General features: G+C 59.5%; 87 protein-coding genes, 2 tRNA genes, 4 rRNA genes and 1 pseudogene (2 of these 94 cut by a window edge). 39 read left to right on the forward strand and 55 right to left on the reverse strand.

Annotated elements, in window-relative coordinates:
• The 7 genes from AC3Y64_RS00270 to AC3Y64_RS00300 form a co-directional block, all read right to left on the reverse strand.
• Positions 1-802, reverse strand: partial view of an EAL domain-containing protein gene (locus AC3Y64_RS00270; RefSeq protein ID WP_489988040.1) — the 5' portion only. The gene continues 812 nt to the left of window position 1, outside the view; 802 of the gene's 1,614 nt are visible here — the first part of the coding sequence; it begins with the start codon at positions 800-802; its stop codon lies off the left edge, out of view.
• Positions 803-878: 76 nt separating this feature from the next.
• Positions 879-1,661 carry an N-acetylmuramoyl-L-alanine amidase gene (locus AC3Y64_RS00275; RefSeq protein ID WP_489986027.1) on the reverse strand — a complete coding sequence of 261 codons (783 nt, stop codon included), beginning with the start codon at positions 1,659-1,661 and terminating at the stop codon, positions 879-881.
• Between the two features lie 101 nt (positions 1,662-1,762).
• Positions 1,763-3,835, reverse strand: coding sequence for a GGDEF domain-containing protein (locus tag AC3Y64_RS00280; RefSeq protein ID WP_489986028.1), 2,073 nt, complete (start codon positions 3,833-3,835; stop codon positions 1,763-1,765).
• A complete protein-coding gene (locus AC3Y64_RS00285; RefSeq protein WP_489986029.1) occupies positions 3,832-4,710 on the reverse strand; it encodes an endonuclease/exonuclease/phosphatase family protein in 879 nt (292 codons plus the stop codon). Before AC3Y64_RS00285 ends, AC3Y64_RS00280 begins: the two co-directional genes overlap by 4 nt.
• Before the next feature lie 14 nt (positions 4,711-4,724).
• Complete coding sequence (locus AC3Y64_RS00290) at positions 4,725-5,366, reverse strand: thiol:disulfide interchange protein DsbA/DsbL (RefSeq protein ID WP_034152237.1); 642 nt, start codon at positions 5,364-5,366, stop codon at positions 4,725-4,727.
• Positions 5,367-5,566: 200 nt separating this feature from the next.
• A complete protein-coding gene (locus tag AC3Y64_RS00295; protein WP_158959400.1) occupies positions 5,567-6,184 on the reverse strand; it encodes a c-type cytochrome in 618 nt (205 codons plus the stop codon).
• Positions 6,185-6,227: 43 nt separating this feature from the next.
• Positions 6,228-6,518 (reverse strand): c-type cytochrome, encoded by a 291-nt coding sequence (locus AC3Y64_RS00300; RefSeq protein ID WP_489986030.1) that lies wholly within the window; start codon positions 6,516-6,518, stop codon positions 6,228-6,230.
• A 191-nt stretch (positions 6,519-6,709) separates the two neighbouring features.
• On the opposite strand from AC3Y64_RS00300, the gene yihA reads away from it, so the two are divergent.
• Positions 6,710-7,354 carry a ribosome biogenesis GTP-binding protein YihA/YsxC gene (gene yihA, locus AC3Y64_RS00305; RefSeq protein WP_489986031.1) on the forward strand — a complete coding sequence of 215 codons (645 nt, stop codon included), beginning with the start codon at positions 6,710-6,712 and terminating at the stop codon, positions 7,352-7,354.
• A gap of 280 nt (positions 7,355-7,634) precedes the next feature.
• Here the strand turns inward: yihA and polA are convergent, their stop codons facing one another.
• Positions 7,635-10,439 carry a DNA polymerase I gene (gene polA / locus AC3Y64_RS00310; protein WP_489986032.1) on the reverse strand — a complete coding sequence of 935 codons (2,805 nt, stop codon included), beginning with the start codon at positions 10,437-10,439 and terminating at the stop codon, positions 7,635-7,637.
• A gap of 74 nt (positions 10,440-10,513) precedes the next feature.
• Between polA and AC3Y64_RS00315 the strand changes: the two genes are divergently transcribed.
• Both AC3Y64_RS00315 and AC3Y64_RS00320 read left to right on the forward strand, forming a co-directional pair.
• Positions 10,514-10,810 (forward strand): DUF2782 domain-containing protein, encoded by a 297-nt coding sequence (locus AC3Y64_RS00315; RefSeq protein WP_008081231.1) that lies wholly within the window; start codon positions 10,514-10,516, stop codon positions 10,808-10,810.
• Positions 10,811-10,871: 61 nt separating this feature from the next.
• Positions 10,872-11,825 carry a homoserine kinase gene (locus tag AC3Y64_RS00320; protein ID WP_489986033.1) on the forward strand — a complete coding sequence of 318 codons (954 nt, stop codon included), beginning with the start codon at positions 10,872-10,874 and terminating at the stop codon, positions 11,823-11,825.
• Positions 11,826-11,881: 56 nt separating this feature from the next.
• Here AC3Y64_RS00320 and AC3Y64_RS00325 read toward each other — a convergent pair whose 3' ends face one another.
• Positions 11,882-12,802, reverse strand: a complete 921-nt coding sequence (locus tag AC3Y64_RS00325) for a zinc ABC transporter substrate-binding protein (RefSeq protein ID WP_489986034.1) — start codon at positions 12,800-12,802, stop codon at positions 11,882-11,884.
• A gap of 66 nt (positions 12,803-12,868) precedes the next feature.
• Between AC3Y64_RS00325 and AC3Y64_RS00330 the strand changes: the two genes are divergently transcribed.
• Genes AC3Y64_RS00330 through AC3Y64_RS00345 form a run of 4 tightly spaced genes read left to right on the forward strand, consistent with a single transcriptional unit; the run spans position 12,869 to position 15,668 of the window.
• Positions 12,869-13,351 carry a Fur family transcriptional regulator gene (locus tag AC3Y64_RS00330; RefSeq protein WP_007911760.1) on the forward strand — a complete coding sequence of 161 codons (483 nt, stop codon included), beginning with the start codon at positions 12,869-12,871 and terminating at the stop codon, positions 13,349-13,351.
• A complete protein-coding gene (gene znuC, locus AC3Y64_RS00335) occupies positions 13,351-14,136 on the forward strand; it encodes a zinc ABC transporter ATP-binding protein ZnuC (RefSeq protein WP_489986035.1) in 786 nt (261 codons plus the stop codon). Before AC3Y64_RS00330 ends, znuC begins: the two co-directional genes overlap by 1 nt.
• Positions 14,129-14,917 (forward strand): zinc ABC transporter permease subunit ZnuB, encoded by a 789-nt coding sequence (znuB, locus tag AC3Y64_RS00340; protein WP_150595857.1) that lies wholly within the window; start codon positions 14,129-14,131, stop codon positions 14,915-14,917. Before znuC ends, znuB begins: the two co-directional genes overlap by 8 nt.
• Before the next feature lie 37 nt (positions 14,918-14,954).
• Positions 14,955-15,668: a PA5502 family lipoprotein gene (locus AC3Y64_RS00345; protein WP_489986036.1), complete on the forward strand. Its 714-nt coding sequence runs from the start codon at positions 14,955-14,957 to the stop codon at positions 15,666-15,668.
• A 75-nt stretch (positions 15,669-15,743) separates the two neighbouring features.
• Here AC3Y64_RS00345 and katE read toward each other — a convergent pair whose 3' ends face one another.
• Entirely contained in the window at positions 15,744-17,885 is a 2,142-nt protein-coding gene (katE, locus tag AC3Y64_RS00350; RefSeq protein ID WP_489988041.1) for a catalase HPII, read from the reverse strand.
• A gap of 260 nt (positions 17,886-18,145) precedes the next feature.
• Here katE and AC3Y64_RS00355 point away from each other — a divergent pair, with 260 nt between their 5' ends.
• The 3 genes from AC3Y64_RS00355 to AC3Y64_RS00365 all read left to right on the forward strand — a co-directional run bounded on the left by AC3Y64_RS00355 (position 18,146) and on the right by AC3Y64_RS00365 (position 20,674).
• Positions 18,146-19,153 carry a methionine ABC transporter ATP-binding protein gene (locus AC3Y64_RS00355; protein WP_158959393.1) on the forward strand — a complete coding sequence of 336 codons (1,008 nt, stop codon included), beginning with the start codon at positions 18,146-18,148 and terminating at the stop codon, positions 19,151-19,153.
• Positions 19,153-19,827, forward strand: coding sequence for a methionine ABC transporter permease (locus AC3Y64_RS00360; protein WP_016986455.1), 675 nt, complete (start codon positions 19,153-19,155; stop codon positions 19,825-19,827). Before AC3Y64_RS00355 ends, AC3Y64_RS00360 begins: the two co-directional genes overlap by 1 nt.
• A 76-nt stretch (positions 19,828-19,903) precedes the next feature.
• On the forward strand, positions 19,904-20,674 hold the full coding sequence (locus tag AC3Y64_RS00365) for a MetQ/NlpA family ABC transporter substrate-binding protein (protein WP_489986037.1): 771 nt from the start codon (positions 19,904-19,906) through the stop codon (positions 20,672-20,674).
• A 277-nt stretch (positions 20,675-20,951) separates the two neighbouring features.
• Here AC3Y64_RS00365 and AC3Y64_RS00370 read toward each other — a convergent pair whose 3' ends face one another.
• Genes AC3Y64_RS00370 through AC3Y64_RS00390 form a run of 5 tightly spaced genes read right to left on the reverse strand, consistent with a single transcriptional unit; the run spans position 20,952 to position 24,860 of the window.
• Positions 20,952-21,587, reverse strand: a complete 636-nt coding sequence (locus tag AC3Y64_RS00370; protein WP_463554444.1) for an SCO family protein — start codon at positions 21,585-21,587, stop codon at positions 20,952-20,954.
• The gene (cyoE, locus tag AC3Y64_RS00375) at positions 21,584-22,483 is read right to left on the reverse strand and encodes a heme o synthase (RefSeq protein WP_489986038.1); all 900 of its coding nucleotides are present in this window, start codon (positions 22,481-22,483) and stop codon (positions 21,584-21,586) included. Before cyoE ends, AC3Y64_RS00370 begins: the two co-directional genes overlap by 4 nt.
• Entirely contained in the window at positions 22,471-23,550 is a 1,080-nt protein-coding gene (locus AC3Y64_RS00380; RefSeq protein ID WP_095113101.1) for a COX15/CtaA family protein, read from the reverse strand. Before AC3Y64_RS00380 ends, cyoE begins: the two co-directional genes overlap by 13 nt.
• A 10-nt stretch (positions 23,551-23,560) precedes the next feature.
• Entirely contained in the window at positions 23,561-24,154 is a 594-nt protein-coding gene (locus AC3Y64_RS00385) for a hypothetical protein (RefSeq protein ID WP_489986039.1), read from the reverse strand.
• Positions 24,120-24,860 (reverse strand): SURF1 family protein, encoded by a 741-nt coding sequence (locus tag AC3Y64_RS00390; protein ID WP_489986040.1) that lies wholly within the window; start codon positions 24,858-24,860, stop codon positions 24,120-24,122. The genes AC3Y64_RS00385 and AC3Y64_RS00390 overlap by 35 nt, the downstream gene beginning before the upstream one ends.
• A 71-nt stretch (positions 24,861-24,931) precedes the next feature.
• Between AC3Y64_RS00390 and AC3Y64_RS00395 the strand changes: the two genes are divergently transcribed.
• Positions 24,932-25,135 carry a twin transmembrane helix small protein gene (locus AC3Y64_RS00395; protein WP_102902573.1) on the forward strand — a complete coding sequence of 68 codons (204 nt, stop codon included), beginning with the start codon at positions 24,932-24,934 and terminating at the stop codon, positions 25,133-25,135.
• A 53-nt stretch (positions 25,136-25,188) separates the two neighbouring features.
• Here the strand turns inward: AC3Y64_RS00395 and AC3Y64_RS00400 are convergent, their stop codons facing one another.
• The 4 genes from AC3Y64_RS00400 to coxB form a co-directional block, all read right to left on the reverse strand.
• The gene (locus AC3Y64_RS00400; protein ID WP_122593163.1) at positions 25,189-26,076 is read right to left on the reverse strand and encodes a cytochrome c oxidase subunit 3; all 888 of its coding nucleotides are present in this window, start codon (positions 26,074-26,076) and stop codon (positions 25,189-25,191) included.
• A 25-nt stretch (positions 26,077-26,101) separates the two neighbouring features.
• Positions 26,102-26,653, reverse strand: a complete 552-nt coding sequence (locus AC3Y64_RS00405; RefSeq protein ID WP_489986041.1) for a cytochrome c oxidase assembly protein — start codon at positions 26,651-26,653, stop codon at positions 26,102-26,104.
• Positions 26,654-26,782: 129 nt separating this feature from the next.
• Positions 26,783-28,369 carry a cytochrome c oxidase subunit I gene (ctaD, locus tag AC3Y64_RS00410; RefSeq protein ID WP_007911725.1) on the reverse strand — a complete coding sequence of 529 codons (1,587 nt, stop codon included), beginning with the start codon at positions 28,367-28,369 and terminating at the stop codon, positions 26,783-26,785.
• Positions 28,370-28,451: 82 nt separating this feature from the next.
• The gene (coxB, locus tag AC3Y64_RS00415) at positions 28,452-29,579 is read right to left on the reverse strand and encodes a cytochrome c oxidase subunit II (protein WP_158959386.1); all 1,128 of its coding nucleotides are present in this window, start codon (positions 29,577-29,579) and stop codon (positions 28,452-28,454) included.
• 369 nt (positions 29,580-29,948) lie between these two features.
• Here coxB and AC3Y64_RS00420 point away from each other — a divergent pair, with 369 nt between their 5' ends.
• Positions 29,949-30,599: a hypothetical protein gene (locus AC3Y64_RS00420; protein ID WP_158959385.1), complete on the forward strand. Its 651-nt coding sequence runs from the start codon at positions 29,949-29,951 to the stop codon at positions 30,597-30,599.
• Positions 30,600-30,735: 136 nt separating this feature from the next.
• Here the strand turns inward: AC3Y64_RS00420 and AC3Y64_RS00425 are convergent, their stop codons facing one another.
• The 3 genes from AC3Y64_RS00425 to AC3Y64_RS00435 all read right to left on the reverse strand — a co-directional run bounded on the left by AC3Y64_RS00425 (position 30,736) and on the right by AC3Y64_RS00435 (position 34,378).
• Complete coding sequence (locus tag AC3Y64_RS00425) at positions 30,736-32,262, reverse strand: SulP family inorganic anion transporter (protein ID WP_489986042.1); 1,527 nt, start codon at positions 32,260-32,262, stop codon at positions 30,736-30,738.
• Positions 32,263-32,352: 90 nt separating this feature from the next.
• Entirely contained in the window at positions 32,353-33,081 is a 729-nt protein-coding gene (locus AC3Y64_RS00430) for a carbonic anhydrase (protein ID WP_064116616.1), read from the reverse strand.
• A gap of 238 nt (positions 33,082-33,319) precedes the next feature.
• Positions 33,320-34,378, reverse strand: coding sequence for a PA0069 family radical SAM protein (locus tag AC3Y64_RS00435; RefSeq protein WP_489986043.1), 1,059 nt, complete (start codon positions 34,376-34,378; stop codon positions 33,320-33,322).
• 188 nt (positions 34,379-34,566) lie between these two features.
• Here AC3Y64_RS00435 and AC3Y64_RS00440 point away from each other — a divergent pair, with 188 nt between their 5' ends.
• The gene (locus AC3Y64_RS00440) at positions 34,567-34,878 is read left to right on the forward strand and encodes a hypothetical protein (RefSeq protein ID WP_489986044.1); all 312 of its coding nucleotides are present in this window, start codon (positions 34,567-34,569) and stop codon (positions 34,876-34,878) included.
• A gap of 74 nt (positions 34,879-34,952) precedes the next feature.
• Here the strand turns inward: AC3Y64_RS00440 and AC3Y64_RS00445 are convergent, their stop codons facing one another.
• From AC3Y64_RS00445 to AC3Y64_RS00455, 3 genes are read right to left on the reverse strand one after another with little or no spacing between them, the layout of a single operon-like run.
• Positions 34,953-36,206, reverse strand: coding sequence for a c-type cytochrome (locus AC3Y64_RS00445; RefSeq protein ID WP_489986045.1), 1,254 nt, complete (start codon positions 36,204-36,206; stop codon positions 34,953-34,955).
• Positions 36,207-36,218: 12 nt separating this feature from the next.
• Positions 36,219-38,003, reverse strand: a complete 1,785-nt coding sequence (locus tag AC3Y64_RS00450) for a GMC family oxidoreductase (RefSeq protein ID WP_489986046.1) — start codon at positions 38,001-38,003, stop codon at positions 36,219-36,221.
• Positions 38,004-38,005: 2 nt separating this feature from the next.
• Positions 38,006-38,743, reverse strand: a complete 738-nt coding sequence (locus AC3Y64_RS00455) for a gluconate 2-dehydrogenase subunit 3 family protein (RefSeq protein ID WP_489986047.1) — start codon at positions 38,741-38,743, stop codon at positions 38,006-38,008.
• Positions 38,744-39,049: 306 nt separating this feature from the next.
• Here AC3Y64_RS00455 and AC3Y64_RS00460 point away from each other — a divergent pair, with 306 nt between their 5' ends.
• A complete protein-coding gene (locus tag AC3Y64_RS00460; protein ID WP_489986048.1) occupies positions 39,050-39,694 on the forward strand; it encodes a dual specificity protein phosphatase family protein in 645 nt (214 codons plus the stop codon).
• Here the strand turns inward: AC3Y64_RS00460 and AC3Y64_RS00465 are convergent, their stop codons facing one another.
• The 3 genes from AC3Y64_RS00465 to prlC form a co-directional block, all read right to left on the reverse strand.
• A complete protein-coding gene (locus AC3Y64_RS00465; RefSeq protein WP_489986049.1) occupies positions 39,695-41,731 on the reverse strand; it encodes a M3 family metallopeptidase in 2,037 nt (678 codons plus the stop codon).
• A 112-nt stretch (positions 41,732-41,843) separates the two neighbouring features.
• Positions 41,844-42,137: a YheV family putative zinc ribbon protein gene (locus AC3Y64_RS00470; RefSeq protein ID WP_489986050.1), complete on the reverse strand. Its 294-nt coding sequence runs from the start codon at positions 42,135-42,137 to the stop codon at positions 41,844-41,846.
• Positions 42,134-44,185 (reverse strand): oligopeptidase A, encoded by a 2,052-nt coding sequence (gene prlC / locus AC3Y64_RS00475; RefSeq protein ID WP_489986051.1) that lies wholly within the window; start codon positions 44,183-44,185, stop codon positions 42,134-42,136. Before prlC ends, AC3Y64_RS00470 begins: the two co-directional genes overlap by 4 nt.
• Before the next feature lie 88 nt (positions 44,186-44,273).
• On the opposite strand from prlC, the gene AC3Y64_RS00480 reads away from it, so the two are divergent.
• Entirely contained in the window at positions 44,274-44,819 is a 546-nt protein-coding gene (locus AC3Y64_RS00480) for a gamma carbonic anhydrase family protein (RefSeq protein WP_489986052.1), read from the forward strand.
• Positions 44,820-44,848: 29 nt separating this feature from the next.
• Positions 44,849-45,499 carry an HAD family hydrolase gene (locus tag AC3Y64_RS00485; protein WP_489986053.1) on the forward strand — a complete coding sequence of 217 codons (651 nt, stop codon included), beginning with the start codon at positions 44,849-44,851 and terminating at the stop codon, positions 45,497-45,499.
• A gap of 96 nt (positions 45,500-45,595) precedes the next feature.
• Here the strand turns inward: AC3Y64_RS00485 and AC3Y64_RS00490 are convergent, their stop codons facing one another.
• Positions 45,596-46,687: an aminopeptidase gene (locus AC3Y64_RS00490; protein WP_489986054.1), complete on the reverse strand. Its 1,092-nt coding sequence runs from the start codon at positions 46,685-46,687 to the stop codon at positions 45,596-45,598.
• Positions 46,688-46,746: 59 nt separating this feature from the next.
• On the opposite strand from AC3Y64_RS00490, the gene AC3Y64_RS00495 reads away from it, so the two are divergent.
• Together AC3Y64_RS00495 and AC3Y64_RS00500 are read left to right on the forward strand one after the other, a co-directional pair.
• Positions 46,747-47,169 carry a PA0061/PA0062 family lipoprotein gene (locus AC3Y64_RS00495; RefSeq protein WP_489986055.1) on the forward strand — a complete coding sequence of 141 codons (423 nt, stop codon included), beginning with the start codon at positions 46,747-46,749 and terminating at the stop codon, positions 47,167-47,169.
• A 40-nt stretch (positions 47,170-47,209) separates the two neighbouring features.
• Positions 47,210-47,629 carry a PA0061/PA0062 family lipoprotein gene (locus tag AC3Y64_RS00500; protein ID WP_489986056.1) on the forward strand — a complete coding sequence of 140 codons (420 nt, stop codon included), beginning with the start codon at positions 47,210-47,212 and terminating at the stop codon, positions 47,627-47,629.
• Between the two features lie 6 nt (positions 47,630-47,635).
• Here AC3Y64_RS00500 and AC3Y64_RS00505 read toward each other — a convergent pair whose 3' ends face one another.
• Both AC3Y64_RS00505 and AC3Y64_RS00510 read right to left on the reverse strand, forming a co-directional pair.
• Positions 47,636-47,875 carry a DUF1161 domain-containing protein gene (locus tag AC3Y64_RS00505; RefSeq protein ID WP_064389762.1) on the reverse strand — a complete coding sequence of 80 codons (240 nt, stop codon included), beginning with the start codon at positions 47,873-47,875 and terminating at the stop codon, positions 47,636-47,638.
• Positions 47,876-48,142: 267 nt separating this feature from the next.
• Positions 48,143-48,574 carry an OsmC family protein gene (locus AC3Y64_RS00510; RefSeq protein WP_489986057.1) on the reverse strand — a complete coding sequence of 144 codons (432 nt, stop codon included), beginning with the start codon at positions 48,572-48,574 and terminating at the stop codon, positions 48,143-48,145.
• A gap of 243 nt (positions 48,575-48,817) precedes the next feature.
• Between AC3Y64_RS00510 and AC3Y64_RS00515 the strand changes: the two genes are divergently transcribed.
• The gene (locus AC3Y64_RS00515; RefSeq protein WP_489986058.1) at positions 48,818-49,819 is read left to right on the forward strand and encodes an LLM class flavin-dependent oxidoreductase; all 1,002 of its coding nucleotides are present in this window, start codon (positions 48,818-48,820) and stop codon (positions 49,817-49,819) included.
• Positions 49,820-49,968: 149 nt separating this feature from the next.
• Here the strand turns inward: AC3Y64_RS00515 and AC3Y64_RS00520 are convergent, their stop codons facing one another.
• Together AC3Y64_RS00520 and AC3Y64_RS00525 are read right to left on the reverse strand one after the other, a co-directional pair.
• Complete coding sequence (locus AC3Y64_RS00520) at positions 49,969-50,193, reverse strand: DUF1161 domain-containing protein (protein ID WP_008081153.1); 225 nt, start codon at positions 50,191-50,193, stop codon at positions 49,969-49,971.
• A 128-nt stretch (positions 50,194-50,321) separates the two neighbouring features.
• Complete coding sequence (locus AC3Y64_RS00525) at positions 50,322-50,537, reverse strand: dodecin (protein WP_122593208.1); 216 nt, start codon at positions 50,535-50,537, stop codon at positions 50,322-50,324.
• A gap of 157 nt (positions 50,538-50,694) precedes the next feature.
• Here AC3Y64_RS00525 and AC3Y64_RS00530 point away from each other — a divergent pair, with 157 nt between their 5' ends.
• The gene (locus tag AC3Y64_RS00530; protein ID WP_007911686.1) at positions 50,695-51,021 is read left to right on the forward strand and encodes an ElaB/YgaM/YqjD family protein; all 327 of its coding nucleotides are present in this window, start codon (positions 50,695-50,697) and stop codon (positions 51,019-51,021) included.
• Here AC3Y64_RS00530 and AC3Y64_RS00535 read toward each other — a convergent pair.
• Positions 50,994-51,911, reverse strand: coding sequence for a LysR family transcriptional regulator (locus AC3Y64_RS00535; RefSeq protein WP_489986059.1), 918 nt, complete (start codon positions 51,909-51,911; stop codon positions 50,994-50,996). The genes AC3Y64_RS00530 and AC3Y64_RS00535 overlap by 28 nt on opposite strands.
• Before the next feature lie 114 nt (positions 51,912-52,025).
• On the opposite strand from AC3Y64_RS00535, the gene trpB reads away from it, so the two are divergent.
• The 3 genes from trpB (at position 52,026) to AC3Y64_RS00550 (ending at position 54,663) form a co-directional block, all read left to right on the forward strand.
• Positions 52,026-53,273 carry a tryptophan synthase subunit beta gene (gene trpB / locus AC3Y64_RS00540; protein WP_489986060.1) on the forward strand — a complete coding sequence of 416 codons (1,248 nt, stop codon included), beginning with the start codon at positions 52,026-52,028 and terminating at the stop codon, positions 53,271-53,273.
• On the forward strand, positions 53,273-54,085 hold the full coding sequence (gene trpA, locus AC3Y64_RS00545; protein WP_489986061.1) for a tryptophan synthase subunit alpha: 813 nt from the start codon (positions 53,273-53,275) through the stop codon (positions 54,083-54,085). Before trpB ends, trpA begins: the two co-directional genes overlap by 1 nt.
• Before the next feature lie 122 nt (positions 54,086-54,207).
• Positions 54,208-54,663 carry an anti-virulence regulator CigR family protein gene (locus AC3Y64_RS00550; RefSeq protein WP_122593216.1) on the forward strand — a complete coding sequence of 152 codons (456 nt, stop codon included), beginning with the start codon at positions 54,208-54,210 and terminating at the stop codon, positions 54,661-54,663.
• A 94-nt stretch (positions 54,664-54,757) separates the two neighbouring features.
• Here AC3Y64_RS00550 and AC3Y64_RS00555 read toward each other — a convergent pair whose 3' ends face one another.
• From AC3Y64_RS00555 to AC3Y64_RS00600, 10 genes are all read right to left on the reverse strand, one after another.
• Complete coding sequence (locus AC3Y64_RS00555; protein WP_489986062.1) at positions 54,758-56,719, reverse strand: DUF7844 domain-containing protein; 1,962 nt, start codon at positions 56,717-56,719, stop codon at positions 54,758-54,760.
• The gene (locus AC3Y64_RS00560) at positions 56,716-57,036 is read right to left on the reverse strand and encodes a DUF2388 domain-containing protein (RefSeq protein ID WP_007911662.1); all 321 of its coding nucleotides are present in this window, start codon (positions 57,034-57,036) and stop codon (positions 56,716-56,718) included. Before AC3Y64_RS00560 ends, AC3Y64_RS00555 begins: the two co-directional genes overlap by 4 nt.
• Before the next feature lie 27 nt (positions 57,037-57,063).
• Complete coding sequence (locus tag AC3Y64_RS00565; RefSeq protein WP_489986063.1) at positions 57,064-57,381, reverse strand: DUF2388 domain-containing protein; 318 nt, start codon at positions 57,379-57,381, stop codon at positions 57,064-57,066.
• A 108-nt stretch (positions 57,382-57,489) separates the two neighbouring features.
• On the reverse strand, positions 57,490-57,807 hold the full coding sequence (locus AC3Y64_RS00570; RefSeq protein WP_064389772.1) for a DUF2388 domain-containing protein: 318 nt from the start codon (positions 57,805-57,807) through the stop codon (positions 57,490-57,492).
• Positions 57,808-58,183: 376 nt separating this feature from the next.
• A complete protein-coding gene (locus AC3Y64_RS00575) occupies positions 58,184-58,399 on the reverse strand; it encodes a DUF1127 domain-containing protein (protein WP_007911656.1) in 216 nt (71 codons plus the stop codon).
• 321 nt (positions 58,400-58,720) lie between these two features.
• Entirely contained in the window at positions 58,721-60,214 is a 1,494-nt protein-coding gene (gene scpC, locus AC3Y64_RS00580; protein ID WP_489986064.1) for a succinyl-CoA:acetate CoA-transferase ScpC, read from the reverse strand.
• A gap of 214 nt (positions 60,215-60,428) precedes the next feature.
• Entirely contained in the window at positions 60,429-61,862 is a 1,434-nt protein-coding gene (locus AC3Y64_RS00585) for an NAD(P)(+) transhydrogenase (Re/Si-specific) subunit beta (RefSeq protein WP_489986065.1), read from the reverse strand.
• Positions 61,862-62,182 (reverse strand): NAD(P) transhydrogenase subunit alpha part 2, encoded by a 321-nt coding sequence (locus tag AC3Y64_RS00590; protein ID WP_003187417.1) that lies wholly within the window; start codon positions 62,180-62,182, stop codon positions 61,862-61,864. Before AC3Y64_RS00590 ends, AC3Y64_RS00585 begins: the two co-directional genes overlap by 1 nt.
• 15 nt (positions 62,183-62,197) lie before the next feature.
• Positions 62,198-63,319 carry a Re/Si-specific NAD(P)(+) transhydrogenase subunit alpha gene (locus tag AC3Y64_RS00595; protein ID WP_095119609.1) on the reverse strand — a complete coding sequence of 374 codons (1,122 nt, stop codon included), beginning with the start codon at positions 63,317-63,319 and terminating at the stop codon, positions 62,198-62,200.
• A gap of 434 nt (positions 63,320-63,753) precedes the next feature.
• Complete coding sequence (locus AC3Y64_RS00600; protein ID WP_489986066.1) at positions 63,754-64,653, reverse strand: LysR family transcriptional regulator; 900 nt, start codon at positions 64,651-64,653, stop codon at positions 63,754-63,756.
• Between the two features lie 158 nt (positions 64,654-64,811).
• Between AC3Y64_RS00600 and AC3Y64_RS00605 the strand changes: the two genes are divergently transcribed.
• The 8 genes from AC3Y64_RS00605 (at position 64,812) to rrf (AC3Y64_RS00640) (ending at position 73,245) form a co-directional block, all read left to right on the forward strand.
• Entirely contained in the window at positions 64,812-65,993 is a 1,182-nt protein-coding gene (locus AC3Y64_RS00605) for an acyl-CoA dehydrogenase (RefSeq protein WP_489986067.1), read from the forward strand.
• 13 nt (positions 65,994-66,006) lie between these two features.
• A complete protein-coding gene (locus AC3Y64_RS00610) occupies positions 66,007-67,227 on the forward strand; it encodes a CaiB/BaiF CoA transferase family protein (protein ID WP_489986068.1) in 1,221 nt (406 codons plus the stop codon).
• Between the two features lie 587 nt (positions 67,228-67,814).
• Positions 67,815-69,351: ribosomal RNA gene (locus tag AC3Y64_RS00615) — 16S ribosomal RNA — on the forward strand.
• Between the two features lie 81 nt (positions 69,352-69,432).
• A tRNA-Ile gene (locus AC3Y64_RS00620) sits at positions 69,433-69,509 on the forward strand.
• A 31-nt stretch (positions 69,510-69,540) separates the two neighbouring features.
• Positions 69,541-69,616, forward strand: a tRNA-Ala gene (locus AC3Y64_RS00625).
• Between the two features lie 247 nt (positions 69,617-69,863).
• A 23S ribosomal RNA gene (locus AC3Y64_RS00630) occupies positions 69,864-72,757 on the forward strand.
• A 151-nt stretch (positions 72,758-72,908) separates the two neighbouring features.
• Positions 72,909-73,024: ribosomal RNA gene (gene rrf / locus AC3Y64_RS00635) — 5S ribosomal RNA — on the forward strand.
• Positions 73,025-73,129: 105 nt separating this feature from the next.
• Positions 73,130-73,245 (forward strand): 5S ribosomal RNA (rrf, locus tag AC3Y64_RS00640).
• The 16S, 23S and 5S rRNA genes sit together here with 2 tRNA genes alongside, the layout of an rRNA operon.
• A gap of 71 nt (positions 73,246-73,316) precedes the next feature.
• On the opposite strand, the gene AC3Y64_RS00645 is transcribed toward rrf (AC3Y64_RS00640), so the two are convergent.
• The 4 genes from AC3Y64_RS00645 to AC3Y64_RS00660 all read right to left on the reverse strand — a co-directional run bounded on the left by AC3Y64_RS00645 (position 73,317) and on the right by AC3Y64_RS00660 (position 78,668).
• Entirely contained in the window at positions 73,317-74,495 is a 1,179-nt protein-coding gene (locus AC3Y64_RS00645) for a PepSY-associated TM helix domain-containing protein (protein WP_489986069.1), read from the reverse strand.
• Positions 74,496-74,573: 78 nt separating this feature from the next.
• Positions 74,574-77,078: a TonB-dependent siderophore receptor gene (locus AC3Y64_RS00650; protein WP_489986070.1), complete on the reverse strand. Its 2,505-nt coding sequence runs from the start codon at positions 77,076-77,078 to the stop codon at positions 74,574-74,576.
• An 88-nt stretch (positions 77,079-77,166) separates the two neighbouring features.
• The gene (locus AC3Y64_RS00655; RefSeq protein ID WP_489986071.1) at positions 77,167-78,168 is read right to left on the reverse strand and encodes a FecR domain-containing protein; all 1,002 of its coding nucleotides are present in this window, start codon (positions 78,166-78,168) and stop codon (positions 77,167-77,169) included.
• The gene (locus AC3Y64_RS00660) at positions 78,168-78,668 is read right to left on the reverse strand and encodes a sigma-70 family RNA polymerase sigma factor (RefSeq protein ID WP_158959136.1); all 501 of its coding nucleotides are present in this window, start codon (positions 78,666-78,668) and stop codon (positions 78,168-78,170) included. Before AC3Y64_RS00660 ends, AC3Y64_RS00655 begins: the two co-directional genes overlap by 1 nt.
• Before the next feature lie 304 nt (positions 78,669-78,972).
• Between AC3Y64_RS00660 and AC3Y64_RS00665 the strand changes: the two are divergent.
• A pseudogene (locus AC3Y64_RS00665) lies at positions 78,973-79,998 on the forward strand (HAMP domain-containing protein); the annotation flags it as partial.
• A 69-nt stretch (positions 79,999-80,067) separates the two neighbouring features.
• Positions 80,068-80,853, forward strand: coding sequence for a methyl-accepting chemotaxis protein (locus tag AC3Y64_RS00670; RefSeq protein WP_371925705.1), 786 nt, complete (start codon positions 80,068-80,070; stop codon positions 80,851-80,853).
• Between the two features lie 136 nt (positions 80,854-80,989).
• Here the strand turns inward: AC3Y64_RS00670 and AC3Y64_RS00675 are convergent, their stop codons facing one another.
• The 5 genes from AC3Y64_RS00675 to AC3Y64_RS00695 all read right to left on the reverse strand — a co-directional run bounded on the left by AC3Y64_RS00675 (position 80,990) and on the right by AC3Y64_RS00695 (position 88,062).
• Positions 80,990-81,457 carry an SRPBCC family protein gene (locus tag AC3Y64_RS00675; protein WP_489986072.1) on the reverse strand — a complete coding sequence of 156 codons (468 nt, stop codon included), beginning with the start codon at positions 81,455-81,457 and terminating at the stop codon, positions 80,990-80,992.
• Positions 81,458-81,479: 22 nt separating this feature from the next.
• Positions 81,480-84,872, reverse strand: coding sequence for a non-ribosomal peptide synthetase (locus tag AC3Y64_RS00680; RefSeq protein ID WP_489986073.1), 3,393 nt, complete (start codon positions 84,870-84,872; stop codon positions 81,480-81,482).
• Between the two features lie 10 nt (positions 84,873-84,882).
• The gene (locus tag AC3Y64_RS00685) at positions 84,883-85,812 is read right to left on the reverse strand and encodes a diiron oxygenase (RefSeq protein WP_489986074.1); all 930 of its coding nucleotides are present in this window, start codon (positions 85,810-85,812) and stop codon (positions 84,883-84,885) included.
• Positions 85,809-86,582: a DUF3050 domain-containing protein gene (locus AC3Y64_RS00690; RefSeq protein WP_489986075.1), complete on the reverse strand. Its 774-nt coding sequence runs from the start codon at positions 86,580-86,582 to the stop codon at positions 85,809-85,811. Before AC3Y64_RS00690 ends, AC3Y64_RS00685 begins: the two co-directional genes overlap by 4 nt.
• A 769-nt stretch (positions 86,583-87,351) precedes the next feature.
• The gene (locus AC3Y64_RS00695) at positions 87,352-88,062 is read right to left on the reverse strand and encodes a GntR family transcriptional regulator (protein WP_489986076.1); all 711 of its coding nucleotides are present in this window, start codon (positions 88,060-88,062) and stop codon (positions 87,352-87,354) included.
• 197 nt (positions 88,063-88,259) lie between these two features.
• Between AC3Y64_RS00695 and lapG the strand changes: the two genes are divergently transcribed.
• Together lapG and lapD are read left to right on the forward strand one after the other, a co-directional pair.
• Positions 88,260-88,952 carry a cysteine protease LapG gene (gene lapG, locus AC3Y64_RS00700; protein ID WP_489986077.1) on the forward strand — a complete coding sequence of 231 codons (693 nt, stop codon included), beginning with the start codon at positions 88,260-88,262 and terminating at the stop codon, positions 88,950-88,952.
• A 14-nt stretch (positions 88,953-88,966) separates the two neighbouring features.
• On the forward strand, positions 88,967-90,913 hold the full coding sequence (lapD, locus tag AC3Y64_RS00705; RefSeq protein WP_489986078.1) for a cyclic di-GMP receptor LapD: 1,947 nt from the start codon (positions 88,967-88,969) through the stop codon (positions 90,911-90,913).
• Between the two features lie 97 nt (positions 90,914-91,010).
• Here the strand turns inward: lapD and AC3Y64_RS00710 are convergent, their stop codons facing one another.
• Both AC3Y64_RS00710 and AC3Y64_RS00715 read right to left on the reverse strand, forming a co-directional pair.
• Positions 91,011-91,349 (reverse strand): tryptophan synthase subunit beta, encoded by a 339-nt coding sequence (locus tag AC3Y64_RS00710; protein WP_129387275.1) that lies wholly within the window; start codon positions 91,347-91,349, stop codon positions 91,011-91,013.
• 148 nt (positions 91,350-91,497) lie between these two features.
• Entirely contained in the window at positions 91,498-109,533 is an 18,036-nt protein-coding gene (locus AC3Y64_RS00715) for a LapA family giant adhesin (protein WP_489986079.1), read from the reverse strand.
• A 359-nt stretch (positions 109,534-109,892) separates the two neighbouring features.
• Here AC3Y64_RS00715 and AC3Y64_RS00720 point away from each other — a divergent pair, with 359 nt between their 5' ends.
• The 4 genes from AC3Y64_RS00720 to AC3Y64_RS00735 form a co-directional block, all read left to right on the forward strand.
• The gene (locus AC3Y64_RS00720) at positions 109,893-111,245 is read left to right on the forward strand and encodes a TolC family outer membrane protein (RefSeq protein WP_489986080.1); all 1,353 of its coding nucleotides are present in this window, start codon (positions 109,893-109,895) and stop codon (positions 111,243-111,245) included.
• A gap of 34 nt (positions 111,246-111,279) precedes the next feature.
• A complete protein-coding gene (locus AC3Y64_RS00725; RefSeq protein WP_158955271.1) occupies positions 111,280-113,436 on the forward strand; it encodes a type I secretion system permease/ATPase in 2,157 nt (718 codons plus the stop codon).
• Positions 113,426-114,793 (forward strand): HlyD family type I secretion periplasmic adaptor subunit, encoded by a 1,368-nt coding sequence (locus AC3Y64_RS00730; protein WP_489986081.1) that lies wholly within the window; start codon positions 113,426-113,428, stop codon positions 114,791-114,793. The genes AC3Y64_RS00725 and AC3Y64_RS00730 overlap by 11 nt, the downstream gene beginning before the upstream one ends.
• A 369-nt stretch (positions 114,794-115,162) precedes the next feature.
• On the forward strand, positions 115,163-115,343 hold the start of the coding sequence (locus AC3Y64_RS00735) for a TauD/TfdA dioxygenase family protein (RefSeq protein ID WP_489986082.1). It continues 716 nt past the right edge of the window; only the first 181 of its 897 coding nucleotides appear in the window; its start codon is at positions 115,163-115,165; its stop codon lies off the right edge, out of view.

The raw sequence follows: 115,343 nt of genomic DNA on the forward strand, positions 1-115,343 counted from the left end.
ACACCAGAAAACCGACAATGGCACCGGCCACCAGACAGACCGGAATCATCCACCACCAGACAGCGGGGATGTGCATGCCGGTACGCGGTGTGATCAGCACCAGTTGATATTCGGGGTTGTCGGTGGGCATGCGATAGATCAGCCGGGTTTGTGTGACCTGCAAGGCATCGCGGCTTTTCGGCGGCCAGTGCTCTGTGGGTGGCCAGATCTGTCCTGTACCCAGCACTGGAATGGCTCGAGTGCCATGGTCCAGCACCACCAACAGACTGCTGCCGGGTGACAGATCGACCATATCGGTCAGATGCCCGCGGGAGGTAGCGACGCGAAAGTTGCCGCGCCCCAGCATCAACGCCGCGCGGTTTTCATCGGGTTCGGTGGTGGTGTTCAGCCAATAGCTGTAGGTCGGGCCTTTGATGTCCGGCGCGCGAACAACGGACAGACCTTCCTGGCGCGGACGGTTGGAGCAGATCCGCGAAGCGTCCATGTAAGCGGCTTCATAGACGAAGCGATAGTTGAAGGTAACTTGCTGCAGGGTGGCGATCATTTCGTCGTCACAACTGCGCAGCGGTTGGGCTTCGAGGTCGTCGAGACTTTCGCGCAGTTGACCGAACAATTGTTCGAGGCGGGCCAGGAAACGTTCGCCCTGAGCGTTCATTTCCTGGCTTTCACGTTGCTCGACCTGACGCATCGCCACGAACATACCGCCGGCGATCAACAGACTGGCACTGAGGACAGCCGCGATCATCGCCAAAAACCAAGGGCGATAGAACCAGCTACGCAGAGTCTCTCGGGTAGCAACCATCATGGAATATCCGAAGAATTACCAATGAGTTATAGCTGCTGATGGCAATTTCGCCCTGACCGTCGGGCGGGCGTCATTATTTTGTCTGATTGAGTACCAGCAGCAGTGCTGCGGTTTGCGCGTCCGGCGTGCCGTCGAAACGCGAAGGGCGGAAATGCATCTGGAACGCGGCGAGGACGTGGCGTGTGGCTACGTCGAGTTCGCCGGTCTGCGGCGTGTCGTAGCCCAGATGCGCCAATTGCGCCTGGAACCAGCTGATGCTCGGCAGTTCACCGCTGTTGAACAGCATTTGCTGGCGCGCGACCGCCGCTTCGTTGGGCCACACGCCCAGGCCTTCAGCGGCGAGGCGCTTCCATGGGAACAATGGGCCCGGATCGAGTTTGCGCAACGGGGCGATGTCGCTGTGGCCGATGATGTGGCGCGGGCTGATGCCGTTGCGCTTGCTGATGTCCTTGAGCAGGACGATCAGCGATTGAATTTGCGCTTCGCTGTACGGATACCACAGGCGCCCGGTTGGCGTGTCCTTGAAGCCCGGGTTGACGATTTCGATACCGATCGAGCTGGAGTTGAGCCAGGTACGGCCCTGCCATTGGCTTTCGCCGGCATGCCAGGCGCGCTGATTTTCGTCCATCAGCTTGTAGATGGTGCCGCCCTTGTCGTCGCCGATCAGGTAGTGGCTGCTGACTTCGCCGTGGGTCAGCAGTTGCAGCGAGCGCTCCAGCGAGGTCGACGTGTAGTGGACGATCACGAACTGAATGCGACTGTCGTAGTTGGCCGAAGGATGGCTGGTGTCGTAGCGCGGACCGCTGGCGCAACCGGCCAGAACGAGCAGCGAAGCGAGAAGGGCAAAGAATTTCATGGCAGAAGGCAATACACGCAAGACAATAATGCAACAGTGTAACGTACTGCCTTGCGCCTCGACGGTCAGCGGGCGGAATTAAACAAAATGGAACAATTTGCTCAGCCCAGCTCGACGCGATTGCGTCCCGCGTTTTTTGCCCTATATAGCGCCTGATCGGCTCTTTTCAGCACCAGATCACTGTGTTCTCCGGCACGGAACGAGGCCAGTCCCATGGAAATGGTGATGGTCACGCGCTCGCCCTTGAAGTGGAAGGGGCAGGCTTCGATGGCCGCGCGCAACGTTTCCAACAGTTTTGCGCCGACTGCTGGCGGCGTGGCCGGCAACAACAACACGAATTCTTCGCCGCCAAAACGGGCAATGAAATCGGAACCGCGCAGGCGTTTGCGCAGCACGGTGGCGATGATCTTCAGCACTTTGTCGCCGGCCAGATGGCCATAGTTATCGTTGATCCGTTTGAAGTGATCGAGGTCGAGCATGGCTAGGCTGAGGGTGTTGCCGTGTTGTTGCCACTGCTGGATTTCTTGTTCGAGGCGTTCGCTCCACGCGGCGCGGTTGGGCAGGCCGGTGAGCGGGTCGATCATGGCTTTCTGGCGCTGGACTTCCAGGTGTTCACGAAAACCCTGGGCTTCCTGTTCCATATGCGCCACGCGCTCGGACAGGCTTTTGAGCCGTGTCGCCACTTCCTGCTCGCGAGCGTCGCGCTGCTTTTGATGCTGATCCATGGTGCCGAGCAGGCCCTCGAGATGGTTCTCAAGCACTTGCTTGAGGTCATCCAGATCCGCCGCTTCCTGGACGCTGGTCTGCAAACCGTCGACCTGCTCACGGATCTGCGTGTCCATTGCCCGCGCTGCCGAGCTGTTGTCGGCGTGACCTTCACTGGCGGCTTGCAGATTGCTCTGGAACGCTTCGAGGCGTTCGTTGAGCTGTTGCAGATAGGCTTCAAATTCATGCTGACCGCTGTCGGTGATCGCCAGCATCAACGTTGCGAGATCGTCGAGGATCGGGATCAGTTCGTACCAGTTCAAACCGTGTTTGAGGCGCTCGCGCATCGCTTCGGCTTGCGGACGGTGGCGCTCGGGCAGGGTCAGATCGTCGAGCAGACCGATCAGGGTGTCTTCGATGTGTTTGGCCACGGAGCTGTAGGACGGCTCCGGGGAATCCGGCAGGGCGAAGAGGATGTCGTGCTCGGATTGTTCCGGGTCGATGGCTGCCAAGGCCTGTGCCATCGGTTCGGGCAGGGGCAGGCTGTCGAGAATCAGCGGCGTCGGGTCGCCGGGGTGGATCAATTCGTCGGGGTTGAAGCTGGTGGCCATTGTCGGCGTCGGGGCGGTAGTTGGCGCAGTGACGGCTGCGGTCTCTGCCTCGTCGGTCGCTGCTTCAACCGCAATATCTGCTTCACGGGCGCTGGCGGGTGGTTCAAACGCAGCCACGTCAGGTTCCGCCTCGGGCTCTGAGAGCGGCGAGGGCGCCTCAGTTTCGGGCTCGGGCTGTTTGATAACGGCAGCGGCGATGACCGGCTCTGCAACAGCGGCAGTCTGCGCGGGCGCTGGTTCTGGCTCGGCTTCTGACGCGGCTGGCGTTTGCACCTCACGCGTTACCGGCGCCAGCACGGGCGCTTCTGCGTTCGGAGCTGGCGCTTCTTCGTTGTCACGAGTCCCAAACAAACGCTGCAGCAAGCCCGGGCGTCCCGGTTCGGCGGGCGTTTCCAGCTGACTCAACGCCTTGCCTTGCAAGCCGCTGAGCTCACTCAGCAGCAATGGCATTTCCCGCGCCGAACCGACGCGGCTATCCAGTTGCTTGGCGAATTTTTTCAGCGGCTGGGCGACTTCACGCGGCAGCGGCAACGCCTGCAACTGGCTGACCAGCGAGGTCAGTGCGGTGCTGACTTGATCGATGCGGGTTTCGCGGCGCTGCTCGGAATCGAGCACGGCTTTTTCCAGGCGCGGCAGCAGTGCGGCGAGGCCGGCGTCCATGTCGTCGGTACGCACTACATCGCGCATCTCTTTCATGCACTGATCCACGACCTTGTCGGTGCCCTCGGCAGCCAGCGTGCTGCGCACCAGGCCGCGTCGAAGCAAGTCGAGCCTGGCGGCCCAACGGCGTTCGAGTTTGTCCTGCTGTTCGATGCTTTTGAGGTATTTCTCTTTCCAGCGCTGGGCTTCGTCGCTCATTCAGGGGTTCCGCGAGGGGCAGGACTCATCGCGGGCAATGCATCGGCCGTGAGCGAACCCGGCAGACGAATCTCTACCGCGACCGGCAGGTGATCGGAAATCGGTTGGGCCAGCACTTCGACCTTTTCCAGGGTCAGGGTCGGGCTGAGCAAAATATGATCAAGGCAACGCTGAGGGCGCCAGCTGGGGAATGTCGCTTCCACCTGCGGGGCCAGCAAACCGAGATCGCGTAACGGTGACTGTTGTAGCAGATCGCTGGCGTGGGTGTTCATGTCACCCATCAATATCTGATGTTTATAGCCGCCGATCAACTCTCGAATGTAGCCCAGTTGCAGGCTGCGTGTACGCGCGCCGAGGGCTAGGTGCATCATCACCACCACTAGCGCTTCCGGGCCTTCGCCGAAGCGCAGCAGGATCGCGCCGCGACCTTTCGGGCCGGGCAGCGGATGATCTTCGATCGCCCACGGTTTCAGGCGACTGAGCACGCCATTGCTGTGCTGGGCCAGTCGACCGAGGTTGCGATTGAGTTGTTGATACCAGTAAGGGAAGGCGCCGAGGTGGGCCAGATGTTCGACCTGATTGACGTAGCCTGAACGCAGGCTGCCGCCATCGGCTTCCTGCAGGGCGACCAGATCGAAGTCGCCAAGCAGGTCGCCGATCTTTTGCAGATTGCCTGAGCGCCCGGTGTGCGGCAGCAGATGCTGCCAGCTGCGGGTCAGGTAATGCCGATAGCGCTCGGTGCTGATGCCGACCTGGATGTTGAAGCTGAGCAAGCGCAGACGATGGTCTGCTGGCAGGCCCGTTGACGCCAGGTGATGCTCGTTGACCTGCGGATCATGCAGGCCAACGAGGCGTTCAGACTTCCAGCGGCGCATGGCGGTTGCCGCGCTTAGTTGGCGGCTGCCTTGGTGGCCGCTCGCTCTTTGGCGACCAGTTGGTCAGCCAGTTGCAGCGCTTGCTCGGCACCACCGGCAGAGCCGATGTCGAAGCGGTATTTGCCGTTGACGATCATGGTTGGAACGCCAGTGATTTCATACTTCTTGGCCAATTCGCGAGCCTTGACGATCTGACCTTTGATTGCGAACGAGTCGAAGGTGGCAAGGAACTTGTCCTTGTCCACGCCTTGAGTGGCGAGGAAGTCAGCCATGTCGTTCTTGTCGGTCAGCTTCTTGTGTTCTTTCTGGATCGCATTGAATACGGCGGCGTGAACCTTGTGCTCGACACCCATGGCTTCGAGGGTCAGGAACATTTGACCGTGAGCATCCCACGGGCCGCCGAACATGGCTGGGATACGCACGAAGTTGACGTCGGATGGCAGCTTCTCAACCCACGGATTGATCACTGGTTCAAAGGCGTAGCAGTGCGGGCAGCCGTACCAGAACAGCTCGACCACTTCGATCTTGCCAGGCTCTGCAACCGGTACCGGGTTGGCCAGCTCGACGTAAGGGGCGGCTGGTGCTTCGGCGGCTTGAGCGGTCACGCCGAACAGGCTGGCAGCGACGAGGGCGGCGCTGATGATCAGATTACGCATGCTTTACTCCTGGACAATTTGGGTCGCCTCGCGCGACCTGTTTTCAGACAGATCCTGGCGGGCATGAGTTCTGTAGTGTAACGGCAGCGGCCACAAAAAAGGGCGGCCAAAGCCACCCTTTTTATACTTGCTGCGACGGATTAATCGAGCGTTAACATTGCAGGAGATGTCCATCCCCTGCAGGCCTCGATCCGCGGGCCTTAGTGCAGGCCCTGAATGTAGCTGGCAACGGCGGCGATGTCTTCGTCGCTCAGTTTGCGGGCGATGGTGCGCATGGTCATCGCGTCGCCGTCGTTGCTGCGCCCGGCCGCCGGATCTTCCTTGCGGAAGTCGGTCAGTTGCTTGGCGATGTATTGAGCGTGTTGGCCACCGAGGTGCGGGAAGCCAGCGGCGGCGTTGCCGGCGCCATTCGGCGAGTGGCAACCGGTGCAGGCTGGCAGGCCTTTTTCCAGGTTACCGCCACGGAACAGGGCTTCACCGCGAGCGACAATCTTCGGATCGGCGGCGCCGACACTGCCTTGCTGGCTGGCGAAATAGGCAGCGATGTCGGCCAGGTCCTGATCGCTCAGGTTGGTCAGCAGGCCTGTCATTTCCAGTACGGTGCGCTTGCCCGACTTGATGTCGTGCAATTGCTTGGTCAGGTAGCGTTCACCTTGACCGGCCAGTTTCGGAAAGTTTGGCGCCATGCTGTTCCCGTCCGGGCCATGGCAGGCTCCGCAAACGGCGGCTTTCGCCTGGCCCGCTGCGGCATCACCGGCAGCATGGGCGAAGCCCGAGATTCCCACGGTCAACAGCAGACTCACGATCAGTTTGTTCATCAGCTAATCCAACTACGGCTAAGGGTTAAGTTATGGACCGGGTTTACTCGCTCATCCAAAGGATGATGGCTTGGTAATCCTCGGCACTGCAGTCCATGCACAAACCACGCGGCGGCATCGCCTTGAAACCCTGGGTCACGTGTCGCACCAGCGTCCCCATACCTTTCGCCAACCTCGGCGTCCAAGCTGCCTGATCGCCTCTTTTGGGCGCCATGGGTAGTTGGCCGGAATGACAGGCACCACAAACACGGTTGTACACAGCTTCCGGATCCTGTGTAGCCTGTGCGCTGTAAAGCGGCATCAAGACTCCGGCAGCCAGCAGCCATTTCGTCATAAAACGACCTTTTCAGGGTTGAGAGCGTTCTGCGTTCTAATGCGCAATCAAAGTCTGTCGCTCTCGTGAACTTAATCCTACGCTGGGACAAAGCACACACAAAATCTGCGGCATTATATACTGGCGTCACTGAAACGGAAGCGACACCGCGTTCCGCGCCCAATCCCGGCGCCGCCCACATCGGAAATCCCATGCAACTCAAGAATCCCATCCTCGGCCTGTGCCAACAGTCCACGTTCATGCTCAGTGCCGCCAAAGTCGATCAATGCCCTGACGACGAAGGCTTCGAAGTGGCGTTTGCCGGTCGTTCCAACGCCGGCAAATCCAGCGCACTGAACACCCTGACTCACGCCAGCCTGGCGCGTACCTCGAAAACTCCGGGTCGCACACAGCTGTTGAACTTCTTCAAGCTAGACGAAGATCGCCGTCTGGTCGACCTGCCCGGCTACGGTTACGCAAAAGTACCGATCCCGCTGAAGATGCACTGGCAGCGTCACCTTGAGGCTTACCTCGGTGGCCGCGAGAGTTTGAAGGGTTTGATCCTGATGATGGACATCCGTCATTCAATGACCGACTTCGACCTGCTGATGCTCGACTGGGCCGTTGCGGCCGGCATGCCAATGCACATCCTGCTGACCAAGGCCGACAAGCTGACCTACGGCGCAGCCAAGAACACCCTGCTCAAAGTGCAGTCGGAAATTCGCAAGGGCTGGGGCGATCAAGTCACCATTCAGCTGTTCTCGGCGCCAAAACGCATGGGCCTGGAAGAGGCCTACACTGTATTGGCAGGCTGGATGGAACTGGCGGATAAAGGTGCTGAATTGCCTGCTGAGTAAATCGCAGGCAAAAAAAGCCCCGGATTTCATTGGGGAGGGAGAAATTCCGGGGTTTAAGTTCCGAACCGCTAGGGCGGGGTTCAGATATCTGCCAACACTTAACACAACATAGGAGCATCGAAGGGCTTCACCAGCCATTCAGTATCTCTGAGTGGTGTCCTTCCAGATTAGTTCAGATTTTTTTCAAAAAGCTTTGGAATAAACCCAAGCGCTTTTCGTAATAAGCAGGTTTTACCGGCGTTGCCGCGACAACGGGTCGCGGCAGACCGAGATCAATGGCTCAGTGAGCCTCATCCCAATTGTTGCCCACACCGACTTCGACCAGCAGCGGCACATCCAGTTTCGCCGCTTCGCTCATGTGTACGCGAATCTCGGCGCTGACCTGTTCGACCAGATCCTCACGAACCTCCAGCACCAATTCATCGTGCACCTGCAGAATGACTCTGGCGTCCAGCCCGGAGGTCGCCAGCCAGTTATCCACCGCGACCATGGCTTTCTTGATGATGTCGGCAGCCGTGCCCTGCATCGGCGCGTTGATCGCTGTGCGTTCGGCGGCAGCGCGTTCCTGCGGCTTGTTCGAGTTGATCTCCGGCAGGTACAGACGACGACCGAAGAACGTCTCGACATAACCCTGATCCGCCGCCTGCGCGCGGGTGCGATCCATGTACTCGCGAACGCCTGGATAGCGGGCGAAGTAGGTGTCGATGTAAGCCTTGGCGGTCTTGGTGTCGACGCCGATGTCCTTGCCGAGCTTCTGCGCGCCCATGCCATAGATCAGGCCGAAGTTGATCGCCTTGGCGCCACGGCGCTGGTCCGAGCTCACTTCGTTGAGCTCGACCTTGAACACTTCGGCAGCGGTGGCGGTGTGCACGTCGAGGTTGTTGCGGAAGGCGTTCATCAGGCCTTCGTCTTTGGACAGGTGCGCCATGATCCGCAGTTCGATCTGCGAATAGTCCGCCGCCAGCAGTTTGTAGCCTTTCGGCGCGACGAACGCCTGACGGATGCGTCGGCCTTCAGGGGTACGCACCGGAATGTTCTGCAGGTTCGGGTCGCTGGAGGACAAGCGACCAGTCGATGCCACGGCCTGGTGATACGAAGTGTGGATACGCCCGGTGCGCGGGTTGATCTGCTCCGGCAGGCGATCGGTGTAGGTGCTTTTCAGCTTGCTCATCGAACGGTGCTCCATCAGCACCTTCGGCAAGCGGTGATCGTCTTCGGCGAGTTTCGCCAGCACTTCTTCGGCGGTGGACGGCTGACCTTTGGCGGTCTTTTTCAGCACCGGCAGGCCGAGTTTCTCGTAGAGAATCACGCCCAACTGCTTCGGCGAGCCGAGGTTGAATTCTTCCCCGGCGATCTCGAACGCTTCGCGCTCCAGCGCGACCATTTTGTCGCCCAACTCGATGCTCTGCACGCCCAGCAGTGCCGCATCAACGTACGCGCCTTGGCGCTCGATGCGCGCCAGCACCGGCACCAGCGGGATTTCGATGTCGGTCAGCACGCTGGCCAGGCTCGGGATGGCGCTGAGTTTTTCGAACAGGGTCTGATGCAGACGCAACGTGATGTCAGCGTCTTCAGCGGCGTACGGGCCTGCCTGTTCCAGGGCGATCTGGTCGAAGGTCAGCTGCTTGGCGCCTTTGCCGGCGATGTCCTGGAAGCTCACGGTGGTGTGATCCAGGTACTTCTGCGCGAGGCTGTCCATGTCGTGGCGGGTGGCGGTGGAGTTGAGCACGTAGGACTCAAGCATCGTGTCGAAGGCGATACCGCGCACGGTAATGCCTTGGCTCTGATCGCCGCCGATGGCGCAGTTGGCCAGGATATTCATGTCGAACTTGGCGTGCTGGCCGACCTTGAGCTTGCTCGGGTCTTCCAGAATCGGCTTCAGCGCGCGCAGCACGGTGTCGCGATCCAACTGCTCCGGCACGCCGATGTAGGAGTGGGTCAGCGGAATGTACGCGGCTTCGTTGGCCTGCACGGCGAACGACAGACCGACCAGTTGCGCCTGCTGCGCGTCGATGCCGGTGGTTTCGGTGTCGAAAGCGAACAGCTTGGCGTTGTTCAACTTTTCCAGCCAGACGTCGAACCGTGCCTGATCGAGGATGGTTTCGTAAGCGGCTTCAGCAGGAGTGGCGGGCGCTTCGTCCGCTGGCGCGCTGAACAGATCGCCGGCCGGCGCAGGCTCGGCGGCTGCGCTCAATTCCAGACGTTTGGCGTCGCGATCCAGATCATTGATCCAGCTTTTGAATTCCAGCAGCGAGTACAGCTCGTACAGCTTGGCCGGGTCTTCTGCGCCCATTTGCAAGTCATCGAGTTCGATGTCCAGCGGCACGTCGATCTTGATGGTCGCCAGTTGATAGGAGAGGAAAGCCATCTCCTTGTGCTCTTCGAGCTTGGCCGGCAGGGTTTTCGCGCCGCGTATCGGCAGGGTCGGGACGATGTCGAGGTTGGCGTACAGCTCGGTGAGGCCGCCGTTGACCCCGACCAACAGGCCGGACGCGGTTTTCGGGCCGATGCCCGGAACGCCCGGAATGTTGTCGGACGAATCGCCCATCAGTGCCAGATAATCGATGATCTGCTCCGGAGCGACGCCAAATTTCTCCTTCACGCCTTCCACGTCCATCGAACTACCGGACATGGTGTTGACCAAGGTAATGTGGCCATCGACCAGTTGCGCCATGTCCTTGTCGCCAGTGGAGATGATCACCGGGCGATCCGCCGCCGCGCTGCTGCGCGCCAGGGTGCCGATGACGTCGTCGGCCTCGACGCCTTCCACGCACAACAGCGGGAAACCGAGGGCAATCACGCTCTGGTGCAGCGGCTCGATCTGCACGCGCATGTCGTCAGGCATGCTTGGGCGGTTGGCTTTGTATTCGGCGTACATCTCATCGCGAAATGTCCCGCCCTTGGCGTCGAACACCACGGCGAACGGGCTGTCCGGGTACTGCTTGCGCAGACTCTTGAGCATGTTCAGCACGCCTTTGACCGCACCGGTCGGCAGGCCTTTGGAGGTGGTCAGTGGTGGCAGCGCGTGAAAGGCGCGGTACAGGTAAGACGAACCGTCCACCAGGACGAGGGGGGCTTGGCTCATGAGCAGGATCAACCTTTTCGGCGGGTCCGGCGCTAGAATAGCGGGACCGTTGACGACAAAGGGACAAGGTTATCATGCGTACGTTAAATCGCTTGCTGCTGGTCGGTCTGATTGCTGCCTCACCGTTGGCCGCGATGGCGGCGGATGATGCGCCCGCTTCGGAGCCGGAAGTTACGATCAACACGCACACGGAAGGCGACAAGGTCATTCAGGAATACAGTCGCAGTGGCTTCGTCTATGCGATCAAGGTCACGCCGAAGGGTGGCAAACCGTATTTCCTGGTGCGCGCTGATGGTACGGACGCGAACTACATTCGCTCCGACCAGCCGGATATGCTGATTCCGTCGTGGGAAATCTTTACCTGGAAGTAAGATTCCCGACTTTTAATCGGCGTCGCCTGAGCGCGACGCCTGAACTGAGCAGTTTTTAACCATGTCTGTGTTCACTCCCCTGGCTCGGCCCGAGCTGGAAACCTTTCTCGCCCCTTACGGGCTTGGCCGTCTGCTTGATTTCCAGGGGATCGCCGCCGGCAGCGAAAACACCAACTTCTTCATCAGCCTGGAGCAGGGCGAATTCGTCCTGACCCTGGTCGAGCGCGGCCCGGTGCAGGAGATGCCGTTTTTCATCGACCTGCTCGACGTACTCCACGAAGCCGATCTGCCGGTGCCGTACGCACTGCGCACCACCGACGGCGTGGCGTTGCGTGAGCTGAAAGGCAAACCGGCGCTGTTGCAACCGCGGCTGTCCGGCAAGCACATCAAGGTCGCCAATGCCCAGCATTGCGCGCAGGTCGGCGAGTTGCAGGCGCACCTGCACCTGGCGACCCAGGGCGAGCGCATGATCAAGCGCAAGACCGACCGTGGTCTGGACTGGATGCTGGAGGAGGGCACGGAGCTGCTCTCGCACCTGAGCGATGAGCCGCGTGCCTTGCTGCAAAAGGCACTGGATGAAATCACCGAGCGCAAAGACAAGATTCTCGCGCTGCCTCGGGCGAACATTCATGCCGACCTGTTCCGCGACAACGCGATGTTCGAAGGCACGCACCTGACCGGGCTGATCGACTTCTACAACGCCTGCTCAGGGCCGATGCTCTACGACGTGGCGATTGCTTTGAACGACTGGTGCTCGGACGAGGACGGTTTGATCGATGGGCCGCGTGCCCGCGCGTTCCTTGGCGCTTATGCGGCGCTGCGCCCGTTCACAGCGGCGGAGGCTGAGTTGTGGCCGACCATGCTGCGCGTGGCCTGTGTGCGGTTCTGGCTGTCGCGGTTGATCGCGGCGGAGCAGTTTGCCGGGCAGGATGTGTTGATTCACGATCCAAAAGAGTTTGAGCAGCGATTGGCGCAGCGGCAGCAGGTCAATACACCGTTGCCTTTCGCGCTTTAAGATCAAAAGATCGTCCGAACGGGGCCCGAGCCTTCGGACGATCTTTTTCTATGGGTTTACAGAGACTCCAGGCACCCGGCCAAATCATTCCCCAACTTCTCCAGCACCTGCTCATACCCCTGAGCCGTCGCCGGCGTGTACCCGCCCAGCGCATCCAGCTCCGCCAGTTTTACTGGCAAACCCGCCACCAGGGTTTCAGCCAAGCGCGGGCGCAACGGTGGTTCGCTGAACACACAGGTCTTGCCGACTTCCTGCAAACGCTTGCGCATCGCCGCGACATGTTGCGCACCTGGCTGCACTTCCGCCGCAACGCTGAACACGCCGGTGTGCTTCAGGCCATAAGCCTCTTCAAAGTAATCAAACGCCTCGTGGAAAACGAAGTACGGCTTGCCTTCAACGCTGGCCAGACGCTTTTTCAAACGCAGATCCAGTGCATCCAGACGCTCATCAAATGCCTTGGCGTTGCTCTGATAGCGTTCGGCATTCGCCGGATCAGCAGCGCTGAGGTCAGCGGCCATTTTGTCGGCGATTACCCGCGCATTCACCGGCGATAACCACAAATGCGCGTCCAGCGTGCCCGGACGGTGATCGTGATCATGCTCGTCGGCGTCTTCGGCATGGGAGTGGCTGTCTTCAGCGAAACGGCGCAGCTTCATCCCCGGCAGGTCCTGCACCGCCACGCTTGGCAACGTACGACCGTTCAGCACGCGCGGCAGGAAACCTTCCATGTCCGGGCCGATCCAGTACAGCAGATCGACCGACTGCACCTTCCGTACGTCGGATGGCCGCAGCGCGTAATTGTGCGGCGAGGCACCCGGCGGCAGCAGCACTTCGGGAATTGCCACGCCGTCCTGCACGGCCGCTGCAATCAGCTGCAACGGCTTGATGCTGGTGAGGACTTTGACCTCGGCCTGAGCCGAACCGATCAGCAGAAAACTGGCGACAAAAGCCACAAAAACAGAAAAAAGTCGGGACACGATGACCACTCAAGGAGGCGAGAACGGGTAACATAATAACGTCTCTATCAAAACTCGTCGCCGCCCATGCCTATTACACCGATTGCCAGCCGTCCCCACGACCACTCTCATTGCGTGCACAGCGCTTTGTCCGAGGCCGATACCTTGTGCGCTCAGAAAGGCTTGCGCCTGACCGCGTTGCGCCGCCGGGTGCTGGAATTGGTGTGGCAGAGCCACAAGCCGCTGGGCGCCTACGACATTCTCGCCGTGCTCAGCGAGCAGGACGGCCGCCGCGCTGCGCCGCCAACCGTCTACCGCGCGCTGGATTTCCTGTTGGAAAACGGCCTGGTGCACCGCATCTCCTCGCTCAACGCCTTCGTCGGCTGCGTGCACCCGGAACACGCGCATCAGGGCCAGTTTCTGATCTGCCGCGATTGCCACGCCGCCATCGAACTTGAGCAAAAAGTGATCAGTGACGCGATCATCAACAGCGCCAAAGACGTTGGCTTCATCGTCGAAGCGCAGACCGTCGAAGTCGTCGGCCTGTGCTCCGGTTGCCAGGGGGCTTGATGAGCAATGCGCTGATCCGTCTGGAACAGGTCGCCGTCACGTTTGCCGGGCAGGCTGTGCTGGACAACATCGAGCTGAGCGTCGAGCCGGGGCAGATCGTCACCCTGATCGGCCCCAACGGCGCTGGCAAGACTACCTTGGTGCGCGCGGTACTCGGCTTGCTCAAGCCGGACAGCGGCAGCGTCTGGCGCAAGCCGAAACTGCGCGTCGGCTACATGCCGCAAAAACTTCACGTCGACCCGACCTTGCCACTCTCGGTGCTGCGCTTTCTGCGCCTGGTGCCGGGCGTTGATCGTCCGCGTGCGTTGGCGGCGTTGAAGGAAGTCGGTGCCGAGCACGTTATCGACAGCCCGGTGCAAAGCGTTTCCGGTGGTGAAATGCAGCGTGTGCTGCTGGCGCGAGCACTGCTGCGCGAGCCGGAATTGCTGGTGCTCGATGAACCAGTACAAGGCGTCGACGTCGCCGGCCAAGCCGAGTTGTATAGCCTGATTACACGTCTGCGTGACCGCCATGGTTGCGGCGTGTTGATGGTGTCCCACGATTTGCATCTGGTGATGAGTACCACCGATCAGGTGGTCTGCCTCAACCGTCACGTCTGCTGCTCCGGGCATCCCGAGCAGGTCAGCGGCGATCCCGCGTTCGTCGAGTTGTTCGGCAAGAACGCGCAGAGCCTGGCGGTTTATCACCACCATCATGACCACGCTCACGACCTGCACGGTTCGGTAGTCAAAGGGCCAGTTGTTGGCCAACCTCACGTTCACGGAGACAACTGCAAGCATGGCTGATTTTCTGTTGTATGCCCTGCTTGCAGGTCTGGCGTTGGCGATCGTTGCAGGTCCGCTGGGTTCGTTTGTGGTTTGGCGGCGCATGGCCTATTTCGGCGACACCCTGTCCCACGCCGCGTTGCTTGGTGTGGCTTTGGGCTTTTTGCTGGATGTCAGCCCGACGGTGGCTGTGACGGTCGGTTGCCTGCTGCTGGCGGTGCTGCTGGTGACGTTGCAGCAGCGTCAACCACTGGCGTCCGACACGCTGTTGGGAATTCTCGCACCGAGCACGCTCTCTCTCGGCCTAGTGGTACTAAGCTTCATGCATGAAGTGCGGATCGACCTGATGGCCTATCTGTTCGGCGACCTGCTGGCGATCAGCCCGACCGATCTGGCGTGGATCCTCGGCGGCAGCGCGGCGGTGCTGGTGTTGCTGGTCACGTTGTGGCGGCCATTGCTGGCGATCACCGTGCACGAAGAACTGGCCAGGGTTGAAGGCCTGCCGGTCGCCGGCCTGCGTATGGCGCTGATGCTGCTGATTGCGGTGGTGATCGCGGTGGCGATGAAAATCGTCGGTGTGTTGCTGATTACCTCGCTGTTGATCATCCCGGCGGCTGCGGCACAGCGTCACGCCCGTTCGCCGGAGCAGATGGCACTGGGCGCGAGCCTGCTGGGCATGCTCGCCGTGTGCGGCGGGCTGGCGTTGTCGTGGTTCAAGGACACCCCGGCCGGGCCGTCAATCGTTGTGACGGCGGCCGCACTGTTTCTGTTGAGTTTTGTTCTGCCCCGTCGTGGGGTGTAGACTTGGCCGCTTTTTGCGCAAATAGAGAGTCGCAGGAATGAAGCCGTTCGCCTCCCGTTATCTGCTCCTTGTCGCATTTTCAGTGCTGCTGGGCGCCTGCCAAAGCACGCCGCCGGTGGCTGAAGTCCCCGATGCGCGGGCTACGGCCATCGCACAGCTGGAGCAAAGCCTGGCCAGCAGCGAACTGGCCACTGCCGAAGACCAGTTGGCCGTTTTGCAGAAAGAAACCCCAAACGACCAATCCCTTGAGCAATACCAACGGCAGCTTGCCGAAGCGTATCTGCGTCGCAGCCAGATCGTGCTGCAGAAGGGAGATGTGAATGCGGCCGCCACAGCGTTGAGCCGTGCTCGCGCACTGATGCCGAAAGCCCCGGCGCTGACCGGTGGCGTCAACGGTGCCATCACTGAAGCGCGCAAGGCTGAGCTGGAAAAGGCTGAAGCTGCATTGTTGGCCGCCGAAGCCAAGCCGAAAGCCAAGGTGATCGATCCGACTGCCGAGAGCACCACGGTGGCGCTGAACATCACCGATAGCCGCAAACTTCGCCGGCAATTGGATGCCATCGCCGCCGATGTGGTGAATTATGAGTGTGGGGTGACCCTTCAGGCGCCACGCACGAATGATTATCCATGGTTGGCGACGTTGCTGACCAAGCGGGTGAAGAAGTTGAACCCGGATTTTGATCTGAAAATTGAGAAGCAGATCGTGCGTACAGTGCCGGCGCAGATGGTTCTGAGCCCGCGTAAACCGTAAAAAAGATCGCAGCCTGCGTCAGCTCCTACACAGTCATTCCCTGTAGGTGCTGCCGAAGGCTGCGATCTTTTGCTTTTAAGCCGGAATGGCTTTCGCCTTAGGCTCCCGATCCCAAACCCGATGCTGCCCGATCGCCGCAAAGAATGGCTTGGTCAACGCCGGCACATCCTTGCCCTGCAGCAAACCAGCATCCGCCTCCAGCTTCAGCAGATCCTGCAACTGCTTGGCATCCCCGTGCAACGCAATCGCCTTCAAGTGCTTGTACGCCTCCAGCAGGTAATGCAACGCCACGCCGTCGCCGCTCAACGCCTTGACCGACGCCGCGCCACCCGGCACAAACACCGCGTCGAAGATCACTGACGGCATGCCTTCCATGGACGCATCCACAGGCAACATCTTGCCGTCCGCAGTCTTCACCGGCGCCGAAGTCGGCCCCAGCAACTTGGCGTGCGCACCTTCAGCGGCCAGCGCCTTCTTCATTGCATCAATCGCCGCACCATCGACGCCGTTCGCGGCAAGAATCGCCACTTTTCGGGTTTTGATGTTCTCTGGCAGCAGATTTGCCTGGCTCAGTGCTGGCGAGTGATCGAAAGACACCTTGCGCGCATCCACCGTGCCTTTGGCAGGTGCAGGCAGACCCAGATTGGCCGCGACACGCTTGGCCAGTTCCAGATCGATGTTGGCGAGAATCTCGTTCACTTCCCGCGCACGGATAAATTCACGCTCTACTTTGCCCAGCTCGAAGCTGTAAGCCGCAATGATGTGCTCTTTCTCGTGGTCGCTCATGCTGTTGAAGAACAAGGTCGCCTGGGAGAAGTGATCGCTGAACGACTCGCTGCGCTGGCGGATCTTGTTGGCATCGATGCGCTCTGGATAACTCTCGAAACCACCATCCTGCGCCGCCGGTGGCGTTTCTTTCGGCCAGCCGCCATCAATCGAGTTCGGTTCATAAGAAGCGCGGCCCTTGTCGATCACCGTGCGGTGCTGCGCATCGCGCTGGCCATTGTGGAACGGTGCGACCGGGCGGTTGATCGGCAACTCATGAAAATTCGGCCCACCGAGTCGGCTGATTTGCGTATCGGTGTAGGAAAACAGCCGGCCTTGCAGCAGCGGGTCATTGGAGAAATCGATGCCCGGCACGATGTGGCCAGGGCAGAACGCAACCTGCTCGGTCTCTGCGAAGAAGTTGTCCGGGTTGCGGTTCAACGTCATTTTGCCCAGCGGCGTGATCGGCACGATCTCTTCTGGGATCAGTTTGGTCGGGTCGAGGATGTCGAAATCGAAGTCGTGCTCGTTTTCTTCTTCGATGACCTGCACGCCCAACTCCCATTCCGGGTAGTCGCCCATCTCGATCGCTTCCCAAAGGTCGCGACGATGATAGTCGGTGTCCTTACCGGCGAGCTTCTGCGCCTCGTCCCACACCAGCGAGCAAGTGCCGGCAGTAGGGCGCCAGTGGAATTTGACGAAGCGTGATTTGCCTTCAGCGTTGATCAACCGGAAGGTGTGCACGCCGAAGCCCTGCATGCTGCGCAGGCTTTTCGGGATCGCCCGGTCGGACATCGCCCAGATGACCATGTGCGCCGATTCCGGCACCAGGGAGACGAAGTCCCAGAAGGTATCGTGGGCCGAGCCGCCGGTAGGGATTTCATTGTGTGGCTCAGGTTTTACCGCGTGAACGAAGTCGGGAAACTTGATCGCGTCTTGAATGAAAAACACCGGCATGTTGTTGCCGACCAGGTCGAAGTTGCCTTCATCAGTGAAGAACTTCACCGCGAAACCGCGCACGTCTCGTACCGTGTCACCGGAGCCACGCGGCCCCTGCACCGTGGAAAAGCGCACGAACACCGGAGTTTTTTTCCCCGGATCCTGTAGGAAACCGGCCTTGGTCAGCGTCGAATGGTTCTCGTAGGCCTGAAAGAAACCATGGGCGCCAGTGCCGCGCGCGTGAACGATGCGCTCCGGGATCCGCTCATGGTCAAAATGCGTGATCTTTTCCCGCATGATGAAGTCTTCAAGCAGCGACGGCCCACGGGGGCCGGCCTTGAGGGTGTTCTGGTTGTCGGCGATCTTTACGCCTTGGTTGGTCCGCAGGGCCTGGCCGGTGGCGTCGGAGCGAAACTTCTCGAGGCTGTCGAGTTTGGCGTTGGTGTTGGCGCGATCCGGGGTATCGGTTCCGGCCATCTGGCTTTTATCGGTCGTAGGCTTCTTGCTCATCAGTCGTAAACTCCTCGGTTGACCCCGATGCTTGCCGGGGACTCTTGAGTGGTTCCCGGGCACGGCACCCAGGGTTTTCAAGTCGCTTAACTAGTGACTGACGGGCTGCTTTGGACGTTCCTTTTTTATGACCTTTGATCTTGTTATTGCCAAATCGAAGGTTAATTGCGAAATAAATGCTAAGAACCTCTATACGGACAGGCTAAAATGCGCGCCCGGCTAACCGCTGATCCTTTTCTAACGCGCCCCACAAGGTTCGCTACGTGATCGAGTTTCAAAACGTCCACAAGACTTACCGCGTCGCCGGTAAGGACATTCCCGCGCTGCACCCGACCAGTCTCTCCATCGAGAACGGGCAGGTGTTCGGCCTGATCGGCCATTCCGGCGCGGGCAAAAGTACCCTGCTGCGCCTGATCAATCGCCTGGAAGACTCCAGCGGCGGCAAGATCTTTGTCGACGGCGAAGAAGTCACTGCGCTGGACGCCAACGGCCTGCGCCGTTTCCGCCAGCAAGTCGGGATGATCTTCCAGCACTTCAACCTGCTCGCCTCCAAGACTGTCGCTGACAACGTGGCGTTGCCGCTGACCCTGGCCGGTGAACTGTCGAGCAGCGACATCGACAAGCGCGTCGCCGAGTTGCTGGCGCGGGTCGGCCTGTCCGATCACGCCAGGAAGTACCCGGCGCAATTGTCCGGTGGCCAGAAGCAGCGCGTCGGCATCGCCCGCGCCCTGGCGACCAAGCCGAAGATTCTGCTGTGCGACGAGGCCACCAGTGCCCTCGACCCGCAGACCACCGCGTCGGTCCTGCAACTGCTGGCCGAGATCAACCGCGAACTGAAGCTGACCATCGTCCTGATCACCCACGAGATGGACGTGATCCGTCGCGTCTGCGACCAAGTGGCGGTGATGGATGCTGGCGTGATTGTTGAGCAAGGTTCGGTGGCCGATGTGTTCCTGCATCCAAAACACCCGACCACCAAGCGTTTCGTCCAGGAAAGCGAGCAGGTCGACGAAAGCGAGCAGCGCGATGACTTCGCTCACGTGCCGGGCCGCATCGTGCGTCTGACCTTTCAGGGCGAAGCGACCTACGCGCCGTTGCTCGGTACTGTCGCCCGGGAAACCGGCGTCGACTACAGCATCCTCGCCGGTCGCATCGACCGCATCAAAGACATTCCGTACGGGCAATTGACCCTCGCCGTCACCGGTGGCGACATGGAAGCGGCGTTCGCCCGCTTCACCGCCGCTGACGTTCACATGGAGGTATTGCGCTAATGGAAGACCTGATCAGTTTCTTCACCAACATCGATTGGTACGAAATCTGGCTGGCCACCGGCGACACCATGCTGATGCTTGGCGGATCGCTGCTGTTCACCGTGCTGCTCGGCCTGCCGCTGGGCGTGCTGCTGTTCCTCTGCAGCCCGCGTCAGTTGCTGGAAAACCGTGGCCTTTACGCGTTCATGTCGCTGGCAGTGAACATTCTGCGTTCGCTGCCGTTCATTATTCTGTTGATCGTGATGATCCCGTTCACCGTGCTGATCACCGGCACGTCGCTGGGCGTGGCCGGTGCGATTCCGCCGTTGGTCGTCGGTGCGACACCGTTCTTCGCGCGTCTGGTGGAAACCGCGCTGCGTGAAGTCGATCGCGGCATCATCGAGGCGACGCAGTCGATGGGCGCGACCACGCGGCAGATCATCATGAACGCCTTGCTGCCGGAAGCCCGCCCGGGCATCTTCGCGGCGATTACGGTGACGGCAATTACACTGGTGTCCTACACGGCGATGGCCGGTGTGGTCGGCGCCGGTGGTCTGGGTGACCTGGCCATTCGTTTCGGCTACCAGCGTTTCCAGACTGACGTGATGATCGTCACCGTGGTGTTGCTGTTGATTCTGGTGCAAGTGCTGCAAATGGTGGGCGACCGCTTGGTCGTGCATTTCTCGCGCAAATAAGCAGTTTTGTATTGAACAGATGAGCCGGCCATTCGCTGGCAGGCGCCAGACGGGCGCCTCATAAGGAGTTAGCTGAATGAAAAAACTGATCGCTGCTTTTGCTGCCGTTGCAGCATTCTCGGCCCACGCCGAAACCCTGACCGTGGCCGCTACCCCGGTGCCGCACGCAGAAATCCTCGAGTTCGTGAAGCCGGCACTGGCCAAAGAAGGCGTGGATCTGAAGGTCAAGGTCTTCACCGACTACATTCAGCCGAACGTACAGGTCGCCGAGAAGCGTCTGGACGCCAACTTCTTCCAGCACCAGCCATACCTCGATGAATTCAACAAGGCCAAGGGCACCGACCTGGTCGCCGTGACCGGTGTGCACCTGGAGCCGCTGGGCGCTTACTCGAGCAAGATCAAGGATCTGAAGGATCTGCCAAGCGGTGCCAACGTGGTGATCCCGAACGACGCCACCAACGGCGGCCGTGCGCTGTTGCTGCTGGCCAAGGCTGGCGTGATCACTTTGAAGGACCCGACCAACATCCTGTCGACCGTCAAAGACATCGCGACCAACCCGAAAGACCTGAAGATCCGTGAACTGGAAGCCGCGACCATCCCGCGCGTGCTGACCCAGGTCGATCTGGCGCTGATCAACACCAACTACGCGCTGGAAGCCAAGCTCGATCCGTCCAAGGATGCGCTGGTAATCGAAGGCAACGACTCGCCGTACGTGAACATCCTCGTGTCCCGCCCGGACAACAAGGACAGCGACGGGATGAAGAAACTGGCTGCAGCCCTGCACAGCCCGGAAGTGAAGCAATTCATCACCGAGAAGTACAAGGGCGCGGTATTGCCGGCGTTCTGATCGCTCTTTCGGCTTGATCGTGCCCATGCTCCGCGTGGGCATGCATCCCAGGACGCTCCGCGTCCGCTGGGACGCAGAGCGTCCCTTGCTGCATTCCCACGCAGAGCGTGGGAACGATCAAAAAAAGGGGACGCCATGAGCGTCCCCTTTTTTTGTTTGAAATACCGACCCTGTAGGAGTGAGCCTGCTCGCGATCGCGGTATAGCTGTCACATCAATATTGGATGTGCCGACGTCATCGCGAGCAGGCTCACTCCTACAAGGGATCAACGGTGTTCTTATTTGCGGTTGAGCATCACCGGGAGTTGCGCGACCAGTTTGGCGTTGTTCAACGGCGCTCGAATAAACCCACGCTGAGTGCCATCCGGCCCGATCACCGCCAGATTCCCACTGTGATCCACGGTGTAATTCGGCTTGCTGGTATCCGCCGGAATAAACGGAATACTCACCGCATTCGCGACCTTCTGCAGCTCTTCAATCGAAGTCGGCGTCAGGCCAACAAACTGCGGATCAAAGTAGCCCAGATACTGCTTCAACTGCTTCGGGTTATCGCGGTTCGGGTCAACGCTCACCAGCACGATCTGCAACTTATCCACAGCGTCTTTCGGCAGTTCACTCTTGATCTGCCGCAGCTGCGCCAGCGTGGTCGGGCAGATGTCCGGGCAGAAGGTGTAGCCGAAGAACAACAGACTCCACTTACCCTTCAACTCATTGATCGCGACCGGTTTGCCGTCCTGATCGGTCATCGTCACGTCCGGCAGGGTGCGGCTCTGCGGCAGCAGGATGATGCCAGCGTCGATCAGCGCTGTGGGGTCGCCCTGGCCCTTGCCGCTCAGCACTTTGTTGACGGTCAGGCCGAGGATCAGCGCGATCACGGCGACGAGGATGAAGACGGTTTTCTGGGTTCGAGTCATAGGTTCAACAGTAAGTAGTGGTCTACGAGCAGGGCAATGAACAGCAGAAACAAGTACCAGATAGAGTACTTGAAGGTGTTGATCGCCGCGTGCGGCCGAGTGCCACGGTACAGCACCACCGCCCATTGCAGAAACCTTGCGCCCAGACCCAGTGCGCAAATCAGGTAGAGCACGCCGCTCATGTGGATCACGTACGGCAGCAGACTCACCGCCAGCAGCGCGAAGGTGTACAGCAGAATGTGCACTTTGGTGTAGTGCTCGCCGTGGGTGACCGGCAGCATCGGGATGTCAGCCTTGGCGTATTCCTCCTTGCGATGGATCGCCAGCGCCCAGAAATGCGGCGGCGTCCAGGCGAAGATGATCAGCACCAGCAACAACGGTTCGGCGCTGACATGGCCAGTGGCAGCCGTCCAGCCAAGCAGCGGTGGTGCGGCGCCGGCGAGGCCACCGATGACGATGTTCTGCGGCGTCGCGCGTTTGAGGAAACCGGTGTAGATCACTGCGTAACCGAGCAGCGAAGCGAGGGTCAGCCACGCCGTCAACGGATTGGTGAAGGTCAGCAACAAGGCCTGACCGAGCAGCGCCAACACCAGTGCAAAGGTCAGTGCCGCCGCTGGCGAAACTCGTCCTTCCGCGAGCGGCCGCTTGTGCGTGCGCGCCATCACCGCATCAATGCGCCGATCCACCACATGATTGACCGCCGCTGCGCCGCCCGCACACAGGGCAATCCCCAGATTGCCAAACACCAGCACCGTCCACAGCACCCCGGCGCGGGTGGCGAGGAACATGCCGACCAGCGAGGTGATCAGCATCAGCACCACGACTTTCGGTTTGGTCAGCTCCAGATAGTCACGCCACAGCGCTTGGGCGGGACGTTCGCCAATCAGAATCGCCACGGCGTTTCTCCTTTTATTGTGATGGGCGCGGCGGCGTGTTTGCGCGGGCTCAAGCGCCAGCGTGCGAGCACCGGTTGTTTCACCCGAACGAGACTGGTGCGCGCGTGGTAATTGACCAGCACCATGGTCAGCAGCAGCGCCGCACCGCCGGCGTTATGCGCGACCGCCACGGGCAGCGGCAGATGGAACAGCACGTTGCTGATGCCGAGGGTTATTTGTGCGGCGAGGGCAATCAGCACCAGACCGGCCAGGCGCGTCATGCCGACCACTTTCAATTGCCACGCGAGACCGAGCAGCACCAGCGTCACCAGCAAAGCGCCGATCCGGTGAGTCAGGTGAATCGCCGTGCGCGCATCACTGTCGAGTTGCCCGCCCAGATAGTTCGGGCCGATGTGTTGAGTCAGATGAAACCCATTGGCGAAATCTGCCGGCGGCAGCCATTGGCCGTGACAGGTGGGGAAGTCGATGCACGCCACCGCTGCGTAGTTGGAACTGACCCAGCCACCCAGCGCGATCTGACCAATCACCAGCAGCAATCCCGCCGTCGCCCAATACTGCAAACGCTTGGGCACGGTCAGCGCCGGTAGCACGCCGGACAATCTAAGCGTCAGCAAAAACAACAAACTCAACGTCGCAAAACCGCCGAGCAAATGCCCGGTGACCACTTGTGGCCAGAGCTTGAGCGTCACTGTCCACATGCCGAACGCCGCTTGCGCAAACACCACCGCCAGCAGAAACAGCGGCAGCTTCAACGGCTGCCCCGGATGACGACGATTGACCCACGCACGCCCGGCGAGAATTGAAATGAGCAGGCCGAGGGTGCCGGCGAAGTAGCGGTGGATCATCTCGTTCCAGCCCTTGTGCGCCTCCACCGGCGAGTCGGGGTAATGCAGTTCGGCATGGGCCAGTTGGGCTTCGCTTTTCGGCACGCTGATAAAACCGTAGCAGCCCGGCCAGTCCGGACAGCCGAGGCCTGCGTGGGTCAGGCGCGTATAGGCGCCGAGCAGCACCACAATCAGGGCCAGCAGGGTGGCAAACAGCGCGAGGCGAAATCCAGGTTTGGCCATGACGATGCCCTTATCCGATGTTCGACAGTTTCAGCAGGTGACGCAGGTCGTTGAGCAGTTCCTTGCCCTTCACATTCGGCTCGTAACGCAGCACGAGGTTGCCGTGCGGGTCGATGATCCACAGCTGTGGCGTGGTTTTGTCGCCGGTCGTCTTGTTGAACACAGCGGCGTCCAGCGGGTAGCGTTGCAGCTGTGGATATTCGCGGCTCAGCTTGGCGTCGTAATCGGCGCTCACCGGTTGCGCGGCGGCGAGGGCGTGGCTGGCGCGACCGGCGTCACGACCGAGGCCGATCTGAATCTGCCGTGCCAGATACACCAGTTGCTGGCAATCCACCGCGCAATCCTTCGGCGCGGTAATCAGCATCTGCCAACGATCTTCCTCGGCCTGCACGCCGAGGTCGGCGCGGGTCTGGCCGTTGCCGATCAGTTCGCCGTGATAGCTGCGACCTTCCGGCACCCAGAACTGCAATTTGTACATGCCGGTGGCGAGCACCATCGGGCCAATCACGCCGAGCAAAATCAGCAGTAACTGAATGCGCCCGCGACGGCGGCTGGCGGCAGGTTTCGCCTCAGACATGCTGGGTGGATTCATGGCCGTTCCCATGGTGTTTCTCCTTTGCATTGTGCAAGCCCAAATAGATATAGAGGCCGAGCAGGGCGGTGGCCATGGCAAACCACTGCACGGCGTAACCGAGGTGTTTTTCCGGGCCCATGGCAACCACCGGCCATTCGGCCTCGTAGCTGGCCGGGCCGGGTTCGGCGCGTAATTCGTAGGCGAAGCCATCACGGTCGAGGGTTTTCCACAGCTTGGCCGGCTCGACGGCGGTGATGGTTTGCGGCCAGGTACTGCTGACCGGATCGGCGTGCAACTGGAAAGTGGCGCCGGGTGCGATGTAGACCCAGGCGTCGACATTCAACGCCTCAGTGGGCGTGGTGAATTGCGGCGGTACACGGCGATCCGGCCATGGCAACCAGCCGCGATTGACCAGCAGCCAGAGGCCGGTGCGTTGATCCTGAAACGGTTGCAGCAACTCGACGCCGACCTTGCCGTTACGCTGACGGTTATCCAGCAGCAAGCTGTGTGCGGCATCGAACTGGCCGTGCAGGTGCACGCGGCGATAGGCCGGATCGGCGCTGTTAAGGAGTTCGCTGCTGGCCATCGGTTCGGCTGCGCGGCGTTCGGCGTAACTGGCGAGCAGTGCGCTTTTCTCGGCGCCACGGCTCAGTTGCCAGAAGCCCAAAGACACCAGCAACGGCAGCAATAACGCGACCACCACGGTCGGTATTACGCCCGGGCGAAACCGCTTCATGGCTGCGCCACAAAGTCAGTCGTTGCGCTCGCTATACTCAACTGCATCGCCTGTCCCCCGGAGTTCTTCCCATGCTCAAAACAGCGATCGTCCTGATGCTGATTGCCACGGTGATCAGCCTGTTCAGCGGCCTGTTTTTCCTGGTCAAGGACGACAGCAGTTCCAATCGCCTGGTCATCGCCTTGAGTGTTCGGGTGGCATTGGCCGCTGCAACCGTCGGCTTGATCGCCTGGGGTTTTTACAGCGGCCAATTGGTCTCCCACGTGACGTGGTAGCTACGAGCTTCTAGCTTTGAGCTGCAAGCTTGGAGCTTGAAGCTCGGCTGTTTTTAGAGCACATACACGAAGATAAACAAGCCGATCCACACCACGTCGACGAAGTGCCAATACCAGCTCGCCGCTTCGAAACCGAACTGGTGCTCGTTGTCGAAGTGGCCCTTCATGATGCGCATCAGCATCACAAACAGAATGATCGTGCCGATGGTCACGTGGGCGCCGTGGAAACCGGTGAGCATGAAGAACGTCGCGCCATAAATGCCCGAACCGAGGGTCAGGCCCAGTTCGTGATAGGCGTGGATGTATTCTTCAGCCTGGAAACCGAGAAACGCGCACCCGAGCAACACGGTGATCGCCAGCCAGATTTTCAGCGCGCCGCGATGGCCCTTCTTCAAGGCATGGTGGGCGATGGTGATGGTCACGCTGGAACTGACCAGCAGGATCGTGTTGATCAGCGGCAAGCCCCACGGGCTGATGACGTCCTTGGGCGGCGGGAACAGTTTCGGATCCGGCGTGTGCAGCAGCGGCCAGGTGAACTGAAAGTTCGGCCACAGCATGTGGGCGATGCCTTTCGGCCCTTCACCACCGAGTGCCGGCCCGGAGACGTGGCGCACGTAAAACAGCGCACCGAAGAAGGCGACGAAGAACATCACCTCGGAGAAGATGAACCAACTCATGCCCCAGCGAAACGAGCGATCCAGCTGCGCGCTGTAGAGTCCCGCGCGACTTTCCTTGATCACCGCGCCGAACCAGCCGAACAACATGTACGCCAGCAACAGGCCACCGACGAAAAAGATGTACGGGCCGTGGGATTCCGGGCGCGTCGCCTTCAGATCGTTGAACCAGACAGCCAGGCCGTACACGGTGATGGCCATGCCGAAGGTGGCGATGATCGGCCATTTGCTTTGGGCCGGAACGTAATAATGCTCATGAGTTGCCATTTATTGTTCTCCTTATCGGGCACGCTCAACCGCCAGTGTTTACAGCCACCGGAGGATGTCGGGCGGTGATATCGAACAGCGTGTAGGACAGCGTCAGGTGCTTCACATCCTTGGGCATGTCGCGGTCAACAATGAAGCGCACTGGCATCTCGATCTGCTGACCGGGCTGCAGCACCTGCTGGGTAAAACAAAAGCATTCGGTCTTGTGGAAATACGCCGCCGCGTTGCTCGGCGCGATGCTCGGCACGGCTTGCGCACTCATCGGTTTGTCTGTGGGGTTGCGCGCGATGAAGATCATTTCGTTGACTGCGCCAGGGTTGGCGGTGAGTTCGTCATGTTTGGGATAAAAATCCCACGGCATGTCGATGTTGTTGGTCGACAGAAACTGCACGCGCACCTGGCGCGAAGTGTCGACCACTTGCTCACCCTCGTACTGCCCGGCGGTCTTGCCGTTGATGCCGAAGGCTTTGCACATCACGTCGTAGATCGGCACCAGGGCAAAACCGAAAACGAACATCGCCGCCACGACACCCAGCAGGCGGGTGACGAGTTTTTTTGTCGAGATCGAGTCAGCCATGGTTTTCAGCCTCCACACGAGTCCCTGTGGGAGCTGGCTTGCCAGCGATGGCTGCCTGCCTGACACACTGCGCTGGCCCTATCGCTGGCAAGCCAGCTCCCACAGGGTTTGTCACAGGACTGATGGTGTTCATTTCACTTCCGGCGGTGTGGTGAAGGTGTGGTACGGCGCCGGAGACGGCACGCTCCACTCCAGACCTTCCGCGCCATCCCAAGGCTTGGCCGGTGCCGGCGGGCCGCCGCGAATAGTCTTGATCACGATGAACAGGAAGAAGATCTGCGTGGCGCCGAACATGAACGCGCCAATCGAGGAGACCATGTTGAAGTCGGCGAACTGCAGGTTGTAGTCCGGAATCCGTCGCGGCATCCCCGCCAAGCCCACGAAGTGCATCGGGAAGAAGGTCAGGTTCATGCCGACGAACGACAGCCAGAAGTGCAGCTTGCCGAGGGTTTCGTCGTACATGTGGCCGGTCCATTTCGGCAGCCAGTAATAGGTCGACGCGAAGATCCCGAAGATCGCCCCCGGTACCAGCACGTAGTGGAAGTGCGCGACCACAAAGTAGGTGTCCTGATACTGGAAGTCCGCCGGGGCGATGGCCAGCATCAGCCCGGAGAAACCGCCGATGGAGAACAGGATCACGAACGCCACCGCAAACAGCATCGGCGTCTCGAAGGTCAGCGAGCCTTGCCACATGGTGCTGGCCCAGTTGAACACCTTCACTCCGGTCGGCACCGCGATCAGCAGCGTCGCGTACATGAAGAACAGCTCACCCACCAGCGGAATGCCGACCACGAACATGTGGTGCGCCCAGACGATGAACGACAGGAAGGCGATGCTCGCCGTGGCGTAGACCATCGATGTGTAGCCGAACAGCGGCTTGCGCGAGAAGGTCGGGATGATCGAGCTGACGGCGCCGAAGGCCGGCAGGATCATGATGTACACCTCGGGGTGGCCGAAGAACCAGAACACGTGCTGGAACAACACCGGGTCACCGCCACCGGCAGCACTGAAGAAACTGGTGCCGAAGTGGATGTCCATCAGCATCATCGTCACGCACCCGGCCAGCACCGGCATCACCGCGATCAGCAGGAATGCGGTGATCAGCCAGGTCCAGACGAACAACGGCATTTTCATCAGGGTCATGCCGGGGGCGCGCAGGTTGAGGATGGTCGCGACCACGTTGATCGCGCCCATGATCGAACTGATCCCCATCAGGTGGATGGCGAAGATGAAAAACGTCACGCTTTCCGGCGCGTAGGTTGTCGACAGCGGCGCGTAGAACGTCCAGCCGAAGTTCGGCCCGCCACCGGGGGTGAACAGGGTCGACACCAGAATCAGGAACGCCGCCGGCAGCAGCCAGAAACTGAAGTTGTTCATCCGTGGCAGGGCCATGTCCGGCGCGCCGATCATCAACGGGATCATCCAGTTGGCGAGGCCGACGAACGCTGGCATCACCGCACCGAAGACCATCACCAAGCCATGCATGGTGGTCATCTGATTGAAGAACGCCGGCTCGACGATTTGCAGCCCCGGCTGGAACAGTTCGGCACGAATCACCATCGCGAACGTACCGCCGAGCAGGAACATGGAGAATGCAAACCACAGGTACAGCGTGCCGATGTCCTTGTGGTTGGTGGTCAGCACCCAGCGCATCAGGCCTTTGGCGGGGCCGTGGGCGTGGTCGGCATGACCGTGGTCATCGATGACAGCGCTCATGGCCGGTCTCCTTTACGTGAGTGGATGGGGCAGGCCGGGGCGCGCGGCCCCGACCGGTTCACGACGTACGCGATAGACCGGCTCATTTGCTTTCCGCCTGTTTCAGCTCCAGCACTTCTTTTGGCGTGACCATGTCGCCCTTGTTGTTGCCCCAGGCGTTACGTTCGTAGGTCACGACCGCTGCGATATCGACTTCCGACAGTTGCTTGCCGAACGCCGCCATGGCGGTGCCGGGCTTGCCGTGGAAAACAATGCTCAGATGGCCTTCTTTCGGTCCGGTGGCGATTTTCGAGCCCTTGAGCGCCGGGAACATCGGCGGCAGGCCCTGGCCTTCGGCCTGGTGACAGGCGACGCAAGTGGTGTGGTAGATCTTGTCGCCACGTTCCTTGAGTTCGTCGAGGGTCCATTCCTTGCTGGTCAGCTCTTTGAGCTGCGCGGCCTCGGCCTTGCGATCGGCGAGCCACTTGTCGTAGTCGGCCTTCTCCTTGACCTCGACCACGATCGGCATGAAGCCGTGATCCTTGCCGCACAGTTCGGCGCACTGACCACGGTAAATGCCGGGCTTGTCGATGCGCGTCCACGCTTCGTTGACGAACCCCGGAATCGCATCGCGTTTCACCGCGAAGGCCGGCACCCACCAGGAGTGGATAACGTCGGCGGACGTGACGAGGAAGCGCACCTTGGCCCCGGTCGGCAGCACCAACGGCTTGTCGACCTCGAGCAGGTAATGCTCGCCCTTGGCTTCCTTGTTGTGGATCTGGTCGGCGGGGGTGGCCAGGTTGCTGAAGAACTCGACGTCCTGGCCCAGGTATTTGTAGTGCCACTTCCACTGATAACCGGTGATCTGGATATCGATATCCGGCTCACTGGTGTCGTACATCTTGATCAGGGTGGCGGTCGCCGGCACTGCCATCGCCACCAGAATCAGCAGCGGCACGACGGTCCAGAGAATTTCGACGGTGGTGCTTTCGTGGAATTTTGCGGCGACCTGCCCGGTAGAACGGCGGTGCACCATCATCGACCAGAACATGGCGCCGAAGACGATGATCCCGATCACCACACAGATCCAGAAAATGGTCATGTGCAGGTCGAATACTGCGTGACTGATTTCAGTCGCTCCAGGCGCCATATTCACAGTCCAGGCAGCGTGTGCCGGACTGAAAATCGACCACAACAGGAGGCCCATCCAGACGTGTGGATGTCGCATCATTGCGGGTTCCCCTTATCGTTCTTGTTATCCCGCCGGCTTTCGCCTGCGGCAAGGGAGCGGCTGCATCAGACTACGAACTTGAATCGCCGGGCCTTGCTGCGGGTGCAGTCGGGCGTCATCAGCTAACTCCATTCATTGGCGAGTATAGACAGCGTCGGGAAATTGCAATGTGCCGAGGTAAATCATCTGAAACAGCTGGCACTTGCGTTCAAGGTCACGAATGGAGAAGGATGCAGACGAGTGGTGGCAAATCGATATAACGCAGGCGCATCAAGGATGAAATAATTATGACAAATGCGTCTTAGCAATTTTCGTAAGCCAGCTAACTTATGTCTTCCCTCTTTCATTGCCTTGTTTCCTGGAGTTTTCATGAACACCGCCGCATTGCGCGAGCAGATCCAAAAAGCCCAACAGCACGAAAAAGACACCGGCCTGCTGACCCGTCAGCTGGAAAGCAAGCTGCCTCATTTACACCCGGCCATCCAGTTGCCGGAAGCCGACGCCCAAGGCGTGCTGACGCGTTTTGTCGCCGCCTACATCGATGAAGTGCCAGACCTGCTAGATGCAGCCAATGAAGTCGCCAGGGAAGCGGGAATCGAATCGCAGATCAAACCGGTGCTGAAAATCGCCGAGCAGTATTTCCTCCAGCCGCCGGCGATCATGGCCGGGCACGTTGGCCTGGACAGCCTGCTCGACGAGGCCTATCTGGCGCACCGTTTTGTCGAAGAGGTCAACGACCTGTACATCAAGCATTTCGGCCAGCCATTGATCCCCTTGGACATGACGGTCGCCAACTTGATTGCTCACCAATTGATCGGTGAGGAATTTGCCAACCAACTGGACGAAGCGGTGCATCACGCCATCGACGAGATGCTCAACGACGAAAGTTTTGCCCTGGAATCGGTAGAAATCTACCGCGACAAACTCAGCAGCCCGGACACCGGCGCCGCGTGGAAACGCTGGCCGTGCATGGGCCGCCGACTGGGTGTCGGCCTGGAACTCGACCAGCCTGCTGCGTAATCCAGAGCTACACCCAAATACCTGTGGGAGCTGGCTTGCCAGCGATAGCGGTGGATCAGTCAACATTGTCTGTGACTGATAGACCGCCATCGCTGGCAAGCCAGCTCCCACAGGGTTTGTTTTTGGACTGGGAAATTTAACCGGCCGCACCGATACCAGTGTTCGTCCGAACCCGTCCCTCAAGCCTGCGCTTCAACCCGCGCGACTCGATCAACAGCTTCGAGCCCTTCGCCGCATTCGCCCGGCCCCATTCTTCCAGCAACTCCAGACACGAGTGGTCGATGTAGCTCAGGTTATTGAGTGGCACATGCACCGTCGTACCCACCGGAATACTGCCCAGCACTTGGGTGAGTGCCGGCACCTTGAGGAAGGTCGCCGCGCCGACCAGACGCAACTCCATCTCGCCGTCCTGAGGTAGGTCGATCAGGCTGATCTTCAACCGCGAAGCCTTGAACGCCAGTTTCAACAGGGTCAGACCGAAACCGAGCAGCACACCGGTCAGCAGGTCAGTGAAGATGATCGCCAACGCGGTCGCCGCGTAAGTGAACATCGGCATCCGCCCATAACGGCTCAAGCCGCGGAAGGCTTTCAGGTCGACCAGTTTGAAACCGGTGTACACCAGCACGCCCGCCAGACTCGCCACCGGAATGCTTTGCAGCACGCTCGACAGCAACAGCACGAACGCCAGCAGCCACAGGCCATGGAAGATCGTCGAATAACGCGTGGTCGCACCGGCCTGAACGTTGGCCGAACTGCGCACGATCACCCCGGTCATCGGCAGCGCCCCGAGCAGACCGCAGAGCATATTGCCGACGCCTTGCGCCGACAGTTCACGGTCGAAGTCCGAGCGTACGCCGCTGTGCATGCGATCCACCGCGGCGGCAGACAGCAGCGTTTCGGCGCTGGCGATAAACGCCACGGCGAAGGCAGCGATCAGCAGCGTCGGATCGGCCAGATTGAGCAGATCTGCCGGCCTCAGCCAATCAATGGCTTCCGCCAGATTCGCCGGCACCTCGACGCGCTTCACCTGCAACGCCAGCATCAAACTGGCAACCGTCGCCAGTCCCACCCCGAGCAGCGCGCCGGGAATAAAACGCAGCGAATGCGGGCGGAATTTTTCCCACACCCACATCACCGCAATCGTCGACAGCCCGAGCAACCCGGCCTGCCAGCCGAACGACGGCAACGCCTGTGCTACAGCTGCCGGGAACGCCGCGAGGTTATCCAGCCCGGAAGGTTTCGGCGATGCATCGAGCATCACGTGTACCTGAGAGAGCACGATCAACACGCCGATCCCGGCGAGCATGCCGTAGACCACTGCTGGCGCCGTGACCCGAAACCAGCAACCGAGCTTCAAGCGTCCGGCGACCAGTTGCAGGAAACCGGCGAGCAGCAGAATCGGCCCGAGCATCTCGATGCCGTGCTGGCGCACCAGCTCGAAGACCAACACCGCCAGACCCGCCGCCGGGCCACTGACCTGTAACGGCGAACCCGCCAGCCACCCGACCACCAGACCTCCGATGATCCCGGTAATCAAACCTTTGGCCGGCGGCAACCCTGAGGCAATCGCAATACCCATGCACAGCGGCAGGGCGACCAGAAACACAACCACTGAAGCGAGCAGCTCCCGTGGCAACACCGCTTTCAATTGAGCCGCACGCATGGCGATTCTCCCGAAGTTTTCTTCAGGCATGGCAAGGCCGGGCCGCTGAATCAGCGACCGGCGTCAAACCACACAGATGTTTAGGAGGATTTAGAAGCGCGCTTTGGGCGTCGCCACCGGAATCGGATGGCTGCCATCGAGCGGCAGGAAGCGTCCCTGATCCGCGTCGTAAGCTTTGATTTCGCTGGTTTCGATGTTGTAGACCCAGCCATGGATGAACAGATGACCGTTCGCCATGCGCGAGGCTACCGAAGGATGGGTACGCAAGTGCTGCAACTGGGCGATGACGTTCTCCTCGGTGAGGATCGGCATGCTTTCTTTTTCGTCGGCGCAGTGACAGTTGTCATGCACCATGGTTTTCGCGACTTCAGCGTGGCGCAGCCAGGCTTTGACCGTGGGCATTTTTTCCAGGCTGTCCGGGTTGAGCACCGCACGCATGGCGCCGCAGTCGGAGTGGCCGCAAATGATGATGTGCTGCACCCCTAGGGCTAGCACCGCATATTCGATCGCGGTGGACACGCCACCGTTCATCTGACCGTAGGGCGGGACAACGTTGCCGACGTTACGGGTCACGAACAGATCACCCGGGGAGCTCTGGGTGATCAGCTCGGGGACGATGCGCGAGTCGGCGCAGGTAATGAACATTGCTTTGGGCGCCTGGGCCGTGGCGAGTTTCTTGAAGAGTTCTTCCTGCTGGGGAAAAACCTCATGATGAAAATGCAAAAAGCCGTCTACGATCTGTCGCAGCGCTGCATCGGCGGATTCCGCTTCAGGGGTTTGCGCCGACGCAGCCAACGGCTGTTTATCCTTGTCACTCATGATTCATCCTCTTTGGCGGATTAGGGGAGTCGTTCCCATGTATTCCGGTATGAAGCCAGTGGCTGTTTAAAACATCCGGGTCATCCCGACCCGTCAGTCACTCGATGAACAAGGTAGCCGCCGAAACTTAACTCAAACTGAATCAAACGCTCTAGAACGTGTGTTCCAGGTCACAAAAAACGTGACTGGGTGATTTCGGCGGAAGGATTCCAACCCCTCAACCATAGGCCAATTGTCGCTAAATCAACGACATCTGGCGACCCGGCGGACAGAAGGCTGTGCAATCGAGGTTATAGCCTTCGCGATGATTCAGGCCCAGACGTTTGATCGCCTTGGCGAAGCGTTGCGCGAGCAGGTCGGCGAACACCCCTTCGCCGCGCATGCGTGCGCCGAAACGGCTGTCGTAGAGCTCGCCGCCACGGCTCTGGCGGATCAGGCTCAGCACATGCGCCGCCCGTTGCGGGTAGTGCGCGTGAAGCCATTCTTCGAACAGCGGCGCTACTTCCAGTGGCAGGCGCAGCATCATGTAGGCAGCGCTTTGTGCGCCGGCTGCGTGGGCTTCGGTGAGCAGGTTTTCGATTTCGCTGTCATTGATCATCGGAATCATCGGCGAACACAGCACACCCACCGGAATCCCCGCCTCGCGCATCACCCGGATAGCGCGCAATCGTGCTTTCGGCGCCGCTGCCCGGGGTTCGAGGATGCGTTTGAGTTCGTCATCCAGCGTGGTCAGGCTGATCATCACTGCCACCAGTCGTTGCTCGGCCAACTCGGTCAGCAGATCGAGGTCGCGCAGGATCAGCGAGCCTTTGGTGACGATGGTCACCGGGTGCTTATAGCGCAGCAGCACTTCGAGGGTTTGCCGGGTGATTTTGTGTTCGCGCTCGATCGGCTGATACGGATCGGTGTTGGAGCCCAGATTGATCGGCGCACATTGATAGCCGCGTTTGCTCAGTTGCTCTTCCAGCACCTGGGCGGCGTTGGTCTTGGCGATCAGCCGGGTTTCGAAATCCAGGCCCGGCGACATGTCCCAATAGGCGTGACTCGGTCGCGCGTAGCAATAGATACAGCCATGCTCGCAGCCGCGATAGGGATTGATCGAACGATCAAAGGGCAAATCCGGCGAAGTGTTGCGGGTGATGATGGTTTTCGCGGTTTCGATCATCACTTCGGTGTTTTGCGTCTCGGGCACCTCCTGAAACCAGCCGTCATCCTCGGCCACCGAACGATTCGGTGCGAAGCGATTGTGCGGGTTGGTCGCGGTGCCGCGTCCGCGAGGTGGCAATGGAGTAGACATGAAAACGCCCCGATACTGTGTGCATATACAGTATCGGGGCGTTGCACATCTGGCTAGTGCCGTCGGGCGCTTGGGAGCGACGTACAGGACATTTGATGAAACGTATGTTGAATGGATTCAGGGGTGAGATTCAGTAGTATTCGGCAGGCCAAGGAGGCAAATAAACCCGTCACAAAAAAGGATTTTTCATGTCATCTCTTGCTCGTGCACAAACTATTCGCGGCGTTTTTCTGGATAAAGTCGAGATCAGGCTGCCGCGTCCTGAAATCATGGTGAACATGCAGTTCGCGACCAAACAGGAACGCAAGGATCCTGAGACCAACGTTGTCACAGAGCGGTTGGTTGAGTCCCGGCAAATTTCGGCACTGTCATCCGATTACGGCAACACTTTTCGAGTGAGGCCACTCAGCGATATCGACGGCGATGGTGATATCGATGAGCACGACCGGGCGAAACTGGCGGCTTTGGCCAAAGCCTACTGCGCCATCGTCAATCCGTAATTGAGAAAGCCCTGCATGAGCGATCATGCAGGGCTTTTATTGGCCACCTCATTCAGGGCAAAACAGTTTTTACATCAATCCGTGCTGCGCAAATCGGCGACATCGGCGGCTTTCACCGGCGCGCCCTGGTTGCCCCAACTGCCACGGATGAAGCTGACCACGTCCGCAACTTCCTGATCCGACAGCCGCCAGGCGAAACCCGGCATGGTGAAGGTGGAAGGTGCAGTGTGCGTGGCCGGCAAGGTGCCACCCTTGAGCACGATATTGATCAGCGACGTCGGGTCTTCCGATTGCAGCACCGGATTGCCCGCCAGCGCCGGGAACACCCGGGTGTAGCCGTGACCGTCGGTGCGGTGACACGCCGCGCAGTTGTCGATGTACACCGAGGCACCGCGTTGGCTGTCGTCACCGTTCCACAGGGCTTTGGCGGCTTTCTCGTCGTATTGATGCGGTTGATCGGCAGGATCATTGGCCGGCAGCGATTTGAGATAGCGGGCAATCGCGGTCAGGTCAGCGTCGCTCATGTATTGCATGCTGTGGGTGACCACATCACTCATGCCGCCGAACACCGCGCTGCGATCGCTGCGACCGGTCTTGAGGAACTGCACCAGTTGCTCTTCGCTCCAGCTGCCGAGACCATCCTTGTGATCGCCGCGCAGGCTCTTGGCGATCCAGCCTTCCAGCGGCGCACTGCCGGCGAGGAAGTTTTTACCGTCTGCTGCGCTGAGGGATTTTTCCTGCATGGTCAGCGCGCGTGGCGTGTGACAGGCGCCGCAGTGACCGAGGCCTTCGACCAGATAGGCGCCACGGTCGATCACCGGGTCGGCACTCGTCGATTGGTAATCCTCGACCTTCGGCGCAAACATCCAGCGCCAGCCCATCAGCGGCCAGCGCATGCTCAGCGGCCACGGGATGTCGCTGGCCTTGTTCTCTTGCGCGACCGGTGCCACGCCGTGCATGAAGTACGCGTACAGCGCTTGCATGTCGGTTTCGCTGACACGGGCGTAGGACGGATACGGCATTGCCGGGTACAACGTACTGCCGTTTTTGGCGACACCGTGGCGCACGGCCTGATCGAAGTCCTCGAAGCTGTATTCACCGATACCGGTTTTATCCGGGGTGATGTTGGTCGAGTAGATCGTGCCGATCGGGGTTTCCATCGGCAGGCCACCGGCGAACGGCTTGCCGTCCTTGGCCGTGTGGCAGGCCACGCAGTCACCGGCACGGGCGAGGTATTCGCCTTGTTTGATCAATGCTTGATCAACGTCAGCCGCGTGGATTGAGGCACTGCCGAGCAGGGCCAGAGTCGCGATAACGAAATTCTTCATGGTCATCGCTCCTTAAGCCTGAACCAGCGGGCCGGGGTTTTTCAGGTATTGCTCGCGGATCGCTTTCGCCGACCAGTAGGTCAGTGCAGCCACCAGACCGGTCGGGTTGTAACCCAGGCCTTGCGGGAACGCCGAGGCGCCCGGCACGAAAACGTTGTGCACGTCCCAGCTCTGCAGATAACGGTTCAGCGCACTCTTCTTCGGATCGGTGCCCATGATCGCGCCACCGTTGAGGTGGGTGGTCTGATACGCCGCAGTGTTGAAGTGATCGCCGACTTTCTTGCCAATCACTGCAATGGCTTTCGGGCCCATCGCTTCGGCGACCTTGCCCATTTTCTCGACCATGAAGCGGTTCATCTTGATGTCGTTTTCCTGCCAGTCGAAGGTCATGCGCAGCAGCGGCAAGCCGTAGGCATCGCGGTACACCGGGTCGAGATCGAGGTAGTTGCCACGGTAGGACTGATGCGCACCGTGGGCATCCATCGACACCTGGTGGGTGTAGTAATCGGCGGTCGCGCGTTTCCAGTCACTGCCCCAGGCCGGGGTGCCCGGTGGGTTCGAGGTGCCGGCAATCGGCCGGCTGCCGGCCTGGTTGACCCACATCGGCGAGCCGCCGACGAAGCCGTGCGGGCCGTGGTCGAAGTTGTCGGCGTTGAAGTCGTCCAGCGCCACGCCATTGCCGCCCGCGCCGATGAAGTTGTTGGTGTGGGTGTCCTTGTCGAAGAACGCCTTGATGGTCGCCATGTTCTGGTAGGCGAAGTTACGCCCGACCACGCCTTCGCCGGTGATCGGGTCGTACGGTTTGCCGATGCCCGAAAGCAGCATCAAACGCACGTTGTGCAGCTGGAACGCGCCGAGAATCACCAGATCCGCCGGTTGCTCGATCTCGCGACCCTGAGCATCGACGTAGGTGACGCCGGTGGCTTTGCTCTTGGTGCTATCGAGGTTGATGCGCAAGACGTGGGCGTTGGCGCGCAGCTCGAAATTCGGCAGCGGTTTCAGCGCCGGCAGAATGTTCACGTTCGGCGAAGCCTTGGAATACATGTAGCAGACGTAACCACTGCAGAAACCGCAGAAGTTGCACGGGCCCATCTGCGCGCCGTAAGGGTTGGTGTACGGCCCCGACGTATTTGCGGACGGCAGGTTGTAGGGTTTGTACCCGACTTCTGTAGCCGCTTTGCCGAACAGCTGCGCGGACACCGTGTTCTTCTGTGCTTCCAGTGGGAACGGGTTGGAGCGATCCGGCGCATAAGGGTTACCACCCTTGCCCTGACCGACCAGTTGGCCTTTCACCGTCCACGCCTGGCCCGAGGTGCCGAAGACTTTTTCGGCGAAATCGAAGAACGGCTCCAGCTCTTCATAGCTGACGCCGAAGTCCTGGATAGTCATGTCCTTGGGAATGAAGCTTTTGCCGTAGCGCTCTTCGTAGTGGCTGCGCATGCGCAACTCGATCGGATCGACCCGGAAGTGCACGCCCGACCAGTGCAGGCCGGCGCCGCCGACGCCATTGCCCGGCAGGAACGCGCCCAACTGGCGGTTCGGCAGAGCAATATCGTTGACGCTGTGGCGAATGGTGACGGTCTCTTTGGAGATGTCCTGAAAGAGTTTTTTCCGCACGCTGTAGGTGAGTTCGTCGATCACCTGTGGATAGTTGCCGTCGGGGTAAGTGTCCTGCATCGGCCCGCGCTCCAGTGCCAGCACGTTGAGCCCCGCTTCGGTGAGTTCCTTGGCCATGATCGCGCCGGTCCAGCCGAAACCGACGATGACCGCATCTACCTTCTTCATTACCGTTGCCATGCTTACGCCCTCTCGCCGCGAATCGAAACTGCCGGGAAGGGGTATTGCTCGTTGCGTTCCACCCAATCCATGAAATCGGCGCGGGCGCCGGGGAAGCCGATCATGGTCCAGCCGACCATGCCTTTGTTGCCGCCATGGATCGGGTCGCAGAAGAACCCTTCCTTGGTGTTTTGCAGTAGCAAATTGAAGAAAATCTTCGCCGGAACCGCATCGAATTGTGGTTTGCCAGCTTCGAGTTGCTTGAGCAAATCGTCTCGGGTAGCGCTGTCTTGCTCAGCAAATACTTTACCGTTGAGGGATTTTGCCCACTGATCCGTGGCGGCGATGCCGAGGCGATAGATCTCTTTGGGCACCAGTTTGCTCTGCCAGCCCATTTCCGGCGCGGCGTCGGCATTGAACGGGCCTTGCATGTACCAAAGGGCGCCGGCGGCGTATGGCGTGTTCATCTGACGGTCGATGTATTCCGGCACGCCGGCTTCCAACGCGCCGGGGCCTTGGGCATCGTTGGGGATCAATTGCGCGACGGCGGCATTGATGAACGCCCATTCTTCGGCGGTGAAATAGCTCGGCTGATAAACATCGGCGTCGGCGCGAGCGGGTTGCGCAGCAGGCGCCGCTTCGGGTGCAGCTTGCAGGACGCTGCTGCCCAGGCCGGTGCCGGCCAGGGTGACCACAGGAATCAGGGTCAGGGATTTGCGCAAAAACTCACGCCGCGGGTTGTCTCGATCTTGATCAGACATGGGGGAAACCTCATCAGGCATTAAGGGTTGCAGCCATTTCTGCGAATGGCTTGAGGGTTTTTTGTCGCGACGGGAACGGATCTGACCCGATAAGTCGGGCCACGCCTGCAACATGATGTGACAAATGGTAGCAGGCTAAGCATCCGGATGAATCGATTCAGTGGAAAAAAGACCGTTTTCAACCGATGAAATCGACGAAACCCTGCAGATTCACGTTTCTTTGACAGGCGCCTCACGGGGCTTTGACCGGCCAGCGATCAAGCTGCGGTCTCTCTCATTGAAGAATCCCGATACGGTCAACCCAGCATGTCCCGAGTGCGTTTGCTTCCTGCTTTGTGTTTATCGGTTGTTGCGCTGCTGCACTGGATGCCGGCGCAGGCCGACGTCGCCACAGCGGTTCGTCCTGCCGAGTGGGCGCAACCGGTGGAAGTGCAATACAACCTGTTCCAGATGTCGCCGACGCTCTATCGCAGCGCACTGCCCGATGGCGGCGCGGTGCCTTTGTTGAAGAATCTCAAGGTCGCTACGGTGATCAACTTCCTCCCGGAAGCTGACAGCAACTGGTTGTCCGAGCCGGGTATCCATCAAGTGCAATTGCCCTATCGCACCAACCACGTCGACGACGCTGACGTGCTCAAAGCCCTGCGCGCCATTCAAGCCGCCGAAGCCGACGGCCCGGTGTTGATGCATTGCAAGCACGGCTCTGATCGCACTGGACTGATGGCGGCGATGTACCGCGTGGTCGTGCAAGGCTGGAGCAAAGAAGACGCCTTGAGCGAAATGACCCAAGGCGGTTTTGGTGAAAGCGGCCATTTTCGTGACAGCGTGCGCTATGTGATGCAGGCCGATGCCGACAAGCTGCGCACCGCGCTGGCCAATGGTGATTGCAGCACCAGCGCGTTCGCCACCTGCTCGATGAAGAGCTGGTTGCAGTCGGTCAATCTCAATTAGTCAGGCCGTGTCGAGGTTCGGTGCAGGCGAGGACAATTCAATCGGTCGCCCCAGAAAATTCTGTGCCGCACTCAACAGCGAGTGCGCATCGCCCGGCGTGAAGAAGGTTTCGCGAAACTCCCGGCCCGTCGTCGGGTTGAATACCCAATCCTGCTCAAACCGCTTGAACACCTCGCTGGCCAGCACCCGGGACCAGAGGTAGGCGTACACCATGGCCTGGTAACCGGTCACCATGTAGTCAAAACCGTTGGCGAACCGGCAGCTCTCCGGCAGCTTGAGTTGCGGGATCTTTGCTTGCACGTCCTTGAACACCTGCGCAACGCTGCGGCCATCGCCGTGACTGGCGTGCAGATCGAAGTCCAGCATGGCCATGGTCAGATGGATGGCGGTTTGGCGGCTGGCCTGGCTTCGCAGGGCGGCCAGTACGGCGTCGACGCGCTTCTCGCTCAAGCGTTCACCACTGCGATGGTGCGCGCCCAACCACAAGAGAAATTCCCGGGAATAGCACCAGCGCTCAAACAGCTCGCCGCTGAATTCCGCCGTCGCGCGGGCCATTTGCGAAATACCCGAGAGCGTGTGGTGTGGGGAGCGCGTCAGAATATGTTGCAGGCAATGGCCGAACTCGTGGAACAGCACGCGCAGATCAAGGTGTTCAAGCAGGGTCGGATGACCTTCAACTGCGGACGACAGGTTGCACGAGATCAGGGCGATCGGTAGCACTGGCCGACCTTCGGCGGTGATCCGACGGTTACGCAGAGTCATCGTGCCGGCAAAATCCAGGGTGTTCTCGCCCTTGAAAGGGTCAAGGTAGAGGTAGCCGAGGATCTGCCCGTGTTCGCTGATCTCGAACAGGCGCAGGTGATCGTGCCAGCGTTCAAAGGTTGTCAGCTCGGCAATGCGCACGCCAAACATGCGCTCAGAAAACAGGCACAGGCGACGCAGGGTGCCCTCAAGCGGGAAATAATCTCGCAGACCTTCGAGGGCGTCATCGAATTGCTCATTGCGTAGCTGTTCGACAAGAAACTCCTGATCCCAGCCCTGTACCTCAGCAATGCCGCGCGTGAGCGCATAGGCGTTGAGCGCCTCGGTATCCTGCCTGCGCACCTGTTCGCTGGATTCAGTCATACGTTGCATAAACGCACTGACGGCAGCTGTCGATTCCCCAGCCACCGAGGCCTGGCGCAATTGCGCGAAATTGTCGAAGCCCAGCAAGCGGGCCTTTTGATGACGCAGCGCGAGCAAGGATTCCAGCACTGGGCCGTTGTCATTCTGGCCTGAATGCGGACTTTGTTCTGATGCGCGAGTGAAGTAAGCGAGGAAGTACTCTTCGCGCAACGCACGGTTTTGCGCGTACGTCATCACCTGCAAGTGAGTATTGAGATCCAGCGGCAACAACCAGCCGCTGTGGCCGGCGGCCTCGGCCAGTTGGGCAAAGCGTTGCTGGGCGACGGCAGGCAGCCCCGCCAACTGACCGATGTCATCAATGCGCTTGTGCCACTTCGAGCTGTCGCCGTCGAGATTGCCGAGGAACAACGCTTCCAAGCGGCTGATTTCGCCATCCAGTCCGGCCAGCTCCTGTTGGCGTTCAACCGTCAATTCAATCCCGGACAAACGAAACTTGCGCAGGATTTTGCTCAGCGCGGCTTGACGAGAGGCATCGAAATTGCGTGCGATGGGGCTTTTATCGAGGCTCTGATAGGCACGGAACAGTGCTTTATTGCCCATTTTCCAGGCTTTGTACGCATCGACAATCTTGCTGCTCGCCGACGCGGCGAGGAGCCAGTCCACCTCATCGGAATAGGCCATCGAGAGTACTTCGATCACAGCGGTGGTTTGTTCAAGTCGTGCGTCGGTTTCATCGACTGCCAGCACCAGATCATCCCAATTGGGCATGGCCGACTGGCTGGCGACGATGTTGCTGATGGTCTGTCGATTGGTCGCGACGAGGGTGGTGAGTGCCGGCACCAGATGTTCGGCGCGTACGCTGGACCAGGGCGGCAGGTCCCAGTTTTGTAGCAGTGGATTGAAATCGGACATGGCGTCTTCCTTGACGTCTGGCGGAAAAGTCCAGATTAGGCAGGAAGCGCGGGGAGGGGGCGGTAGACAGATACCACCTTCCACCGCCGAAACAGTGAAAGGTGGGGCTGACTCAGTGTTGCTCGTCGGGCTTTTTCTTCAGTTTCGGGTTCGGGAAGAACTGCACCGCTTGCACGGTCTTGTCCGCTGCTGGCTTTTCGAGCGCGCTGGTGTTGACCCGCGTGCCGAGTTCTTTCGGCACCGACAGGCCCTGGGCATTCAACGTGTCGGAATAACCACAGGCCACGCATTCACGGTGCGGAACATCGTCCTCGCTCCACATCATCAACTTGTCCGGCTCGCTGCACGCCGGGCAAACGGCCCCGGCGATAAAGCGCTTCTTGGTAATCACAGGCCCCTCACTCATGCTGCCGCGTCCTCACTCAGGCCGCTGTGGCGCAAGAGTGCGTCAATCGACGGCTCACGGCCACGGAAGTCGACGAACAGCACCATCGGCGCCTGTGAGCCGCCACGGGCCAGAATCGCCTCGCGGAAGGCGCGACCGGTCTCTGCGTTGAGCACGCCGTCTTCTTCGAATTTCGAGAAGGCATCGGCCGACAGCACTTCAGCCCACTTGTAGCTGTAGTAACCCGCCGCGTAACCGCCGGCGAAGATGTGCGCGAAGCTGTTCGGGAAGCGGTTGTAGGCTGGCGGACGCATCACCGACACCTCGTCACGCACGCCTTCGAGCACTTGCAGCACGCTGCGGCCGTCGCCGTGGGTGGCGTGCAGTTCGAAGTCGAACAGCGAGAACTCCAGCTGACGGACCATCATCAGGCCGGACTGGAAGTTCTTCGCCGCGAGCATTTTTTCCAGCAGATCTTGCGGCAGCGGTTCGCCGCTTTCGTAGTGAGCGGAAATCAGCGCGAGGCCTTCGGGCTCCCAGCACCAGTTTTCCATGAACTGGCTCGGCAGCTCGACTGCGTCCCAAGCCACGCCGTTGATCCCGGAAACACCGGCGTGATCAACGCGGGTCAGCAGATGATGCAGGCCATGCCCGAATTCGTGGAACAGCGTGGTCACTTCATCGTGGGTCAGCAGTGCAGGCTTGCCGCTGTCGGCCGGGGTGAAGTTGCACACCAGATTGGCCACCGGGCTTTGCAGCACGCCGTCGACGGTGCGGCGACGGTCGCGGGCGCCGTCCATCCAGGCACCGCCACGCTTGTTGGCGCGAGCATAGAGGTCGAAGAAGAAGCGGCCGACGTGCTGGCCGTTCTCCTTGATTTCGAACAGGCGAACGTCCGGGTGCCAGGTGTCGAAGCCTTTCTGCTCGGCGATTTCGATGCCGTACAGACGCTGAACAATGGCGAACAGACCGCCAAGCACCTTGTCGATCGGGAAGTACGCGCGCAGGGTTTCCTGGGCGACGCTGTAGCGTTGTTCGCGAAGTTTTTCACCGTAGAAACCGCTGTCCCAGCTTTGCAGATCGGCGCAGCCCTGTTCGGCGGCGTACGCGCGCAGCTGTTGCAGATCCTGCGCAGCGAATGGCTTGCTGCGCTTGGCCAGATCGCGCAGGAAGCTCAGCACCTGATCGCTGGACTCGGCCATTTTGGTGGCGAGACTCAGTTCCGAGAAACTGGCGAAGCCCAAGAGTTTGGCCAGTTCCTGACGCAGGTCGAGGATCTCTTCCATTACCGGGCCGTTGTCGTTCTGGCCAGCGTTCGGGCCTTGGTCAGAGGCGCGGGTGCAGTAGGCGGCGTAGACTTCTTCACGCAGCGCACGGTCTTGCGCGTAGGTCATCACCGCGTAGTAGCTCGGGAATTCCAGGGTGATCAGCCAGCCGTCGAGGCCTTTGGCCTGTGCGGCGGCAGCCATTTGCGCCTTGGCCGAATCGGTCAGGCCAGCGAGGGCGGCTTCGTCGGTGACGTGTTTGGTCCACGCCTGCGTGGCATCGAGCAGTTGGTTAGAGAAGCGGCTGCCCAGCTCGGACAGTTTGCTCTGCACTTCGGCGTAGCGTTTCTGTTCGGCTTCCGGCAGGTCGATACCCGACAGACGGAAGTCACGCAGGGCGTGTTCCAGAATAGTCTTTTGCGCCACGTCGAAACCGGCGGCTTCCGGGCTGTTGGCCAGCGCTTCATAGGCCTGGAACAGTTCGCGGTTCTGGCCCATTTCGGTTGAGTAGGCGCTCAGGGCTGGCAGGCACGACTCGTAGGCTTCGCGCAGTTCGGCGCTGTTGCACACGGCATTGAGGTGGCTGACCGGGCTCCAGGCAGCGCCGAGGCGGTCATTGAGTTCGTCCATCGCCAATACCAGGCCGGCCCAGGTAGGGTTCTGAACCTGAGTCTTGAGGATTTCGGCAATGGCGGCGCGGTTGTCGGCCAGGATCGTTTCGATGGCGGGCAGGACGTGTTCGGCACGGATCGTGGAGAACGGTGGCAGGTCGTAGGACTGCAGCAGAGGGTTGTTCACGCTCACGGTTGGCACCTTGGCTGGGGAAACATTGCCCCATCTTAATTACAATCGGCACTCACCGCAGCTATCGGCGACAGAGAGAGAAATTATCGTGTCCCTTCGCAAGTACCAGAATCACACCCCCAGCCTGAGCAAAGGCGCATTTGTCGACAGCTCGGCGGTGGTGATCGGCGACGTCGAAATCGGCGCAGACAGCTCCGTCTGGCCGCTGACCGTGATCCGTGGCGACATGCACCGCATCCGCATCGGTGCGCGCACCAGCGTGCAGGACGGCTGCGTGCTGCACATCACCCACGCCGGCCCGTTCAACCCCGATGGCTTTCCGCTGCTGATCGGCGATGACGTGACCATCGCCCACAAAGTCATGCTCCACGGCTGCAGCGTCGGCAGCCGCGTGTTGATCGGCATGGGCAGCATCGTCATGGACGGCGCGGTGGTCGAGGACGACTTGATCATCGGCGCCGGCAGCCTGGTGCCGCCGGGCAAACGCCTGGCAAGCGGCTTCCTGTACGTGGGTAGCCCGGTGAAACAGATCCGTCCGCTGACGGACAAGGAAAATGCCTTTTTCACCTACAGCGCGGCGAATTACGTGAAGCTCAAGGATCTGCATCTGGCCGAAGGCTACGACACACTCTGAATCGAATTTGCGACTGCTCAGGAATACTCATGCATTACCAAACCGTACTGTTCGACCTCGATGGCACCCTGACCGACCCGCGTGAGGGCATCACCCGTTCCATTCAATTTGCCTTGGCCAAGCTCGGCATCGATGAGCCGGACCTGACCAAGCTCGAACACTTCATCGGCCCGCCGCTGTTGCAAGCGTTCATGCAGTTCTACGAGTTTGACGAGGCCAAGGCGTGGCAGGCGGTGAATTTCTATCGCGAGCGCTTTAAGGTCACCGGCCTGTACGAGAACCGTGTGTTTGAGGGTGTCACGCCGTTGCTGGAAACCCTGAGCGGGCAAGGTCGGCAGCTGTACATCGCGACATCGAAGCCGTGGGAATTCGCCCGCGAGATCGCCCGGCATTTCGACTTTGCCCGGCACTTCAAGGTGATTTATGGCAGCGAGCTGGATGGCACGCGAACCAACAAGGTCGAGCTGATTGCTCATCTGATGAAAGAAGAAGGACTGGATCCGGCGAATACGCTGATGATCGGCGACCGCAAGCATGACTTGATCGGCGCGCGCAGCAATGGACTGGATGCGGCGGCGGTGGGTTATGGGTTTGGCAGTTTTGAAGAGTTGAATGCCGAAGCGCCGGCTTATCACTTTGAAACACTGGGCGAGTTGCATCAGGCATTTCTGCGGCGCTGATCATTCAGCTATCGCCAGCAGGGCTGGCTCCCACATTGGATTTGTATACGACGCAAATCCCCTGTGGGAGCTAGCCCTGCTAGCGATGCCGGCCTGTCAGCCGCCAGAGATCGACGAGCCTGCCAACGCTTTCAGCGCCGCTTTGCGTTCTGCGACAGGCAGGGCCCCCAACCGCTCAACCTCTGCATAAAACCTCACCCAATCCCCACCAGCCTGGCGAAACAGAGCGGCAAACGCCGGCACCCACTGGTCATACAGCCCGAACGGCAACAGCCGCGCATTGTTCAGCGGCGCATTCACCCAGGCGTCATAGCGTTTATCCCCGGCCCACTGGCTATCGCGCATCACCCTGTAAGCCCGGCGAAATTGTTCGAATTCCGCCGCTTTGCGTTCGCGCATCTGTTCGGTCGACAGCGGCTGTGCATACAACTTTTCCAACCGTGACCGCACATCCAGCACCAACTCGATGAACTGATCGCGCTGCTTCAACCGTGAGTCAGTGTCCGCCGGCAACCCGCGAAACGCCCGCCACTGCCGCGTGCCTTCCTGCTCGACAAACGTCGCGAAGGACTCGTTGAACTCGGTGTCGTCCTGCACATAAAAACGTTGATGGGCCAGCTCATGAAAAATCAGCGTGGCCAGGCGCTCATCGCCCCAGCCCATCATCGAATTGAGGATCGGGTCGTTGAACCAGCCGAGCGTCGAATACGCCTCGACGCCGCCGATCGATACGTCCATGCCCTGCAAACGCTGAAGCGCCGCTTCACCGCGCGCCGCACTCTGGCTGTAGTAGCCGCGATAGGCCACGCAGCCGGCAATCGGGAAGCAATGATTCTGCGGTGTCAGGGAAAACTCCTGAGTGGAAAACACGTTCCACACCACAAATGGCCGGCCAATGTCGGCATACAGGCGATAGCTCTGGTTGTCCGGCAGGTGCAGATGCTCGCTGGCGAACGCCCGGGCCTTTTGTGACTGGGCCAGGTGCGTGCGCAATTTCGCATCGCGGCTCGGGTCGGCAATGACTTTTTCCACTGGCTCCCGCGCCCGCAGCAATTGCAGCTGGCCGCTGGCCAACTGGCTGTAATAGCTGACGCTGGCGCAACCGTTGAGCAACAAAAACAACACACCCGGAAACAAAATCGGAAAAACGCGATCAAGTAACCCAAGGCTTGGAAACGGCCTGATCAAAATAAGAAATCCCCCGGAGAGTCTGCTGGCAAGACTATCCCGCCTAAAGGAGCACCGCTATGCGCATGTTAATGCTGACAGGAGGCCTGCTGACGCTGGCCGGTTGTGCCAATTTCGGCATGCCCGATCCCGACCCTTCTCAAGCCTGGATCGACCTCGATGCCCGACAACAGGACACGGCGCTGCAAGCGCTGCAAGTCGATACCACCGCTGCGGTCGATAAACGCTACTTCGAAGTGCAACCCGGCAGCCATGAGCTGAAGGTGCGTTATCAATTTCCGGTTGAAGCGACCAACATCGGTCCAGACGCCGAACCGCTGTGGCGCGATTGCCAGTTGAGTGTGAAATTCAAGGATTTCAACGCAGGTCAGCGTTATCAGTTGCAGGCCGGCAGTATTGGTTTCCGGCCATGGGCCAAACTCTATGACGAGCAGCGCAAAGTCGTCGGCCAAGGTACGCCGGCGGGCTGCCAGAGCACTTGATCGGCGCTATGCTGAATATCCAGACCTGTGGATATTCGTCATGCGCACGTTGCCGTTGTTACTCGTTGCCAGTCTTTCGGCCGGTTGTCAGACGCCGCTGCCCCCGGTCGACCCGCAAATGGCCTGGGTCGACTTTTCGACGCCGACGCCGGGCGGCAAGTTGCTGATGGCCGAGCGCCTCGACAAGCAGCGCCTGAACGACGGGCGCTATTTTCAGGTCACCCCCGGCAGCCATGAATTGCGCGTGCGGTTTGATTTTGAAGTGTTTGGTGGTGGCGGCGCTTTGATGACTGGCCCGGTTGAGCGGTTGTGCTACATGTACATCCGTTTTGACCATTTCGAGGCCGGGCAGCGTTATCTGCTGGAGGGCCGTTCGCTGGCGTTCACTCCAAGCGCCCGGCTCTACAACGCCAAGCGTGAAATCGTCGCCGAGGATTACGACTACAACTGCATTATCTGAGGTGACTCAGCTGTCGTTCTTCTGATAGATGATCGCTTTGGTGCCGTTCTCACATGAACCGACCACCATGGCGATGTCATGTTTTGCGGCTTCTTCCTTGCTGACGATTTCCAGCGTGTAGGACGGCACTGCTTTAGCCTGAATCTTGACTTCGATCTCTTTCTTGAGTTCTTCGCAGTCTTTGGGTGCGGCAAAAACCGAGGTGGCCAGTGCACTGCAGAGGATCGCCAAGCCAATACGTTTCATGAGTGAAGCTCCCTGAGGCAGCGCGCACGGGCGTGCGCTGAAGCTGCTGTCATTGATTCGACCATATTTTTACAGCGGGGGTTCTGACTTCGCTCACAACTTGTGCGACTGTGCGTACGAAAATTTGCGGGCAACGAAAACCTTGTGGGAGTCTGGCTTGCCAGCGATGACGTCGGCACAGCAGCTATAGATGTCCCCAGACACACCGCTATCGCTGGCAAGCCAGCTCCCACAGGATTTATGTTGCTGTTACTTGAGCGGGTCGAATCAGCTGACCAGCGAAGCCTCAAGGGTAATCTTCGCATTCAGCACTTTCGAAACCGGGCAGCCTTCCTTGGCCTTGTTGCTCAGCTCTTCGAACTGCGCCTGCGTCGCCCCCGGGATCTTCGCCTTGAGAATCAGCTTCACCGCGGTGATCGCGAAACCGCCCTCAACCTGATCAAGGGTCACTTCCGCTTGTGTGTCGATGCTGTCGGCTGTCAGGCCCGCATCGCCCAGAATCATCGAGAACGCCATGGAGAAACAACCAGCATGCGCGGCGCCGATCAGTTCTTCCGGGTTGGTGCCTTTGCCGCCTTCGAAGCGCGCCTTGAAGCCGTAAGGCGCTTCTCTGAGGACGCCGGTTTCAGTGGAAATCGAGCCGATACCGGTTTTCAGATCACCTGCCCAATGTGCCGATGCTTTCTTCACGATAGCCATGTCTTCCTCCTCAATCTCTGGCGCGGAAACGCCGCGTCGTCGTGGTTTTTTGCTTGCAAGGCTTCTGAGGATAGACGTCGGAACAAAGTTCAGCCCGGTTGAATCGTTGACTTTTTTAGTAGGAAATTTCGACGCGGCTATTGAAACTCGGGTATATGCCCTCATTGCATAAAACACGCTTATGAATTCGGCAGGTTTTCGTTCGTATCAATAACCTGCCTCCCGACTCGGAGACGCAGGTTTATGAAGCAACTGTCCGACGTAAAATTTTCCACCCTCGATCTGGTACCAGTGCGCGAGAACGGCAGCCCGGCGCAGTCACTGCGCAATTCGCTGGACCTGGCGCAGCATGTCGAGAAATTCGGCTACACGCGGTTCTGGGTCGCTGAGCACCACAACATGGACGGCATCGCCAGTTCCGCGACTTCGGTTTTGCTGGGTTATCTGGCAGGCGGCACGTCGACCATTCGTGTCGGCTCCGGTGGCGTGATGCTGCCCAACCATGCGCCGCTGGTGATCGCCGAGCAGTTCGGCACGCTGGAAAGCCTGTATCCGGGCCGGATCGATCTCGGCCTTGGCCGCGCGCCCGGTTCTGATCAGATGACCGCTCGGGCGCTGCGCCGTGAACGCTCCGGCAGCGCTGATGATTTCCCCAAAGACGTCGCCGAACTGGTGCGCTTCCTCGGCCCGCGCACCCCGGATCAACGGGTGATCGCGATGCCTGGCACCGGCACCAATGTGCCGATCTGGTTGCTCGGCTCCAGCCTGTTCAGCGCTCAGTTGGCCGGTGAGCGCGGTTTGCCATACGCCTTCGCCTCACATTTCGCCCCGCGCTTCATGCACGAAGCGATTCGGGTCTATCGCAATCACTTCAAGCCGTCGGCGGTGCTCGACAAGCCGTACGTGATGCTCGGCGTGCCGCTGGTGGCCGCAGATACCGATGAGCAGGCTGATTATCTGGCTACGTCGGTGTACCAACGCATTCTGGCGTTGATGCGTGGGCAGAGCCTGGTACAGCGCCCGCCAGTGAAAACCATGGACGGCTTGTGGCTGCCGCACGAGCGTGAGGCCGTAGGGGATTTCCTTGGGCTGGCGATGGTGGGTGGCCCTGCGAAAATCCGTGCGAAGCTGGAGGTGTTGGTTGAACAGACTCAAGCGGATGAGCTGATTTTCACCAGTGATCTCTACGAACACGCCGACCGCGTGCATTCCTACGAGTTGCTGGCACAGGTCATGAAGGGATAACGCGCACCCCTGTAGGAGCTGCGGCACGCTGCGATCTTTTGATCTTCGGTTTGAAAAATCGGGATCAAAAGATCGCAGCGTGCCGCATCGCCTACACGGGACACAAAAAAGCCGACGCATTCACGTCGGCTTTTGTATTTCAGGCGCAATCAACCGCGCTTGTAGACGATTTCCTTGGTGCCACCTTCACAGGTGCCAACGACTTTACCGTCAGCTGCAGCGCCCTTATCGACTACTTCCAGCGAATAATTGGACGCGCCTTTGGCATCAATTTTCGCTGCGATCTCGCTCTTCAGCTCTTCACAAGGCTTACCGGCAGCAAACGCACCACCCGCAAGGCTCAACAAACCTACTGCCAACATGAACTTCTTCATCGGTCGCACTCCCTGGTCGGATTGAAAGAGGCGGGCATCGAGTCATCCACTCGATGCACTCACCCTGTAGCGCTTTGCCATTCCTATGGCACTCGGCCAGCGCGCAAGTTCAGAAGACTAGACCAAACTCAGCTGCTGGCAATCTTGAAGCCGACTTTCAACGTCACCTGAAAGTGCGCAACCTTACCGTTTTCGATATGACCACGGGTTTCGGTGACTTCAAACCATTCCAGGTTGCGAATGGTCTTGTTGGCTTCAGCCAACGCGTTGTTGATGGCGTCTTCGATGGTGGTGGTGGACGAACCGACCAGCTCGACTTTCTTGTACGTGTGATGGTCACTCATAACGATCTCCTTGGCGTGTGGAATTGAGACTAGCAGTGAATCTGTACTGTTGATTTCGGCGGCGCTGAGCAGGCGAAGTTCAGATTTTCTGCACTTTCTCAAACCACTGAAGTCCCAACCAACACACGCCACTCATCACCAATGCAGGAGAGCCACCATGGCCAACACCTCTTTACGTAAAGCCTCGTTGCAAAGCATGGAAGCCGAGATCGAGAGTCTGCTCAAGTCGTTGGAAAGCCTGAAGGACGACGCTTCGGACGAGTCGCGCAAGACCCTCAAGGCGCTGAAAAGCAATGCCGAAAGTGCGCTGAAACATTCGCGTCACCTGCTCAGCGATGCCTATGAAGAAGTCAAAGTGAAAACCCGCGAAACCGGGATCGCCACCCGCGATTACGCGCAGGAACATCCGTGGACGACTGCCGGTGTCGCAGTCGGTGCGATCGGCTTGCTCGCGGCTTACTTGCTGTTCAAGCGCGGCGAGTGATCGCTCTGGCGCAGCTCATTCTTGAGCCATTGCGCCAGTTGCCGAGCGCGCCCGTCTGCGGCGCGCTTGGGTAGCCACAACGCCAGTTGCGCCGGGGTTTCACAGAAGCCCCATGGCGCAACCAGGCGACCCGCCTTCAAATCTTCTGTCACCAATGGCTCCGGCGCGATCGCTACGCCGAGACCAGCGACGGCGGCCTCCAGCAAATAATACAAATGCTCAAAACCTTGCCCGAGTTTCAGCGCTTTGGCGTCGAGGTGGTTTTGCTGTGCCCAGCTCGGCCAGGCTTGTGGCCGCGAGGTGGTGTGCAGCAGCGGTTCATCGAGCAGCGCTGAGGCTGGCGCGGTTTTCAGGCGTTGATAGCCGCCGAACAGCGGACTCATCACCGGCCCAATGCGCTCGGCGGTCAATTCGTAAACCTGCATGTCTGCCGGCCATGGTGGCTCGGCGAACAGCAGCAGAGCATCCAGCCCCGGACGCCGAGGATCGAGATCGCCTTCACCCGCCGACAGATGCAGACGCAGATCGGGCAGATCGGCATTCAATCGGCCCAAACGTGGGATAAACCAGCGTGCGAGCAAGCTTCCAGAGCAACCCAGCACGAACGGAGCATCGGCAGTGTTTTGCGTGAGTTCAGCACAAACACTGCGCAACCGATCAAACGCCTCACCGCTTGCATCGCGCAAACGCAGACCGGCATCTGTGAGTTTCAGGCCGCGCCCGTCCTTGACGAAAAGGCTGACGCCCAAGTGCTCTTCCAGCACCTTGAGCTGCCGACTGACTGCACCATGGGTAACGTGCAGTTGCTCGGCGGCCTGACTGACGCTGTTCAGCCGGGCGGTCGCTTCGAACGCGCGCAGGGCGTTCAGCGGGGGAAGGTCGTGGCTCATGGTATCTGTGAGTTTTCCTGACAGGTTGTGGCGATCTTATCGGTTTTCAGCGTAGTAGGTCAGGGGTAGAGTGGTCGTCATTGTCTCTTGACCCGAATTCACCTGGAGCGACTCATGACCCAGACTTCGAACACTTCCAATCTGCGTAACGGCCCGGACGATAACGGCCTGTTTGGTTCGTTCGGTGGCCGCTACGTGGCGGAAACCCTGATGCCGTTGATCCTCGATCTGGCCCGCGAATACGAAGCGGCCAAGGAAGATCCTGCATTCAAAGAAGAATTGGCTTACTTCCAGCGTGATTACGTCGGACGTCCGAGCCCGCTGTATTTCGCTGAACGCCTGACTGAGTTCTGCGGCGGCGCGAAGATTTATCTCAAGCGCGAAGAGCTGAACCACACCGGCGCGCACAAGATCAACAACTGCATCGGCCAGATCCTGCTGGCGCGGCGCATGGGCAAAAAACGCATCATCGCCGAGACTGGCGCCGGCATGCACGGCGTAGCCACGGCCACCGTCGCTGCGCGCTTCGGTCTGGATTGCGTGATCTACATGGGCACCACTGACATCGAACGCCAGCAGGCCAACGTGTTCCGCATGAAACTGCTGGGCGCTGAAGTGATTCCGGTGGTTGCCGGCACCGGCACCCTGAAAGACGCGATGAACGAAGCCCTGCGTGACTGGGTAACCAACGTCGACAGCACCTTCTACCTGATCGGCACCGTGGCCGGCCCGCACCCGTACCCGGCAATGGTTCGCGACTTCCAGGCCGTGATCGGCAAAGAAACCCGCGATCAGTTGCAGGCTCAGGAAGGTCGCCTGCCGGACAGCCTGGTGGCGTGCATCGGTGGCGGTTCCAACGCAATGGGCCTGTTCCACCCGTTCCTCGACGACAAAAGCGTCGAGATCATCGGTGTGGAAGCCGCGGGTTACGGCATCGAAACCGGCAAGCACGCGGCGAGCCTCAATGGCGGCGTTCCGGGTGTGTTGCACGGCAACCGCACCTTCCTGCTGCAGGATGACGACGGCCAGATCATCGACGCCCACTCGATTTCCGCCGGCCTCGACTACCCAGGCATCGGTCCGGAACACGCGTGGTTGCATGACATCGGTCGCGTTCAATACACCTCGGTGACTGACGACGAAGCACTGGATGCGTTCCACAAATGCTGCCGCTTGGAAGGGATCATTCCTGCCCTGGAAAGCGCCCACGCCTTGGCCGAAGTGTTCAAACGCGCACCGAAGCTGCCGAAGGATCACCTGATGGTGGTCAACCTGTCGGGCCGTGGCGACAAAGACATGCAGACCGTCATGCATCACATGGAACACTCTCAGCAAGAGCAGTCAAAGCAGGAGAAACACTGATGAGCCGCCTGCAAACCCGTTTTGCCGACCTCAAAGAACAGAATCGCGCCGCGCTGGTGACCTTCGTCACCGCTGGTGATCCGGACTACGACACTTCGCTGGCGATTCTCAAAGGCTTGCCGGGTGCTGGCGCCGATGTGATCGAGTTGGGCATGCCGTTCACCGACCCGATGGCCGACGGCCCGGCGATCCAGTTGGCGAACATCCGTGCCTTGGGCGCCAAGCAGAACCTGGTGAAAACCCTGCAAATGGTTAGCGAGTTCCGCGAAGGCAACAGCGACACGCCGCTGGTGCTGATGGGCTACTTCAATCCGATCCACATGTATGGCGTTGAACGCTTCATCGCTGACGCGAAAGAGGCGGGCGTCGACGGTCTGATCGTGGTCGACATGCCGCCTGAGCACAACGCTGAACTGTGCGATCCGGCGCAGGCTGCGGGTCTCGATTTTATTCGTCTGACCACGCCGACTACTGACGATGCGCGTCTGCCGAAAGTGCTCAATGGCAGCTCCGGTTTCGTTTACTACGTGTCGGTGGCCGGTGTCACCGGTGCGGGCGCCGCTACGCTGGAACACGTTGAAGAGGCGGTGACCCGTCTGCGCCGTCATACCGACCTGCCGATCAGCATCGGTTTCGGTATCCGAACCCCGGAGCAAGCGGCGGCCATCGCACGTTTGGCCGATGGTGTGGTGGTGGGCTCGGCATTGATCGATCACATCGCCAACGCGACCACGCCAGCGCAAGCCATCGACGGTGTTTTGAGCCTGTGCTCGGCACTGTCTGAAGGCGTGCGTAAGGCCCGCGTCAGCTGAAGGTAAAGTTCCTGATACAGAGGAATTAGCACCTCAAAGCACAGACTAAATGAGCAAGACCGAGGGCTTCAGAACATCGTTCTGCAGCCCTTTTTGCTGTTTGTGCCGTGAGGAAAGACCCGATGAAAATGCCGAAACGTCTGATTGCCGGACTGGGTGTGTTGATGATCAGCGCGACCCCGCTGCTGGCCAGCGCCGATCCGCGCGACGATCACGACCACGGCGGCCCGCAGCAGGGCCAACACGACAACCGCGGCGACAACCATGGTGATGATCACCGCGGCCCGCAGAACAACCACCGTGGTGGCCCGCCACCGCGCGACTTTGGCCCAGTGCGCCAGACCATTCGTGATAATCATGGCTACTTCGTACGCGGCGCACCGCCGCCTCCGGGGATTCATCTGGAGCGTGGCCGGCCGTTGCCGCACGGGTATTACGGTGAGCGCCTGGACGGTCGCGCGTTGGGTCGTTTGCCGGTGTATCCGGGCTACGAATGGCGCCGGGCTGGGGGCGATATCGTGCTGATCGCGGTGGGCACCGGGATCGTTTATGAAATTCTGGATGGCGTCCTGTATTAATCATTAGGCAGTCAAAAGATCGCAGCCTGCGGCAGCTCCTACAGGGATATCCACAAATCCTGTAGGAGCTGCCGCAGGCTGCGATCTTTTGCTGTTAAGGCAGTTCCAGGCCGCCCGAGGCTTTGTGCAATTTGCGCAAATGCGCGCCGATCTGCTTCACATTTTCCTCGCTGGCGGCGATTTCGGCAGCGCGCTTGGGCTCCAGCAACTTGCGCACTTCTGCATCCAGATCACCGGACAGCACCAGCAGCTTTTTCTGCCGCTGGCTGCTTTCGTCTTCCAGTCGCTTGAACTCGCTCGGCTGTGGCAAACCATAACCGCGACTATCGAGCAACTCTGCCGGGCGACTGAGGAAGCCGCTATTGGCGAGAATTTCCTGCAACGTTGCGTTGGCCTTGTCCATACCACCGTTCTCCAGCTCCCGCGCGCCGAGGTAACGCTGCTTGACCTCGTCCTGAGCCAGCAGCAACTGGCGGCGGTAGCTGGCCTGCTCCAGCAGCAAAAGCGCGGCGCTGGTGCGTAGATCCGCACGCTCGAACCATTCGCGGCGTTCTTCGGCAGTCAGTGAAAGCCATTCCTCGACGGTGGTCTGCTTGATCGGCAACTGCTTCTTCAACACATCAAACATCGCCTGATAGCGATCGCGGAACGAGTCGAAGCGATAACCCAGACGCAGCGCTTCTTTCGGGTCATCCAGCACACTGGTATCCGCCAGACCACGGCCCTTCATCACTTCCAGCAAACCATTGGGCATGATGTTGTCCAGCGCTACGAACTGTGGGTTGTTGCTGCCGCTGCGCAACAGCTTCAGGCCTTCCACTGCGCAGTTGTTGGAGAGGAAGAAGTAGTTGCCGTCGTAGCTCCAGTGCATTTCGGCGGCGTGTTCGACCACGCCTTCGATTTCGTCCCGGGACAGGTTGATCGGTACGGAGGCGAGGCTGCGCAGCTCGGTCTTGGTGTATTCGTCGATGACTTGCGCCAATGGCAGCACGAACAGCCGCGACGGGTATTTGCCGACCAGCCCGTCCCAGCTCGACAACTGCACATCACCGACAAAGGCGCGGTACGACAGCACCAGATGCTGATCGAGATCGAGTCGGCAATCCGGCCCGCGTGGCCGCCCCGGTGCGCAGATCACCAGACGCAACATGCTGTGGCCCCAGCGGCTGACCCAGTTCTGATTAGCCTCGGCGAGCAGGTAGTCGACGGCGTAGACCCGTTCCGGATCGACTTGCCCTAAAGGTTGCTTGGCGAAGTCATTACCGGCATTGAGAAACGCGAAGGTCTTGCTGCAAGTGTCCTTGGCCGGCGGCGCCCAGCCGAAGTGTTGCTGGTAATAGCGATACAGGGCTGGCCGGCGGCAGGCGTAGCTCGGGTCGAGGAGGAAATACTCCATGTTGACCGCAACGAACTCTTTCGGGCTGGAGATTTCGTACAGATCCGGGCTGCGGGCGATCTGTCGGTTGTGTTGTTCGCGCTCACCGCGCCGGCCGACGTATTGCTGCCAACCGGCAAGGTCGAGCAGGCGCGGGTCGTCGCTAAGGGTGAAGCGGCGACCGTTCTGGCCACGACACTCATCGGGAATGCCGATCAGCCCAGCGCTGTTGAAACGCCGGGTGCAGCGCTGGATCAGCGTGCGTTCGGCCGTTGGCCAAAGGCGCGCGCGGTCATAAATATGGGTGATTTCGTGCAGCACGGTAGCGAGCATTTCCTCGCGCACCGTGCCGTGGGGGCGATTGGTTTTCTCTTTGGCCGCGCTGCCGTCGGTGAGGCCGTTGAGCAGTTTGCGGTTCAGATCGAGTTCGGAAACCAGCGTGGCCTGGCCGTAGGCATTGGCGGGCATATCGTCGGTCCAGCCGACATCGATGCGTCGATCCAGCCGCTCGATAAAGCTTGGCGGCAGTTTCTGCATCGCCTCATCGATCAGCGCCTGGCTGGCCTGTTGTTGGGCGGGGCTCAAACCGTCGGTCTTGAGCCGCAATTGCAGGCCGGCGTGGGCGCTGTTGCCAAGCAGCAACAACGCCCCGGCCAGTAGCCAGGCGCCAAGCGACCTCACAGTGCGAGGATGGCTTCGGCGAGTACCTGATCACTGGCATCGCGCGCTTCCGGTACGCGCGTGCGCAAGGTATTGAGCGCGGCTTCCAGGTGCGCGCCACGGATATCGCCGTTAGTGGCGACGAAACTGGCGGCGTCGTCGTGGGCTTCGCGGATGATTTTCGAATCGCGGATCGACGTGGTGGTATCCGAGGTGAAATCGATGGTGCGCTGGGAGGCACGAACGATAATGTTACTGGTGGCTACCAGGGTGTGCGCCTGGGCCACATCGGCCAACAAAAACAGGCCAAGGGCGGCAGCAATCAGCGGGCTACGCATGGAACGACTCCGAAAGGACAGGGATAGCTATTGGACGAGAATTGCCTCTGCCAGTTCAAGGTCGCTGACATGAAGTTTTGGCCGGGTTTTGCGCAGGTAATGCAGCGCTGATTCCAGCCTTGCACCTCGCCATTCGCCGTCAGTGGCCACGAATGCGGCGGCATCCTCGTGGGCCGCCAGCAGCAGTTTACGGTCGAAAGGGGCGGAAGACACCATGCTGGTGGCGTAACCACTGACGACGGTGCCTTGTGTCGATGCATTAAAAGCATCAAAGGCATCGACCGACGTCGCCCAGCAGGCGGTGAACAATACGGAAGGGATCAGGAGATTTGGAAGAAAGCGCATTGGACTCGATAACGGTTGGCGAGCCCAAAGGCTAGCGCAATGCCCGGGCCAGAGCCAGCGCCAAAGCATCGGGACACGTCCGGACGTGTCCCGAGATGCCGCAATCGCTTAGATCGTCAGGATGGCCTGAGCGAGTTGTGCATCGGTCGCTTGCAGCTGTGGCGCCTGGTGGCGGATGTGGTCCAGCGCGCTTTCCAGTTTCACGCCACGGATCTCGCCCTGGCTGGCGACGAAGCTGGCCGCGTCGTCACGTGCAGCGAGAACGATTTTGTCGTCACGGAAGGACGAAGTGACGTCGGAAGTGGCGTCCGACGATGATTTCAGAGCGCCAACCACGGCATCAGTGGTAACGATGAAGCTGGTAGCGCTGGCGTTGGCAGCCACGGCCAGCAGGGCAGCAGCGCTGAGCAGACGAAGACGGGACATAGGGGTAACTCCTGTGGATAAACCGTATTGAGAGGTGGCTCGGTATCTGAGGAGTCAGACGCCAGTGACACAGCATTCGCCACGTTCTGCATGGATATTAGGCTCACATTCGAACGCCAAACCAGCCTCCAGACGAAAAACCTTAGGAGCTGCCGAAGGCTGCGATCTTTGACTTTGGATTTTCAAGATCAAAAGATCGCAGCCTTCGGCAGCGCTTACAATTGTAATGGTCTTATTTAAAGATTGGTGAACTGTACTGGTTTGGATTTTTAAGAGGCCAAAACGACAAAACCCGCCGTGGTTTCCCACGACGGGTTTCGTTTGTTCAATTCGGGTTGCTGGCGGTGGGTCTAGCGACCAGAGCCAGCGACGCTACTTAGCGCCAGAACGGCTTGCTCAGCTCTTCGTAGCGTTGTGCTTCGCTGATACCGGCGTCAGCCAGCAGACGCGAATCCAGACGGGCCAATTGGTGGCGGCTGGAGATGCGGCGCTGCCACAACATCAGGTTGGCGATAACGCGCAGAGGCAGGGAAGCCTGGGTGTTTACAGCTTTGTCTTCGAAGAACAGTTCGGAACTGAGTGTACGTTCCATGGTTGACATCCTTCCGCTTGTGGCGGGATCAGGTAGTGGTTTGACTGGTGCCCATGATCCTCTCGTTTGCCTAGTCTCTCTAGATACAGTTCAACTGTATTGTGAGTGACCAGTTAACTGTTTATAGGGGGTGTACGGGTCAAAATTGAGCAAACTGTACCTGTCTGCACTTAAGTAGTGCATTTTGGCCTGATTTAGTCGAGTGCGTAGGTAATTGCTGTAGGAAATGACCGGTACAGCAGTACAGTTTTTGTCGGGTTGGAGGCTTTCGAAAGTCCGCTGACGCAAACTGTGTTTGCATCAGCGGTTTATCTGTGTGAATTACACGGCGAGCATGCGACCGGTTTCTTCCAGATTCATGTGCCAGCTCAACGCTTCACGCAGGATGTGCGGGGTGTGACCACCGATTGCACAGGCCGCGGTGAAGTAGTCATTCAACGCCTGACGGAAGTCCGGGTGCACACAGTTATCAATAATGACCCGCGCACGTTCCCGCGGCGCCAGACCACGCAGGTCGGCCAGACCGACTTCGGTCACCAGGATGTCGACGTCGTGCTCGGTATGGTCAACGTGGCTGACCATCGGCACCACGCTGGAAATCGCGCCGCCCTTGGCGATCGACTTGGTCACGAATACTGCCAGGTGCGCGTTGCGCGCGAAGTCGCCGGAACCGCCAATGCCGTTCATCATCCGCGTACCGCAGACGTGGGTCGAATTGACGTTACCGTAGATGTCGAACTCCAGCGCCGTGTTAATGCCGATGATGCCCAAGCGACGCACCACTTCCGGATGGTTGGAGATCTCCTGCGGCCGCAGTATCAGTTTGTCCTTGTACTTCTCCAGATTGCCGAACACGTCGCTGTTGCGGCGCTCCGACAAGGTGATCGAGCTGCCCGAAGCGAAGCTCAGCTTGCCGGCGTCGATCAGGTCAAAGGTCGAATCCTGCAGCACTTCGGAGTACATGGTCAGGTCTTCGAACGGTGAATCAATCAGGCCGCACATCACCGCGTTGGCAATGTTGCCGATCCCGGCCTGCAGCGGGCCGAGCTTGTTGGTCATGCGCCCAGCATCGACTTCCTGCTTGAAGAAGGTGATCAGGTGCTCGGCGATGGCATTGGTATCGACGTCCGGCGTAGACACGGTGGACGGCGAATCCGACTGTTGGGTGATGACGATGGCGACAATCTTCTCCGGCGGAATCGGAATCGCCGTGCTGCCTATACGGTCGTCGACTTTAACCAGCGGGATCGGCGTACGCGTCGGGCGATACGTGGGGATATAGATGTCGTGCAGGCCTTCGAGGTTGGCGTTGTGCGCCAGGTTGATCTCGACGATTACCTGCTTGGCGAAAATCGCGAAGCTCGCCGAGTTGCCCACCGAAGTGGTCGGCACGATGTGGCCCTGTTCGGTGATGGCCACGGCTTCGATGACCGCGATGTCCGGCAGTTTCAGTTGCTGGTTGCGCAGTTGCTCAACGGTTTCCGACAAATGCTGGTCAATGAACATTACTTGGCCGGCGTTGATCGCCTTGCGCAAGGTGCTGTCAACCTGGAATGGCATGCGTCGCGACAGTACGCCGGCTTCGGTCAATTGCTTGTCGAGGTCATTGCCCAGGCTGGCGCCGGTCATCAGACTGATCTGCAGCGGCGTGACCTTGGCGCGCTCGGCCAATGCGTGAGGGACGGCTTTGGCTTCGCCGGCACGGGTGAAACCGCTCATGCCGACGGTCATGCCGTCCTCAATCAGAGCGGCGGCGTCGGCGGCGCTCATCACTTTGTCCAACAACGAAGGCAGGCGAATACGGTCACGGTACATGGATTATTATCTCGGGAAGCGAGTAGCAGGATGCGCAGTCTAGTGAATTTGACGGGCGCCTGTCCCGCTACCAAGGTCGCAAACGAGGCGTCTATTTAGCGGGTTTCAAGTAAAACACCGTTACCGGATCTGCAACAACGCGGCAAATTGTCCGACGTTTTGCGCAAACAAAAACGCCCCGACGAGTCGGGGCGTTCGGTGCAGCCGAGGAGAATTATTCGACCGCTTTAACCATGTCTTCGATGACTTTCTTCGCGTCGCCGAAAACCATCATGGTCTTGTCCAGATAGAACAGTTCGTTGTCCAGACCGGCATAGCCGCTGGCCATCGAGCGCTTGTTGACGATGATGGTCTTGGCCTTGAACGCTTCGAGAATCGGCATGCCGGCAATCGGCGATTTCGGATCGTTCTTCGCGGCAGGGTTGACCACGTCGTTTGCGCCGAGCACCAGCACCACATCGGCCTGGCCGAACTCGGAGTTGATGTCTTCCATCTCGAACACCTGGTCGTAAGGCACTTCGGCCTCGGCGAGCAGAACGTTCATGTGCCCCGGCATACGGCCCGCCACAGGGTGAATCGCGTATTTCACGGTCACGCCACGGTGGGTCAGCTTCTCGGTCAATTCCTTCAGCGCATGCTGCGCACGCGCTACCGCCAGACCGTAACCCGGCACGATGATCACGGTGTCAGCGTTGGTCAGCAGGAAGGTTGCGTCGTCAGCCGAACCGGATTTCACCGGACGGGCTTCTTTCGCACCGGCAGGACCTGCATCCGCCGTATTGCCGAAACCGCCGAGCAGTACATTAAAGAAGGAACGGTTCATCGCCTTGCACATGATGTACGAGAGGATCGCACCGCTCGAACCCACCAGCGAACCGGCAATGATCAGCATCGAGTTGTTCAGCGAGAAGCCGATTCCCGCCGCCGCCCAGCCCGAATAGCTGTTGAGCATCGACACCACCACCGGCATGTCTGCACCGCCGATCGGGATGATGATCAGCACGCCCATCACGAACGCCAGCGCCAGCATCAGCGCGAACGCGGTGAGGTTGCCGGTGAACATAAAGGTCAGGCCGAGGGCCAGCGTCGCCAGGCCCAGCACGGCGTTCAGCTTGTGCTGACCGGTGAACTGTACCGGTGCGCCCTGGAACAGGCGGAACTTGTACTTGCCCGACAGCTTGCCAAACGCAATCACCGAACCGGAGAAGGTGATTGCACCAATGGCAGCACCGAGGAACAACTCCAGACGGTTACCCGCCGGGATCGAATCGCCCAGCTGTTTAACGATGCCCAGCGATTGCGGCTCAACAACCGCTGCGATAGCAATGAACACTGCCGCCAGACCGATCATGCTGTGCATGAAGGCGACCAGTTCCGGCATCTTGGTCATTTCAACGCGCTTGGCCATGATCGAACCGGCGGTGCCGCCTACCAGCAGGCCAACGATGACGTAACCAATACCGGCAGTGGCCAGCTCAGCTCCGAGCTTATAGATGAGGCCGACGGTGGTGAGGATCGCCAACCCCATGCCGAGCATGCCAAACAGATTGCCGCGCCGCGATGTAGTCGGGTGCGACAGGCCTTTAAGGGCCTGGATAAAGCAGATCGACGCGATCAGGTAGAGCGTCGTGACGAGATTCATGCTCATTACTTCGGCGCCTCTTCTTTTACTTTCGGGGCTTTCTTCTTGAACATCTCAAGCATGCGGCGGGTGACCAGGAAGCCACCGAACACATTGACCGCTGCCAATGCCACGGCGAGGGTGCCCATGGTTTTGCCCAGCGGTGTAACGGTCAGTGCGGCCGCCAGCATGGCGCCAACGATTACGATCGCGGAGATGGCGTTGGTCACCGCCATCAATGGCGTGTGCAGCGCAGGTGTAACGTTCCAGACCACGTGGTAACCGACATAAATCGCCAGCACGAAGATGATCAGGTTGTAGATACCGGGGGAGATAAGCTCTTCCATCGTCTGAATCCCTGCTTAGGCGTTTTTGCGGATGACTTGGCCGTCGCGGCACATCAGGCACGCGGCGACGATATCGTCTTCGAGGTTGACGTCGAACTGGCCTTCTTTGGTGAACACCAGCTTGAGGAAGTCCAGCAGGTTGCGTGCGTACAGCGCCGAAGCGTCTGCAGCGACTTCGCCGGCCAGATTGGTCGGGCCACAAATGGTCACGCCATTTTCGATCACGACCTGATCAGCCACGGTCAGCGGGCAGTTGCCACCCTGAGCCGCCGCGAGGTCGATGACCACCGACCCCGGTTTCATCTGCGCCACGGTTTCCGCGCTAAGCAGCGTCGGTGCCTTGCGGCCCGGAATCAGCGCGGTGGTGATGACGATGTCAGCCTGTTTGGCGCGTTCGTGCACGGCCTGCGCCTGACGCTGCATCCAGCTGGCCGGCATTGGACGCGCGTAACCGCCAACACCGACGGCGCATTCGCGCTCTTCATCGGTTTCGTAAGGCACGTCGACGAATTTGGCGCCGAGGGATTCGATCTGCTCTTTAACCGCCGGACGCACGTCGGACGCTTCGATCACCGCACCCAGACGTTTCGCCGTGGCAATCGCCTGCAACCCGGCCACACCGGCGCCAAGAATCAGCACGCGCGCCGCTTTCACGGTGCCCGCAGCGGTCATCAGCATCGGCATGAAACGCGGATAGTGGTGAGCGGCCAGCAACACAGCCTTATAGCCGGCAATGTTCGCCTGCGACGACAACACATCGAGACTCTGCGCGCGCGAGGTGCGCGGCGCCGCTTCGAGGGCGAACGCGGTAATCCCACACTCGGCCATCTTCGCGATGGTTTCGTTGTTGAACGGGTTGAGCATGCCGACCAACACCGTACCGCGCTTGATCAGCGTCAATTCGGCATCGCTTGGCGCGACCACTTTGAGAATCAGCTCGGCGCCAAACGCGTCATTGGCACTGCCAATGGTTGCGCCTGCCGCTTCATAGGCACTGTCGACAACGCTGGCTTTAACGCCGGCGCCGGTTTGCACAGTGACCTTATGACCTTGGCTGATCAGCTTTTTAATGGTTTCCGGGGTTGCAGCAACCCGTGTTTCACCGGTCTGGGTTTCGAGAGGAACACCAATGTGCACGTCAAATCTCCTGCGTGATCTTATTGAGTAAACCCATGCACTACGGATGGTGCGACTGGGGCGGCCGATCAGCACGATCCCGCCAAATCAGGGCGGGGCGCGGCATTTTGCAGGCGAACTTTATGCCCTTCAAGGGATTATGACGGGTGACGGAAAATTAACTACAAGTCATGCCGTGACCGAATGTCGCAGATGGCCAGCTGAATCCCTTGCAGGCCGTGCCTTGCAAGGATTCTGGCCGATTATGGAAAAATTTCTCATCGGTGACGTGAATAGGCAGCAATGCGTCGCCCATGAAGGCTCAAAGCCACGTCGTCAGGCGCTTGTGGGACGTCTGTACGACTTTCGGATACAGTCTGTCGAATTGCGACAATTACTTATATCTGTAGGGCTTTGATTCTCCTGACTACGGGGTTAGTTATCGCTGTAAGCCTTTATCCTTCTAGGCTGTAGCTCTGCGCCTGAATTACCAGCCAGTCACGAAATGCCTTTAATGACGCTGATTCGACCTTTCGTTCGGGAATCATCAGGTAATAGGCCTTGATGCTGGAGAGTGCCTGCGGGTTGGCAATCACCAGGCGTTTCTCTGCCAATTCACGCTGAATCAAGAACGGTGGAATCAGCGCAATGCCCATGTCGTGCATGGCGGCTTGGGCGAGCATGGAGAATAGCTCGTAGCGCGGACCTGTCATGTCGCGGGGGATATTCAGGTGTTGCGAATTGAACCACTGGCGCCAGGCATAAGGGCGGGTGGTTTGCTGCAGTAGCGGTAGCTCAGCGATAGCTTCCGCAGTCAGATGGGTCTTTCTACCCAGTAGGGCAGGGCTGCACACTGGCATCGGATTTTCGCCCATCAGCCTGTGGGATTCAGTACCGGACCAATCGGCGTCGCCAAAGTAGATCGCTGCATCGAATTCAGTATCGGCAAACAAGAAGGGCCGGGTGCGGTTGGTCAGGTTGACCGTCACTTCCGGGTGCTTGAGCTGGAAATCCTTGAGGCGCGGCAGCAGCCATTGGGTGCCGAAGGTTGGCACCACCGCCAGTTCGATCACGTTAGTGCCTTGTTGGCCCATCACGGAGAGGGTGTCGCGCTCAACCGCATCGAGTTGCGTGGCGACTCGGCGGCTGTAGGAAAGCCCTGCCTCGGTCAGTTTCACTCCGCGTCGCGAGCGTCGGAACAGTTCCACGCTGAGGAACTCTTCAAGACTGGCGATCTGTCGGCAAATGGCGCCTTGGGTGAGGGAAAGCTCTTCAGCGGCTCTGGTAAAGCTCTCATGGCGTGCGGCGGCTTCGAAGCTGATCAGGGCGGTGGTGCTGGGAATCTTCCTGCGCATGTACATCAACCTCACTAATGCGTCGCATAAAAGGCATTTCGCGACGTTTCGGAGTGAGAAATTAGCACAACAGAATGCGAAATCCTCGTTTGCCGCGCCGGCGAACCGCGCCTAGGATCAATGCCACGTTAATTCACCCGATTTGCGAGGACACACTCATGGGCGGTAAAGCTAGCTTCAACTGGATCGATCCCCTGCTGCTGGATCAACAGCTCACCGAAGAAGAGCGCATGATCCGCGACACCGCCGAGCAGTTCGCTCAACAGAGCCTCGCGCCGCGTGTTCTCGAAGCTTTCCGCCATGAAAAAACGGATCCGGCAATCTTCCGCGAAATGGGTGAAGTCGGCCTGTTAGGTGCGACCATCCCTGAGCAATACGGCGGCAGCGGCCTCAACTATGTCAGTTACGGCCTGATTGCTCGTGAAGTGGAGCGTGTCGACTCCGGCTATCGCTCGATGATGAGCGTGCAGTCCTCGCTGGTGATGGTGCCGATCAACGAATTCGGCACTGAAGCGCAGAAACAGAAATACCTGCCGAAACTGGCTTCCGGCGAATGGATCGGCTGCTTCGGTCTGACCGAGCCAAACCACGGCTCCGACCCGGGCGCGATGATCTCCCGTGCACGCAAAGTCGAGGGTGGCTACAGCCTGACCGGCGCGAAGATGTGGATCACCAACAGCCCGATCGCCGATGTGTTCGTGGTCTGGGCCAAAGACGATGCGGGCGACATCCGTGGCTTCGTACTGGAAAAAGGTTGGAAAGGCCTGAGTGCACCGGCAATCCACGGCAAGGTCGGCCTGCGTGCGTCGATCACCGGTGAGATCGTCATGGACAACGTATTCGTACCGGAGGAGAACATCTTCCCGGACGTCCGTGGCTTGAAAGGCCCGTTCACCTGCCTTAACTCTGCACGCTATGGCATCTCTTGGGGTGCATTGGGCGCCGCTGAGTTCTGCTGGCACACCGCTCGCCAATACACTCTGGATCGTCAACAGTTCGGTCGCCCATTGGCCGCGACTCAGTTGGTCCAGAAGAAGCTGGCCGACATGCAGACTGAAATCACTCTGGCCCTGCAAGGTTGCCTGCGCCTGGGTCGTATGAAGGATGAGGGTACAGCGGCGGTCGAAATTACTTCGATCATGAAGCGCAACTCCTGCGGCAAGTCGCTGGATATCGCCCGTATGGCGCGCGACATGCTCGGCGGCAACGGCATCTCCGATGAGTTCGGTGTGGCCCGTCACCTGGTCAATCTGGAAGTGGTGAATACCTATGAAGGCACTCACGACGTTCATGCGCTGATCCTCGGGCGGGCGCAAACCGGTCTGCAGGCGTTCTATTAATAGGAGAGCGACCATGGGCGCGCTGTCGCATCTGCGGGTACTGGATTTATCGCGCGTGTTGGCCGGGCCTTGGGCCGGGCAGATCCTCGCCGACCTTGGCGCCGAAGTGATCAAGGTCGAGCGCCCCGGCAATGGTGACGACACTCGCGCCTGGGGGCCGCCGTTTCTCAAGGACGCCTATGGCGAGAACACCTCTGAGGCGGCTTATTACCTGTCGGCCAACCGCAACAAGCAATCGGTGACCATCGACTTCACACGTCCTGAAGGGCAGAGGCTGGTGCGGGAGCTAGCTTTGAAGTCCGATATTCTCATCGAGAACTTCAAGGTCGGTGGTCTCGCGGCGTATGGGCTGGACTATGAATCGCTGAAGGCGATCAATCCTGATCTGATTTACTGCTCAATTACCGGTTTCGGTCAGACCGGGCCTTATGCCAAGCGCGCCGGCTACGACTTCATGATCCAGGGGTTGGGCGGACTGATGAGTCTCACCGGTCGTCCTGAAGGTGATGAGGGTGCCGGGCCGGTGAAGGTAGGCGTGGCGTTGACGGACATTCTTACCGGGTTGTATTCGACGGTGGCGATTCTGGCAGCGTTGGCTCATCGCGATCACGATGGCGGCGGGCAGCACATCGATATGGCATTGCTGGATGTGCAGGTTGCGTGTCTGGCGAACCAGGCGATGAATTATTTGACTACAGGCAATGCGCCTAAGCGCCTGGGCAACGCCCACCCGAACATCGTGCCTTATCAGGACTTTCCTACGGCTGATGGTGATTTCATCCTCACCGTGGGTAATGACGGGCAGTTCCGCAAGTTTGCCGAAGTGGCGGGGCAGCCGCAGTGGGCTGATGATCCGCGCTTCGCCACTAATAAGCTGCGAGTGGCGAATCGGGCGGTGTTGATCCCGCTGATTCGGCAGGCGACGGTGTTCAAGACTACGGCCGAGTGGGTTGCTGAGTTGGAGCAGGCGGGTGTCCCTTGTGGGCCGATCAATGATTTGTCGCAGGTGTTTGAAGATCCGCAGGTTAAGGCGCGTGGTCTGGCGATAGAGCTGCCGCATGCGTTGGCGGGGATGGTGCCTCAGGTGGCCAGTCCTATCCGTATGTCGCAGACACCGGTTGAATACCGTCGCGCTCCTCCTCTATTAGGCGAGCATACGCTGGAGGTTCTGCAGAGTGTGCTGGGCCTCGGGGCGGGTGCGGTTGCTGAGTTGAAGGCGGCAGGGGTGCTCTGAAGAACCCTTCTATATAGAAGAGCTAGCGGTTGCCTCCTATATATAGGTGTATTTGGTCGTTTTTTAACCGATCTGCAAGTGATTGAAAGAAAAGCGAAATTAACGGTTGACTGCAGATTTGAGATGTCTATAATTCGCCCCACTTCCGGCGCAGTCGAAACGGAAAACTCCTTGAGATTCAATGAGTTATGTAGGTTTCGGCAGCAGGTTGCTTCAGTTCATCGAAGCCGAAAGGAAGTTGAAAAAGAGGTGTTGACAGCAGCGTGTAACGCTGTAGAATTCGCCTCCCGCTGCAGAGAGATCTGAAGCGCAAGTGGTTGAAGTTGTTGAAGAATTCTTCGAAAACTTCTGAAAATAATCACTTGACAGCAAATGAGGCTGCTGTAGAATGCGCGCCTCGGTTGAGACGAAAGATCTTAACCAACCGCTCTTTAACAACTGAATCAAGCAATTCGTGTGGGTGCTTGTGGAGTCAGACTGATAGTCAACAAGATTATCAGCATCACAAGTTACTCCGCGAGAAATCAAAGATGTAACCAACGATTGCTGAGCCAAGTTTAGGGTTTCTTAAAAACCCAAAGATGTTTGAACTGAAGAGTTTGATCATGGCTCAGATTGAACGCTGGCGGCAGGCCTAACACATGCAAGTCGAGCGGATGACAGGAGCTTGCTCCTGAATTCAGCGGCGGACGGGTGAGTAATGCCTAGGAATCTGCCTGGTAGTGGGGGACAACGTTTCGAAAGGAACGCTAATACCGCATACGTCCTACGGGAGAAAGCAGGGGACCTTCGGGCCTTGCGCTATCAGATGAGCCTAGGTCGGATTAGCTAGTTGGTGAGGTAATGGCTCACCAAGGCGACGATCCGTAACTGGTCTGAGAGGATGATCAGTCACACTGGAACTGAGACACGGTCCAGACTCCTACGGGAGGCAGCAGTGGGGAATATTGGACAATGGGCGAAAGCCTGATCCAGCCATGCCGCGTGTGTGAAGAAGGTCTTCGGATTGTAAAGCACTTTAAGTTGGGAGGAAGGGCAGTAAATTAATACTTTGCTGTTTTGACGTTACCGACAGAATAAGCACCGGCTAACTCTGTGCCAGCAGCCGCGGTAATACAGAGGGTGCAAGCGTTAATCGGAATTACTGGGCGTAAAGCGCGCGTAGGTGGTTCGTTAAGTTGAATGTGAAATCCCCGGGCTCAACCTGGGAACTGCATCCAAAACTGGCGAGCTAGAGTATGGTAGAGGGTGGTGGAATTTCCTGTGTAGCGGTGAAATGCGTAGATATAGGAAGGAACACCAGTGGCGAAGGCGACCACCTGGACTGATACTGACACTGAGGTGCGAAAGCGTGGGGAGCAAACAGGATTAGATACCCTGGTAGTCCACGCCGTAAACGATGTCAACTAGCCGTTGGGAGCCTTGAGCTCTTAGTGGCGCAGCTAACGCATTAAGTTGACCGCCTGGGGAGTACGGCCGCAAGGTTAAAACTCAAATGAATTGACGGGGGCCCGCACAAGCGGTGGAGCATGTGGTTTAATTCGAAGCAACGCGAAGAACCTTACCAGGCCTTGACATCCAATGAACTTTCCAGAGATGGATTGGTGCCTTCGGGAACATTGAGACAGGTGCTGCATGGCTGTCGTCAGCTCGTGTCGTGAGATGTTGGGTTAAGTCCCGTAACGAGCGCAACCCTTGTCCTTAGTTACCAGCACGTAATGGTGGGCACTCTAAGGAGACTGCCGGTGACAAACCGGAGGAAGGTGGGGATGACGTCAAGTCATCATGGCCCTTACGGCCTGGGCTACACACGTGCTACAATGGTCGGTACAAAGGGTTGCCAAGCCGCGAGGTGGAGCTAATCCCATAAAACCGATCGTAGTCCGGATCGCAGTCTGCAACTCGACTGCGTGAAGTCGGAATCGCTAGTAATCGTGAATCAGAATGTCACGGTGAATACGTTCCCGGGCCTTGTACACACCGCCCGTCACACCATGGGAGTGGGTTGCACCAGAAGTAGCTAGTCTAACCTTCGGGAGGACGGTTACCACGGTGTGATTCATGACTGGGGTGAAGTCGTAACAAGGTAGCCGTAGGGGAACCTGCGGCTGGATCACCTCCTTAATCGACGACATCAGCTGCTCCATAAGTTCCCACACGAATTGCTTGATTCATTGAAGAAGACGAAAGAAGCAGCCCGAAATTGGGTCTGTAGCTCAGTTGGTTAGAGCGCACCCCTGATAAGGGTGAGGTCGGCAGTTCGAATCTGCCCAGACCCACCAATTTTGTGTGGGAAACGCCTGTAGAAAATACGGGGCCATAGCTCAGCTGGGAGAGCGCCTGCCTTGCACGCAGGAGGTCAGCGGTTCGATCCCGCTTGGCTCCACCACTACTGCTTCTGAAGTTTGAAAGCTTAGAAATGAGCATTCCATCGTGATGATGGTGAATGTTGATTTCTAGTCTTTGACTAGTTCGTTCTTTAAAAATTTGGGTATGTGATAGAAAGATAGACTGAACGTTACTTTCACTGGTAACGGATCAGGCTAAGGTAAAATTTGTGAGTTCTCTTAGTTGAGAAATTCGAATTTTCGGCGAATGTCGTCTTCACAGTATAACCAGATTGCTTGGGGTTATATGGTCAAGTGAAGAAGCGCATACGGTGGATGCCTTGGCAGTCAGAGGCGATGAAAGACGTGGTAGCCTGCGAAAAGCTTCGGGGAGTCGGCAAACAGACTTTGATCCGGAGATGTCTGAATGGGGGAACCCAGCCATCATAAGATGGTTATCTTGTACTGAATACATAGGTGCAAGAGGCGAACCAGGGGAACTGAAACATCTAAGTACCCTGAGGAAAAGAAATCAACCGAGATTCCCTTAGTAGTGGCGAGCGAACGGGGACTAGCCCTTAAGTGGCTTTGAGATTAGCGGAACGCTCTGGAAAGTGCGGCCATAGTGGGTGATAGCCCTGTACGCGAAAATCTCTTAGTCATGAAATCGAGTAGGACGGAGCACGAGAAACTTTGTCTGAATATGGGGGGACCATCCTCCAAGGCTAAATACTACTGACTGACCGATAGTGAACTAGTACCGTGAGGGAAAGGCGAAAAGAACCCCGGAGAGGGGAGTGAAATAGATCCTGAAACCGTATGCGTACAAGCAGTGGGAGCAGACTTTGTTCTGTGACTGCGTACCTTTTGTATAATGGGTCAGCGACTTATTTTCAGTGGCGAGCTTAACCGAATAGGGGAGGCGTAGCGAAAGCGAGTCTTAATAGGGCGTCTAGTCGCTGGGAATAGACCCGAAACCGGGCGATCTATCCATGGGCAGGTTGAAGGTTGGGTAACACTAACTGGAGGACCGAACCGACTACCGTTGAAAAGTTAGCGGATGACCTGTGGATCGGAGTGAAAGGCTAATCAAGCTCGGAGATAGCTGGTTCTCCTCGAAAGCTATTTAGGTAGCGCCTCATGTATCACTGTAGGGGGTAGAGCACTGTTTCGGCTAGGGGGTCATCCCGACTTACCAAACCGATGCAAACTCCGAATACCTACAAGTGCCGAGCATGGGAGACACACGGCGGGTGCTAACGTCCGTCGTGAAAAGGGAAACAACCCAGACCGTCAGCTAAGGTCCCAAAGTTATGGTTAAGTGGGAAACGATGTGGGAAGGCTTAGACAGCTAGGAGGTTGGCTTAGAAGCAGCCACCCTTTAAAGAAAGCGTAATAGCTCACTAGTCGAGTCGGCCTGCGCGGAAGATGTAACGGGGCTCAAACCATACACCGAAGCTACGGGTATCACCTTCGGGTGATGCGGTAGAGGAGCGTTCTGTAAGCCTGTGAAGGTGAGTTGAGAAGCTTGCTGGAGGTATCAGAAGTGCGAATGCTGACATGAGTAACGACAATGGGTGTGAAAAACACCCACGCCGAAAGACCAAGGTTTCCTGCGCAACGTTAATCGACGCAGGGTTAGTCGGTCCCTAAGGCGAGGCTGAAAAGCGTAGTCGATGGAAAACAGGTTAATATTCCTGTACTTCTGGTTATTGCGATGGAGGGACGGAGAAGGCTAGGCCAGCTTGGCGTTGGTTGTCCAAGTTTAAGGTGGTAGGCTGAGATCTTAGGTAAATCCGGGATCTTAAGGCCGAGAGCTGATGACGAGTTACCCTTTGGGTGACGAAGTGGTTGATGCCATGCTTCCAAGAAAAGCTTCTAAGCTTCAGGTAACCAGGAACCGTACCCCAAACCGACACAGGTGGTTGGGTAGAGAATACCAAGGCGCTTGAGAGAACTCGGGTGAAGGAACTAGGCAAAATGGCACCGTAACTTCGGGAGAAGGTGCGCCGGTGAGGGTGAAGGACTTGCTCCGTAAGCTCATGCCGGTCGAAGATACCAGGCCGCTGCGACTGTTTATTAAAAACACAGCACTCTGCAAACACGAAAGTGGACGTATAGGGTGTGACGCCTGCCCGGTGCCGGAAGGTTAATTGATGGGGTTAGCTAACGCGAAGCTCTTGATCGAAGCCCCGGTAAACGGCGGCCGTAACTATAACGGTCCTAAGGTAGCGAAATTCCTTGTCGGGTAAGTTCCGACCTGCACGAATGGCGTAACGATGGCGGCGCTGTCTCCACCCGAGACTCAGTGAAATTGAAATCGCTGTGAAGATGCAGTGTATCCGCGGCTAGACGGAAAGACCCCGTGAACCTTTACTATAGCTTTGCACTGGACTTTGAATTTGCTTGTGTAGGATAGGTGGGAGGCTTTGAAGCGTGGACGCCAGTTCGCGTGGAGCCATCCTTGAAATACCACCCTGGCAACTTTGAGGTTCTAACTCAGGTCCGTTATCCGGATCGAGGACAGTGTATGGTGGGTAGTTTGACTGGGGCGGTCTCCTCCTAAAGAGTAACGGAGGAGTACGAAGGTGCGCTCAGACCGGTCGGAAATCGGTCGTAGAGTATAAAGGCAAAAGCGCGCTTGACTGCGAGACAGACACGTCGAGCAGGTACGAAAGTAGGTCTTAGTGATCCGGTGGTTCTGTATGGAAGGGCCATCGCTCAACGGATAAAAGGTACTCCGGGGATAACAGGCTGATACCGCCCAAGAGTTCATATCGACGGCGGTGTTTGGCACCTCGATGTCGGCTCATCACATCCTGGGGCTGAAGCCGGTCCCAAGGGTATGGCTGTTCGCCATTTAAAGTGGTACGCGAGCTGGGTTTAGAACGTCGTGAGACAGTTCGGTCCCTATCTGCCGTGGACGTTTGAGATTTGAGAGGGGCTGCTCCTAGTACGAGAGGACCGGAGTGGACGAACCTCTGGTGTTCCGGTTGTCACGCCAGTGGCATTGCCGGGTAGCTATGTTCGGGAAAGATAACCGCTGAAAGCATCTAAGCGGGAAACTTGCCTCAAGATGAGATCTCACTGGAACCTTGAGTTCCCTGAAGGGCCGTCGAAGACTACGACGTTGATAGGTTGGGTGTGTAAGCGCTGTGAGGCGTTGAGCTAACCAATACTAATTGCCCGTGAGGCTTGACCATATAACACCCAAGCAATTTGCGCTTAAGAGCCAGATTGCGGTGTGTGAAGACGAAATGAACCGAAAGTTCGAAATTCTCACAAAACACCAAGCTGTCACATACCCAATTTGCTGAAGCGAGACCACCAGGTCGCGACTCAGTACCCGAATTTCTTGACGACCATAGAGCGTTGGAACCACCTGATCCCATCCCGAACTCAGCAGTGAAACGATGCATCGCCGATGGTAGTGTGGGGTTTCCCCATGTGAGAGTAGGTCATCGTCAAGATTAAATTCCGAAACCCCAATTGCGAAAGCAGTTGGGGTTTTGTTTTAGTAGAAACATCCGTTTTTGCTGGCTTGTTACCGTGTTGACGGGCCAGATACAGAATTTCTTGACGACCATAGAGCGTTGGAACCACCTGATCCCATCCCGAACTCAGTAGTGAAACGATGCATCGCCGATGGTAGTGTGGGGTTTCCCCATGTGAGAGTAGGTCATCGTCAAGATTGAATTCCGAAACCCCTGTCTGTTAACGCAGACAGGGGTTTTGTCATTTCAGCGCAGGTAAAACCAGCCATCAAATCCCTTTACGTGCCTTACTGTTGCGCCGTGCGAGCCATTTGCGCCACCAGATATAGACGCCAGTCCCCGACAACCCCGCAATCAAAAGACCTAGTACCGCGATCATCACCTGCCCGGTAACCCCAATGATCCGTCCACCATGTATCGGTAACTGCAACCGATAAAACTGCTCTCCTAACGTCCCCTGTCCTGCGATCTCCTGCCCTAACAATCGTCCATCCGTACCATGAAAGAACAACCAGGATTTGCCATGAGCGTCTGTATCGTGGTGGCCAAATCCTGCACCGTAAAAGTTGTATTCAAAGCTGTAGTACAACTCCCCGATCCCAGCTGTCAGTCCTAACCTTTTTCCCTCCTGTAATGCCCTCTCGTATGCCTGCTGGTAACTCAAATGCGTTACCCCTAGCTCACTAACAGGCATTCGCCCTCGTGCTTCGTAGACGCTTGGCTCGATCGGCGAAAACAATGACACCGCAGGCTTGAACACCTGACTCGGCAAATTCATCGCTACACTGCTGACAGCGATTGGCAGCAGCAACAGCCACAACCACAATCCCCCCGCACGATGCAGGTCGAAGTTCAGCCGATACGCATGCCCACCCTTGATCTTCCAGGCCGTCGACCACTTCTTCCAGAACGGCTTGCCACGCGGCAACGTCAGCCACAGAGCGATGAAACAATCGATCACCCAGGCGATGGCCACCAAGCCCATCAACCACAACCCCCAGTTGCCCGGCAATGTCAGGTTGTAGTGGAACTCGAGAATAAACGGGACAAAGTTTTCCCGCTGAAAACAACATTCCCCCCAGTAACGCTGCCCCTTCTGTTCAGCGTTCACCGGATCCAGATAAAACACCTGATTACGTTCAGCAAACGGCTTGCCCGTTGCCGGATCATTGCGCGGCACGGCTGCCAGCATCGCCGTATGCCCCGCCTCATGCGGATACTCCATGTACCAGACCTGCAGCCTTGGATGGGCAGCTTGCAGCGCTTCAACCAACTCGCCCGGCGGCAGCCGCGAACCCTGCGCAGAAGCTGAATAGAACTGCGGATTCAACCATTCATCCAGCTCATGGTTAAACGCCAGGATGCTACCGGTGACGCCGGCCAGCAGCAGAAACACCGCCGTGGCCAAGCCAATATAGCGGTGTAATAAAACCAGAAACGCACGCATTAAAAGTTCTCCACAGAAACGACAAAGCCAGCCCCTGAAACATCAGGGGCTGGCTTTTTCATGCACAGGACAAAAGTTTTAGAACTGGTAGCTGACGGTCGCCGCGACGTTGCGTTCTTCGCCCAAGTAGCAGAAGTTCAGACTGGCGCAGGACGCCACGTAGGATTCGTTGGTCAGGTTGTTCGCGTTCAGGCGTACGTCAACGCCCTTCAACCCGACCTTGCCCAAGTCATAACCAATCGAGGCGTCGAACAGGGTGTAGGACGGCACCTTCAAAGTGTTCTCCGCGTCCGCCCAGCTGTATCCGACATACCGCACGCCACCGCCCAGACGCAGGCCGTCGAGCGCCGCACTGTCGAACTTGTAGTCCGCCCACAACGACGCCATGTGTCGCGGTGCCTGCGTCGGCGAGTTGCCCTTGTTCTCGATCACATCGGTTGGCGTGCTCAACGTGCTGACCATCGATTTCGAATACTCGATGTCGGTGAAGGTGTAGCTGCCGAGGACTTTAAGGTTGTCGGTCAGTTGCATGTGCGCTTCCAACTCCAGACCTTGCGAGCGGACAGCGCCTACAGCGCGATAGAAGTTTTCCTGCGGCAGCTTGGTCGCCAGGTTTTCCTGATCAATGCGGAACAGCGATGCGGTGAACAGATTGTCAGTGCCCGGTGGCTGATACTTCAAACCGACTTCCCACTGCGTACCGTCGGTAGGTGCCAGCGGATTACCGGCGCTGTCGGCATAGGAATTCGGGTTAAACGATTCCGAGTAGCTGACATACGGCGCGAGACCGTTATCAAACAGGTACAACGCGCCGGCACGGCCAGTGAGCTTGGTGCGGCGGTCGTTGATCTCTGTCCCCTCCGGACGCTCTGCTTCGGCGATGCGGTTTTCGTCGGAGGTTTCGACCCAGTCCTGACGCAGGCCCAGCGAAAAGCGCCACTTGTCCATCTCGATCAGGTCTTGCAGGTAAACCCCGGTCTGTTCCAGGCGACGCAGGTAACTGGTGTCACCGAACACATCGATCGTCGAGTTGCCGTACACCGGATTGAACGCATCGATCGGTGCGAGCCCGCCACTGGTCCAGTCGACCACGGTTTTGCGCCGCTGATAATCCGCGCCCATCAACACCGTGTGCTTGGTCGCACCCGTGAAGAATTCAGCCTGAAGCATGTTGTCGACAATGAACGCATGCAGGCGCTCGTCACCACCGGTGTAGTAACGGTTCAACTCATTGCTGGTGGGTGTGGTCCAGCCATAGGCGTAGACCTGATCCATATTCACTTTGGAATCGAGGTAGCGGAAGTTCTGCCGCGCGGTGAAGACATCGTTGAAACGATGCTCAAACTGATAACCGAACGACTGCTGATCACGCGAGTAACCGTCGATCCCCGGCTCGCCTTCGAAGAAATGCGGGGAGATGCGGTTGCCATTGCGCTGATGAATCGTGCCATCGGCTGGCACGCCGCCGTGGTAGCCACCGTCCGGATCGTGTTGCAGATAAGCCTGCAAAGTCAGCGATGTGTCTTCAGTGAAATCGATGCTCAGCGTCGGTGCCAGGGCGAAGCGCTTTTCCTTGTTGTGGTCGAATTGCGTGTCGGACTGATCGGTTAATCCGGTCAGACGATAGGCAATGCGTTTGTCGTCATCGACCGGACCGCTGAAGTCAAAACCGACCCCGCGCTGACCCTGCGTGCCGACCGTGGCTTGCACTTGATGGTAAGCCTCGTACAAGGGTTTTTTGCTGGTCAGCGCCACCAGACCGCCCGGTGAACTGCGGCCGTACAGTACCGACGACGGGCCTTTGAGAATGTCCACACGCTCGAGGAAATATGGATCGACCTGCATGGTGCTGTAGGTGCCGCTGTCGCCCATCGACTTGAGGCCGTCGAGGTAGATGTTATCCACCGAGCCGTCGTTGAAGCCGCGCATCGCCACGTAGTCATAGCGATGAGTCGCGCCGTACGGGTTGGTCAGCACACCGGGGGTGTAGCGCATTGCTTGCGAGACGGTCTGCGAGCCTTGGTCGTCCATTTGCTCGCGAGTAACCACGGACACACTCTGCGAAGTTTCCAGCAGCGCGGTACTGGTTTTGGTGGCGATCTGGCTGTGGGTGGCGTTGTAGCCGTCCATGCTGCCCAGCGCGTTGCCGAGGGCGAAGCCTTTGATGTCGGTGGTCGGCAGGGCCAGCGCTTCGCTTTCCGCGATCGGGCGCAGGGTGTAGCTGCTGCCATCCTGGCTGATCGCTTCCAGTCCGGAACCGCCGAGCAAGTGACTCAGCGCCTGATCAGTCGAATACTCACCCTGTACGCCCGGCGATTGCCGTCCCTGAGTTTGTTGCGGTGTCATCGCCAAGGTGATGCCTGCCTGGCGCGCGAATTGATTCAGCGCTTCACCCAAGGGGCCGGCGGCGATGTTGTAACGATGGCCGACCTCACTGTTTACGGTGCCGGCGGCGACGCTCAGGTTCGGCAATACAGCCACGCCGAGCGCGGTCGATAACAGCGCCGCTCTAATGGCATGGCGCAACAGGCGCGATTCGCAGGTGAATTTCGGAGAGTTCTTACAGGTGGCGCGGACAGTCATTGTAGGTTTCCGTAGGAAGTCGCAAACGCTTGAGTTGAAGTGCTTACTGACTAAGCCGGACTGTCTGCAAAAACCCGCCAAAATAATTTCAGACGACACGTTCCAGGGTCACCCACCAGCGGGTGCGATAGCGCAATTGCACCGGCAAGGTCTGCGGCAGAATCGCCAGGAGCTTGTCGGTGTCTTCGAGGCGGAACACGCCAGACAGGCGCAAGTCGGAAATGTCCGAAGCGCAGGTCAGAAAGCCCTGACGATAGCGTCCGACTTCGCTGAGGAAATCACCGAGGCGCATATTGCGGGTGACGATTAAGCCATCAACCCACGCGCCGGCATCCATATCCAGTTCAGGCGCCACGCGAACCTGATGGTGGTCGATGAGATAACTCTGCCCGGCCAGCGCTTCAATGGTCGAACCAGCGGAATGAATGGCCACACGCCCACTGGTGACGCTGAGCCGCGTGCAATCGTGGTCCTGGCGGAGGATGAACCGCGCATCCTGCGGCTCGTAGACACCGTGGCGACTCTGCACGCGCAACGGTCGTTCGAAAGCCGCGCCTTCATCAGCGCCGCCACAGGTGACAATGATCTCGCCACGGGTCAGTTGGATCAGCCGCTGCTGCGCGGTGTAATCCAGATCCACGGCGCTGGCGGTGTTGAGTTCGATACGGGTGCCGTCCGGTAGCTGGAAGCCGCGACGCTCGCCGGTTGCCGTGGCGTAATCGGCGCTCCATTGCTGCCACGCAGCCGTGTCTTTGGCCAGCCATGCGGCGGAGCCCATCAGCAATGCGCCAGACAACAGTTTCAACGCCTGGCGCCGACCCAAACCCTGCGCGCTGTTTTCCAGCGTGTTGAACGCCACTTGTGCACCGGGCACCGCGCGCAGATTGCTGCTCAACTCGGCTTGCAGCGACTGCACCCGTTGCCAGGCCAATTCATGTTCATGATGCTCGGCGCGCCACTGCTCGCATTGGCGGTTCAACCGCGCATTGCCATGGTTGTTGCGCAAGCGCAGCAGCCAGTGAATGGCTTGTTTGACCACTTGCTGCTGCGGCTCGCCGCGACGTCCGAGAGAAACGTTATCCACAGGCATCAGCTTGCGTACCGCAGCACGTAGCAGTGATACAGCGCATCGGCGACGTAGCGTTCTACCGAGCGCAGCGACAAACCCATCTGTTCGGCGATCTGTTTGTGGGTCAAACCTTCGCACTGCGCCAGAAGAAATGCCTGACGTACTTTCGGCTTCAATCCTTCAAGCATGCGCGCGATGCTTTCCAGCAGCTCGATCACCAGTGCCCGGGCTTCGGCACTCGGCGTTTCGGCTTCGGGTAGATGCGCAATGGTTTCCAGATAGGCGCGTTCGATTTCCTCGCGACGCCAATGATCAATCACCAGACCGCGAGCGACGGTGCGCAGGAAGGCGCGTGGCGCCTTGAGTTCCAGGCGTTCGGTGCGTTGCAGCAGACGCACGAACGTATCCTGGGCGAGGTCTGCGGCATCCGCTGCATTGCCCAGCCGCGCGCGCAGCCAAGCGTTTAGCCAGCCGTGATGACTACTGTAAAGCGCCTGTACTGCAAGCTCAGGTGAGGACATGAACGCGAAGGTCACAAATGATAATTAGTCGCATTGTCATCAAGGGTTACAGATTTTGCAACTGCCGCACATACAACCGTCTTATAAAATCCTGCGCCGAGCGCTCTGGCGCACCGTTCGGCGGGAATCGGCCAAGAGTGTCATCCATTTCCTGCGCGACCCTAAGATTTCTCCCACACGTGCCGACAGACTGGTGAGACATGCGTGCACCAAAGTAGAGCGGCCAGAAGAACGCTGCCTGCGCTGTACATGGAATGTTGCATCCGGAACGCATCCCCACTTTTGGCATAAGAAGTCCCATGAAATGAATCTCAAGTTCAGCCATAAAATTCTGTTGGCCGCCTCGGGCGTCGTGGTCCTGGCGTTCGCGCTGTTCACCCTCTACAACGACTATCTGCAGCGAAACACCATTCGCCAGAACCTCCAGTCATCCGTGCAGCAGGCCGGTGATCTGACCGCCAGCAGCGTGCAGAACTGGATGAGCGGGCGGATTCTGGTGCTGGAGAACCTCGCGCAAAACGTCGCCCATCAGGGCAAGGACGCCGATTTCCCGAGCCTGGTCGATCAACCTGCTTTCACCTCGAACTTCCAGTTCACCTATGTCGGTCAGGCCAACGGTGTGTTCACCCAGCGCCCTGACGCGAAGATGCCGGACGGCTACGATCCGCGTCAGCGTCCTTGGTACAAACAAGCCGTCGCCGCTGATAAAACCATGCTGACGCCGCCATACATGGCGGCCGTCGGTGGCTTGGTGGTGACCATCGCCATGCCGGTGAAAAAGAACGGCGAACTGCTCGGCGTCGTCGGCGGTGACCTGAGCCTGGAAACCCTGGTGAAGATCATCAACTCGGTGGACTTCGGTGGCCTCGGCCATGCGTTCCTGGTCAGCGCTGACGGTCAGGTGATCGTCAGCCCGGACAAAGATCAGGTGATGAAAAACCTCAAGGACATCTACCCGAACAGCAACGTGCGCATCGAAAAGGGCAACCAGAATGTGCTGCTCAACGGCGAGGAGCGCATTCTGTCGTTCACCCCGGTCAGCGACTTGCCGAATGCGCAGTGGTACATCGGTCTGTCGATCGATCGCGAAAAAGCCTACGCCGCACTCAGCCAGTTCCGCACCTCGGCACTGATCGCGATGTTTGTCGCTGTCGGTGCGATTGCCCTGCTGCTGAGCCTGTTGATCAACGTGCTGATGCGTCCGCTGACTACCATGGGTCGTGCGATGAAAGATATTGCTCAGGGCGAAGGTGATCTGACCCGTCGTCTGGTGGTTGAGAGCAAAGATGAATTCGGCGAGCTGGGCAGTGCGTTCAACCAGTTTGTTGAACGGATTCACGCGTCGATTTCCGAAGTGTCCTCGGCGACTCGCCATGTACATGACCTGTCGCAACGGGTGATGGCGTCGTCCAACGCTTCGATCGTCGGTTCTGACGAGCAAAGCGCGCGCACCAACAGTGTCGCTGCGGCGATCAACGAGTTGGGCGCTGCCACGCAGGAAATCGCCCGCAACGCCGCCGATGCTTCGCAGCACGCCAGTGGCGCGAGCGAGCAGGCCGATGACGGTCGTCAGGTGGTTGAGCAGACCATCCAGGCGATGACCGAGCTGTCGCAGAAGATCAGCCTGTCGTGCACGCAGATCGAAACCCTGAACGCCAGCACCGACAACATCGGCCACATCCTCGATGTGATCAAAGGCATCTCGCAGCAGACCAACCTGTTGGCACTGAACGCGGCGATTGAAGCGGCGCGTGCCGGTGAAGCGGGTCGCGGTTTTGCCGTGGTCGCGGACGAGGTGCGCAACCTTGCCCATCGCACCCAGGAATCGGCGGAAGAGATCCACAAGATGATCACTTCCCTGCAGGTCGGTTCGCGTGAAGCGGTGAGCACGATGAACGCCAGTCAGGCGTCCAGCGAGCAGAGCGTGGAAGTGGCCAATCAGGCCGGTTTGCGTCTGGTCAGCGTGACCCAGCGCATCGGCGAAATCGATGGCATGAACCAGTCGGTGGCAGCGGCTACCGAAGAGCAGACCGCCGTGGTGGAAACCCTCAACGTCGACGTTAACCAGATCAATATGCTGAACCAGCAGAGCGTGGCCAACCTCAATGAAACGTTGAAGGATTGTGATGCGTTGTCGCAGCAGGCTAATCGTCTGAAGCAATTGGTCGACAGTTTCAAAATCTGACCGCGTTATCGTTCAATCGCTGGCAAGCCAGCTCCCACAGGGTCCGAGTCGTTCACAAATGTTGTGTTCGACAAAAATCCTGTGGGAGCTGGCTCGCCAGCGATAGCGGTGGTTCATACACCGCCGACGTTAAGCTTTAAACAAACAGCTTCAGCACATTCCCCATCCCATCATCCGCAAACCCCTGCACAAAATCCTTGAACCCCGGCAGCGCTTCCTCACCGCCGGAAGCAGGCTCGGCAATGATCGTCCACGTCGCCCGGGATTTGCCTGCGTCCAGCGATTGCACATCCATCGCCGCCCACAGATTCGCCACCCCCAACGTGTTGTAAATCGTTGTCCAGGTCATGCTTCGCGCTTGCTCATCGCGGGAGTTGAGTTGCTCGACGACCACGTTGCCATCCTTGAAGAACTTCTTGCGCAATGAGGACACGCCCTCACCGGTCATTTCGATGTGCGACAGCGCCGGAATGAAGCGGTCGAAACCGCCGAAATTGCCGACCACTGCCCAGACTTGCGCCGCATCCGCCGGCACCTCTACCGAAGAAACGACGTGATAGCCTTGCGGGTTTTTGATCAGGGTGTCGGGTTGCAGAGTGCTCATGGTGTTGCTCCTTGTTGTTGAGTCAGATGAAGTTGATTTCTTTCAGGTAATCGCAGCCGCGACGCAGTAGCGCCGGAGATTTCTGCGGGTAGTGCGCGCCCATTTGCTGCACGCCGGCTTGGGCGTTGGCATGACCGATCAGGGAGATATCGCCGATGTCTTCCTCGAAGCCGTTGAGGTAGAAACCGAGCACGCCGAACAGCGCGTTGTCGGCATCGACGCGCCCGAGTTGCTGCTGCCAGTCGGCGACGCTGACCAGCGAGAACTCGCTGCCGGTTTCGCGGAACGAAGCGACGTAGGCGTCCCAACTCAATGGCTCGGGGTTGTGCAGGTTGAACACCGCCCGGTCGGGCGAATAACGGCTGGCGTGGAAGGCAATGAAACGGGCGAGAAAGTCCACCGGCATCAGGTCGAAGTTCAGTGCGAAAGCCGGAACCTGACCGAGCTGGATCGAGCCTTTGAGCATCAGCATCAAACGGTTTTTGTGCGGCTGACAAACGCCGCTCAGACTGTTGAAACTGATGTTGCCGGGGCGATACAAATTGACCCGCACGCCACGCTCACGAGCCCGTTCCAGAACGCGTTCGCCAACCCATTTCGACAGGTTGTAGCCGTTGCGAATGTAGATCGGCGGAGTCGGCGCGGCGGGCAACTCCAGCACCCGGCCATCGGCATCGACTGTGCTGGAAGCCGACAGTGTCGAGACAAAATTGAAGACCTTTTTGCACTGCCCTTCACACAGGCGCAGCAGGGCGAAAATCGGCTCGACGTTGTCCGCTGCCAGTGACTCGTAATCGAGCACGTGATTGACGTTGGCGGCGTTGTGCACCAGTGCGCCGAACTCGCGATCCAGGCGTTGATAATCGTCGTCGCTCAAGCCCAGCTGCGGACGCGAAATATCTGCCGCGTAAACCCGCACCCGACTCAAATCCAGATGCTCCAGACGGTTCTGCCGCAGTGACTCGGCAAAGCGCTGCGCCGCCGTTTGCCCGCCGCCATCACGCACCAGACACGCGACTTCGCTGGCGCCCCAACCGAGCAATGCCTCGACGATATGCACACCGACAAAACTGTTGGCGCCGGTGACGATGACCTTGTGCACATCACCCATGCGACTGATCGGCAGCGGTTCGATGTCCAGCGAGCGCTCGGCGTCGGCCATGGCTTGAGTGCTGAGCACGGCGCTGTCATCAGTACCGCGCACCAACGTTGCGAGCTTGATGATGGTCGGCAGTTCGATGAAGCGGTTGATCGAAATGCTGCGGCCAAATTCCTCACGCAGCCGCAGGAGCATCCGCGACAGCAGAATCGAATGGCCACCGAGATTGAAGAAGCTTTCGTCGGTGGAAATGTCGCTGCCCGGCAGCTCCAGCAACTCGGCCCAGATTTCCAGCAGCAGCGCCTCATCAGCATTCGCCGGCAGGCACTTCGGGCCGCTGTCCTGCACGGTCACCGGCAATTCCAGCAGGGCCTTGCGGTCGACTTTGCCGTTACTCGCGAAAGGCATGCTCGCCAGTTCGGTCCATGCCACGGGTTGCATGTAGTCCGGCAAAAACTGCCGGGCGTGAGCCTTCAGGGCGTCGCGGGCGGTTGCCGATTGTGGTTGGGCGAGGAACGCCAGAATCCGCCGCTGATTGTCGATCACCACGGCGACCTGACGGTACAACTGGCTCTCGCGCAGGCAGCGTTCGATCTCTTCCGGTTCGACCCGGAAACCGCGAATCTTCACCTGATTGTCGCGCCGTCCGCACAGCTCGATGCCGTGCCCGCCCCACTTGGCCATGTCGCCGCTACGGTAGGCGCGCAGCGCTTGGCCGTCGGGCAATTGCAGCGTCAGATAACGTGCGGCGGTCTGCTGTGGATTGTTCAGATAACCGAGGCAAACCCCCGGGCCGACGATGAACAACTCGCCCACGGTGTTTTCCGGCACCGGTTGCAAATCGTCATCGAGAATCAGCACCTGGCTGTTGGCAATCGGCGCGCCGAGGCTGCGGTTGCTGTCACCCGGTTCGAGCTTACGCGCGGTGATCAGCACCGTGGCTTCGGTCGGGCCGTACAGGTTGTGCAGCGTGCCTTGGCGGGTCAGTTGCTCGATAACGAACGGCTCGCAGACATCGCCGCCGGTCATCACTTGCACACCTTCCAGTTGTTCCAGCGGCAGGATGCTCAGCAGCGCCGGCGGCAGGAACGCGTGGCTGAGTTGCCGACGACGGATCAGTGCGACCAGTTGCAGCGGATCGCGCCGTTGCGTGTCGTCGGGCACCACCAGTTCGGCGCCTGACAGTAAGGTCGGGAAGATGTCGATCAACGATGAATCGAAGCTCAACGAAGAAAACTGCAACACCCGACTCTCGGCGTGCAACTGCACGTACTCGGCGTACCACGCGGTGAAGTGCGCGAGGTTAGCCTGACTGAGCAACACACCTTTGGGATGGCCGGTGGTGCCCGAGGTGTAGAGCGCCATGCACGGCGCCTCAAGTTCGGGACGCTGGCGCATCAACGGCTGGCCGAAATCGGCTTCGACGCTGTCGATGCGACTGACGTCGAGCCCGGCCATCGTTGCGCTGAGCGGATGCTCACCATCGTGCAGCAGCAACAAGGCGCCGGCGTTTTGCAGAATGTATTGCTGGCGCTGCAGCGGATGGCTCGGCTCCAACGGCAAGTACACCGCACCGCTGCCGAGAATCGCCAGAATCGAGGCGAACAGCGCCGGACTTTTCGGCAGGCAGATACCGACCACCCACGGCTGCGGATGCTGCTCAAGGAATGGCAGCAAACGCTGTTGAATCGCCCGGCTGTGGGCGTGCAACTGGCCGTAGCTGATCGACTGCTCAGCGAGGTGCAGCGCCGGTCGTTGCGCGTGTTGAATCAAGCTCTTTTGCAGACGCTCAATGACTGGAACCTTCGCCTGTTCCAGCAGTGCCGCATTCGCGGTGTCGTTGCGGCGATGGACGTAAGCCAGGCTGTCGAGAAACAGCAGGTTTTCCATCCGCTCGAAATGCGGGGCTTTCAGCATTGCGGCCTGCTGAAAGTAATCCGCATCGCGAGAGAAGCGGCTGACCAGCAGCGCCACTTCGTCAACGATATGCGTCAGCACCCGCTGACGCAGTGCCTGACCGTTGCCGGACGGTTCAGCGCCAATCGGCACACGACTGATCAGTGATGAGCCGAGAAAGCACAGCAGATCGAGTGTCGGCAAACCCGCTGCGCTGTGCGCGCCGACGCCCAGACGCAAATGCAGGTGCGGGATGGCGCAGCGATCGCCGGCGCCGAGGAAGCCATCGTCGATGATCAGATCCACCGTCGATGCACCCGCAGCGCTGCGTTGCAATGAGTGACCGTGTTGTTCCAGTTCCTGCGCCAGATCGGTCATGGCCTGGCTGGCGCCAATCAGCAAAATGTCGAGACGTTTCATGTCGGCCTCCTCAAACCAGGTAGTCGCGCAGGGCGTGCTGCACACACGGTGTGTCGAGCAGCGAGCTGTTGTGGAAGAACTTGACGATGTTGCCCACCAGCGGGTGATGGCGATTGATCGGGAATGCCAGCCCGGCCATTTCATCCCTGAGCGAACGGCGTGTGGTCTCGCTGACCGGTAGCGCGTCGATCAGGCGCAGGTCGAAGGCTTTCTGGATGTCGTTGGTGAGGTAGTGGCCGATGAACACCGGCAGGATCTGCGCGATGGTTTCGCGATCCGCCACGTTTGCGGTGTGCCAATAGATGCGCACCATCCGCGCCCAGAAACTCGAATGACGACCTTCGTCGAGCAAGTGATCTGCCATCAGGCCCTTGATTGATGGCTTGACCGTGTCGTCGCGGGCAAACGCCGCGACATCGCCGGTCACGGTGTTTTCGGCGATGGCCACGCAGATCAGTTCGACGGCGCTGCGCAGGTGTTCCGGGGCCAGCGCCACGGCAGCGGGAATCGCTCGGCTCAGCTCGATTTCGTCCGGCAACTGAATGGGTTGGATGCCGGTCATCGCCACCGTTTGTTGCATGAAATCCATCGCCACCAAGGCGTGGTAATCCTCATCGACGACCACGGTCATCGCGTCGTAACGACAGGCAAACGGGAAGGCCACGGCGAAGCGATTCTTGGCGATGCTGCGCGCGGTCTTGTCGACGATCTCGGTTTCGAAAATCACCACATCGTTGATGAACTTGTAGAGCGTCTGCACCAAGGCGAAATCCCGTTGTTGCGGGCATTCGCGCAGAAAGGTTTCGCTGAGCACCAGCGGTTGGCGACTGAGCGGATAAATCAGCCGCTCATCGTCTTCCAACACCCGACGCGGACGGGTGCGGATGGTGGCGCGGGTCTCCCAGACGTCGGCAAAGGATTGATAGTCGGCGGCGTTCATTGGGCGACCTCCGCCAACGATTCGCGCATGCTCAGGCGCAGGCCGTCCCACAAGGCGATGCGGCTTTCGACGGCGGCGATGGCGCTGGCGTAGACCTCGGCTTCACGCTGCGGGTCGCCGTCGACCAGACGGTCAAGCAATTGCTCCGCCGCCGGGCCGTGGTCCTCGGAGTCGACTTCGATGTGCCGTTCCAGGTAATAGCGAAAGGTCGGTGCCTGCTCGATGCCGATGCCCCAGTCATCGAGAATGCGCTGGAACATGGTCGGGATCACGCTCTCGCGGCCATGCAGAAACGCCGCCGCGACGCTGTGTCCCGGGGCATGCAGGGCAATGCGCAAGGTGTCGCGAACAAACTGCGCCGCCGCCGGTTCGATCTCGACGCTTTGCAGGGCCACGTCATAGCTCACGCCTTCCTGTTGCAGGTTTACAAAGCGTTCCACGGCTGTGGTGCTCGCGCCGATTTCGCGCATCGCATCGAGGTACAACTCGAAATGGCTGTAGTGGCCGTCGGTCAGGCGATCATCCGACTCCTCACCGAGCACGATTTCATTGATCAGCCGTGCGGCGTGTGGGTCACGCGGTGGCAGCCAAGGCAATCGTGTGCAGGTCAGTTCCTGTTGCAGGCGTTTGGTCAGCGACATGAAATCCCACACGGCGAATACATGGGTTTCCATAAAACGCTGCAAGACCGATAAAGAACTGATTTCGGAAAAGATCGGATGAACACTCAGTTCAGCTTTTTTCAGGGCGAGTTGGTTCTTATTGGGCATCATGATGTCCTTTATCATTGATATGAAATGGAACGGCTCTTTCAACTACGCAATCAATGTATTAGCGACTTAATAGTCTTCAAGCAGCGAACAATAGGCTTCTTTGCAGATAAGTAAGCGTCAGATTGCGTTTCGGCGTTTACGGTTTGGCCCCACTACCATCCGCCGCTGTTGCGGGGGGTTGGGCTGGGTGCATCCGGGTTGAAGTGCAAAGTTCAAACTCGGCGAGGAAAAACTAATACAGGGCAACAGTAATTAACAAGTGTAATTTTGATTATTTTAAGTTGTGTGTTTTTCAAGTATGAGTGTGGCTGATAAAACTTTTTATATAAGTTTTATTTGGGCGTAGTTGCTCCTTTCGGCGAATAGCGGCCAAAATCGATAAATAAGAGTGAATGCCTCACTCGAAGCAACTTTCTAATAGAAGGAATTGATTGGTTTAAATGGGCGGAAGTTGGCCGTGACCGGCGCCGTTGACTTCCTTTTTTCCCGTGACAAGGCTCCTTCCGTAGGTTCCTGGTGCGGGGACTGTGCCGGCGGTGCGGCGCGTCGCCCGTTCTTTATTGGGTTGGCGGATCAAGAGTGCGGGTAAATTGCCATCTCGGCTATTACCGATTCGTCATCACGTCTGCAAATATCGGGCTGACGCGCGTGGGGGAGGGTAGAGCGCAAACGTCGACTTGCCAGCCCGTGGGTGGCAGATCGAAAGGAAGGATTTGTAAGCGGGTGAGTCGCCGGGCAGCCTTGCAGGGCTGCCCGATTCGGCTATTCAGCGTGCGGCTTTACGGCTTTGCGCCAACGGGCTGGCAAGATAACGGGTGATGACCTCGACGCCACGGTTGAGGTGCTTGACCAGCAGCGCTACCGAGCCTTCGACATCCCGGGCGATGGCCGCTTGCAGCATGGCGCGGTGATCGTCCTGAGACAGATTGCCCAGGCCCATGGCCTCAAGATTGAAGCGCAGGAAGCGCTCTTCCTCGTTAAGCCCGTCTTCGACCAGTCGCAACAGCCGCTGGTTAGGTGCCTTGCCGTACAGGGCCATGTGGAACAAGCGGTTGAGACGACCGATTTCGGTGAAGTCGTGCTGATTGGCGAGTTGTTCGATACATACCGCGGCTTGGGCATGATCAGCAGCGGTCAGCAACGGAATCGACTGACGCAGCGCTTCGGATTCGAGGAGGATGCGCAATTCATAGGTTTCGGTGGCATCACCCTGAATCAGTGGTGCGACCACCGCGCCTTTGTGCGCGGTAACGCTCAGCAGGTCCTGCGCTTCAAGTTGACGCAAGGCCTCTCGCACAGGCATGCGGCTGACACCAAACAGGTCGGCCAGATCCTGCTGGCGCAACGCGGTGCCGCATGGCAGGCGACCATCGAGGATCGCTGCGCGCAGGGTTTCTTCGATGATCGAGCGGGCGAGGTGCGCGGGAATCGGCCCATCGACTTTAATGCTATGCAGCGGCTTGGGCTTCTGAGTCACGACTACGCACCCTGTATGTCGGTCTTATTTGGATCCAAATGACACTAGTGATTGCTCTACAGGTTGTCAAACCGTGTAGAACAAACTGGTTACATTTGCAGCTTAGCGTGCCAGTGATGATCTCACCGTGCCATTGTTTTTTACCGGGCTAAGCTTCACCATCAAACGCTTTCTCTCCTGCCCCCTGGAAACCTGCTGTGGCGGTACGTTTCGCGATCCCTCGGACACTGCGCTGGCTAGGCTGCGCACTGTTGCTGGCCGGCATGCTGCTGGGCGGCCTGCATGCCGATTGGGATTTTTCCGCGATCAGCCGCAAAGCCTCGGCACTCTACGGACCCTTGGGCGCCGGCCAGCAACGGATCGATGCCTGGCAGAATCTGTTAGCCACGCAAAAACAAGTCAGCGAGATGGAAAAACTCAAAGTGGTGAACCTGTTCTTCAATAAACAGGTGCGCTATGTCGAAGACATCGATCTGTGGCACGAGGTCGATTATTGGGAAACCCCCATCGAGGCGCTCTGGAAAGGCGCCGGCGACTGCGAAGATTATGCAATCGCCAAGTATTTCAGCCTGCGCCACCTCGGGGTTTCCAGTGACAAGCTGCGCATCACCTACGTAAAAGCCTTGCGGCAGAACCGCGCGCACATGGTCCTGACTTACTATGCGACCCCTGATGCCATGCCGCTGGTGCTCGACAGCCTGATCGATCCGATCCAGCCTGCGTCCCAGCGAACCGATTTGCTGCCGGTCTACTCTTTCAATGCCGAAGGTCTGTATCTGCCGGGGGCCAAAGGCAATAAAAAGGTCGGTGACACCAAACGCCTGTCGCGCTGGCAGGATGTGTTGAAGAAAATGCAGGCCGAAGGTTTCCCGGTCGAGACGATTAACTAGGAGCATGCGCTCAGATGTCTTTGTTCAAACAGCTGTTGATCGCGATCTGTCTGTTCCTTGTGGTGGCCTTCACTGGCAGCTTCATGGTCAGCCTGGAGAGCTCGCGCACCCAGTACGTCAACCAGTTGCGCTCTCATGCGCAGGACGCGGCGACGGCACTGGCCTTGTCGCTGACGCCGAATATCGACGATCCGGCGATGGTTGAATTGCTGGTCAGCTCGATTTTCGACAGCGGTTATTACGCGAGCATCCGTGTGGTCGATCTGAAGACCGATCAGACCATCGTCGAGCGCAACGGCATTCCGGCCGTCAGCAATGTGCCGGACTGGTTCGTCAAACTGATTGGCCTGGAACCGGCCGGTGGCGATGCGCTCGTCAGCCGTGGCTGGGAGCAGGCAGCGCGGGTCGAGGTGGTCAGCCACCCGATGTTTGCCGTGGCCAAGCTCTGGCAGAGCGCGTTGGGTAGCCTCGGCTGGTTGCTGATCTGCGGTGCGATCAGTGCAGTGCTCGGCGCGTTGCTGCTGCGCCGGCAATTGAAGCCGCTGGATTACATGGTCAAGCAATCCCACGCCATCGCCCGGCGCGAATTCCTCAGCCTGCCGGATTTGCCGCGTACGCCTGAGTTGCGCCGCGTGGTGCAGGCGATGAATCAAATGGTCGAGAAGCTCAAGGCGCTGTTTCAGGAGCAGGCTGAGCGCAGTGAAAAGCTGCGTGCCGAGTCGTATCAGGACAACCTCACCGGTTTGGCCAACCGTCGCTATTTCGAAATGCAGTTGAACAACCGCGTGAGCAACCCGGAGCAGGCGAGTTCCGGTTATCTGCTGTTGTTGCGGGTCAAGGATCTGGCCGGGCTCAATCAGCGTCTGGGGGGCCAGCGCACCGATGAACTGTTGAAAGCGGTCGGAGAGCAACTGTCGCGTGAATGCGCCAAATACCCGGAAACCCAGAACCTCGTCACGCGGATTCGCGGTGGTGAATTTGCCGTGCTGGCGCCGGGTCTGGTGCGCGAAGAAGCGTTGCAACTGGCGCAGAACCTCGACAACGCGTTGAGCAGTCTGCACGCCACGGGCGCGACCGATGTGGCAGCGGTAGCGTCGATCGGCTTGGCGCCGTTTGCTCACGGCGATTCACCGCAATCGGTGCTCAGCCTCGGTGATCAAGCGCTGGCGCAAGCCGAAGGGCAGGGTGAGCAGAACTGGGCCTGCATCGATCAGAGCCTCACCGCGGACGTTGGCGACGATCATCACGCCTGGCATCGCCTGCTGGATCAGGCGTTGAGTCAGCAGCGTTTCGAGCTGTATTTCCAACCGGTGGTGGCCGCCGCAGACACGCAACTGGTGCTGCATTACAAAGTCCTCTCGCGTCTGCTCGACGAACAGGGCCAGACCATTCCGGCCGGGCGCTTTTTGCCGTGGCTGGAGCGCTTCGGCTGGACCGCGCGGCTTGATCGCTTGATGCTCGAACGCGTGCTGGAGCAGATGAAAGAGCACGAAGATTCACTGGCGCTGAATCTGTCTTCGGCGACCCTCGCCGATCCGCAGGCGCTGAACAAAGTCTTCGAGATTTTGCGTGCGCATTCCAACCTCGGCGCGCGGCTGACCCTGGAAATCGGTGAGGAGCAATTGCCCGAGCAAGCGGTGCTGGAACAGTTGACCCGACGCCTGCGCGAACTCGGTTTCTCCCTGAGCCTGCAGCGGTTTGGTGGACGCTTCAGCATGATCGGCAACCTGGCGCGGCTGGGCCTGGCGTACCTGAAGATCGATGGCAGCTACATCCGCGCGATCGATCAGGAGAGTGACAAACGGCTGTTTATCGAAGCGATCCAGCGGGCGGCGCACAGCATTGATCTGCCGCTGATTGCCGAACGGGTCGAGACCGAAGGGGAGTTGTCGGTGATTCGTGAGATGGGCTTGTATGGGGTGCAGGGGCAGTTGTTGGGTGAACCGAAGCCTTGGCAGTAATCTTCAGATTTTAAAGGCGAAAAGATCGCAGCCTTCGGCAGCTCCTACATGGAATGCATTCACCTGTAGGAGCTGCCGAAGGCTGCGATCTTTGCTTTTAGATCAACCCGCTTTCGTCTTCATCGATCAACTGGCTCAACCCGCCCAACGCCTCACGCGCCTGGGTCCGGTCCATCAGTTTGGCCTGGGCCGCCGGTGGCAGGTCAGTGACGCGGATCACGCCTTTCTGGGTCAGCACCTGAATCAGGTCGTCGAGAACCCGAATCATTTCAAAGTCGCTCTGCTTGAGCTGTTTGAGGCTGTTTTCCACGGCTTCGTTGGCGTACCACGCCTGGATTTCGTGGTGATCGGCCGGCAGCGTTTCCGTGGCCTCGGCGTAGGCCGCAGCTTCCACGCGAATCAACTGGCCTTGCGCATCGCGTTGCACGTAAAACATTGAGCATCCCTCAGAAATGAACCAGCGTCATGCTGTCAGCAGCATAGCCAACTGCGCGCGAGTATGCGGGGCGGCGACGCAATCGTCACCGCTGCGCACAGCACAAACGTGACGGCCGCCCCATGGGGCGGCCGTTTTTGTTCACGGATCAGCTGTTGTTATGGTCGACCTTGATGGTCGGGTCGCTGCCGGCAATCAGGTTGTGAATGTTGGCGCTGGACCAGTTGTTGCCTTCCAGTTTGATCGTCACGTCCGGGGTCGCCGCCGCGGCATCGCCGGAGTTGAACTTGCCCGCCGAGCTGACTTGCAGCGACGACGTGCCGTCGACCGTGGTGATCTTCAGGAAGTTGTCGATGGTGCTACCGGTCTCGCCCTGCAGCAGATCGCGCAGGTCGATACGGTCACCTTCACTGGCCTTGAAGTCCTTGATCACGTCGTTGCCGGTGTCGCCAGACTTCCAGACAAAGGTGTCGGCACCCGAACCACCGATCAGGATGTCGTTGCCCTGCCCGCCGATCAGCGTGTCGTTGCCGGTGCCGCCGAGCAGGATGTCATTGCCTTTGCCGCCGTCGAGCCAGTCGTTGCCGCCCGAGCCGAAGAGGATGTCATTGCCCGCGCCACCCAGCAGTGTGTCGTTGCCGTCATGCGCGCCGGACACATCGAACGCCTGATAGTGCTCGGTGATGTACTGGTGCACGTTGCTGGTGGTGACTTTGCTGACGTCGACCCCGGTTTCCTTGGCCACGAACGCCTGCATCGCCTGATAACCCTCGCCGGCAATGCCGTTGAAGCTCACCAGGTCGCCGAAGATGATGTCATTGCCGTCGCCACCGCTGACGGTGTCGCTGCCCGGCAGCGTCGCTTCGGTGTGGCCGATGATCGAGTTGGCCAGATCCTTCGGATCGATATTGGTTTGCGGCGTTTTGTCCGAGTCGTAAGGCTTCAGATCGTTGAGGCTGACGCCGCTGTTGAGGCCGATGGCTTCGACGTTCGACAGACCGCTGAGCAAGGCAAAGCTGCTGGTCGAGTTGTCGGTGGTGGTCGAGCTGGTGCTGTTGCCGCTGCCCGCCAGAGCCGACAGCTCGTAGGTGCCGTCGCCCTGGGCGTGAATGGTGCCCAGGCTGTTCCAGTTCCAGCTGCCGTTTTTGTACGTCTGCAGTGCCACGCTGCCGGCGCTGTTGATGCTCAGGTAATGAGTGCTGTCGATGTAGGTGCTGAAGCTGTCACCCAGCTTGTAGTTGCTGGTCGTCACCACGCTGTCGAGTTTCACTTTGTCGTACAGCGTCGGATTGGTCTGCTCGCCGCTCTGGTAGTAGGTCGGCTGGCCGTCGGTGATGAAGTACGTAAGGTTCTTCGCCCCGGTATTGGCCACGGCTTCGGCGCTCTGGAACCAGTTGGCCGTGGTCTTGAACACGTCCTCGTAGTTGGTACCGCCGCCGGACGCCATCGAGTCCAGCACGGCTTTGAGCTGCGTCAGCGCGTTCGGGTCATTGAGGTTCACCGACACCGACTTGTTGACCTGGGTATCGAAATCCACCAGGAAGATGTTCACCGTGCCCGAGTTGCTGCCGCCCAGGCTCTGCTTGAGGGTGTTGAACACCGACGTCAGCGAGTCCTTGGCCGAGTTGATTGACGAGCTGCTCATACTGCCGGAGCTGTCGACCATGAACGCGATGTTGTAGTTGGTGCCCGGCACCACGGTCAGGCCACCGATGTCGGCGACGATGATGTCGTTGCCATCGGTGCCGGTGACGGTGTCGTCGGCCGAGGTGGCGACAATCGCGTTGTAGACCGCCGGCACAACAGTGACCGGAATGGTCGCCGTGCTGCTCGCCGAACCGCCGACCTGTTCGGTGGAAGTCGAGGTCACGGTCAGGTTGAACTGGCCGTTGTAGTACGGCGGCGGGGTCACGGTCAGGCTGCCGAGGTTCCAGCCGGTGACGTTGGCGTCGCCACTGCTGGCGGTGACGGTGAAGGTATGACCGGCGCCGTCGCTGAGTACCGAGCCGACTGGAGCGCCGCTGATCTTCACGCTCAGTGTTTCCGAGCCGTCAGTATCGGTCAGCGCGGTGGTAACCGCCGACAGCTTCACGGTGGTGCCTTCGGCGCCGGTGTTGAGCTTGTAGCCGTCGTAATAACCTTCGCCGTTGGTGCCGTGCAGATCGGAAACGGTCACGCCCGAGTTCAGCAGATCCTGCACGCCGGTGTAGAGCGGTACGCCGGCGCTGCTCAGGTCGATCGCCGCACCGCCGTTGACCGACAGATTGACGTCGTAGCTGCCCGGGCCGCTCTGGTTGTGGTGGTAGATGTCCAGGGTGTAGTAGCCGCTGGTGGTCGGGGTGAACGAACCGTTGAGGTTGCCGCCCGCGCCCCACGTGGTCGAGGCCACGTTCTTGCCGCCAATGGTCACCAGCAGGCTGTCATCGCCGACACCGCTGAAGGTGTAAGTCTTGCCGGCTTCCAGATAGATCAGGCCGGAGGTTTTCGACGCTGTACCGGCGGTCACACTGCCGTCGGACTGGACGTTGTTCACATTCGTGCTGGAGTTCGGTTTGCCGCCAGCGTCGATGACGTTTTTCAGCGTGGTCGAATCCGCGCCGTTGCCGTTGGTGCCCAGGCCCGAGAGACCGGTCCAGACTTCCTTGATCAGCCCGGTGGACTTCACGCTGTTGTCAGCGACGCTCACGGTCGGCGCATCCGCCACTGGCGTGATGTCGATCTTCACGGTGCCGGTGTTGCCCAGCAGTTGACCGTCGGTTGGCTGGAACTTGATCTGCGCGTAGTCCGCCTGATTGTTGCCCAGGCCGGTGCCGCCGTAACCATTCACGCCCGACTCGTTGCTATCCGGCAGGAAGCGCAGCTTGCCGGCGTCGATGTCGGCTTTGCTGAAGGTCTGGTTGTTGGCGACGTCTTTCCAGGTCGATCCGTCCAGATACTGCAGTTTGCCTTCGCCCGGCAGCTGGGTGATTTTCACCCCGAGGCTGCTCGTCGGGCTGTCGATGTCGCTCACACCGAAGGTCGACCAGCCAAGGATCAGCGGCGTGTCTTCGGTGCCGGTGACGTTGACCGGTGCTGCAACCGGCGCATCGTTGATCGCCACCACGTTGACCGTGGTGGTCGCGGTGTTGGAGTAGTTGCCGCCATCGGTCACCGTCACGGTGATGATGCGCGGCACGGTGCTCGGGTCTTCACTGCTGTTGGTGAAGCTGATGTTCTTGATCGCCTGCATGTAATCGGCCAGCGTCGCGTTGCCCGACAAGGTCAGGGTCACGGTGCCGTTGGTGCTGTTGGCATTGATGGTGATGCCGTTGACGCTGTTGCCCAGGTTCAGCGCATCGCCGTCCTGACGGTTGGTCAGTACCACGGTGGCGCCGGTCAGCATGGTGCTGTCCGGGTCGGTGATCTTGATATCGGTGTCGGCAATCGACACACCCGCGCCCGGGGTGTTCTCGGTGAAGGTTACCTTGTAGTCGGCACCGGTGGCGCCACTGGAATTGTTGGCGTCCAGGTCGATGACCGGCGGCGCATCGTTGTCGATGATCGAGGTGCTGACGCTACCGTTGGTGGCGCTGACCGCGAGGTTCTCGAAGTTGCCGCCAGTGGCCGAATCGATCTTGACCACGAAGTTCTCGGTGCCTTCGGTGATCTTGTCATCGATGGTGGCGACGTTGAACTGCGCGCTGCTCGCGCCTGCCGGAATCTTCACGGTGTACACGCCGGTGAAGTCCGATCCGTCGGCGGCGGTGCCGCTGTAGACGATTTTCAGGGTCACTTCGGTTTGCGCCGGGTGGTTCAGGCTGACGGTGTAGCTGGCGGTCTGGCCTTCGGTTACCGAGGTGCTGCCGGTGATGCTGACAGTGGTGGTGTCGATGGTGTCGGTGACGCTCGTAACGGCTGGTGTATTGCTGGTCACCAGGTTCTCGAAGCCGCCGCCACTGGTGCCGGTGATGCTTGCCTGAACGTTGCCGGCGTCTTTGTAGACGTCGTCAGCGGGCGCCGGGACGGTCACGGTGCCGATAGTTTCGCCAGCCTTGATGGTGATCACCGAGCCGTTGCTCAAGGTCACGGTGACTGGCGAGCCGGCAGCGTTGGTCAAGGTTGCGGTGTAGGTGATCTGGCCACCTTCAGCCACGGTGCCAGTTGCGGACAGCGTCAGGTTGGTGGTGTCGATGGTGTCGGTGACGGTGGTGCTGACAGGGGTTTTATCGGCGACGAGATTTTCGTAGTTGCCGCCGGTCACGTTGGTGATCGAGTTGGTCAGCGGTGCATGGCCAGTCAGTGCGTCGTTCGGCGCAATGGTGGTTGCGGTGCCGGTGGTTTTGCCGACTTCGATGGTGATGCTTTGGCCGTTGGCCAAGGTCACCACGACCGGCGAGCCGGTCACTGGAGCACCAACAGTCGCGGTGTAAACGACGTTGCCGCCTTCAGCCGCTGTAGCGGTTGCGGTCAGTTTCACCGTGGTGGTGTCGATGGTGTCGGTGACGCTGGTCACGGCTGGAGCCGTGCTGGTGACGAGGTTTTCGAAGCTGCCGCCGGTAGCGGTTTTGATCGTTGCCTGGACGTTGCCGGCATCTTTGTAGACGTCATCGGCTGGTGCGGCGACGGTCACGGTGCCGGTGGTTTCGCCAGCCTTGATGGTGATTACAGCGCCGTTGCTCAGGGTCACGGTGACTGGCGAGCCAGCAGCGTTGGTCAGGGTGGCGGTGTAGACAATCGAGCCACCTTCAGCGACCGAGTTGGTAGCGCTGAGTGTCAGGTTTGTCGTGTCGACGGTGTCAGTGACAGTAGTCGAAACCGGCATCTTGTCGGCCACGAGGTTTTCGTAGTTTCCGCCAGTAGCATTGGTGATCGAGTTGGTCAGCGGTGCATGGCCGGTCAACGCGTCGTTAGGCGCGATGGTGGTCGCGGTGCCGGTGGTCTGGCCGAGGCCGATGGTGATGGTCTGACCGTTGGCCAGGGTCACGACGACAGGCGAGCCGGTCACTGGAGCACCAACAGTCGCGGTGTAAACGACGTTGCCGCCTTCAGCCGCTGTAGCGGTTGCGGTCAGTTTCACCGTGGTGGTGTCGATGGTGTCAGTGACGCTGGTCACGGCCGGAGCCGTGCTGGTCACCAGATTTTCGAAGCTGCCACCGGTGGCGGTCTTGATCGTTGCCTGAACGTTGCCGGCGTCTTTGTAGACGTCATCGGCTGGTGCGGCGACGGTCACGGTGCCGGTGGTTTCGCCAGCCTTGATGGTGATTACCGAGCCGTTGCTCAGGGTCACGGTGACTGGCGAGCCAGCAGCGTTGGTCAAGGTTGCGGTGTAGGTGATCTGGCCACCTTCAGCCACGGTGCCGGTTGCGGACAGCGTTAGGTTGGTGGTGTCGACGGTATCGGTCACGTTGGTGCTGACCGGGGTTTTGTCAGCCACGAGGTTTTCGTAGTTGCCACCAGTAACGCCAGTAATCGCGTTGGTAATCGGAGCATGACCGGTCAGCGCATCGTTCGGCGCAGTGGTAGTCACGGTACCGGTCGTTTTGCCGACTTCGATGGTGATGTTCTGGCCGTTGGCCAAAGTCACGACAACCGGCGAGCCGGTCACTGGCGCACCAACGGAGGCGGTGTAGGTGACGGTGCCACCTTCCGCTGCCGATTCGGTAGCGGTCAGTTTGACGGTGGTGGTGTCGATGGTGTCGGTGACGCTGGTCACGGCTGGTGCGGTGCTGGTCACCAGGTTTTCGAAGCTGCCACCGGTCGCGGTTTTGATCGTTGCCTGCACGTTGCCGGCGTCTTTGTAGACGTCGTCAGCGGGTGCAGCGACGGTCACAGTGCCGGTGGTTTCGCCAGCCTTGATGGTGATCACCGAGCCGTTGCTCAGGGTCACGGTGACTGGCGAGCCAGCAGCGTTGGTCAGAGTGGCGGTGTAAACAATCGAACCGCCCTCGGCCACGGTGCCGGTTGCGGACAGCGTTAGGTTGGTGGTGTCGACGGTATCGGTCACGTTGGTGCTGACCGGGGTTTTGTCAGCCACGAGGTTTTCGTAGTTGCCGCCAGTAGCATTGGTGATCGAGTTGGTCAGCGGTGCATGGCCGGTCAACACGTCGTTAGGCGCGATGGTGGTCGCGGTGCCGGTTGTCTGGCCGAGGCCGATGGTGATGGTCTGACCGTTGGCTAAAGTCACGACAACCGGCGAGCCGGTCACTGGCGCGCCGACGGTGGCGGTGTAAGTAACGGTGCCACCTTCCGCTGCCGACTCGGTTGCAGTCAGTTTTACGGTGGTGGTGTCGATGGTGTCAGTGACATTGGTCACTGCCGGTACGGTGCTCGGTACCAAGTTCTCGAAGTCGCCACCAGTGGCGGTCGAAATGGTCGCTTCGACTTTACCCGCATCTTTGTAAACGTCATCCGCCGGAGCGGCAACAGTCACGGTGCCGGACGTCTTGCCTGCTTCGATGGTGATTACAGCACCATTCGACAAAGTCACGGTCACTGGCGAACCAGCGGCGTTAGTCAGCGTGGCGGTGTAAACAATCGAGCCACCCTCAGCCACGGAACCGGTCGCGCTCAGCGACAGGTTAGTAGTGTCGACAGTGTCGGTCACGGTAGTGCTGACCGGGGTTGTATCGGCGACGAGGTTTTCGTAGTTGCCGCCGGTCACGTTGGTGATCGAGTTGGTCAGTGGAGCATGGCCAGTCAGTGCGTCGTTTGGCGCAGTGGTGGTTGCGGTGCCGGTTGTCTGGCCGAGGCCGATGGTGATCGTCTGACCGTTGGCCAAGGTCACGACTACCGGCGCGCCAGTTACTGGTGCACCGACGGAGGCGGTGTAAGTAACGGTGCCACCTTCCGCTGCCGACTCGGTTGCAGTCAGTTTGACGGTGGTGGTGTCGATGGTGTCAGTGACGTTGGTCACTGCCGGAGCGGTGCTCGGTACCAGGTTCTCGAAGTTGCCACCGGTCGCGGTGGAAATGGTTGCTTCGACTTTGCCCGCATCTTTGTAAACGTCATCCGCCGGAGCGGCAACGGTCACGGTGCCGGACGTCTTGCCGGCTTCGATGGTGATCACTGCACCATTCGACAAAGTCACGGTCACTGGCGAACCAGCAGCGTTGGTCAGAGTGGCGGTGTAGACAATCGAGCCACCTTCAGCCACGGAACCGGTCGCGCTCAGCGACAGGTTAGTAGTGTCGACAGTGTCGGTCACGGTAGTGCTGACCGGGGTTTTGTCGGCGACGAGGCTTTCGTAGTTGCCGCCGCTCACGTCGGTAATTGCGTTGGTAATCGGTGCGTGGCCAGTCAGTGCGTCATTCGGCGCAGTAGTGGTCGCGGTGCCGGTTGTCTGGCCGAGGCCAATGGTGATGGTCTGACCGTTGGCCAGCGTCACAACTACCGGCGAGCCAGTTACTGGAGCGCCAACCGTGGCGGTGTAAGTAACGGTGCCACCTTCCGCTGCCGACTCGGTTGCAGTCAGTTTGACGGTGGTGGTGTCGATGGTGTCGGTGACGTTGGTCACTGCCGGAACAGTGCTCGGTACCAAGTTCTCGAAGTCGCCACCAGTGGCGGTCGAAATGGTCGCTTCGACTTTGCCCGCATCTTTGTAAACGTCATCCGCTGGCGCGACTACGGTCACGGTGCCGGAGGTTTCGCCTGCCTTGATGGTGATTACAGCGCCGTTCGACAGGGTCACGGTGACTGGCGAGCCAGCGGCGTTGGTCAGCGTGGCGGTGTAAACAATCGAACCGCCCTCGGCGACGGTGCCGGTTGCGGACAGCGTCAGGTTTGTCGTGTCGACGGTGTCGGTTACGGTAGTGCTGACCGGCGTTTTATCGGATACGAGGTTCTCGTAGTTGCCGCCGCTCACGCCAGTGATCGCATTGGAAATCGGCGCATGACCCGTCAGTACGTCGTTAGGCGCAGTGGTGGTCACGGTGCCAGTGGTTTTGCCCACTTCAATCGTGATGTTCTGACCGTTGGCCAAGGTCACGGTAACCGGCGAACCGGTCACAGGCGCGCCGACGGAGGCAGTGTAAGTAACAGTGCCACCTTCAGCCGCCGACTCGGTGGCGGTGAGTTTAACGGTGGTCGTGTCGACGGTATCGGTAACGTCGGTCACGGCTGGCGTGGTGCTCGGAACCAGGTTCTCGAAGTTGCCGCCCGTGGCCTCCTTGATCGTGACTTCTACTTTGCCAGCGTCTTTGTAGACGTCATCGGCAGGTGCCGCAACGGTCACGGTGCCGGACGTCTTGCCTGCTTCGATGGTGATCACTGCGCCGTTCGACAGGGTCACGGTGACAGGCGAACCCGCCGCGTTGGTCAGCGTCGCGGTGTAGGTGATCTGGCCACCTTCGGCGACGGTGCCGGTTGCGGACAGCGCCAGGTTAGTGGTGTCGACGGTATCGGTGACGTTGGTCGAAACCGGCGTTTTGTCGGCGACGAGATTTTCGTAGTTGCCGCCCGTGACACCAGTGATCGAGTTGGTGACTGGCGCGTGACCGGTCAACGCATCGTTTGGCGCGGTGAAGGTCACGGAGCCAGTGGTTTTACCCACTTCAATGGTGATGTTCTGACCGTTGGCCAATGTCACGGTAACCGGCGAACCGGTCACTGGCGCACCTACGGTCGCAGTGTAAGTAACGGTGCCGCCTTCAGCCACGGAGGTGTCGGCGGTCAGTTTCACGGTCGAGGTGTCGATGGTGTCGGTCACTTCGGTGATCGCTGGAACAGTGCTCGTTACCAGGTTCTCGAAGTTGCCGCCGGTGGCGGTGGAAATGGTTGCTTCGACTTTGCCTGCGTCCTTGTAGACGTCATCGGCTGGCGCTGGAACAGACACGGTGCCTGTGGTTTTGCCGGCTTCGATGGTGATCACTGCGCCATTCGACAAGGTCACGGTCACTGGCGAGCCCGCGGCATTGGTCAATGTCGCGGTGTAGAGGATCGAACCACCCTCGGCCACGGAACCGGTCGCCGTCAGCGTCAGATCGGTGGTGTCGACGGTGTCAGTCACGTTGGTGCTGACCGGGGTTTCATCGGCGACGAGATTTTCGTAGTTGCCGCCGGAGACGCCAGTGATCGCGTTGGTAATCGGAGCATGGCCAGTCAACGCATCGTTTGGCGCAGTGGTGGTCACGGTTCCAGTGGTTTTACCGATTTCGATGGTGATGTTCTGGCCGTTGGCCAGGGTCACAATAACTGGCGAACCAGTCACTGGCGCCCCAACAGTCGCGGTATAGGTGACGGTTCCACCTTCAGCGGCGGTTTCGGTCGCAGTCAGTTTGACCGTCGAAGTATCGATGGTGTCGGTGACGTCGGTGACCGCTGGCGTGGTGCTTGGAACCAGGTTCTCGAAGTTGCCGCCCGTGGCGTCCTTGATCGTGACTTCTACTTTGCCAGCGTCTTTGTAGACGTCATCGGCAGGCGCGGAGACGGTCACGGTGCCGGTGGTTTTGCCCGCTTCGATGGTGATCACCGCACCGTTCGACAGGTTCACGGTGACCGGCGTGCCGGCCGGATTGGTCAGCGTCGCGGTGTAAACAATCGAACCGCCTTCAGCCACAGTGCCGGTGGCGCTGAGCGTCAGGTCGGTGGAGTCGACCGTATCGGTGACGTTGGTCGAAACCGGCGTCTTATCGGCAACAAGATTCTCGTAGTTACCACCGCTCACATCAGTGATCGCGTTGGTAATCGGAGCATGGCCAGTCAACGCATCGTTTGGCGCAGTGGTGGTCACGGTGCCGGTGGTTTTGCCGACTTCGATGGTGATGTTCTGACCATTGGCCAGGGTCACAACCACAGCCGAACCCGTCACTGGCGCGCCAACAGTCGCGGTGTAAGTCACGGTGCCGCCCTCAGCCGCCGACTCGGTCGCGGTGAGTTTGACGCTGATGGTGTCGATGGTGTCAGTGACGCTGGTCACTGCTGGAACGGTGCTCGGCACCAGGTTCTCGAAATTGCCACCGGTGGCGGTCGCAATGGTCGCTTCGACCTTGCCGGCATCTTTGTAGACATCGTCAGCAGGGGCTGCAACGGTCACGGTGCCGCTGGTCTTGCCTGCTTCGATAGTGATGACTGCGCCGTTCGACAGGGTCACGGTCACCGGCGTGCCGGCCGGGTTGGTCAGCGTCGCGGTGTAAACGATCGAACCGCCTTCAGCCACCGAATCGGTCGCGGTCAGGTTCAGGTTGGTGGTGTCGTTGGTGTCCGACACTGCGGTGTCGGCGGACTTGCCGTCGACTGCGAGTTTTTCGTAGTTGCCGCCGGTGGCGCCATCGATGGTCACGCTCAGCGAGCTGCCGCCAGCCAGTGGACTGTTTGGCGCAACGTAGTTCACCGTGCCGGTGGTTTCACCGACGGCGATGGTGATGGTCTGGCCGTTGGACAGGGTCACGACTACCGGCGAGCCGGTCACTGGTGCGGTCACGGTCGCGGTGTAGACCACGGTTTCGCCTTCGGCAACGTTGGCGGTGGCGGTCAGCGACACGGTGGAGGTGTCGATAGTGTCGTTGACGGTGGTAACCGCCGGAGCAGTGCTGGTGACCAGATTTTCGAAGTCGCCACCGGTTGCGCCCTTGATGGTCGCTTCAACGGTGCCGGCGTCTTTGTAGACGTCATCTTTCGGTGCGTCGACGGTGACGGTGCCGGTGGTTTCGCCAGCCTTGATGGTGATCACCGAGCCGTTGCTCAGGGTCACGGTCACTGGCGAGCCCGCCGCATTGGTCAGGGTGGCGGTGTAGGTGATCTGGCCGCCTTCGTCCACAGTGCCCGTCGCGGTCAGCGACAGATTGGTGGTGTCGGTGGTGTCGGTCACGGTGGTGCTGACCGGGGTTTTGTCGGCCACGAGGTTTTCGTAGTTGCCGCCGCTCACGTCAGTGATCGCGTTGCTCAGCGGCGTGTGGCCGGTCAACGCATCGTTCGGCGCGATGGTGGTCACGGTGCCGGTGGTTTTACCGATTTCGATGGTGATGTTCTGACCGTTGGCCAGGGTCACGACGACAGGCGAACCGGTGACAGGCGCGCCAACAGTGGCGGTGTAGGTGACGGTGCCACCTTCAGCGGCCGACTCGGTAGCGGTCAGTTTGACGGTCGACGTGTCGATGGTGTCAGTCACATCGGTAACGGCTGGCGTGGTGCTCGGCACCAGGTTTTCGAAGTTACCGCCAGTGGCATCCTTGATCGTGACTTCGACCTTGCCGGCGTCTTTGTAGAGGTCATCGGCAGGCGCGGCGACGGTCACGGTGCCAGTGGTTTTACCGGCTTCGATGGTGATCACCGAGCCGTTTGAAAGGGTCACGGTCACCGGGGTGCCGGCAGGATTGGTCAGGGTTGCGGTGTAAACAATCGAACCGCCCTCGGCCACGGTGTCGGTCGCGGTCAGCGTCAGATCGGTGGTGTCGACGGTGTCAGTGACGGTGGTGGAAACCGGGGTTTTGTCGGCGACGAGATTTTCGTAGTTGCCGCCGGAAACGCCAGTGATCGCGTTGGTCAGCGGAGTGTGGCCGTTCAACGCGTCGTTCGGCGCGATGGTGGTCACGGTGCCGGTGGTTTTACCGATTTCGATGGTGATGTTCTGACCGTTGGCCAGGGTCACGACGACAGGCGAACCGGTGACAGGCGCGCCAACAGTGGCGGTGTAGGTGACGGTGCCACCTTCAGCGGCCGACTCGGTAGCGGTCAGTTTGACCGTCGAGGTGTCGATGGTGTCGGTGACTTCGGTCACGGCGGGAACGGTGCTTGGCACCAGGTTCTCGAAGTTGCCGCCGGTAGCGTCCTTGATCGTCACTTCGACCTTGCCGGCGTCTTTGTAGACGTCATCGGCAGGCGCGGCGACGGTCACGGTGCCGGTGGTTTTACCGGCTTCGATGGTGATCACTGCACCGTTCGACAAGGTCACAGTGACCGGCGTGCCGGCCGGATTGGTCAGCGTCGCGGTGTAGATGATCGAACCGCCCTCGGCAACCGAATTGGTGGCGCTGAGGGACAGATCGGTGGTGTCGACGGTGTCAGTGACAGTGGTCGACACCGGAGTCTTGTCGGCCACGAGATTTTCGTAGTTGCCGCCGCTGGCGCCGGTGATCGAGGTGCTCAACGACGCCTGACCGTTCAGCGCATCGTTCGGTGCCGTGACAGTCACGGTGCCGGTGGTTTTGCCGACTTCAATGGTGATGCTCTGGCCGTTAGCCAGAGTGACCACGACCGGCGAACCGGTGACCGGTGCACCCACAGTCGCGGTGTAAGTGACGGTGCCGCCTTCAGCCACGGTGGTATCGGCGGTCAGTTTGACGGTCGACGTGTCGATGGTGTCAGTCACATCGGTAACGGCAGGCGTGGTGCTTGGCACCAGGTTCTCGAAGTTGCCTCCAGTCGCATCTTTGATCGTGACTTCGACTTTGCCGGCGTCCTTGTAGACGTCATCGGCCGGGGCCGCAACGGTCACGGAGCCGGTGGTCTTGCCCGCTTCGATGGTGATCACCGAGCCGTTCGACAGGGTCACGGTGACTGGCGTGCCAGCCGGGTTGGTCAGCGTCGCGGTGTAAACAATCGAACCGCCTTCAGCCACGGTGCCGGTCGCGCTCAGCGACAGGTTGGTGGTGTCGACGGTGTCGGTCACCGAGGTCACGGCAGGGGTTTTGTCGGCCACGAGATTTTCGTAGTTGCCGCCGCTGGCGCCGTCGATTTTCACGCTCAGCGTGTTGCCGCCAGCGAGTGCATCGTTCGGTGCGGTGAAGTTGACGCTGCCGCTGCTGGCGCCGACCGGAATGGTGATGGTCTGGCCGTTGGACAGGGTCACGACAACCGGCGCGCCGGTGACTGGCGCGGTCACGGAAGCGGTGTAAACCACCACGCCGCCTTCAACGGTGCTAGCCGTCGCGGTCAGGGAAACGGTGCTGTTGTCGATAGTGTCAGTCACGTCGGTGACCGCTGGAGTCTTGTCGACCACCAGATTCTCGAAGTTGCCGCCGGTGGTCTTGGTGATGCTCGCATCGACCTTGCCGGCGTCCTTGTACACGTCATCGGCAGGTGCGGCGACGGTCGCGGTGCCAGTGGTCGCGCCTTTGGCGATGTTGATCACCGCGCCGTTGCTCAGGGTCACGCTCATGGCCGTGCCAGCAGCGTTGGTCAGGGTCGCGGTGTAGACGATCGAGCCGCCCTCGGCGACCGAAGGGGTGGCGCTGAGGCTGATATTGGTGGTGTCGACGGTGTCGGTCACTTTGGTGACGACGGCGGAACGGTTGGCATCGACCTGCTCGAAGTTGCCGCCGGTGTGGTTGGCAATTGCGGTCTGTACCTTGCCGCCATCGATGTACGGCGTGTTCGCAGGCGCGGCGAAATTCACCGAGCCGCTGGTGGCGCCTGCAGCGATGTTGATCACTGCGCCGTTGGCCAGGGTCACGGTCATGGCGGTGCCGGCCGGATTGCTCAGGGTCGCGGTGTAGGTGATCTGGCCACCTTCGCTGACGGTGTCGCTGGCGCTGAGGGTCAGCGTGGTTTTGTCGATGGTGTCATTGACGGTGGTGCTGACCGGCGTTTTGCTGACGTCGAGTTTCTCGAAGTTGCCGCCAGTGGCATCGGTCATGGTCACGGTGAGCTTGCTGACGTCTTTGTAGACGTCATCGCTCGGCGCGGCGATGGTCACCGAACCGCTGGTTTTGCCAGCCTCGATGGTGATGGTCTGGCCGTTGCTCAGGTTGACGGTCACCGGGGTTTGCGCGGCGTTGGTCAGGGTCGCGGTGTACGTGATCGACGTGCCTTCGAGCACATAGCTTTCAGCGCTGAGGGTCAGGTGCGTGGTGTTGATCGTATCGGCAACGTTGGTCACCGCTGGCGTCGGATTGGCCACCAGGTTTTCGAAATTGCCGCCGTCGGTGCCCTTGATGGTCACTTCGACTTTGCCGGCGTCTTTGTAGACGTCATCGGCAGGGGCTGGAACGGTCACGGTGCCGGTGGTCTTGCCGGCGTCGATGATGATGGTCGAACCGTTGCTCAGGGTCACGGTCACTGGCGTGCCGGCCGGGTTGGTCAGCGTCGCGGTGTAGACGATCTGCCCGCCTTCGTTGACGTTGCCGGTGGCGGTCAGCGAAACGGTGGTGGTGTCGACGGTGTCGGTCACAGTGGTGCTGACCGGGGTTTTGTCAGCGACCAGATTTTCGTAGTTGCCGCCGCTGACGTTGGTGATCGAGTTGGTCAGCGGGGCATGGCCGGCCAGCACGTCGTTCGGCGCGGTGGTCGACACGGTGCCGGTGGTTTGGCCGACAGCGATGGTGATGTTCTGGCCGTTGGCCAGAGTCACGACGACAGGCGAACCGGTCACCGGCGCGCCAACTGTGGCGGTGTAAGTGACCGTGCCGCCTTCGGCGGCGGTCTCGGTCGCGGTCAGTTTGACCGTCGAGGTGTCGATGGTATCGGTGACGTCGGTGACGGCTGGAACGGTGCTTGGCACCAGGTTCTCGAAGTTGCCGCCGGTGGCGTCCTTGATGGTCACTTCAACTTTGCCGGCGTCTTTATAGACGTCATCGGCAGGCGCAGCGACGGTCACGGTGCCGGTGGTTTTGCCAGCATCGATGGTGATTACCGAGCCGTTCGACAGCGTCACGGTGACAGGCGAACCTGCAGCGTTGGTCAGGGTGGCGGTGTAAGTGATCTGGCCGCCCTCGGCCACCGTTCCGGTCGCGCTCAGCGTCAGATCGGTCGTGTCAGTGGTGTCGGTGACAGTGGTGCTGACTGGCGTCTTGTCGGCGACCAGATTTTCGTAGTTGCCACCGCTGACTTCGGTGATCGAGTTGGTCAGAGGAGCATGACCGGTCAGCGCATCGTTCGGTGCAATGGCGGTCGCGGTGCCTGTGGTCTGGCCGACGGCGATGGTGATGGTCTGGCCGTTGGCCAAGGTCACGACGACAGGCGAGCCCGTCACTGGTGCGCCAACAGTCGCGGTGTAGGTGACGGTGCCGCCTTCAGCAGCGGTCTCGGTGGCGGTCAGTTTCACCGTCGAGGTGTCGATGGTATCGGTGACTTCGGTGACGGCTGGAACGGTGCTTGGCACCAGGTTCTCGAAGTTGCCGCCGGTAGCGTCCTTGATGGTCACTTCAACTTTGCCGGCGTCTTTGTAGACGTCATCGGCAGGTGCGGCGACGGTCACGGTGCCGGTAGTTTTACCGGCCTCGATGGTGATCACCGAGCCGTTGCTCAGGGTCACGGTCACCGGGGTGCCGGCCGGATTGGTCAGGGTCGCGGTGTAAACGATCGAACCACCTTCAGCCACGGTACCGGTCGCGCTAAGCGTCAGATCGGTGGTGTCAGGGGTGTCGGTGACGGTGGTGCTGACTGGCGTTTTATCAGCCACCAGGTCTTCGTAGTTGCCACCGCTTACGCCAGTGATTGCGTTGGTCAGCGGTGCATGGCCATTCAGCGCATCGTTCGGCGCGGTGGTGGTCACGGTGCCGGTGGTCTTGCCGACTTCGATGGTGATGTTCTGACCGTTGGCCAGGGTCACGACGACAGGCGTGCCAGTGACTGGCGCGCCCACGGTAGCGGTGTAAGTGACGGTGCCGCCTTCAGCCGCACTTTCGGTAGCGGTGAGTTTGACGGTGGTGGTGTCGACGGTGTCGGTCACTTCGGTGACGGCTGGCACGGTGCTCGGCAGCAGATTCTCGAAGTTGCCGCCGGTGGCGTCCTTGATCGTGACTTCGACTTTGCCGGCGTCTTTATAGACGTCATCGGCAGGCGCCGCGACGGTCACGGTGCCGGTGGTTTTGCCGGCTTCGATGGTGATTACCGAACCGTTCGACAGGGTGACGGTGACGGGCGAACCTGCGGCGTTGGTCAGTGTTGCGGTGTAAACGATCGAACCGCCTTCAGCCACAGAACCGGTGGCGCTGAGCGACAGGTTGGTGGTGTCGTTGACGTCAGTAACCGTGGTCGATACCGGGGTCTTGTCGGCCACCAGATCTTCGTAATTCCCGCCGGTAACGCCAGTGATCGAGTTGGTCAGCGGCGCATTGCCGGTCAACGCATCATTCGGCGCAGTGGTTGTCACGGTGCCGGTGGTTTTGCCGACTTCAATGGTGATGCTCTGGCCGTTGGCCAAGGTAACCACGACAGGCGAGCCAGTCACTGGCGCGCCAACAGTGGCGGTGTACGTGACGGTGCCGCCTTCAGCCACCGAGGTATCGGCGGTCAGTTTGACGGTCGAGGTGTCGATGGTGTCGGTGACTTCGGTCACGGCCGGAACAGTGCTCGGCAGCAGATTCTCGAAGTTGCCGCCAGTAGCGTCCTTGATCGTGACTTCGACTTTGCCGGCGTCTTTGTAGACGTCATCGGCAGGCGCCGCGACGGTCACGGTGCCGGTGGTTTTACCGGCTTCGATAGTAATCACCGCGCCGTTCGACAGGGTCACGGTCACCGGCGTACCGGCCGGATTGGTCAGGGTCGCGGTGTAAACGATCGAACCACCTTCGGCCACGGTTCCGGTCGCTGTCAGCGACAGGTTGGTGTCGTCAATCGAATCGGTAATGGTAGTGGTCGCTGGCGTGGTGTTCGGCACCAGGTTTTCAAAGTTGCCGCCGGTAGCGCCGGTAATGGTGGTGCTGACGGTGCTGCCATTGTTGTAAACGTCGTTGGCCGCTGTCGGCACGTTGACGGAACCGGTGGTTTTGCCGGCTTCAATGGTGATGGTCGAGCCGTTCGACAGAGTGATCGTCACCGGCGTCTGCGCGGCGTTGGTCAGGGTCGCGGTGTAGGTGATCTGGCCACCCTCGACGACCGTGCCGGTGGCGGTGAGGCTCACGCTGGTGGTATCGATCGAATCGGTAACGATGGTGGTCGCTGGCGTGGTGCTCGGCAGCAGATTTTCGAAGTTGCCGCCCGTAGCGCCGGTAATGGTGGTGCTGACCGTGCCGCTATTGTTGTAGACGTCGTTGGCCGCAGTCGGCACGTTGACGGTGCCGGTGGTTTGGCCCGCGCCGATGGTGATGGTCGAACCGTTCGACAGGGTGACGGTGACCGGGGTTTGCGCCGGGTTGGTCAGGGTCGCGGTGTAAGTGATCTGGCCACCCTCGACCACGGTGCCGGTGGCAGTCAGGGTCAGGTTGGTGGTGTCGATCGAATCGGTGATGGTGGTCACCGCTGGCGTCGGGTTCGGCACCAGGTTTTCAAAGTTGCCGCCGCTGGCACCAGTGATTGTGGTAGTGACGGTGCTGCCATTGTTGTAAACGTCGTTGGCCGCAGTCGGCACGTTGACGGTGCCGGTGGTTTGGCCCGCGCCGATGGTGATGGTCGAACCGTTCGACAAGGTGACGGTGACCGGGGTTTGCGCGGGGTTGGTCAGGGTCGCGGTGTAAGTGATCTGGCCACCTTCGGTGACACTCGAACCCGCCGTCAGGGTGACGGTGGTGGTGTCGATGGTGTCGGTAACCTGCGTCGTGGCCGGAACGGTCGGCGGCGTCACGGTGATGCCGCCACCGCCGGTGGTGCCAGTGACGGTCACGTTGATCTGGGTCGGGTCGTTATAAACAGTGTCGTTCGGCGCCAGCGGCACATTGACGGTGCCGGTGGTGGAGCCGGCCGGAATCACGATCACCGCGCCGTTAGACAGGGTAATGGTCAGGTCGGTCAGCGGCGCCTGGGTCAGGGTCGCGGTGTACACCAGCACGCCGCCGGCTTCAGTGATGGTCGGCGTGGCGCTGAGGCTCAGGGTCGACTCACGCTGGGCATTCGCAGTGGTGTCGGTGGTCTGGCCGCCGGTGGTGTCCTGGGCGATTTGCCCGCCGGAGTTGATCCCCGCCGTCGGGAAACCAATGGTCGGGTCAACGCGACCGGCGGTGGCGTCGAGCATCACGAAACTGTGACCGCCACCCGCAGCGCCGCCCGTGCCTGCGGCGCTCGGGCCGGCAGCGGTGGCGTCCAGCGCGGTGGTCGGGTCGACGCCCGCAGCGATGGCTTGCTGCAGTTCTTCTACAGACGGCGCTGCCTGCGCAGTGGCTTCGGCCAGGTCAGTGCTGGAGTCGGGCGCGTTGGCGCTCCACTGGGTTTCGCGACCGAGGTCGAGGGTGCGGCCATCAGCCAATTCAAGCGACACGGCGCCGGAGAGGCCGGTGTCAATCTGATCGCCGACAAACAGGCGATCACCTTCAACGAGTACGCGACGCACGCCCTCTGGAGACACCACGAATACCTGACCAACAATGCTTTTGACGATGGCAACAACACTGCTCATTGAAGACTCTCCGGGGTGTCACGTTCAGTTGACTTCCATGGACCTGAAGGCATGGGCGCCGATTCAGTCTGGACGTACTTTAAAAATTTGCGAAACAAGTTTGACGCGTGTAATCGTCAATAATTTGGCTAGATTCTTTCGCTATTAACTTTATGCCAAACTATTGACCTTATGGGTGCCATCCTAAACAATCGCCCCACTAATGTCACATTGATATTTCCGCGGCGACCTGTCCTTTTGCGTGTGATCCAGTTCCTGTTTTGAACTTTCCGACATACGGTCAATCCAGTCGTCAATCATCCGACGCAGCAGCACGTTTAGCTGTGATTCAAGACAAGAAGTACTGGGAAATCTTTACCATGCGTTCGCATTTGTTCAAGGCACTACCCTTCGCTCTCGCCGCCTCGTTTGCACAAGCACAATCCTTACCAGAAGCCATGCAACAGGCCATGGATGTCCATCCGGAGATTCAGGCGGGGGTCAACAGTCGTTTGGCCGCGGATTATCAATTAAGAGCAGCGAAAGGTGGATACCTGCCGAAGGTCGATCTGCTCGGCGGTTATGGCCGTGAAGGCACCGACAGCGTGACCACTCGCGCTGCCGGAAACAGCAACCACTGGGAGACTCTGAACCGTAGCGAGTCAAGTTTACGTCTCTCGCAAATGGTCTTTGACGGTTTTGCGACGTCCAGCGAAGTGGGGCGTCAACAAGCCACCGTTAATTCCCGCGCTTATTCCTTGCTCGGCACTTCCGAGCGCACCGCGCTGACCGTCGCCCAAGTGTATCTGGACGTGCTGACCCGTCGTGAGTTCGTGCGTCTGGCCGAAGACAACCTCAAGAGCCACCAGCGTATCTACGACCAGATCCAGTTGCGCACCCAGCGCGGCGTCGGCAGCGGCGCCGACCTCGATCAGGCCGAAGCGCGGATGGCTCAGGCCCGCAACAACCTGATCACCGAGCAGACCAATCTGGCCGACTCGGAAACCAATTTCCTCAGCGCCGTTGGCCAGATGCCCGATCAACTTGAGCGTCCGGCACCGTTCATGGCGATGATGCCGGCCAACCTCAATGAAGCGCGCCAGCAGATGCTGGAAAACAGCCCGATCCTGCGTTCGGCCGAGTCCGACATCGCCGCCGCCGAGAAGCAGTACGAAACCGCCAAGTCGACCTTCTACCCGCGTTTCGACGCCGAACTGGGCCGCACCGCTGACAACGATCTCGACGGCCAGAACGGGCACAACAACGAATGGCAAGCCATGCTGCGCATGCGCTTCAACCTCTATTCCGGTGGCAGCAACAAGGCTGATCTGGAATCCAAGTCGTACCTGTCGAACCAGGCGCTGGACATCCGTAACAACGCCTTGCGTCAGTTGAATGAAGAGCTGGGTCTGGCCTGGAACGCCTTGAACAACGCCAATGCGCAGGTGCCCATCGCTCAGCAGTACGTTGACCACAGCACCTCGGTGCGCACCGCTTACCAGCGTCAGTTCAGCCTTGGCGAACGCACCCTGCTCGATTTGCTCGACAGCGAAAACGAGCTGTTCACCGCTTCGCGGCGTCTGGCGGAAATCAAAAACATTCAGTTATTTACTCAGTACCGAATCAAGGCGACCATGGGCGAATTGCTCAGAAGCCAAGGCGTTGTCGCGCCATTGGCATCCGTTGTGCAGAACGACGTGAAGCCCAAGGTTCAGCTGCCTGGGATGAATTGAGTCAGCCCTTTTCAACTGTCAAAGAGTGTCGAGCGTGGAATCAGAAGTCAGTCGAGTTCATCTCAGTCATGATCCACGCGCGTTGCACGACGATCCGTTACTGGACGGTCTGCTCGCCCTTTGCATGCTGCACCAGAAGCCCGCCAGCGCGGCGATGCTGACCACCGGTCTGCCGCTGCCCAAACAACGTTTGAGTGTCGAGTTGCTGCCTCGCGCAGCGGCTCGCGCCGGCCTGCAAGGTCGGGTGCTGCAGCGCAAACTGGAAGAAATTCCGGCGATCGCCATGCCGGCGTTGCTGCTGCTCAAGGATGGCCGCAGTGCCGTCCTGCTCGGCTGGCAGGGTGACAACGACGCGCGGGTGCTGCTCAGCGAAAGCGACGGCGGCGAGTCCGTGGTCAGCCGCGAGCTGCTCGTCGATGACTACACCGGCAAAGTGTTCTTCGCCCAGCCGCAACACAAATTCGACGTCAACCACGGCACGCTGATTCCGCGTGCGCGTTCGTGGTTCCGCGACACCCTCAAGCGTTCGCGCTGGCTGTATGCCGATGCGATTGCCGCCAGTTTCCTGATCAACATCATCGCCATGGCTGCACCGCTGTTCGTGATGAACGTCTACGACCGCGTGGTGCCGAATCAGGCCGAAGCGACCCTGTGGGTGCTGGCCCTCGGTATCACTGGCGCCTACATTTTCGACCTGATCCTCAAGAGCCTGCGCGCCCTGTGCCTGGATCTGGCCGGGAAGAAAACCGACCTGATCATTTCCGCGACGCTGTTCGAACGCATCGTCGGCATGGCCATGAAATACCGTCCGGCGCGAGTCGGCAGTTTCGCGCAGAACATCCACGAGTTTCAGAGCCTGCGCGACTTCCTCGCCTCGCTGACGCTGACCAGTCTGATCGACCTGCCGTTCACCATCCTGATCTTCATCGTTATCGCCATTCTCGGCGGGCATCTGGTGTGGATTCCGGTGCTGGCGTTCCCGATTGCCCTGCTGATCGGCTATGCGTTGCAGAAGCCGCTGGTGGCCACCATGGAACGCACCATGGCCCTCGGCGCCGAGCGCCAGTCGAGCCTGATCGAAACCCTCGCCGGCCTCGACGCGGTCAAGGTCAACAACGCCGAAAGCGAACGCCAATACCAGTGGGAACAAACCATCGGCACCCTCAGCCGCCTCGAGCTGCGGGTGAAAATGCTCTCCGGCCTGGCGATGAACATCACCCTGCTGATCCAGCAACTGGCCGGGGTGATCATGATCGTCTTCGGCGTGTACCAGATCATCGCCGGCAACCTGAGCATGGGCGGTCTGATTGCCTGCTACATGCTCAGTGGTCGTGCACTGAGCCCACTGGCCTCGCTGTCGGGTCTGCTGACCCGTTATCAGCAAGCCCGTGTCACCATGACTTCGGTCGACCAGATGATGGAGCTGCCGCAAGAGCGCAACTTCGAAGAACGCCCGCTGAGCCGCAAGGTTTTGCAAGGCGCGATCGAGTGCCGCCAGCTCAACTTCACCTACCCGGAACAACAGAACCCGGCGCTGAAGAACATCAATCTGGTGATCCGTCCCGGCGAGAAAATCGGCATCATCGGCCGCAGCGGCTCGGGCAAAAGCTCCCTCGCCAAATTGCTGGTGGGTCTGTATCAGCCGGATGACGGCGCGTTGCTGGTCGACGGTGTGGATATCCGCCAGATCGACGTCAGTGAGCTGCGCTACAACATCGGCTACGTACCGCAAGACATCCAACTGCTGGCCGGCACCCTGCGTGACAACCTGGTTTCCGGCGCACGTTATGTAGAAGACGAACTCGTCCTGCAAGCTGCCGAACTGGCCGGCGTCCACGAATTCGCCCGTCTGCACCCGCAAGGCTATGAGCTGCAAGTCGGCGAGCGCGGGCAAAACCTCTCCGGTGGCCAACGACAAAACGTCGCGCTGGCCCGAGCGCTATTGCTCAATCCGCCCATCCTGTTGATGGATGAACCCACCAGCGCGATGGACAACACCGGTGAAGAACGCCTCAAACAGCGCCTCGCCGCCGTGATCGAAAACAAAACCGTGGTGCTGGTTACGCACCGGGCTTCACTGTTGTCGCTGGTGGATCGTCTGCTGGTGATCGACCGTGGACAAATTCTTGCCGATGGCCCGAAAGCCGCCGTGATGGAAGCGTTGAAGAAGGGGCAGATCAGTGTTGCTTAAGTCGGGTTTCAAGGATTCGATCCGTCGCTACTTCAAGGGCTCGGCATCGCTGCAGGGCCAGCCGCTGCCGGAGGTCAACAAAGCGCTGATCGAGGACGCCCCGCGCGTCGTGCGCCTGACCATCTGGGCGATCATCGGCTTCTTCGTGTTCCTCATGCTCTGGGCCAATTTCGCCGTGATCGACGAAGTGACCAAGGGCGATGGCAAGGCGATTCCGTCGTCGAAGATCCAGAAAATCCAGAACCTTGAGGGCGGGATTGTCTCCGAACTGTTCGTCAAGGAAGGCCAGATCGTCGAAGCCGGCGCACCGCTGATTCGCCTCGACGACACGCGATTTGCCTCCAACGTCGGCGAAACCGAGGCCGATCGCCTGTCGATGCTGTTGCGCGTTGAGCGTCTGAGCGCTGAGGTCGATGACCGCCCGCTGAATTTCCCCGAGGACGTGCTCAAAGCCGTGCCCGGTCAGGCGAAAAGTGAAGAGTCGCTGTACATCAGCCGCCGTCAGCAATTGCACGACGAGATTGGCGGGTTGCAGGAACAGTTGATTCAGCGTCAGCAAGAGCTGCGCGAATTCGCCTCCAAGCAAGCGCAGTATCGTCAGCAACTCGGCTTGCAGCGCCAGGAAATCAACATGTCCGAGCCGCTGGTGGCGCAGGGCGCAGTGTCCCCGGTAGAAGTCTTGCGTCTGAAGCGCGCCGAGGTGGAAACACGCGGTCAGCTCGACGCCACTACGCTGGCCATCCCGCGCGCCGAATCGGCGATCAAGGAAGTGCAGCGCAAGATCGACGAGACACGCGGCAAATTCCGCAGCGAAGCGCTGACTCAGCTTAACGAAGCACGCACTGACCTGAACAAGGCCAGTGCTACCGGCAAGGCGCTGGAAGACCGCGTCAGCCGTACGCTGGTGACATCGCCGGTGCGCGGTATCGTCAACAAGTTGCTGGTCAACACCATCGGTGGCGTGATTCAGCCGGGCAGCGACATGGTCGAAATCGTGCCGCTGGACGACACCTTGCTGGTCGAAGCGAAGATCCGTCCGCAGGACATTGCCTTCCTGCATCCGGGGCAGGAAGCGATCGTCAAATTCACCGCGTATGACTACACCATTTACGGTGGGCTGAAGGCGCAACTGGAGCAGATTGGCGCGGACACCATCACCGACGAAGACAAGAAAACCACGTATTACGTGATCAAGGTGCGCACTGAGCGCAGCCACTTGGGCACCGATGAAAAGCCGTTGTTGATCATTCCGGGGATGGTTGCGTCGGTGGACATCATTACCGGCAAGAAGTCGGTGTTGAGCTACCTGCTCAAACCGATCATTCGGGCACGGGCTGAGGCGTTGCACGAGCGCTAGATCTTCATTGGCCTTTCTGGCCTCATCGCTGGCAAGCCAGCTCCCACAAGTTTTATGTCGGACACATAGAAGTGTTCTACCCAAAACCCTGTGGGAGCTGGCTTGCCAGCGATGACGGCAGCCCACACACCACATCCCAGTCAGTAAGTGACAAAAACCGTCACTCACCACTCAGTCCATTCCTCACCAATCGCCATATCGTTATTCATTAACGGTATTTAATTTCCAATTCTTATAGCTATAAAGTCGTCTCCCTGCGTACCTGCCGACCAATCGGCGCGCCGCACGAGCTGAACCAACACGCAATTCAGCGTGAGTGTCTGATCGACGAGCGCGCCCGTGAGCGCGCCGTGCGTGGGAGATGGAAAGATGTCCGCAGCTACTGCTTCCCCAAGCGCCGCGACCGCCGCGCCGCAATCCTTTGAAATCCGTCCTTTCAGTGGTGCCGTCGGCGCCGAAATCATCGGCCTCGACCTCAGTCGGCCGATCAATGATCAGGACTTTGCGCGCATTCATCGCGCGCATCTGGATCACCACGTTGTGGTATTCC

Source organism: Pseudomonas sp. 4CAES_32.4 (assembly GCF_058136335.1).

Excerpts from the sequence above, each read along its gene's own strand:
- AC3Y64_RS00275 (WP_489986027.1), bottom strand. The coding sequence starts at position 1,661 with ATGAAATTCTTTGCCCTTCTCGCTTCGCTGCTCGTTCTGGCCGGTTGC.
- AC3Y64_RS00280 (WP_489986028.1), bottom strand. The coding sequence starts at position 3,835 with ATGAGCGACGAAGCCCAGCGCTGGAAAGAGAAATACCTCAAAAGCATC.
- AC3Y64_RS00285 (WP_489986029.1), bottom strand. The coding sequence starts at position 4,710 with ATGCGCCGCTGGAAGTCTGAACGCCTCGTTGGCCTGCATGATCCGCAG.
- AC3Y64_RS00290 (WP_034152237.1), bottom strand. The coding sequence starts at position 5,366 with ATGCGTAATCTGATCATCAGCGCCGCCCTCGTCGCTGCCAGCCTGTTC.
- AC3Y64_RS00295 (WP_158959400.1), bottom strand. The coding sequence starts at position 6,184 with ATGAACAAACTGATCGTGAGTCTGCTGTTGACCGTGGGAATCTCGGGC.
- AC3Y64_RS00300 (WP_489986030.1), bottom strand. The coding sequence starts at position 6,518 with ATGACGAAATGGCTGCTGGCTGCCGGAGTCTTGATGCCGCTTTACAGC.
- yihA (WP_489986031.1), top strand. The coding sequence starts at position 6,710 with ATGCAACTCAAGAATCCCATCCTCGGCCTGTGCCAACAGTCCACGTTC.
- polA (WP_489986032.1), bottom strand. The coding sequence starts at position 10,439 with ATGAGCCAAGCCCCCCTCGTCCTGGTGGACGGTTCGTCTTACCTGTAC.
- AC3Y64_RS00315 (WP_008081231.1), top strand. The coding sequence starts at position 10,514 with ATGCGTACGTTAAATCGCTTGCTGCTGGTCGGTCTGATTGCTGCCTCA.
- AC3Y64_RS00320 (WP_489986033.1), top strand. The coding sequence starts at position 10,872 with ATGTCTGTGTTCACTCCCCTGGCTCGGCCCGAGCTGGAAACCTTTCTC.
- AC3Y64_RS00330 (WP_007911760.1), top strand. The coding sequence starts at position 12,869 with ATGCCTATTACACCGATTGCCAGCCGTCCCCACGACCACTCTCATTGC.
- znuC (WP_489986035.1), top strand. The coding sequence starts at position 13,351 with ATGAGCAATGCGCTGATCCGTCTGGAACAGGTCGCCGTCACGTTTGCC.
- znuB (WP_150595857.1), top strand. The coding sequence starts at position 14,129 with ATGGCTGATTTTCTGTTGTATGCCCTGCTTGCAGGTCTGGCGTTGGCG.
- AC3Y64_RS00345 (WP_489986036.1), top strand. The coding sequence starts at position 14,955 with ATGAAGCCGTTCGCCTCCCGTTATCTGCTCCTTGTCGCATTTTCAGTG.
- AC3Y64_RS00360 (WP_016986455.1), top strand. The coding sequence starts at position 19,153 with ATGGAAGACCTGATCAGTTTCTTCACCAACATCGATTGGTACGAAATC.
- AC3Y64_RS00365 (WP_489986037.1), top strand. The coding sequence starts at position 19,904 with ATGAAAAAACTGATCGCTGCTTTTGCTGCCGTTGCAGCATTCTCGGCC.
- AC3Y64_RS00370 (WP_463554444.1), bottom strand. The coding sequence starts at position 21,587 with ATGACTCGAACCCAGAAAACCGTCTTCATCCTCGTCGCCGTGATCGCG.
- AC3Y64_RS00380 (WP_095113101.1), bottom strand. The coding sequence starts at position 23,550 with ATGGCCAAACCTGGATTTCGCCTCGCGCTGTTTGCCACCCTGCTGGCC.
- AC3Y64_RS00385 (WP_489986039.1), bottom strand. The coding sequence starts at position 24,154 with ATGGGAACGGCCATGAATCCACCCAGCATGTCTGAGGCGAAACCTGCC.
- AC3Y64_RS00390 (WP_489986040.1), bottom strand. The coding sequence starts at position 24,860 with ATGAAGCGGTTTCGCCCGGGCGTAATACCGACCGTGGTGGTCGCGTTA.
- AC3Y64_RS00395 (WP_102902573.1), top strand. The coding sequence starts at position 24,932 with ATGCTCAAAACAGCGATCGTCCTGATGCTGATTGCCACGGTGATCAGC.
- AC3Y64_RS00400 (WP_122593163.1), bottom strand. The coding sequence starts at position 26,076 with ATGGCAACTCATGAGCATTATTACGTTCCGGCCCAAAGCAAATGGCCG.
- AC3Y64_RS00405 (WP_489986041.1), bottom strand. The coding sequence starts at position 26,653 with ATGGCTGACTCGATCTCGACAAAAAAACTCGTCACCCGCCTGCTGGGT.
- ctaD (WP_007911725.1), bottom strand. The coding sequence starts at position 28,369 with ATGAGCGCTGTCATCGATGACCACGGTCATGCCGACCACGCCCACGGC.
- coxB (WP_158959386.1), bottom strand. The coding sequence starts at position 29,579 with ATGATGCGACATCCACACGTCTGGATGGGCCTCCTGTTGTGGTCGATT.
- AC3Y64_RS00420 (WP_158959385.1), top strand. The coding sequence starts at position 29,949 with ATGAACACCGCCGCATTGCGCGAGCAGATCCAAAAAGCCCAACAGCAC.
- AC3Y64_RS00425 (WP_489986042.1), bottom strand. The coding sequence starts at position 32,262 with ATGCGTGCGGCTCAATTGAAAGCGGTGTTGCCACGGGAGCTGCTCGCT.
- AC3Y64_RS00430 (WP_064116616.1), bottom strand. The coding sequence starts at position 33,081 with ATGAGTGACAAGGATAAACAGCCGTTGGCTGCGTCGGCGCAAACCCCT.
- AC3Y64_RS00435 (WP_489986043.1), bottom strand. The coding sequence starts at position 34,378 with ATGTCTACTCCATTGCCACCTCGCGGACGCGGCACCGCGACCAACCCG.
- AC3Y64_RS00440 (WP_489986044.1), top strand. The coding sequence starts at position 34,567 with ATGTCATCTCTTGCTCGTGCACAAACTATTCGCGGCGTTTTTCTGGAT.
- AC3Y64_RS00445 (WP_489986045.1), bottom strand. The coding sequence starts at position 36,206 with ATGAAGAATTTCGTTATCGCGACTCTGGCCCTGCTCGGCAGTGCCTCA.
- AC3Y64_RS00450 (WP_489986046.1), bottom strand. The coding sequence starts at position 38,003 with ATGGCAACGGTAATGAAGAAGGTAGATGCGGTCATCGTCGGTTTCGGC.
- AC3Y64_RS00455 (WP_489986047.1), bottom strand. The coding sequence starts at position 38,743 with ATGTCTGATCAAGATCGAGACAACCCGCGGCGTGAGTTTTTGCGCAAA.
- AC3Y64_RS00460 (WP_489986048.1), top strand. The coding sequence starts at position 39,050 with ATGTCCCGAGTGCGTTTGCTTCCTGCTTTGTGTTTATCGGTTGTTGCG.
- AC3Y64_RS00465 (WP_489986049.1), bottom strand. The coding sequence starts at position 41,731 with ATGTCCGATTTCAATCCACTGCTACAAAACTGGGACCTGCCGCCCTGG.
- AC3Y64_RS00470 (WP_489986050.1), bottom strand. The coding sequence starts at position 42,137 with ATGAGTGAGGGGCCTGTGATTACCAAGAAGCGCTTTATCGCCGGGGCC.
- AC3Y64_RS00485 (WP_489986053.1), top strand. The coding sequence starts at position 44,849 with ATGCATTACCAAACCGTACTGTTCGACCTCGATGGCACCCTGACCGAC.
- AC3Y64_RS00495 (WP_489986055.1), top strand. The coding sequence starts at position 46,747 with ATGCGCATGTTAATGCTGACAGGAGGCCTGCTGACGCTGGCCGGTTGT.
- AC3Y64_RS00500 (WP_489986056.1), top strand. The coding sequence starts at position 47,210 with ATGCGCACGTTGCCGTTGTTACTCGTTGCCAGTCTTTCGGCCGGTTGT.
- AC3Y64_RS00505 (WP_064389762.1), bottom strand. The coding sequence starts at position 47,875 with ATGAAACGTATTGGCTTGGCGATCCTCTGCAGTGCACTGGCCACCTCG.
- AC3Y64_RS00510 (WP_489986057.1), bottom strand. The coding sequence starts at position 48,574 with ATGGCTATCGTGAAGAAAGCATCGGCACATTGGGCAGGTGATCTGAAA.
- AC3Y64_RS00515 (WP_489986058.1), top strand. The coding sequence starts at position 48,818 with ATGAAGCAACTGTCCGACGTAAAATTTTCCACCCTCGATCTGGTACCA.
- AC3Y64_RS00520 (WP_008081153.1), bottom strand. The coding sequence starts at position 50,193 with ATGAAGAAGTTCATGTTGGCAGTAGGTTTGTTGAGCCTTGCGGGTGGT.
- AC3Y64_RS00525 (WP_122593208.1), bottom strand. The coding sequence starts at position 50,537 with ATGAGTGACCATCACACGTACAAGAAAGTCGAGCTGGTCGGTTCGTCC.
- AC3Y64_RS00530 (WP_007911686.1), top strand. The coding sequence starts at position 50,695 with ATGGCCAACACCTCTTTACGTAAAGCCTCGTTGCAAAGCATGGAAGCC.
- AC3Y64_RS00535 (WP_489986059.1), bottom strand. The coding sequence starts at position 51,911 with ATGAGCCACGACCTTCCCCCGCTGAACGCCCTGCGCGCGTTCGAAGCG.
- trpB (WP_489986060.1), top strand. The coding sequence starts at position 52,026 with ATGACCCAGACTTCGAACACTTCCAATCTGCGTAACGGCCCGGACGAT.
- trpA (WP_489986061.1), top strand. The coding sequence starts at position 53,273 with ATGAGCCGCCTGCAAACCCGTTTTGCCGACCTCAAAGAACAGAATCGC.
- AC3Y64_RS00550 (WP_122593216.1), top strand. The coding sequence starts at position 54,208 with ATGAAAATGCCGAAACGTCTGATTGCCGGACTGGGTGTGTTGATGATC.
- AC3Y64_RS00560 (WP_007911662.1), bottom strand. The coding sequence starts at position 57,036 with ATGCGTAGCCCGCTGATTGCTGCCGCCCTTGGCCTGTTTTTGTTGGCC.
- AC3Y64_RS00565 (WP_489986063.1), bottom strand. The coding sequence starts at position 57,381 with ATGCGCTTTCTTCCAAATCTCCTGATCCCTTCCGTATTGTTCACCGCC.
- AC3Y64_RS00570 (WP_064389772.1), bottom strand. The coding sequence starts at position 57,807 with ATGTCCCGTCTTCGTCTGCTCAGCGCTGCTGCCCTGCTGGCCGTGGCT.
- AC3Y64_RS00575 (WP_007911656.1), bottom strand. The coding sequence starts at position 58,399 with ATGGAACGTACACTCAGTTCCGAACTGTTCTTCGAAGACAAAGCTGTA.
- scpC (WP_489986064.1), bottom strand. The coding sequence starts at position 60,214 with ATGTACCGTGACCGTATTCGCCTGCCTTCGTTGTTGGACAAAGTGATG.
- AC3Y64_RS00585 (WP_489986065.1), bottom strand. The coding sequence starts at position 61,862 with ATGAGCATGAATCTCGTCACGACGCTCTACCTGATCGCGTCGATCTGC.
- AC3Y64_RS00590 (WP_003187417.1), bottom strand. The coding sequence starts at position 62,182 with ATGGAAGAGCTTATCTCCCCCGGTATCTACAACCTGATCATCTTCGTG.
- AC3Y64_RS00600 (WP_489986066.1), bottom strand. The coding sequence starts at position 64,653 with ATGCGCAGGAAGATTCCCAGCACCACCGCCCTGATCAGCTTCGAAGCC.
- AC3Y64_RS00605 (WP_489986067.1), top strand. The coding sequence starts at position 64,812 with ATGGGCGGTAAAGCTAGCTTCAACTGGATCGATCCCCTGCTGCTGGAT.
- AC3Y64_RS00610 (WP_489986068.1), top strand. The coding sequence starts at position 66,007 with ATGGGCGCGCTGTCGCATCTGCGGGTACTGGATTTATCGCGCGTGTTG.
- AC3Y64_RS00645 (WP_489986069.1), bottom strand. The coding sequence starts at position 74,495 with ATGCGTGCGTTTCTGGTTTTATTACACCGCTATATTGGCTTGGCCACG.
- AC3Y64_RS00650 (WP_489986070.1), bottom strand. The coding sequence starts at position 77,078 with ATGACTGTCCGCGCCACCTGTAAGAACTCTCCGAAATTCACCTGCGAA.
- AC3Y64_RS00655 (WP_489986071.1), bottom strand. The coding sequence starts at position 78,168 with ATGCCTGTGGATAACGTTTCTCTCGGACGTCGCGGCGAGCCGCAGCAG.
- AC3Y64_RS00660 (WP_158959136.1), bottom strand. The coding sequence starts at position 78,668 with ATGTCCTCACCTGAGCTTGCAGTACAGGCGCTTTACAGTAGTCATCAC.
- AC3Y64_RS00670 (WP_371925705.1), top strand. The coding sequence starts at position 80,068 with ATGGCGTCGTCCAACGCTTCGATCGTCGGTTCTGACGAGCAAAGCGCG.
- AC3Y64_RS00675 (WP_489986072.1), bottom strand. The coding sequence starts at position 81,457 with ATGAGCACTCTGCAACCCGACACCCTGATCAAAAACCCGCAAGGCTAT.
- AC3Y64_RS00680 (WP_489986073.1), bottom strand. The coding sequence starts at position 84,872 with ATGAAACGTCTCGACATTTTGCTGATTGGCGCCAGCCAGGCCATGACC.
- AC3Y64_RS00685 (WP_489986074.1), bottom strand. The coding sequence starts at position 85,812 with ATGAACGCCGCCGACTATCAATCCTTTGCCGACGTCTGGGAGACCCGC.
- AC3Y64_RS00690 (WP_489986075.1), bottom strand. The coding sequence starts at position 86,582 with ATGCCCAATAAGAACCAACTCGCCCTGAAAAAAGCTGAACTGAGTGTT.
- lapD (WP_489986078.1), top strand. The coding sequence starts at position 88,967 with ATGTCTTTGTTCAAACAGCTGTTGATCGCGATCTGTCTGTTCCTTGTG.
- AC3Y64_RS00710 (WP_129387275.1), bottom strand. The coding sequence starts at position 91,349 with ATGTTTTACGTGCAACGCGATGCGCAAGGCCAGTTGATTCGCGTGGAA.
- AC3Y64_RS00715 (WP_489986079.1), bottom strand. The coding sequence starts at position 109,533 with ATGAGCAGTGTTGTTGCCATCGTCAAAAGCATTGTTGGTCAGGTATTC.
- AC3Y64_RS00720 (WP_489986080.1), top strand. The coding sequence starts at position 109,893 with ATGCGTTCGCATTTGTTCAAGGCACTACCCTTCGCTCTCGCCGCCTCG.